Source organism: Gilliamella sp. B2717, from assembly GCF_026536675.1.
GTDB classification, from domain to species: Bacteria; Pseudomonadota; Gammaproteobacteria; order Enterobacterales; family Orbaceae; genus Gilliamella; species Gilliamella apicola_I.
The window spans coordinates 4,892-120,234 of record NZ_JAFNNQ010000002.1 but is presented as its reverse complement, the minus strand read 5'-3'; the positions used below and the strand labels follow the sequence as shown (position 1 = coordinate 120,234).

Genomic DNA, 115,343 nt, shown 5'->3' with positions numbered 1-115,343 from the left:
AGCTCTCTCAACTTTGTCGAATTAGAGCAAAAAGTAGAAGGAATTGTGGATCATTACACCGATTTACACAATCCTGACTTTGCTAAAGTGGCTAGTGCAATGGGACTGTTTTCGATCAGAGTAGAAGATTCAGATTTACTTGAAGCAGCGATGCAATCATTTTTAGCACATTCTGGACCTGCCTTATTAGATGTCAAAACAAGTGCTAATGAGCTGGTTATGCCACCGGAAATTCAAGCGTCTCAAGTGATGGGAATGGCGCTATATAGCGTCAAAGCATCATTGAGTGGCAAAATGGGGGATGTTGTAAATTTATTAGTGGATAATTTTATTAAAAAATAATGTTAAATTATCTCGATTATTCTGCCGATACCATCGGCAGAATAGTTGATGATACATTACCAACTGATTAACAATCATTGCTTTGAGTGATTGTTTAGCTGTTACAGATTTTCTGTATGATACATTCGGTATCATTGACTACATCGGCTAAAGGTTGTTCGATATTAACGGTATAAACATCGTTTTCATCTTGTGATGGTTCTTCTAAAGTATCAAATTGGGATTGTAACATTCCCGTTTTTTGATAATGACCTTGACGTTCAGCTAAACGGTTTTCAATGACCTCAAACCCACCTTTTAAATAAATAAAATGAATATTTTTATTTTCGCCTCGAATAATATCTCGGTATTGTTTTTTTAACGCTGAGCAGATAATAATTGAAATAGGATTAACATTGCTCATGGCAAATACTGCATCACTAATTAAACGAAGCCACGGCATTCTATCTTCATCATCTAGAGGCATACCACTGCGCATTTTTAAAATATTGGCTTTAGGATGTAAAAAATCACCATCTAAAAAAGCGGCATCAAGATCATAAGCCACATGTTTGGCAACAGCTGATTTACCGCTTCCTGATACCCCCATTAATACAAATACCTGTTGAGTTTTTTGTGACACAAAGACCTCTTACCTTTCCGTTTTTTATCAATAATATTCTGAGTATTTTAATGATATTTTCAATATCGAGAACGCGCTTTTGTGATGAAGATCATGAACTATATTATGCCCAATCATAAATTTATCACAATCAATTTCAAATTTTACTTAAAAAATAGATTTCGATCACAAAAATAATAATTGTCATTTGCTTTTAATTTCGAAAGAAAATAATCTTTCATTATAACTTTTGATTTCGAAAGTATTATTAAAAAAATGAAGAAAGGCAATAAGGGTGATCAAAGATGAACAAATGTCAGCTCTTTATCGAAGATGATCTTCGATTTAACAATGAACAAGAAGCGCTTACTTATATTAGTGAGCAACTACAACAAAAAGGGATTGTCAAAAAAAGTCATTTAGAAGCATTGATAGAAAGGGAAAAAACATTTCCAACGGGTATTGCGCTTGATGGTTATGCGGTTGCCATTCCTCATTGTGAAGCAGAGCATGCTATATCGCCGGCTATCTTTATTGTTCGAACACTATCACCTGTTGCGTTTAATCGAGCAGATGAAGACAGTATTGTAGAGGTTTCATTAATCATTTCACTGGTCGTGACTTCACCAGAAGATCAACTCACGCTTTTAAAAGCATTATTTTCAAATTTACAAGATAAAGAGTTCTATCACTTCTTATTAAACGCACAGCAAGATCAGATAGCTGAACGATTTAATAACGTGATATTTAATTAGAAAGTTGTTTAGGAGGCATTATGAAAAAAAAGATTATTGTTGCGTGTGGTGGTGCAGTTGCAACATCAACTTTGGCTGCAGAAGAGATAAAAGAACTCTGCAAAGAAAATAATATTAAGTTAGATCTTGTTCAGTGTCGTATTAATGAAATTAATACTTTTATTGATGATGTCGATTTGATCTGTACTACAGCCAGAATGGATCAAACTTTTGGTGATATCCCGATTGTACACGGTATGCCTTTTGTTTCGGGGGTAGGGATTGATCAGCTAAAAGATAAAATATTGTCGATTCTAAAAGGATAAGTATATGTTTACCGAAATTATGCAGTACATTTTGGATCTTGGCCCTTCAGTCATGTTGCCGATTGTGATTATTCTCTTTTCATTAGTGTTAAGAATGAAAGTGGGTGATGCCTTAAAAGCTGGTATTCATATAGGCATCGGTTTTGTTGGAATCGGTTTGGTTGTGGGGTTGCTCACAAGTTCAGTTGGACCAGCAGCAAAAGCCATGGCAGAAAGATTTGATATCAGTTTGAATGTTATTGATGTTGGTTGGCCCGGCGCTGCGCCGATGACATGGGCATCACAAATTGCTTTAGTTGCAATTCCCATTGCTATAGCCGTCAATATTGTGATGTTGGTTTCTAAACTCACTCGAGTTGTTAATGTTGATATTTGGAATATTTGGCATATGACCTTTACTGGTGCACTGGTTTATATCGCATCTGGATCCTACTGGTTAGGTATCGCAGGTGTGATTGTCCATGCCATTATTGCTTATAAGCTAGGGGATTGGTTTGCCAAAGATACTAAAGAGTTTTTTGAACTTGAAGGCATTGCTGTTCCGCATGGCACATCTGCTTATTGTGGACCAATTGCGGTATTTGTTGATGCGGTGATTGAGAAAATACCTGTTATTAATAAGATTAACTTTAACGCCGTTGACATGCAAAAAAGATTTGGCGCGTTTGGCGAACCGGTCACTGTTGGATTATTTATGGGGATCTTGTTGGGAATATTAGCCGGATATGGCGTTAAAGAGACATTACAACTTGCTATTCAAACAGCCGCAGTAATGTTATTGATGCCACGCGTAATTAAACCGATTATGGATGGCTTAACACCAATATCTAAACAGGCACGTAAACATTTACAATCTAAATTTGGTGGGCAAGATTTTCTTATTGGTTTAGATCCTGCTCTACTATTAGGACATTCAACCGTTGTTTCGGCTAGTTTAATTTTTATTCCTTTAAGTATTTTTATCGCCATTATATTACCAGGTAATGAGGTCTTACCCTTTGGGGATTTAGCAACGATTGGCTTCTTCATTGCGATGGGGGTAGCGATTCACCAAGGTAATCTATTTAGAATTATTCTTTCCGGTTCCATCATCATTGCTATCACGTTATGGATTGCTACACAAATGATTCCGCTTACGACCCAATTAGCCCTCAATGCAGGTACGATCAATTCCGATACCGGTATTTCAGTCGGTGCTATGGATCAAGGTGGATCGCCTATTACTTATATCATGGTTCAACTAGTCAATTTGAAACAACCTATTGGATTTATCACTATTGGAATTTTCTATCTTTTCTGCCTATTTTTAACATGGAAACGGGCTCGAAAATATCAAGTTACAACTGGGCAAAATTAAGTAAATAGAGGCGATAAACACTAAGCAATAAATTATTGAAATGAAGTTGATTTCTATGCTTTCACTGAAATGTCAGTGAAAGCATGCATTAACAAAATTGATTGTTTAAAAAGGAACATAAAATGAAAGTGATTCTAGTCAATGAAGGAGGTACGTTATCTATAAAGGATATTCCAGTACCCAAAATAATCTCACCGGATCAGATTTTAGTTAAAGTCGCTTATTCGGGATTGTGTGGCTCGGATATACCTCGAATATTTCATCATGGCGCACATTTTTACCCTATTACACTGGGACATGAATTTAGTGGTGTTGTGACAGAATTAGGTAGCGGTGTGACCGAATTTGAAATAGGTGATTTAATCTCATGTGCCCCTTTATTGCCATGCTTTGCTTGTGATGAGTGTAAAAAACATTATTACTCGCTTTGTAAGCACTATACCTTTGTTGGCTCAAGAATAACGGGGGGATTTGCTGAGTATATTTTATTAAATAAAAAAAATGCCTTTAAATTGCCAAAAGGCGTTACACTACTTCAAGGGGCTTTTTTCGAACCAATGACAGTGGGAATGCATGCCATTTTATTAGCTGGTGGTTGCCAAGATAAAAACGTGGTCATTGTAGGCGGCGGTACAATTGGATTGCTTGCTATGCAATGCGCAAAAGCAATGGGTGCCAACACGGTAACTGTTCTTGATATTAATGACGATCGCCTTCTGCTAGCTAAACGCTTAGGCGCAGATCAGGTCTATAACTCAAAAGACCTTACAGCAGATGAAATTTATCAAGCATTATCAATCAATCGGTTTGATCAGTTGGTATTAGAAACGGCTGGATCACCGATTACCGTTAAACTCGCCATTGAGATTGCTGGCCCACGAGCTCAAATTGGTTTGGTTGGCACTTTACATAATGATCTGACGCTTTCAGAAAAAATATTTAGTTTAATTCTACGAAAAGAACTACAAATTTTAGGTAGTTGGATGAATTATTCTGCGCCATGGCCAGGCAAAGAGTGGCAACTGGTAAGCCAATTTTTTGTAGAAGGAAAAATAAAACTGGATGAACTGGTTGCCGGTATCGGTGATTTTGATTCGTTTATTGAGCAAGTTACCAGTTTAAATGGGCGAGCCATGAATGGAAAAATATTGCTCAACTGCAATTAACTATTGATTAACGTCAATCATTGAAAATGAAAACTTATCTTTTGATTTTGTTTGTTATACACTGCTGAAAAGATTTCGAAAAAGGAAATATTATGAACGCAAGTGAAAGACGCCAACAAATTATAGATATTCTTAATATGAAAGGTACGGTATTGGTCAGTGATCTGTCAGAACAGTATGGTGTTTCTGAAGTGACCATTAGAACAGACCTTAGATTATTAGAAAAACAAGGCGTGCTAAGCCGATTTCATGGTGGTGCAACCAAAATTATTGACAATGATGACATCAAATCATTTAAAGAATTGCAATTAGAAGAACGTTATCAGCGATTTATTGAAGCTAAAAAACGCATTGCAATTGAAGCAGTTAAACATGTTAAAGAAGGCGATATTATTATTTTAGATAGTGGTAGCACCACGATGTTGATAGCTGAAGAACTGGTTAAATTAAAGCATATCACTGTCATTACCAATAGTCTTACCTCTGCTTTTATTCTCTCCGACAATAGTGACATTATGTTATTTATATGTGGTGGAACACTCAGACACAAGACGCGCTCTTTTCATGGAAAAATTGCTGAGCAATCGTTAGACGGTATCTCTGCTGATATTTTATTTGTCGGCGCAGATGGAATCGATGCAAAACGAGGAATAACAACGTTTAATGAAGGTTACACCATTAGTAGTATTATGGCAAATGCCGCTAAAAAAGTCGTCGCAGTTTTAGATTCATCTAAATTTGGACGCAATGGAATCAACATCGTGTTACCGCTCAATAAATTAGACACTATCATAACGGATTCGGGTATTAATGATAGGTGTCGACAAGAATTTGAGCAGCAAGGCGTCAATTTAATAGCGGTTTAAGATATTTTTCTGGTCATGGTGTACTTTTTTAAGACAATTGAGTGGATCGAAAAATGCTATTTTCATCAATACGGTTTAAGTCTTTTTTAACCAGTTGAAAATAGGTGTTAGTTTAAAGATTACGGTTGCTCAATGGTTATTTCTCACAAAGCATTAACATGTAGGTGAGAATATGATATTAACGATTACAATGAATCCTTCAGTGGATATCGCATACCCCTTAAATAAATTAATTATTGATGATATTAATCGGGTATCGAATGTAAAAAAGACAGCTGGTGGTAAAGGGCTTAACGTGACCCGAGGTATAAAATTTTCTGGTATACCTGTTTTAGCCTCTGGCATTATTGGTGGAACAACTGGTGAATACATTAAAAAGCAGTTAGACAAAGATAACATTGCTTATTGCTTTTATACAACTAAACAGGAGTCAAGAAACTGCATCGCTATTTTGCATGAAGGCAATCAAACTGAAATTTTAGAGTCAGGCCCAGAGTTGGACAGTAATGATGTTGAACAATTTCTGAACCATTATGAAACCATGCTTGAGCAAGCCAAAATCATTACAATATCGGGATCATTGCCTCAAGGTTTTCCCATCGATTTTTATGTTAAATTAATTGAACAAGCTGAAAAACGTCAAATTCCGGTGTTGTTAGATTCATCAGGCAAAATGCTCTATGCAACACTGATTTCAAAACACAAACCTTATTTAATCAAGCCAAATAAAGAAGAATTACAACAAATCATTGAGATGAAGATTGATGCGGATGATACCCATTCATTAATCCAAGCACTCAACCATCCGTTATTAAGTGACATTCCGATTATTGTTATCTCATTAGGGAAAAATGGAGCGTTTGCGCGTTGCCATCATCAATATTATCAAGCCTCAATTCCCCAAATTAAGGTCATTAATCCGGTGGGTTCAGGAGATATTACTTTAGCTGGGCTGGCAGTCAGCTTGCATGAAAATGAATCGATTGAAGTGATGTTAGCTCGAGCTATGACGATGGGAATGCTCAATGCCATGGAATCACAGACAGGGTTTGTGAATATGCGTCATTACGACCACTATTATCAACAAGTGAAAATTACAAAAATTATCTAAAAATATAAGGTTAATTAGGAGTGACTTATGTATCTTATTTCTAGTCAAGAGATGTTAAAAAAAGCACAACGTGAAAAATATGCCGTACCTGCGTTTAATATACACAATCTGGAAACCATTCAAGTTGTGGTTGATACAGCCAAAAAAATGGAATCACCGGTTATACTCGCAGCAACACCGTCAACTTATCAATATGCAGGCACACCCTACTTAATTAATATTTGCAAAACCGCAGCACAAATGCTGCGCTTTCCTTTTGCGTTACATTTGGATCACCACGAAAACATCAGTGATATTAAAGAAAAAATTGAAGCGGGTATTCGCTCGATTATGATTGATGCTTCACATCATCCCTATGAAGAAAATATTGAAATTGTGAAAAAAATGGTTGAATTTAGTCATCAATATAATGCAAGTGTTGAAGCCGAATTAGGCAGGCTTGGTGGGCAAGAAGATGATTTAATTGTTGAAGATAAAGAGAGTGCATTTACAGATCCGGATGCCGCCAAAGCGTATGTCGAGCGCACAGGTATCGATTCGCTGGCTGTTGCCATTGGTTCAGCTCATGGGCTCTATAAAGGTGAACCTAAACTTGATTTTGAACGATTAGCTAAAATACGCGATAAAGTTGATATTCCACTGGTATTACATGGCGCATCGGGTATTCCTGAAGTGATGGTAAAAAAATCGATTTCCTTAGGCATTTGTAAAGTGAATGTGGCAACGGAATTAAAAATTGCTTTTTCAGATGCGTTAAAGCTAGATTTTAATCATCACCCTGATGCTAACGATCCAAGACATTATATGCAACCAGCTAAATTAGCTATGGCGAAAATTGTGGAAGAAAAAATTCGCATTTGTGGAAGTGCAGGAAAATTATAATAGAAAAGTATGGGTAATTAACTTGAAATGAGCGTTAATTTATTACACTGGCAGTCACTTACTGTCAGTTAATAATGGGGGGTATGTATTGTCACTAAAAAGTGATTTTATAGTTATAATGGTGAACTTATTTTATTTTTACGAAATGAGTGAGCCACGGCTAACATCAAAATACATCGTTATGTTTTAGGATTTGATAGAGTGTGCTTAAGTGACTTTTTAAGCACACGAGCGATAAAATTAATGCTATTGGATGAGATGATTCAGCACTTGTTTAAACGTTGAAAATGAACAAAATCCATTAGCATTAATAGGACAATTTTCCATTTCTAATACGACTTTATGAGGTGGGTTTTGACGGTTTAATTGTACTAAGTCACGGATCTGGTCGGTGGATTGATAAAAATATTCAATTTTCATCAATGCTTCGCCATTGTGATTATTACGCCATTTTTGAAAGACAATTTTCCCACCAATAGGGGTGGTTTCAAACTGCTCTGGTAACGTGTAATGCTTAATTTTAATTGTTGAAAGTAGGGAGGCTACATTGGAATCATGTCCCACTAACAGCGTAAATTTAGGATGTACTTCATTTTCTGAAAAAGCGTGATTAATATAATTAACTAATTTTGCTGACACTTGTTTTGCCACAACGGGCGATCCAAATAAAACGCTATTGTAGTGCTCTTTGATCGCAACTAATTGTTCGAATTGTTGTTTATCCTTTATTTGCCCCCAAGCAATATCATGTAAAGGCGATCCTTCATAATATTGTAAGATAAAAGCATCAGCAATGGATGTTCCCGTGCGAAGTGCGCCTGTTATGCAAGGTTCCTTGCCTTTTTCAATAATAAGCTCGGTGGGTAAATGTGCAAAATCACACTGTTTATGTGTAATACAATTGGTTGAATTAGGGTAATTTAGGATAGTCGACATGTCTTGATACGCTTTACCCAGTTTTTCATTCAGCCCTTCAATGCCTTTGGTATCGGCAGTTTGGTTAATTGAATTGATTGCGGCCTGTTTAAAGGCTGAACTATTATCATCAATGACAGGAAAAAATAGCGGATCCATGCTGCCAAGCTTTTCTTTATGGATAATTGGCACAAGACAACCCGGAAAAGCACCAACCGCAAAAAACTGTCCGGTGGCAATTGTGCGTTGCAAACTATTGGTATAAATATAAACATCTTGGTCGTTTGGACAACGATCTTGATTTAATAATTTGTTATCGACTAACCATTCACTGAAATAGTGACCAAAATAGCTTTCTAATGCCCCACCACGAGTCGTTAAATAACTCGCTGGGGTATCCCATTGCGGCCATTGATTGGGCGTGACTTTACCCAACGTACTATTAGGGCTAGCTAATGGTGCTCGCAAACCATGGCGACTAAAAACAACAACTTGTTCTAATGTAAAATCGTTCACTGTTTCTATAGCTGGTACATTGAAAGATAAAACAGTTGTTAATGCTATGATTCCCTTTGATATTATTTTTTTCATCTGATCTCCTAATTTGCTTAAATCAAAACTCAATTGCTATTAATGATGAGTTATTATTCAGGCATTTTCCATATTTATTAAACTTGTTTGGGGTGAGTGATATATTGTTCGTTGAATTGATTAGATTGATAAACGATATTGCCTTTGACTAAAGTTGCAATCAATTGATTTTGTTCATTAAGAACAACCAAATTAGCGATTTTATCTGGCGCAATGCTACCCAATGTGTTGTCTATGCCTAATGCTTTGGCTGGGTAATAACTACCATGTAGCCAAGCCTTATCAAAAGAAGTATTAGTAAAGTTTGCCAAATTATTAACTGCACAATCAAGAGTTAATGTGCTACCTGCCAAGTTTCCATCATCGGTGCGAACAACATTATCTTTCATATGCACTCGCAACTGACCTAAATAATAGTCACCATTAGGCATACCCGTTGCGCGCATAGCATCGGTGATTAAAAGTAAATTTTCTCCACAACACTTATGGGCAATTGCAACTGCGGCAGGGTGTACATGGTGACCATCAACAATGATTTCGGTTTGGCAATGATCTATGCTGAGAGCTGCACCCACTACACCTGGGTTACGATGATGTAATCCTGACATGCCATTATAGCAATGCACTACGCCACTTGCGCCTGCTAAAAGTGCAGCTTTTGTTGTTTGATAATCTGCATTGGTATGCCCAATCATGACCCGAATATTTTGATGACGTAACCATTTGATAATGGCTAAAGCATTGGGATACTCGGGCGCTAAAGCGATACACTTTAATGTTCCTTCGGCTAAGATTAGCCATTTTTCAATTGTAGCGCGATCGGGGGCTTGCAGTAATGCTTCTGGGTGGGCACCTTTATGAATAGCATTAAAAAAAGGACCTTCCAGATAAGAACCTAACAAAGTTGCGCCTGTTACGCCTTGCTGAATGCTGTTTTTAACTTGTCGTAATGCGGCTTCGATTTTGTCATGGCTTTCTGTCACCGTCGTTGCCAAAAAAGCACCTACCCCATGTTGGGCTAAAAAATTGCTCATGGTATTGAGTGATTCATGGGTCGCATCCATGGTATCGGCGCCCATGACACCATGAATATGCGTATCAATCAGTGCCGGTAATAGTTTGATTTGATTAGGACACGGTTTATCACTCGGTGTGATATCCGTGATGATTCCGTTTTGAATGGTGACAATGACATTATCAAGCCAGCCAACCGGTGTTAACACTTGTTTGGCGTGGATTTGCTTAAATTCCATCAGAACACTCCTCATTTTTAGGTGATTTTTTTTGGTGCTCGTGCCATAAGCTCGTTATCGCTCTTTGCCCATTTTCAATGGTTTCTTGACGAATTGTTGCTAAGTCCAGATCCTCTCGCTGTAATAATATTTCAAGTAATAATGGCAGATTAGTCCCACTTATCACTTCAATATTATTATATTGATAACTCAACATGGCGGCTAGTCGAAAAGGCGAACCACCAACAATATCTGTCAAACATATCACACCTTGACCACGATCACACTGTTTTAATGCCGTATTTAACTGTTCTGCTAATTGTTCGCTACTCATGCCATCAGGAAAATTAACGGCATTAAATTGTGTTTGTTCACCAATGATTTGTGTTGCTGCTTCAAAAAGTCCGGTAGCAAAGCTACCATGACCTGTTAATATTACGCCTAACATAAATTTCCTCTATAAAATTCCCACTAATTTGCCGACCACACCAATAATCACCGTTAACCCAATTAATTTAACGGGTGAAAAGTTACGTTTCATCAAGTAATAAATAGTTAATGTAAATCCAAGTGGTAACAAATTCGGCATAAGTTTATCGAGCACATCCGCTTGTAACGCAATATGCGCTTGACCCGCATTAATTTCTAACGGCGTTGAAAAATGCACGTAAGAGGCAACCAGTGCACCAATGACGGTCATACCGACAATGGAGGCTGCGTGTGAAATACGCTTAGTATGGGATTTTAATAAAGGTAACGCACTGGTGCCTGCATGATAACCGTAATGAGCAAGTCCAAAACGTAGACCGAAATGGACTAAATTGAACATTAACAAGAAAATGATCGGACCAAACAGACTTCCTTCTAAAGCTAATGAGGCGCCAATCCCTGCGCAGATTGGTAATAAGGTGAGCCAAAATAGCGCATCACCGATTCCGCCTAATGGCCCCATTAAGGCAACTTTTACCGCCCGAATAGTCGATATGTTTTCTTTTCCTTTTTCCATGGCTAAGACTAATCCAGATAAAAAGGTCGCATCGAAAGGATGAACATTGATAAATTCCATATGCATGTGCATAGAATTTTTTAGATCATCCTTATTTTTATGAATTTTACGCAATGCAGGTAATACGGTAAAAAGCCAACCGCCAGCTTGCATCCGTTCGTAATTAAATGATGCTTGCAACGCCAATGAGCGAAACGCCATTCGGTTTATATCACCTTTAGTTAGTGTGACATCTTGGCTTTGGTCGGTAAACGTATCTGCCGAGACTTTACTTGTGGCGAGTGCTTGTGCCATACGTTTTTCTTCTTTATCTGCCATTTTTTGGTCATGATCATCATTAAATTCCATCTTCTACCTCCACTGAAGTTGCGCTTACAGACTTGTTACTGTCATTGTTATCACGGCTATAATTATAGAAATCAATCATTGCAATGGCTAAAGCACCTAATGCAATGGCTAAAATAGGTAAATTAAGATAGGTCACCCCCAGAAAACCTAAGATAAAGTAAGCAACATACGTTTTCTTCATCATAATCTTCATTAGCATTGCAAAACCAATTGCTGGCATCATTCCGCCCGCGACACTAAGCCCATCTAATAACCATTTAGGTGATTTTTCAACTAACGCGGTTGCTGCATCAGCACCAAAATAGATAGGTAAAAATGCGACAATGAAATAGAAACAAAATAGAATTATCATCCCCAGATAGTTCACCCACTCAATACCTTTAAAATTGAGCTGATCAACATAGCGATCACATTTGTGCATCATTGGCGAATAGAATGTAAATAAAAGGGTAATACAACCCTGTACCGCTATGGCAAAGGGAACCGCTATCCCAATGGCAACTTTAGGCTCGGTATGCGTTAAAATTGCAAAACTGGTACCAATCACGCCGCCTATAACAACATTTGGAGGTTGTGCGCCGGCGAGTGGAACCATGCCCATCCAGACCAGTTCTAATGAACCACCCACATATAAACCTGTTTTTACATCACCCAAAATCAATCCAACTAACGGTCCAATTACGATTGGTCTGTGTAAATGCGTAAGTCCGTCAAATAAGTCTACACCAGCAATACCGGCTAGTAGTCCTATCAATAAAGCATCCATTAACATAATTTGCCCCTCTTGCTATGATGATAGATTGAGTAAATCTGCTATTTTTTCGCCAGATTCGTCCGGTACACGGCGAACTTCGCAAGTGACGCCTAACTTTTCCAGCTCTTTAAAAGCAGCGATATCATTGTCATCAACGGATACCGTTTTATGGATCTGTTTTTTCCCTTCAGAAAAGTGCATATTACCAACATTGACAAATTTAATGGGTACGCCACCCTTAACTAGAGTTAGAACATCTTGTGGTGTTTTACAAACAATAAAGATTTTTTGACGTTCAGCTGCTTTGCCAATAATGTCGATAGTTTTTTGCAAGGTGAAATAACGCGTTTGAATTCCTTCTGCAATAACCATATCCATCAGATTTTGTTGTACCGGATCTTGCGCAGCGCTGTCATTGGCAACTAATAAAAGATTAGCGCCAAGCGCATTCACCCAAGTCACACCGACTTGACCATGAACTAAGCGGTTATCAATACGTGTCATAAGAATATTGGGAGTACTCATATTTTTATATCCTTTTATTTAAAGGTTTAATCGGATTGATGACTTAAATTTGATGAAATGGATAAATGGTCACACCTTTTACAACTCGATTCACTTCACCGGTAGGACAAGGATTGTCAGGGGTTAATCCAACACTCAGTGATTTTTCAAACGCTAACATTTGAGCAAAAACTAAGTAAGGAAAAATCAACCAACAATCGGAAAGATGACAATCAACCGACAATATTTGTTTATGCGTGCTCTGCTGACCGCTCAAAGCAAGTACATCTGTTGCGATACGATCGTGTTCTAACTCATTAAATAAATCGATATCGTATTGGTGGATATAAGCATCGTTAGAAAAGAAACATACCACTAAACTTTTTTCATTAATCATAAATTTAGGGCCATGGCGTAAACCTAATATTGAATCAAATCGGGTTGCAATTTTACCGGCAGTGAGTTCTAAAATTTTTAATGCCGCTTCTTGAGCGGTGCCAGTGAAGCAACTATTACCAACATAAATTACTCGTTCATGATTTTTTTGGGCTAATTGTTTTGTGATGGTTTGCCAATTTAAAAGTTGTTGCTCACAAATAGTGGCAATTTTCATGACTGCATCATTTGCATCATGAGTATCGATACCGCCTAAAAGCAGCAGTGTGGCTAATATCATGCTACTAATACTCGATGTCATCGCAAACCCAAGATCATGCGTTCCTTCTGGCAGGACTAATTGCAATATACGCTGAGCATTATTTTTTTGGTTAGCATAATCGGTTAATGCACAATTGGGATTACAGGTTAAAAATAGGTGATAGCAATCTGAAACGATTTGATCGGCTAATTTTACGGTTGCAACGCTTTCAGGGCTGTTGCCAGAACGAGCAAACGAGACAATTAATGTTTTTTTATGGGCAGATAGATATTGTAATGGATCAGCAACAATTTCAGTAGTGCCATAAGCATAAACATTGCGTTTAGTCTGTTCTCTTAGCCATGGTGCAAGGGCGACACCGCCAAAAGCGGAAGATCCCGCACCGGTAAGGATAATAACTAAATTCGGATCAGCCAGTAAAGGGGTTAGAAAGGTTTCTATTTGAGGTTGTTTTTGGGAAAGTAATTGAAGCAAATCACGCCAAATTTTAGGTTGTTGACAAATTTCTTTAGCCGTATGAATTGCGCCGTGTTGTTCTAACCACTCTTTCGAATAATTTAAGTATTGTTGCATAATTGTGATCCTGTTCGTTAAGTCATAAAAATAAAAAAAGAGAAAAGTTTATAGATTGGCAATAACCACATTAATGCCTAATGTGTGTAATTGCGTTAAATATTCTTTTGGAATGTTTGAATCTGTAATCAGCGTTTCAATAGGATTGATTTTTTCAATCATACAAAAGCTTTTACGTCCAAATTTACTTGAATCCGTTATCGCAATGATTTGACCTGAAACTTGACACATGACTCGATTAACCGATGCTTCGCCAAAATTGGGTGTTGTGATACCTGCGCTAAGGTCAAAGCCATCAACACCTAAAAAAAGTTTATTAAAATGATACATTTTAAGTTGTTGTTCTACGGTTGGTCCCGAAATAGAAAAGGCTTTTTTTCGAATATTACCGCCAGCAATGATGACTTCAATGTCAGTATTGATTGATAAATCGTAGGCAATATTAATTGCATTGGTAAAAACAATGAGATTTTGTTTTTCACGCAGATAAGGCACCATGGCTGCAGTTGTTGATCCTGAATCGAGAATAATGCGATCACCATCTTTAACCATTTCTGCCGCTTTTTGGGCTATCTTATTTTTAATGGTAGAGTTAATACGACTTTTATCTTGTAAAGGTCTATCAAAAGCGAAAGCTTTATTTAGCATAGCACCGCCATAGGAACGCAATACACAACCTTTTTGTTCTAAATGGCGAAGATCATTACGAATGGTGACAGTTGAAACTTTAAAAAGCTTACTTAATTTATTGACTGAAACGGTATTTTCTTTACCAAGTAAATAAATAATTTTTTCTCGACGTTGCAATGTATTCATTATTAAATCATTCATAACATAATTACTTGTTTTGCTTTCATTCTGTTATTCAATTTAAACATATGCAAAGGATCGAAAAATGATAGGTGAGTCACAAAACTGATTTTGGTTGTAAAAACGTGAAAACCTTTTCATTTGAAAGGAAGTGAAAGAAAGGGTAAGGGGAGTAATAATAACTTGAAAATAATATTGTATTGTTATTCAGTTAATTAGCAAACTTGAATGGATAATGAAAAATACTTAAATCATCAAAAAAATAACGTGTATTTCGTTTAATGAAGTGATGAAGATCACAAATTGGATAATTTTACCAAGATATTTAGAAATTTTATCAATAAAAAAGAAATGACGTTGAGTCCAAAGTTTAATACAGTGAAAGTCGTTATTGAAACCCAATGAGAGTTTCAATAACTTTATTAACGATTTAGCTTAGGTCGGTTTTGGGTTGTGCAATGGATTTTTGCGTTCGTTCAAAAACGATCATCACCACAAACGCAATGACAGTTAAATAAATAATGAAAATGCCATAGGTAGATAGCATATCAATCAGTGAACGTCCTCGCATGGCGATATCTCGGAAGAATCGAAATAGCCAGACTAAAGGAAATGCATGACTAATATAGTAAGTCCAAAGTGGCATAATCCCGACCGCCATGGTTGATCCACCCATAATAAATCCTGGTGGCACCAAGAAAATCATTTTGCTTGCACCTTCACCTGGATTATTGGTTTTCCAGGAAAGTAAAAAACCTAACCAACCAAATGCAAGTCCGGTCATGAAAATGCTTGGTATAAAAATAAAATAGTTACCATCAAAACGTAATTGACCAAAGATCACTAATACGGCGGTTATTAATGTTAATCCGGTCGTATAAAATAATGCATAAGGGACTGTTCTTGCTAATAGTGCAACAAAGCCTCTTTCTAAAACTGTATTCCACATGCCCGTGACTTTTAAACGACCGACAATCATTAAAGAGGTTAATCCATACGTCAGTGACGAAAAGAAGTAAACAAAATAGATAATTGTCGATATAGTGGAAGAGCTAGCTGGATTGAACATATATCGCGTTTTAAGTTGCATTGGCGATAAGGTGGCTTCAGTCCCTTCATGTCCTAAACCTAATGCAGACACTTTACCAACGCTAAGTTCAGCCCCTAACTCAGGAATATATTCATTTAAGCTTTGTAACACTTTGGCATTTTGTGCATCATTGGTATCATCGGCAAAATACCCTAAACGAACAGTTTGGTCACCTTTTTTAAGACTTTTTTCTAGTCCTTTAGGAATATAAAGTACCCCTAAATTGCGATCGTGCGAAACTAAAGTGATAGGATTGACTGGTGATCGGATGACTTCGGATACTTCGATATAAGGCGAAGTATTGACTTTACTGATTAATTCCGTTGAATAATGTGAACCATCAAGATCAATAACTGCAATCTTACCTTCAAAAACGGCACCATGACTTAACACAATGGAAAAGATTAGCGCAACAATGGCTGCTAATCCTATTGCAACTTTATAATATGGAATGAAGTGACCTGACAACATTGCGTCAAGTTCTTCAAGCATAGATTTAATGATGTTTTGCATCATTGATCAACCTCGATTGTCATACCGGTTAAAAGTTTTGGAATAGATTCCATATATATTCTGACCTGATAAGAGGTTAAATCAGCTTGACCACGTTCACGTGTCATACGTAAATCCGCAAAAGAAGGTGCTGCGGTTGCAAAACGAACTTTACCTTTTATCTCTTTATCAAGCGCGATGACATTGGCTTTAACTGTTGTGCCCGGTTGGTAGTCATTTACCATTTTTTCGTTTACATAAATATCAATGTATTTACGATCGGTCTCTAATAACACTGCTGGTGCGCCTGTCGGAGCTAATTCACCATCTTCAAACATGATTTTTAATACTTTGCCATCTTCAGGTGCCGTTAATGTTAATCGTTGATAATTGATATGTAGCTGTTTTAAGTCAGCTTCACCTTGTGCAAGTTGTGCTTGGAGTTGAGCTAACTGATTTTGTCGATTTTGAAGTTTTTGTCGGGCAATAGTAACAGATTGTATTGTCATACCTGTTGCATTTCGAGTTTGCTCAAATTGATTAATTTGTTCGGGTGTTGCACCAATCATTAAGGTGGATAATTGGCTTTGAATCTGAACAACTTGCATTTTCGCAACCGTAAAGGCATTACGGGCGGTATCAAGTTGCGATTGCGAGTTTCCCCCTGTTTTACGTAATTGGGTTTGACGATCAAACTCCATTTGAGCTAAATTTTGAGCTGATTTAGCGGCTTCTAAATTTGCTTTCACTTCTTCAATTTTACGCCAAGTGGATAATTCGGTTAAATTTGTTTCGTTTTCGGTGATCGCAATGGCAGCTTGTTCTTGAGCAACTGCCGCTTTTTGGCTGTCAACCTGCGCTTGTAGACGATCGATAGCTAATTTAGTATCGACATCTTCTAATTGCATTAACGGATCCCCTTTTTTTACAAATTGTGATTCTTCGACAAATCGTTTGATGACTTTTCCGCTCACATTTTGAAAGGCAATATTAATCTCATCTGCGGTTAATACGCCAGATTTAATGCTTTTAGCCACGGTGACGGCATCATTTCGAGAACCTAAAAAGATTAAAAAAGAGGCAACTGTTAGGATAACCAAAAATATAACAGGGATTTTGATATTTTTTTTCATATATAGCTTATTTTCCATTTAATTAGTCAGCTAAGTATTTAGATAAATAAAATAGACTTTAAGTAAGCTTAAAGTCAGTTATTTTCGTAAAAGTTTACGCAACATCAATATTAAAGACTCTTGTTCTTGCGAGTTTAAAACTTCGGCAAAAGCACGAATCGATTTTAGGTGATTGGGTAATGCTTCTTGAATTAATTTTTCGCCAACTTCAGTCAATGAGATAAGTCGAGAGCGACCATCTTCACCACTTTTAGACATGGTGATTAATGGTGGAGTTGCAGCTAGCATTCGCTTAACCATAACTGACACGGTAGCAGGGGTAACACCTATGCGTAATGCCAAATCACTGGCACAGGTTTCACCTTCCGAAAAGAGTGACATTAATAATGCAAACTTACCTTCCGAAACATCATAATCTTTAGTCAGTTGTGCGTAAATGTTTGAACGGATTAAGTCAGCCGTGGTGATCAAGCTTAAGACCAGATCAACGCCTGAAACATCAACAATATCATCATTAAATCTTTGTGCTCGTGCTAACGTTTCACGAGACGGAAGCTTTCTTGACTTGTAATTCAATTATCATTACTCAATTTATTTAGTCGGCTAATTATACTATTTAAATTTTGATTAGCAACATTATTTAACCAAGGGTGATTGGATATTAAAGGTTAAAGCCTATCAGGGTAGGGATCCTAAATTTAATTGACGTTAAATATTTTATAATGCTTTGTTTTAAAAATAGTTATCCTTATTACTACTAAAGTGGTAATCCTTGAGGATAATTATAATCTGAGCAAAGTAACATAAAATGGAGCACAGCTATAAATTAAATAATTGAATTAAAATAAAATTGGAGCTTTATTATGAGTAAAACCAATCTCGTTATCATCGGTAATGGGATGGTTGGACATCGTTTTATTGAAGAAGTTATCGATAAAATGCAGTCTGATCTGTTCAATATTACCATCTTTTGTGAAGAACCTCGCCTTGCATATGACCGTGTTCACCTTTCTTCCTATTTTTCTGACCACACTGCTGAAGCGCTTTCTTTAGTTCGTGAAGGGCTATATGAAGAAAATAACATTCAAGTATTACTGAATGAGCGAGCAATATTGATTAATCGTCAACGTAAAGAAGTTCACTCACACACAGGGCGAATTGTTCACTATGATAAATTGATTATTGCTACCGGATCTTATGCGTGGGTACCACCTATTAAAGGTTCAGATGGTGCAGACTGTTTTGTTTACCGAACCATTGAAGATCTTGATGCCATTCGTGAATGCGCAAAACAGTGTAAATCAGGTGCTGTTGTCGGTGGGGGGTTGTTAGGGCTTGAAGCTGCTGGTGCGCTGAAAAACTTAGGAATACAAACGCATGTCGTCGAATTTGCGCCAGTATTGATGGCTGAACAACTTGATGCCATGGGGGGTGATCAGTTACGCCAAAAAATTGAAGAGATGGGCGTTGGTGTTCATACCAGTAAAAATACCCAAGAAATTATTCATACGCCGTTAGGTAAGAAGATGCAATTTGCTGATGGTTCGTCGCTGGAAGTTGATTTTATCGTATTTTCAACAGGTATTCGCCCGAATGATCAACTTGCTAAAGCATGTCAACTTGAGATTGGTCAACGTGGTGGCATTGTGGTGAATAACCATTGTCAGACATCTGATCCTGATATTTACGCTATTGGTGAGTGTGCTTGTTGGCAAGGTAAAGTATTTGGTTTGGTTGCTCCGGGCTATAAGATGGCACAAGTTGCCTTAGCGCACTTAATGGGTGAGCCAATGCAATTTGAAGGCGCTGATATGAGCGCTAAATTAAAGTTAATGGGCGTTGATGTCGGTAGTATAGGGGATGCCAAAGGAAAAACACCCGCTAGCCGTAGCTATGTCTATTTAGATGAAAATGTACCGGTTTATAAAAAATTGGTCGTTTCGTCAGATAATAAAAAATTATTAGGCGCTGTATTGGTGGGTGATACGGCTGATTACAGTAATTTATTACAATTGATGTTAAATGAGATGGATCTTCCTGAGCATCCGGACACCTTAATTTTACCAGCTCATGCTGGGGCTAAACCCACAATGGGCGTCGAAGCTTTACCTGATGCTGCACAAATTTGCTCATGTTTCGATGTGACAAAAGCAAAAATCATTAATGCGATTCACGCAGGTTGTCATACTGTAGCGGCAATTAAGGCAGAAACCAAAGCCGGTACAGGTTGTGGTGGTTGTATTCCATTGGTGACTCAGCTCTTAAACTCAGAATTAGCTAAACAAGGTATCGAAGTCAGCCATGCTTTATGTGAACATTTTAAATATTCACGCCAAGAATTATATCATTTAATTCGTGTTGAAGGATTAACTTCATTTAATGAAGTGATCAAAAAACATGGTACGGGTTATGGATGTGAGGTGTGTAAACCGACGATCGCCTCTTTATTGGCTTCATGTTGGAACGATTATATTCTCAAACAAGATTTAGTTCCGTTGCAAGATAGTAACGATATCTTTCTTGGTAATATCCAAAAAAATGGAACATATTCGGTTATTCCGCGTAGTGCCGGAGGTGAAATTACGCCAGAAGGCTTGATTGCGGTGGGGCAAATTGCCAAAAAATATCAACTTTATTCAAAAATTACCGGCTCACAACGTATCGGTCTTTTCGGTGCGCAAAAAGATGATCTACCCGCTATTTGGAAAGAGTTAATTGATGCTGGCTTTGAGAGTGGCTATGCGTATGCAAAAGCCTTACGAATGGCTAAAACCTGTGTGGGGAGTACGTGGTGTCGTTTTGGTGTTGGGGATAGTGTTGGTCTGGGTGTTGAACTGGAAAATCGTTATAAAGGGATTCGGGCTCCACATAAATTCAAATTAGGTGTATCGGGTTGTACACGTGAATGTGCGGAAGCACAAGGTAAAGATATTGGCGTTATTGCAACTGAAAAAGGTTGGAATCTTTACGTATGTGGTAATGGCGGGATGAAACCTCGTCATGCTGATTTGCTTGCTGCTGATCTCGATAGACAGACATTAATTCAATATCTTGATCGCTTTATTATGTTTTATATCCGTACCGCTGATAAATTACAACGCACTTCGGTATGGCTTGAAAATCTGGAAGGCGGGATTGACTATTTGCGTAGTGTAATTATCGACAATAAGTTAGGTATTAATGATGAGCTGGAAAGTGAAATGACTCGTCTACGTAAATTGGTGGTGTGTGAGTGGAAAGAAACGGTTGAACATCCTGAAAACCAACAACGATTTACTCACTTTATTAACAGTAATTTGCGTGATGAAAATGTCAAATTTATTCCTGAACGTGATCAGCATCGACCTGCGACAGCCGAAGAACGTCAAGCAATGTTAGGAGAGCAATAATATGAGTCAATGGATAACAGTTTGTCAACTCGATGACATTTTACCGGAAACAGGCGTGTGTGCACTTGTCGGTCATGAACATGTTGCAGTATTTCGTCCTTATAATTCCGATGAAATTTATGCAATCAGTAATATCGATCCTTTTGCACAAGCCAGTGTCTTATCTCGAGGTATTATTGGACAGCATGAAAATGACTTGTATGTTGCAAGCCCATTAAAAAAACAGCGTTTTCGTTTAAAAGATGGTTATTGCATTGATGATGCCGGCTATTCAATTGCGCATTATGAAGTAAGAGTCAATACAGATGGTTTTGTTGAAGTTAAATCATCGAGTTAAAACAATTTTAAAGGTTTAGATAGTTATGTATACCGATACAATTAATAAATGTGCTGCCAATGCAGCACGTATTGTACGTTTAGCCAAAACTAACCCGATAGGGTTTTGGTTAAGTTCTGCTATGGCCGGCGCTTATGTTGGTCTTGGTATTATTTTGATCTTCACTTTAGGTAATTTACTTGATCCATCGTTAAGACCTTTAGTCATGGGGGCGACATTTGGTATTGCCTTAACGTTAGTGGTGATTGCCGGGTCTGAGCTTTTTACTGGTCACACAATGTTTTTAACGTTTGGCGTAAAATGTAAGAAAATTACTCATACACAGATGTGGCTAGTATTACCTCAAACGTGGTTAGCCAATTTATTGGGGTCTATTTTTGTCGCTGCTTTATATTTTTATGCTGCTACCCCATTATTATCAACCGATACCAGTTTAGTGCATAGTGCAGCATTAGCCAAAACGACCGCTTCGGCTAGTGCGCTGTTTTTTCGTGGTATTTTATGTAACTGGCTAGTTTGTTTAGCTATTTGGATGGCAAATCGTGTTGAAGGTTCAGCTAAATTTATTGCGATTTGGTGGTGTTTGCTAGCATTTATTGCCTGTGGTTATGAGCATTCGGTGGCGAATATGACGTTATTTTCACTTTCATGGTTTGGTCATCATAGTGATGCTTATACCCTATGTGGAATTGGTCATAATTTACTTTGGGTATCGTTAGGTAACCTTGTTTCTGGCGTTGTTTTTATGGGCTTGGGATACTGGTATTCGACACCAAAAACTGAACGACCATAATCTTGGCTGAATTAAAAAGGATATATATTGAGGTTTTATGGATTATTTTCCACTATTTTGTAAGTTAGAAAATCGGGATTGTCTTTTAGTCGGGGGTGGTGAAATCGCTGAGCGAAAAGCTCGGCTATTACTCGAAGCAGGTGCAAAGTTAACGGTTAACGCACTTGAATTTAATGAGCAATTTTTATGTTGGCAAGCGCAAAACCAGTTGATATTACAGCAAGGGGAATTTAATGCACAACTGCTTGATAATAAATGGTTAGTCATTGCAGCGACCGATTGTCCTAAAACCAATCAAACCGTCAGTCTCGAGGCTGAAAATCGCCGTATCTTTTGCAATGTTGTCGATTCGCCGAAAGATGCTAGTTTTATTATGCCTTCGATTATTGATCGTTCACCAATTATGGTTGCTGTGTCATCAGCAGGGCATGCGCCGGTTTTAGCTCGTCTATTACGAGAAAAACTAGAATCAATATTGCCTCAGCACTTAGGTAAATTAGCGCAATATGCGGGTTATTTACGAAATAAAGCTAAGCAAACCTATAAAACGCTCACAGAACGCCGTCGATTTTGGGAAAAGCTTTTTACTCATGATAGATTGGCACAAGCCATTGCCAATAATGATTCTGAACAAGTTGAAACACTAACCAATGAGTTATTTAATTTATCACTGGATCATCGTGGTGAAGTGGTTTTAGTGGGCGCCGGTCCCGGTGATGCAGGCTTACTGACTTTGAAAGGATTACAGCAAATCCAACAAGCCGATATTATTGTGTATGATCGATTGGTTTCGGATGAAATTATGAATCTTGTCAGGCGGGATGCTCAGCGTATATTTGTTGGCAAACGGGCAGGGTATCACTGCGTGCCACAGGAACAGATTAATCAAATTTTGTTAGAACAAGCGCAAAAAGGGTTACGTGTTGTCCGTCTAAAAGGGGGCGATCCGTTTATTTTTGGGCGAGGGGGCGAAGAGCTGGAAACGTTGTATAATGCTGATATTCCATTTTCAGTTGTACCAGGAATTACTGCTGCATCGGGGTGTTCTGCATACAGTGGTATCCCTTTAACACATCGAGATTATGCGCATAGTATTCGTTTAATTACCGGGCATTTGAAAGATGGTAGTCATCTTGATTGGCAAAGTTTAGCGGCTGAAAAGCAGACCTTAGTGTTCTATATGGGGCTGTCTCAAGCTGAAAACATTAGTCAACAATTAATCAAACACGGTATGAATGCTAATACGCCCGTCGCCATTGTTGAGGAAGGTACCAGTACCAAACAAAAAGTGGTAACAGGTTTGCTTGGTGAGTTAGCTAAAATCGCTTTGCAAGCATGTAGTCCAAGTTTGATTATCATCGGACCTGTTGTTGCATTACGAGAAAAACTTAATTGGTTTTCAAATCATTAATTTTAAACAGGCAAGTCTATTACTTTACAGCATAATGGTCTTGCCTGTTATCTAAACGTATACTGCCTTATATCATCATAATTTAAGGGATGACAGCTTTTAAACTTTTCGATCGAGTTAAGTATAATCAATTATCTTTAATTGATGCATTACTCTTTGCTCTGTAAATACCATACGGTCATTTCCATGCGTGATTTAAAATTTAATTTTTTAAAGATACTTTTTACATGCACTTTTACGGTACTTTCAACAATATCCAGATCTTTGGCAATGCGTTTATTCGAAAGTCCTTGCACTAGCAGATTAAATATTTCATGTTCTCGAGGCGTTAATAAGTTTATATCGTGAATTTGTTTGGTTGTTGGTTCGCCGCTGTGTCGCATATAGTGAAGAATAATATGCGAAATTGCTTCATCCATAATGATTTTACCTTCCGCAATATCTTTTAGCGCTTTAATAAAATCTTCTGGCTCCATATCCTTTAACAGGTAACCATCCGCTCCACTTTTGAGTGCGGTAATGATATCTTCCTTGGCATCCGATACCGTGAACATAATGATGCGACTGGAGATATTTTTTTCCCGTAAATAGCGTAGTATTTCTAACCCACTAACATTTTGAATATTGATATCCAGTAAGATCATATCGGGATCGAGCTTTTCAGCGAGTTTTATTCCTTCCGTTCCAGACCCTGTTTCACCAATTACTTCAAAATGGCTAACGGTATTGATTAATTGTTTTACACCATTTCTAAGCATAGGGTGATCGTCAATAAGTAGTATCGAACTTTTTATCTGGTCCATGGGTTACTCTTCTATTATCGTAAATGGAATGGTCTTATTGGCTTTAAATATTACCATAACTTGCGTGCCTTTTTGTGGCTCAGTATTAATTGTTAGATTACCATTTAGGATTTCTGCTCTGTCTCGCATAATCACCATACCATAATGATTATCCTGCTTAACATCAGTTTGAAAACCAATACCATTATCGCTAACACTGACCGTGATAATCTGATTATCATCAATGGTTAACGCAATGATAACGTGTGATGCTTGTGCGTGTTTGTACACATTGTTTAGCGCTTCTCGAATAAATTGTAGTAAATGAAAAGCATGTTTGCTTTTAATGATATTGAGCGGTAATTGATATTCAAGTTGGATGTTAAATTTTAGTTTTTGATTAAACTCTTCAATCATCTCCATTAAGCTAGCATAAAAACCTGTTTGATTGAGCCGCAAACGAAAAGAGGTAATTAATTCACGTAACTGAGAATAGGTGATATTGACCTCTTTTCGCATTGTTGCTAATAATTCAATACTACTTTGTGATGTCAAATCAGATTGCATTTGTAGACAGCTAAGATGTATTTTTAAACAGGATAATGATTGCGCAATTGAATCATGCAACTCTCTTGCCATTGCTGATCGCTCTTTCATTAATAAATACTGCTTTTGTTGCTCTATTTGTCGATCGAGCATCATTGCCGTGGACATCTGCTCGATAAGTCCTGTTATTAAGTTTTCCTGCTCGTCGCTAAGGGTAACATCTGTCGGTTGAATGGCAAATAAAATGCCATATTTTTCGCCATTGTCTTGAAGATACCAATAACGTTGAAATCCATGTTGTTGAGAATGTTTTGATTCTGTTAAACAAGCACAGCAATGCGGATTTTGGCAGAAAGGTAATTTCTGCTCATTGTCATAACTAATTTGTTGGTAATGTTCAGGGTTTTCCGATTCATAAAATCGGATTTGAAATTGAGTGAGTGGTACAAGTTCTTCTAATTGACGTAAAATCATTAAAAAACGTTCACATAATGGCTTTGATGTATGGAGCTGTTTGGTGGCGTGATATTGAAATGAGATGATGTTATTGGTTTGTTGCAATTCAGCCGTTTTTTCAGCCACCCGTTCTTCAAGGATTAAATATTGAGATTCGATTTGATCAGACATGTTATTTAACGCTAACCCTAACAAATCGAATTCATTTTTTCTGGAACGTAGCGGAAAACGTTCACTAAAATTGTGTTTTGAAATAGCCTGAGCCATATTAATCAGTTTGCGCCAAGGGGCGAGAAGATAACGACGCAAATAGTAAATCTGAGCAATAAGAAAGACCACAATAATGATAATAAATAATTGTTGCAAGCGAGATATATAATGAATCTGGTTTTCGGTCTTCTGATCGATCTTATGTACTAAATAATTGGTTTTGATAACAAATTGATCGATATCCGTTTTTATCTCATCGATGTTTTTGGCTTGTGCAATTTTTATTGCAATTTCAGTACGCCATTTATTATGTAACTCATTGAATTCATCTATTAAATCATAACGTTCAAAAAGAGCTAATTGTTGCTTTGACGACGTTATTTCACTAAAAATATTTAAACGGTCATTATCGTGTTTATTAAGGGGAACCATTGATAAAAGTTGATAACTTTTCATACGAATTAGCCCTAATTGATTAATCATATAAGCGCTACCTTTGGTATCATTAGCGACTTGAATAGATAGCGATAACGCAATTAACGCAATGGTGCCTAAAAAACACATTAATAGCGACAAACGATTAATAATTGAAGCATGATAGCGAGTTTTATTATTGGTTGTTTTAGTACTCAGCATAGAATTACAATAAATTAACTAAGAAATAATGATTTATCCGTATTGTAACGCTAAAACGATATCTTGCTGATCTTTTTTGTAACTTTTTGCGATCTTTTAGTAAAGACTGCTTGCAACAAGGATAAATTTTGCGTAAAATTCACGCCCTATAAGATTAATCAATGCAGACATATATGCTAAATCAGGAATAGTCTGCTTTTTATTGCGGAGTTAAGTATGTACGCAGTTTTCCAAAGTGGTGGTAAACAACACCGAGTCAGCGAAGGACAAGTCGTTCGCTTGGAAAAAATTGAAGTCGAAACAGGTGCAGAAGTTGTTTTCGATAAAGTTTTAATGGTAGCAAATGGTGAAGACATCAAAGTTGGTGCTCCGTTTGTTGAAGGTGCAACAATTAAAGCAGAAATTGTTGAGCACGGTCGTGGCGATAAAGTGAAAATTGTTAAATTCCGTCGTCGTAAACACTATCGTAAACAACAAGGTCACCGTCAGTGGTTCACTGATGTGAAGATCACTGCAATCGCTTAATAGGAGTATCGAACAATGGCACATAAGAAGGCTGGTGGTTCATCACGTAATGGTCGTGATTCCCAGAGTAAACGTTTAGGTGTTAAACGTTATGGTTCTCAAGAAGTTCTTGCTGGTAATATTTTAGTACGTCAACGTGGAACTCAATTCCACCCAGGCACTAATGTAGGTTGTGGTCGTGACCATACCTTATTTGCTTTAATTGACGGACAAGTAAAATTTGAAGTTAAAGGACCTAAAAACCGTCGTTATGTTAGTGTAATTGCTAACAGCTAATAAAAAGCGGTTTAACGTTTATGGAAGCCTCACAGCTATTGTGGGGCTTTTTTCATTTCTTGAATTCATATAATATTAGTTAATATGATAAAACAGCAAAATGTTAAATTAGGTTTTGCCTTAGCCATGTTAACAGCGGTTATGTGGGGGCTAGTGCCGATTGCAATGAAATATGCATTGGTGGTTATTGACCCATTAACGTTAGCGTGGTCTCGATTGGCAATTTCTGCCGTCGGTATTACGATATGGTTAGCTTATAAAAAACAATTTCCTAATTTAGCGATGTTTAAAAAACGTCGACGTTTTATCTTATTAATGATTGCCGGATTTGGATTACTTGGTAATTTTGCGTTATTTGCAAGTTCTGTTCAGTATCTTTCTGCGACAACGGCTCAAGTTGTAGGTCAAATGGGTATTGTAATTTTTATGATTTCAAGTGCGTTTGTTTTTAAAGAGCGATTAAGACCAACGCAAATAATGGGTATTTCGGTATTATTAATTGGATTAGGACTATTTTTTAATAAAAATATTACCGTTCTATTTGCTAATATATTGACTTATGGCATTGGTGTTTGGCTTGCTTTACTTGCTTCAATTTCATGGGCAGCTTATGCATTGGCACAAAAAGTGTTATTACGTAAATTACGTGCAGAACAGTTACTTTGGCTAATTTATCTTATTTGTACGGTATTTTTATGGCCATTGGCATCGCCAACAAAAATCGCTCATGCCGATGCAACGCAGTTATTTGCCATTATCTTTTGTGGTTTAAATACCATTATTGCTTATGGCGCATTAGTTATGGCAATGGAACGTTGGCAAGCTGCACAAGTTAGTGCAATTACCACATTATCACCGTTGTTTGCATTAATTTTTTCAGATTTATTTGCCGTAATTTGGCCAGAAAAATTTGCTATGCAGTATTTAAATATTTTAGGTTATATTGGCGCAGTATCAGTCGTTGCTGGTGCGATGTTTGCCACAATTGGGCACTATTTATGGCATCCAAGAAAAGGCTGGCTAATTAACCAGAAGAAAGAGGAAGAATAATGAAATTTGTAGATGAAGCTTCAATCCGAGTCGAAGCCGGTGATGGTGGCAATGGTTGCGTAGGTTTTCGTCGAGAAAAATACATTCCCAAAGGTGGCCCTGACGGTGGTGACGGTGGTGACGGTGGTGATGTCTATTTTATTGCCGATGAAAATCTCAATACTTTGGTTGATTTCCAATTTGAAAAAAATTATCGGGCAGAGCGTGGGCAAAATGGACAAGGTTCAGATTGTACCGGTAAAAGAGGCAAAGATATTACCGTAAAAGTGCCCGTTGGAACTCGAATCACAGACAAATATACGGGTGAAATTATCGGCGATTTAACGCATCATCAACAAAAAGTGTTAGTCGCAAAAGGTGGGTTTCATGGCTTGGGTAATGCACGATTTAAATCTTCAGTGAATCGGGCTCCAAGGCAAAAAACCGATGGTACGCCCGGTGAAAAACGTGATGTACTGTTAGAATTATTGCTACTTGCTGACGTTGGTATGCTTGGTTTACCTAATGCCGGTAAATCCACATTTATTCGATCAGTTTCAGCAGCTAAACCGAAAGTCGCTGATTATCCGTTTACGACTTTAGTGCCAAGTTTAGGCGTGGTAAGAATGGATAATGAGCAAAGTTTTGTTGTTGCGGATATTCCGGGATTAATTGAAGGTGCTGCGGACGGTGCTGGTCTGGGTATTCGTTTTTTAAAACATCTTGAACGTTGTCGAGTTTTAGTGCATTTAATTGATATTGCACCAATTGATGAATCTGATCCTATTGAAAATGCGAAAGTCATTATTCAAGAACTTCATCAATATAGTGAAAAACTTGCCAATAAACCTCGTTGGTTGGTATTCAACAAAATGGATGTTTTAGGTGAAGAAGAAAGTGCTAAACGTGCTGCCGAAATCGCTAAAGCATTGGATTGGGATGACAAATATTATGTTATTTCAGCGGTCAATCATGAAGGGGTAAAAGCTTTATGTTGGGATCTGATGGATTATATGAATGCTCATCCACGTGAAGAAGAGCAAGAAGAAACATCACCAGAAAAAGTTGAATTTATGTGGGATGATTATCACCAACAAGCTATGGATGAGGCTTTTGATGACGACGACGATGATTTTGATGATTGGGATGAGAGTGACGAAGAAGGGGTTGAATTCATCTATCAAAAATAGTAATAACCTAAAATAAGTTAAACTTATCACTTCAAATTATCAACTAAAAAATCAGCATTGCTAAAATACAGGGTGACATAGCCCTGTATTCCTCTCTATTATTCTCACGCTAACACAATGATTTCATATTAAAAAACTTTTATTTTAAATTTTTTCTGTTTTTTTGAAAAAAGTCAAAAAAAACGCTTGCTTTTAATAATGAGAATTATTATCATTAAGATGTACTTGATTAGAGCGTCGCAAGACTTCTGAAAAAGTATGACATTGCTCACATTGCTTCCAATGTTTGCCAGCCTAGCGCAACTATGCTGGCTTTTTTATTTTAAAGTGATTTTAAATCCGATGTTTTGATAACTAATTGATCGTCAATAACCATTTTCCATTGACCGTCCTCAAAATAAGGAGGCGTACTTACTTTAAATAAAGAATTTAAACCTAAAATCCCTACTTTAAAATCATCACCCATAAATTCTTGTATCGGTCCTTTAATGGTTGTCGTCACCCCATCTTTTTTATAATTGTAAATAACTCTGGCGTCTTTAGTTATACTTATCACCATATATTCACCTTGCCATGTGCCAATATAGTTACTTTTTTCGGGTGGAATTGTATCAAGTTCGTTACATGCAGTAATAAAGATGGCAAGTATTAGAAATAGATAAACATGTTTTATTTTCTTCAATAATTTCAAGTCGTTATTCCTTATGTGTTTAACATTTATTTTTAGTTATTAATTGTATCAAGTAAAATAAGTAATGCTGCACTGCCGCCAAATTCTTTCGGTGCTTGATGAAAACAAATGATATTAGGATGCTGGGCTAACCACATTGGTGTCTGTTTTTTTAAGATGTTTTTACCATGTCCATACATGATACAAGCACAATGTGCGTTTTCGCTTAAGCAAGCAGTAATAAGCGATGCTATTTCTTTTTTCGCTTCTTGCTGTGTTAATCCATGTAGATCTAAAAAAAATTCAGGTTCATAAAATCCACGACGTAATTTTTTAATCTCATAAGGATCAGCGTTGTCTCGACTATAACGAATGGGATCGTCTTGTAAGAGTGGTTGATAATCATCCGAAAAATAAAACTCAGCATGATTTTTTTCATGTTGTCGTTTTTCAATCGCAATGGCTTTTTGAGACCGTTTTAAGGGTTTATGAACAACAGTATCTTGTGCAAGTTTTTGGGTATTGCCTATGCTACTTTTGAATAAGTTTATCTCTTCTTGAGTTAATTTGAATTTTTCAGTCATTGATAATTACTCTGGGTAAACTTTTTGTTTGAATTCACATAAATCTTCAATCACACAAGCCCCGCATCGCGGTTTTCTGGCGATACAAGTATAACGTCCATGCAAAATTAACCAGTGGTGACAATTTATTTTGTACTCTTTGGGTACCACTTTCAATAATTTTTCTTCCACTGCCTCAACGGTTTTTCCGGGTGCAAAGCCCGTGCGATTGCTGACACGAAAAATATGAGTATCAACCGCAATCGTTGGCCAACCAAAAGCCGTATTTAGCACTACATTTGCTGTTTTTCTGCCTACACCGGGTAATGCGATTAATGCATCAAAATTTTCTGGCACTTGACCTTGATATTTTTCAACTAAAATCTGACAGGTTTTGATAATATTATCTGCTTTACTATTGTATAAGCCAATGGTACGGATATAACTTTTGAGCTTATCAACCCCAAGTGCTAAGATTTGTTCCGCTGTATTAGCAATTGCAAATAAAGGTTTGGTTGCTTTGTTTACACTCACATCGGTTGCTTGTGCAGAAAGAACAACAGCAATGAGCAATTCGAAAGGTGTTTGATAAACAAGTTCAGTTGTTGGATCTTTAATGTGATCTTTTAATCTTTCTAAAATTTGAATACGAGTTGATTGTTTCACAGAGTATGATAAATATAAATAACATGCCTGATATTATATACTTTATTTGTATAAATATTGTAGGTTAAATTTAATTTTTAGCTAAAAGTCACTTTATACGACGATAATTAAAATTACGGCAAAATAACAATCTCAATGACCTATCTGAAAAATTTTAGCGTGACGGATTGTCAGCTTAGTTATATTCATTCATCGCCTGCTTTTTAGCATGTGGTTTTTATGATAAGCTACTCCACTATTTTTTAATTTCATCAACAAGGTTTTTTAGAAATATGTCCTTACCAATGATTGTCACCTTTGCTATATACATTTTAGGAATGATTGCGATCGGTTTTTTTGCCTTTCGATCAACGCAAAACTTTGGTGATTATATTTTGGGGGGGCGCCGTATTGGTAGTGTTGTCACTGCGCTTTCGGCTGGCGCTTCGGACATGAGTGGTTGGCTATTAATGGGGCTGCCAGGGGCTGTTTTTTTATTCGGTATTTCGCAAAGTTGGATTGCAATTGGTTTGATAATTGGGGCTTACTTAAACTGGTTACTGATTGCCGGTCGGTTACGTGTTTTTACTGAAATTAATCATAATTCCTTGACCTTACCCGACTATTTTGCTCGCCGATTTGATGATAAAAGCGCTTTGCTGCGTATTATTTCAGCGGTAATCATTCTTATCTTTTTTACGATTTATTGTGCATCAGGCGTTGTTGCGGGTGCAAAACTTTTTGAAAGTACCTTTGGAATGAGTTATGGTTGGGCAATGTTAGCTGGTGCTGGCGCAACAATCGCTTATACTTTTATAGGTGGTTTTTTAGCGGTCAGTTGGACGGATACTATTCAAGCGAGTTTGATGATGTTTGCACTTATCTTAACTCCCGTTATGGTTATGGTGAACGCAGGTGGTTTTACCGATGCCTTAGCAAATATTGAATCGCTCAATCCTGATTATACCAACATCTTTGCTCACATGGATTTTATCGCTATTATTTCATTGCTTGGCTGGGGGCTTGGCTATTTTGGGCAACCGCATATTTTAGCTCGCTTTATGGCGGCTGACTCACATGATGTGATGAAAAATGCCCGTCGAATTAGTATGACTTGGATGATTTTATGTTTAGGTGGAGCAATTACGGTAGGATTTTTTGGTATTGCTTTCTTTGCCAATCATCCAGAGTTTTCAGATCTCATTAATAACGGTAAACATGAACGTATTTTTATTGAGTTATCCAAATTATTGTTTAATCCATGGGTTGCTGGTGTTTTATTAGCGGCGATTTTGGCTGCGGTGATGAGCACGTTAAGTTGTCAGTTACTTGTCTGTTCAAGCGCATTAACGGAAGATTTTTATCGAGCCTTTTTTAGACCGAAAGCAAAACAACGTGAACTTGTTTGGGTTGGACGAATCATGGTTTTACTGGTATCGGTCATTGCCATTTTGTTAGCAATTAACCCTAATAATAGTGTCTTAGATTTAGTTAGTCATGCATGGGCAGGATTTGGTGCTGCCTTTGGTCCCATTATTGTTTTTTCTGTATTTTGGTCTCGCATGACACGCAATGGCGCTCTAGCAGGTATGATTACAGGAGCGGCAACAGTATTGCTTTGGATTAATTTTAATTGGTTTAATCTTTATTCACTTATTCCGGGTTTCTTATTTGCGTCTTTAGCGATAGTAATCTTTAGTTTATGTGATAAAAAACCGAATGAAATAGTGGAAGATCATTTTAAACAAGCGTATAAACGTTATCATAATAAAGTAGAATAGATTTCAATAAAAATAGAGTTATCCAAAGTCAAATTTCAACGTAATAAAATTTTTATAGGTAAAATAACATGACAAAAAATGTGATCAAACAACTGCAAGAGCGAGGATTGATTGCTCAACTGACAGATGAAAAAGCACTCATGGAACTAATTGAACAAAATCCCATAGCGCTTTATTGTGGTTTTGATCCCACGGCTGATAGTTTGCATCTAGGTCATTTGGTACCATTACTTTGTTTAAAACGCTTTCAGTTAGCCGGTCATAAACCGATTGCGCTTGTTGGCGGCGCAACAGGTTTAATTGGTGACCCGAGTTTTAAAGCCGTTGAACGTAAATTAAATACTCAAGAGACTGTTGTTGAGTGGAGCGAAAAAATTAAACAACAAGTTTCCCCATTCTTAGATTTTAATTGTGGTGCAAATGCAGCGATTGTCGCTAATAACTATGATTGGTTTGGTGGCATGAATGTATTAACTTTTTTACGTGACATTGGTAAATATTTTTCAGTTAACGCCATGATTAACAAAGAATCAGTCAAACAACGTATTGATCGTGATGAAGCTGGGATTTCATTTACTGAGTTTTCTTACAGTTTATTACAATCTTATGATTTTGCTTGTTTAAATAAAGATCATAATGTGGTGTTACAAATTGGGGGATCAGATCAATGGGGTAATATTACTGCCGGTATTGATTTAACTCGTCGATTACATCAAAAACAAGTTTATGGTTTAACGGTTCCTTTAATTACCAAATCTGACGGTACAAAATTTGGTAAAACGGAAAGCGGTGCGGTTTGGCTTGACCCTAAAAAGACCAGTCCATATAAATTCTATCAATTCTGGATTAATACCGCTGATGCTGATGTTTATCGTTTCTTAAAATTCTTTACTTTCATGTCATTAAATGAAATTGATGCACTTGAAGAAGAAGATAAAAATAGCGGTGTGGCACCAAGAGCACAATATGTTCTTGCTGAAGAGGTCACACGCTTAGTCCATGGTGAAGAAGGCTTAATGGCAGCCAAACGGATCACTGAAAGTTTATTCTCAGGAAAATTAGCCGATCTATCTCAAGCCGATTTTGAACAATTGGCGCAAGACGGTATGCCAACGATTACGGTTGAGGGCGATATTGATTTGCAACAAGCGATCGTTAATGCACAGTTTGCACCGTCAAGAGGCCAAGCCAGAACAATGATTGAATCTAATGCGATTTCAGTTAATGGTGAACGTAACGCGACAACAGATTATCATTTTTCACAAGAAGATAAGCTTTTTGGACGTTATACATTACTTCGTCGAGGTAAGAAATATTACTGCTTACTAATTTGGAGTTAATTTATGAAAAATATACTATCTATTCAGTCACATGTTGTATTTGGTCATGCAGGTAATAGTGCTGCTGTATTCCCTATGCGTCGTGTGGGAGTAAATGTATGGCCTTTAAATACTGTGCAATTTTCAAATCATACGCAATATCGTCAATGGACAGGCACGGTAATGCCAGCATCACATTTAACTGATATCGCCGATGGCATTAATGCCATCGGTGAACTTAAACGATGTGACGCAGTATTAAGTGGTTATATGGGATCCCCTGAACAAGGTAGTGCCATAACCGAAATAGTAAAAAAAGTAAAAGCTGTAAATCCCAATGCAATTTATCTTTGTGATCCTGTTATGGGGCATCCTGAAAAAGGTTGTTTTGTTGCGCCTGGCGTATCTGAATTTTTGTGTAATACTGCATTACCGATAGCAGATATGATGGCGCCTAATATTTTGGAGCTAGAAGAGTTAAATGGAAAACAGCCAATTAATAACGTTGAAGAAGCGGTATTTGCATGTAAAGCACTTTGTAAAAAAGGGCCTAAAGCGATTTTAGTTAAACATTTAAGTCGTGCGGGATATCGTAAAGATCGTTTTGAAATGTTACTCGTCACAGAACATGAAGCATGGCACATTGAGCGCCCTTTAGTTGACTTTGGCGTGAGACAGCCTGTTGGTGTAGGCGATATGACGAGTGGATTGTTTTTAGCGAATATTTTGCTTGGTAAATCGCTGGTTGAGGCGTTAGAACATACCACTTCTGCGGTTTATGCTGTTATGCTTGAAACCTTGAAACTCAATGAATATGAGCTTCAATTAGTTGCCGCTCAAGATGAAATAGCAAAACCTTCACAATGGTTTAATGCGAAAAGAATTGATTAATTTTAAAAATATGTAAAAATGGATCCAATTTAATTTATTTTTAATTCTTAACAAAAATGAGGGGATGATGGAAGACAATATTTCTTTGGGTAAGATGCTTTCCAATTTACGTAATAATATGGGATTAACTCAAGAAGATATTGCCAATAAGATCCATGTTCGAAAGGCAGTGGTCGAAGAAATTGAAAACGATCAGCGAGTTCATGCCCCTCTTGTCTTTGTTAAAGGTTATATTCGTTCTTATGCTGAAATTGTTGGTTTATCTGAGGACGAGTATCAACCTTATCTAGAAAAAATGTCAAAGCAAAATGCATCCGAAACAAAAATAAAGCAACTCATTCCTGCCCTTGAACCTAGAAAAAGAGGAAAGCGGATTTTATTTTTTAGCTTATTTGTAGTGGTTTGTATAGTTGGTGTAACTATTTATTATTTTAATAAAGAAAGTAAAAATAATTATGTAGAAGTGAGTCATTACATTTCGCCATCATCATCGAATCACGTTAACAGTTAGCAAATTTTCTTACTCGTATACAGACATTTGATGCAAATCTTGTTAAGATCACAAGCTAGTTATTTTGTTATATCATTAGGCGTGTTATGAGTCATCAGGATTCACCGATAATCAGACGAGAATCTACCCGAATTTATGTCGGCAGTGTACCTATTGGTGGTGGTGCGCCCATTGCCGTTCAATCCATGACGAATACCCGTACGACGGATGTTGAAAAAACTGTTGCTCAGATTCAAGCACTTGAGCGAGTAGGTGTCGACATTGTTCGTGTGTCGATTCCAACAATGGATGCGGCAGAAGCGTTTAAATTGATTAAACAACAAGCGAAAGTGCCACTTATTGCAGATATTCACTTTGATTATCGTATTGCTTTGAAAGTAGCAGAATATGGCGTGGATTGTTTAAGAATTAATCCGGGAAATATCGGTAATGAATCAAGAATTCGAGCAGTTGTTGATTGTGCTAAAGATAAAAATATTCCAATAAGAATTGGGGTTAATTCCGGATCACTTGAAAAAGATATTCAAGAAAAATATGGTGAACCTACGCCACAAGCAATCGTAGAATCAGCGATGCGTCATGTTGACATTTTGGATAGGCTTAATTTCGACCAATTTAAAGTGAGTGTGAAAGCGTCAGATGTATTTACAGCGGTGGATGCCTATCGACTTTTAGCTAAACAGATAAAACAACCCCTACATTTGGGGATCACTGAAGCTGGTGGCGTTCGCAGTGGTGCAATTAAGTCGGCAATAGGTTTAGGTTTGTTATTATCTGAAGGTATTGGTGATACATTGCGTGTCTCTTTAGCTGCTGATCCCACTGAAGAAGTTAAAGTCGGTTTTGATATATTAAAATCATTGAGAATTCGATCTCGTGGTATCAACTTTATTGCTTGTCCGACCTGTTCAAGACAAGAGTTTGATGTCATTAATACAGTCAATACGTTAGAACAACGTTTAGAAGATATCATTACACCAATGGATGTATCGATTATTGGTTGTGTTGTTAATGGGCCAGGTGAAGCTTTGGCTTCAACGATGGGTGTTGCTGGCGGTCATAATAAAAGTGGCTTTTATGAAGATGGTGTACGTATTGGTCGTATTGATAACGAACAGATGATCGATGAACTGGAAGCAAAAATTCGAGCTAAAGCATCAATACTAAAAAACAGAATTGCAGCAACTGAACTATAATTTTATTAGATAGCGAATACATAAATGACAGAGAAAAAAATCCAATCTATACGGGGAATGAATGACTTACTCCCAACAGATAGTGCGAGTTGGCAACAAATTGAAAAAATTGTTAAAGGTGTTCTAAATAGCTATGGCTATAATGAGATAAGAACCCCCATTGTTGAAGATACTGCGCTATTTAAAAGAGCCGTCGGTGAAGTGACGGATATTGTCGAAAAAGAGATGTATACTTTTAATGACCGTAATGATGAAAGTATCACTTTACGTCCCGAAATTACTGCGGGTTGTGTTCGTGCGGGCATTGAGCATGGGCTTTTTTATAATCAAGAACAACGTCTATGGTATTTAGGACCTGCATTTCGTTACGAAAAACCGCAAAAAGGTCGCTATCGCCAATTTCATCAATTTGGGGTTGAAGTTTTTGGGCTTGAAGGACCTAATATTGATGCTGAACTAATTTTATTAACCGCAAGATTCTGGAAAGCACTGGGTATACAGGATCACACTTCGTTAGAATTAAATTCAATTGGCTCACTTGAAGCTAGAGCGAACTATCGTCAAGCACTCGTTGATTTTCTTGAACAACATAAAGATAAATTGGATGAAGACTGCTTACGTAGAATGTATACTAATCCATTACGTGTACTCGATTCGAAAAATCCAGTCGTACAAGAATTACTTAATCAAGCGCCAAAACTATTTGATTATTTGGATGCGGAATCGAAAGAACATTTTGAAGGCCTGTGTCGTTTACTGGATAAAGCAGGAATAAAATACAATATTAATCAAAGATTAGTAAGAGGATTAGACTATTACAATCGTACAGTATTTGAATGGGTAACAAGTAGCTTAGGTGCTCAAGGTACTGTCTGCGGTGGGGGTCGTTATGATGGATTAGTGAGCCAGTTAGGTGGTCAATCAACGCCAGCTGTTGGTTTTGCAATGGGACTTGAACGATTAGTTTTACTTGTTCAAGCTGTCAATCCTTCATTAAATCGAGATAATTCGATTGATATTTATATGATCTCCTCGGGAGATGAAAACACGATTTCAGTAGCACAATGTGTTGCTGAATTATTACGTGACGGTTTACCTGATAAACGAATTGTGACTAATTATGGAACGTCTAATTTTAAGAAACAATTTGCCAAAGCAGATAAATTAGGTGCTAAAATAGCGGTTATTGTTGGTGAAAACGAGTTAGCGAACCAAACGGTAACTATCAAAAATTTACAAACAAGTGAACAAACTGAAGTCGCGCAAAGCGATATTGTTCAAACTTGTTTGGCAATGATATAAATCTAAAGGAAATAGGAGATAAGCGTGAGTTATCAATCGTCAAGTGAAGAACAAATGTGGGCTTTAAAAGAGTTTCTTGCGAAAACGTGGAAAATTATTGTTGCCGTTATTGTCATCGGATTATTGGCTTATTATGGTTGGAATTACTATCAATCAAATCAAGTTAAAAAATTGGAACAAATGTCAGATCGTTATGAGCAACTTGTAAAACAGTTAGATCAGACAAAACCGGAATCCGTAAATGATTTAGTTGCTTTTGCAAAAGAGGGTGATAGCGTTTATAACGTTTTTGCTGATCTTTTTGCGGCTAAATTTTATATCGAAGTAACAAAAGATTATGCAGGTGCTCAAGCATTATTGACTGATGCTTTATCTAAAACAAAAGCGGAACCGGTAAAATCCGTTATTAATATTCGTATTGCACGTGTGCAGTATCAACAAAACCAATACCAAGAAAGTTTAGCAACGTTAGATAAAGTTAACAATGAAGCTTGGGAACCAGTGATTAACGAAATACGGGGCGATATATTAACCAAAATGTCTCGTTATGCTGAGGCGGTAGATGCTTATAAAATTGCGCTAAAATCAGCGGCAATGATAAGTTCAGAGCCAAATATTAAAATTAAACTAAATCAAGCTGAATATTTACAAGCTAAACAAACAGTTGAACAAGATAAACAAACTGCTGAAGAAAAAGCAGAGCAAGAGGATCAGTCAAAGACTGAAACGGAAGAAAATAAAAATTAATTTATCCTGCTATAAGGGTCTATACAATGAAGTTATCTAAATGTTTTTTAACCAGTGTTTTTATGTTTTCACTTGCTGGATGCTCGATATTTGGAGGAGAAGAAGAAGTTATTCAAGTTTCACCTTCTCCTATAGTCAGTAACCAATTTACTATTCACCAATTATGGCGTAACAGTACTGCAGGAAATACTCGTATTTATTCATTATTAGGTCCTGCTAGTTATGATAATGTTATTTATGCAGCGAGCCGAAGTGGAGAGGTAAAAGCAGTTGATTTAACGACGGGTAATACATTGTGGAATGTCGATTTATCTAAAAGTACACTTTTCAGTAGTAAAACAGCGCTCTTTTCTGGTGGTGTAAGTGCCGATGAAAATTATGTTTATGTTGGCAGTGAACGTGCTGTTGTTTATGCTTTAGATCGTCAAAACGGAAAAGTCGTCTGGGAAAAATCAGTTAAAGGAGAAGTCCTTGCTCGCCCGGTATCGTCTGATGATAAATTAGTGATTCATACCGCTAATGGTATATTACAAGGGCTTAATCGTGAAACTGGTGACGAACTCTGGGAAGTAACTTTTGAAGTTCCGGCATTATCATTAAGAGGTAACTCAACACCAGTCATTGCCCATGGTGCAGCTATCTTTGGTGATGATAATGGTCGAGTAAATGCTTACTACATTAATGATGGTCAATTAATTTGGCAACAACGTATTTCACAACCGACTGGTTCAACAGAAATTGCAAAATTAAATGATGTTGATTCAACCCCTGTAGTTGAAGGAAATACTGTCTATTCTGTTGGATTTAATGGTTATGTTGCTGCACTGGATTTAAGTAATGGTGAAGTTATATGGCGTAAAAAAATAGGTTCAACACACAGTTTTGCGGTTGATAAAAATCGATTATACGTAGTAGATCAAGATGATAATATTCAATCATTATCAAAAACGGAAGGTGGCGTACTTTGGACGCAATCAAGTTTTACACACCGCCAATTGACTGATCCAGTCATTTATCAAGATTATGTCGTATTTGGTGATTTTGAAGGTTACCTGTATTGGTTAAATGCTGAAACAGGTGAACTTGTAAGTAAAATAGAAGTAAGTAGTAGCGGAATAATCGCTAAACCATTGGTGGTTGACAATAAACTGATTGTTCAAGTCAAAAATGGTGATATTTACGCTTTCACAAAAAATTTAAGTAATTAGAGAATAAACATGGTACCTGTTGTAGCACTAGTTGGTCGTCCAAATGTTGGAAAATCAACTTTATTTAATCGGTTAACAAGAACACGAGATGCGTTAGTCGCAGATTTTCCTGGATTAACCCGTGATCGTAAGTATGGACGAGCTGAAATCAAGGGCCATGAATACATAGTAATTGATACGGGTGGTATTGATGGCACCGAAGAAGGGGTTGAAAGCTTTATGGCTGACCAATCCTTACAAGCTATCGAAGAAGCCGATATTGTTCTGTTTTTAGTCGATGCAAGAGCGGGTGCTATGCCGGCAGATCATGCGATAGCTAAACACTTGCGTTCTCGTCAAAAGGCCACTTTTTTAGTTGCCAATAAAATTGATGGTATTGATGCTGATACGGCTATCTCAGATTTTTACTCATTAGGTTTAGGCGATATCCACCCCATAGCGGCAAGTCATGGGCGTGGTGTCAGTTCTTTGATTGAAACGGCGTTGGAACCTATTTTTCAATTTAAAGATCACGATGAAGATGACTTTAATGAAGACCAATTGCCACCAGATTTATCAGAATCTTATGACGATGTTGACGAAGATGATGTTGAATCACTGATTAATCAACCGATTAAAGTGGCTATTGTCGGGCGTCCAAATGTAGGTAAGTCAACACTAACTAACCGAATTTTAGGTGAAGAACGGGTTGTGGTCTATGATATGCCAGGTACAACTCGAGATAGTATCTATATACCAATGACTCGTGACGAACGAGAATATGTTTTAATTGATACGGCAGGGGTGCGTAAACGTGGTAAGGTAACGCAAACTGTCGAAAAGTTTTCAGTGATTAAAACATTACAAGCGATTGAAGATACAAATGTTGTCATATTGGTGATTGATGCCAGAGAAGGTATCTCAGATCAGGATTTATCATTACTCGGCTTTATCATCAATAGTGGGCGTTCACTTGTTATTGCTGTCAATAAATGGGATGGGTTATCACAAGACATCAAAGAGCAAGTTAAAGCAACACTAGATGACCGACTTGATTTTATTGATTTTGCCCGTTTGCATTTTATTTCGGCTTTACATGGTAGTGGTGTGGGTAATTTATTCGATTCAATTCAAGAAGCTTATGAATGTGCAACCCGTCGGGTAAATACTGCATTATTAACCAAAATTATGCAAATGGCACAAGACGATCACCAACCACCTCTCGTTCGTGGACGTCGAGTAAAACTCAAATATGCCCATGCTGGAGGCTACAATCCACCTATTGTGGTTGTTCACGGAAATCAAGTTGAAGATCTTCCCGATTCTTATAAACGATATTTAATGAACTATTTTAGACGCTCATTAAAAATTATGGGAACGCCGATTCGAATTCAATTTAAAGAAGGGGCGAATCCTTTTGAAGGTCGAAAAAATAGTTTAACGGCATCACAACAACGTAAACGACGTCGATTGATGAAACACGTTAGAGGTCGTAAATAGTTTATGTCAAAAAAAAATATAGCAGGGCAAAGTCAAGAAGGCTTGTGTCCTAAATGTCATCATAAAATGGATGTTATGTCTGCCCAGCATTACGTTTGTGCTCACTGCAAACAACATTTTATCGAACACTATATTTGCCCCACTTGTCATCAACCTGCTCAAATGATCAAAGGCTGTGGTGCCATAAATTATATTTGTCAAACTGATGGATTAATTTCCAGCAGTAAAGTGATATTTCAATATTTACCAGAATAGAAAATCTATCTATATAAAAACCATAAGAGGTTATTTCATGCGTATTATTTTATTAGGTGCACCAGGTGCGGGAAAAGGAACTCAAGCACAATTCATTATGAAAAAATATGGTATTCCTCAAATTTCAACCGGCGATATGTTACGTGCAGCAGTGAAAGCAGGTACGCCACTTGGTCAACAGGCTAAAGAATTAATGGATGCCGGTAAACTTGTTACTGATGAACTCGTGATTGCATTAGTGAAAGAACGTATTGCACAAGATGATTGTGCAAATGGGTTTTTATTAGATGGATTCCCTCGAACTGTACCCCAAGCTGATGCTATGAAATCAGCAGGTATTAATGTTGACTATATACTTGAATTTGATGTGCCTGATTCTGTTATTATTGATCGAATGAGTGGACGCCGAATTCATGCGCCATCAGGTCGAGTTTATCATGTCCGTCATAATCCACCTAAAGTAGAAAATGTTGACGATATTACGGGTGAACCTTTAACAACTCGCAAAGATGATCATGAAGAGATTGTCCGTAAACGCCTTGTTGAATATCATCAATTAACTAAACCTTTAATTGATTACTACCAACATGAAGCGAAAGAAGGTCGTGCAAAATACTACCGCATTGATGGTACCCAATCTGTATCTGATGTGACAAACGAACTTGTTAAAATCTTAGATTAATTAATCGATTGTTAAAAAAGCCAGTTATACATTTGTTATCTGGCTTTTTGAATTTGATTATAGTGTCGCTTTTAATGCCTGTGCTAAATCAGAAATAATATCATCAATATGTTCTATCCCAATAGACAAACGAATCATTTCTTGGCTTACTCCTGCCTTTTTCAGTTCTTCATTATTAAGTTGCCTATGCGTAGTTGATGCAGGGTGACAAGCTAATGAGCGTGTATCGCCTATATTGACCAGACGAATAATTAATTTTAGTGCATCAATAAATTTAGCACCTGCAGATTTTCCACCTTTAATACCAAACGATAAAATGCCAGCAGGTAAATGATTATCCATCTGTTTTACCGCTAAATCATGTTCAGGATGATTGCTAAGACCAGCATAGTTAACCCATTCAACTTGTGGGTGTGAGATTAGATAATTTGCAACGTTGAGTGCATTTTGACAGTGGCGTTCCATGCGCAAAGGAAGGGTTTCAAGCCCTTGTAGTATCAAAAAAGTATTAAATGGCGATAGTGCAGCGCCCATATTGCGTAAAGGGATTACTCGACAACGTGCAATGTAAGCCGCATCACCAAAGGTATCCGTATAAGAGACACCATGATAAGATGGATCTGGTTGATTAAGCATTGGATATCTATCCGCATATTTTTTCCATAGAAACCGTCCTGAATCAACGATGATTCCTCCAAGACTATTACCATGCCCACCAATATATTTAGTTAATGAATGCACGACAATATCAGCACCAAATTCAAATGGTCGGCAAAGTGCAGGACTGGCAACGGTATTGTCGACGATTAACGGAATACCATGCCGATGTGCGATGTCGGCAAGTTGGCTTAAATCAACAATATTACCTGCAGGATTGCCAATACTTTCGCAATATATGGCTTTGGTTTTGTCATCAATTTGCTGTTCAATAGCCACTAAATCATTATGAGGTGCAAATTTGGTTGTAATACCAAAATTAGGTAAGGTATGGGCAAATAAATTATAAGTGCCGCCATATAATTGCGAAACAGAAACAATATTTTCGCCAGCAAAGGTAATTGCTTGAATAGCATAAGTGATAGCCGCCATGCCCGATGCAACAGCTAAAGCACCAATACCATCTTCAAGCGCAGCGACTCGAGCTTCGAGTACGGCGTTAGTTGGGTTGGTAATACGGGTATAAATATTGCCAGCGACTTTTAAATCAAATAAATCTGCGCCATGCTGTGTATCATCAAAAGCATAAGAGGTTGTTTGATAAATGGGAACAGCAACAGCATGAGTAGTGGGTTCAGGGGTATAACCTGTGTGAAGTGCAATGGTTTCTGGTTTCATGATTGAGCCTCGTCGGAATAACAAGGCTCTATTTTGTACAAAAATTGAAGAAAAAGTAAAGTGTTATAAAACCATTCTTACAATATCTATTTCACCTAATTCTTTATATAAATTTTCAATCTGATCAATGTGTGTTGCATTAATAGTAATCGACACAGAATGATAATTCCCTTTACTGCTAGGTTTGATTGACGGACTGTAATCACCCGGTGCGTGACGTTGGATAACGGACACGACTTTATCAACCAGTTCTGGTTTAGCTTCTCCCATGACTTTATAAGTAAAAGAACAAGGAAAATCTAATAATTCTTTTAAATTTGTTTTCTGTTGCATAATTTTATGTTTCTCACGTAATCGGTATGTTTGGGGTATTACTACCAGGAATAACAGTCATATATAGGCGCTTTGATGTTCTTCAAGTGATCAAGCATAAACTTCGCTTCTTAAAGTATTCAAATTGATCTATGATAGATTAATTTTATCACAGCTTAGTTAGCATTATCCTATAAATTATAAAAAAGGTTGAAAAATATGTTAGCACACTCCGATGATAGAGAACCTTTTGGTACATTGTTAGGTTATGCCCCAGGTGGCGTTGCCATTTACTCTTCTGATTATGAAACATTAGACCCAACTCAATACCCTGATGATGCCTCTTTTCGAAGTTATTCCGGGCATGAATACATGGGATATAAATGGCAATGCGTTGAATTTGCAAGGCGTTTTTTATTTCTTAATTATGGTATTGTTTTTACAGATGTCGGCATGGCTCATGAAATTTTTTCACTTCGTGTCTTAAGACAAGTCATCAATGAAGCGATATTGCCTTTACAAGCTTTTGCTAATGGTGGTAAGAAAAAACCTGAAGCTGGCGCATTACTTATTTGGGATGATGGTGGCGTTTTCGATAGAACGGGTCATGTTGCTATTATTACCGAAGTCTTTGAAGATAAAGTTCGGATAGCTGAACAAAATGTTATTCATACCCGATTACCAATTGGTCAACATTGGACTCGTGAATTAAGGATGACGGTCACCGACAATGGTTATTTGTTACATGATACGTTTGACGATACCACCATATTAGGTTGGATGATACAAACCGAAAATACACAATATAGTCTACCACAACCAACCGTACCGGCGCCTTTACTGGCTATTCATAGTCAACATATTGAAAATCAAGGTCAATTTGATATTAACTGGCTTAATGAGCAAGATAGTTTAGAAAATGCTTATATCCAAGCGGCAGGGCATGCAATTAGTCATGATGATCACTACCGATATTTCACTATTTCTGAAAGTGCCGAGCAAGAACTTATTCGAGCGACCAATGAGTTACATCTTATGTATTTACATGCAACCGATAGAGTACTAAAAGATGATAACTTGCTGATGAATTTTAATATCCCCGAAATTTTATGGCCACGTTTGCGACTGTCATGGCAACAACGACGTTATCAAATGATAACCGGTCGGCTAGACTTTTGCATGGATGAACGAGGCTTTAAAGTTTATGAATATAATGCTGATTCGGCATCGTGTCATACTGAAGCTGGACAGATACTACAAAATTGGGCAATACAAGCTGGGCTAAATGTTGGCGTAAACCCTAGTGCTGGGTTGCTTAACGCATTAGCGAGTTGTTGGAAGCATAGCGATGCACAAGCTTTTATCCATATTATGCAAGATAATGATAATGAGGAAAATTATCATGCTTTATTTATGCAAAAAGCCCTAACACAAGCAGGATTTAAGAGCAAAATTTTACGAGGTTTGAGCGGCTTAAAATGGGATAAACGCGGTAGATTAGTTGATGATGAAGATCGTCAAGTAACCTGTGTCTGGAAAACATGGGCATGGGAAACCGTATTAGAACAACTTCGTCAAGAAAGTGAAGCCCAAATAGCCGGATTACCAATCCGGACTTGGCATCCAGAAAATGCGGTAAGGTTGATAGACGTTCTTTTACGTCCCGAAGTCACTGTATTTGAACCTTTATGGACAGTTATTCCAAGCAATAAAGCGATTTTACCGGTGCTGTGGTCTCTATTTCCTAATCATCGTTATTTATTAGAGTCTACATTCGAACTTAATACAAGTTTAGAGAAAAAGGGGTATGCCGTTAAGCCGATTGCAGGGCGTCGGGGGAGTGATATTCAATTAGTCAGCAGCAAAGAAACCATTTTGGGGAAAACAGTCGGTAAATTTGCTAAACAAGAAAACATCTATCAAGAATTGTGGTGTTTACCGAAAGTCGATGATCGTTATTTGCAAATCTGTACTTTCACTGTCGGCGGACATTATGGGGGAACGTGTTTACGTTCTGATCCATCCTTAGTCATTCGGGGAGATAGTGATATGCAACCATTACGAGTATTGACTGATGATATGTTTTTAAAATGACGATTATGGTAAGGTAATTTTGCAGTATGTAAAAAATAAAGTAAAAAAATCTTAACTTATCCTATAGATACCAATTACAACAGCTGGATTTTTCTGTTAGAATTAAAAGATTACAAAAATATCATATGATAATGGAATGGAAAGGTCAGTATGGCAAATACACTACTTAGAACTGGTGATATTAAAGATTTTAAAATGCTTGGGCATGACGGTAAAGCTGCTTACTTAGTGGCAACCCAAATTCGTGAAATGTTCAGAGTAAAAATAGGTAAACAATATGCCGACTATTTAGCCATTCCACAACGTAATGATCAAGGAAATAGGGTTGATTGGTATATACCTTTTGATTCGGTTCAATATGATATTGTGCCTTGGTCATCTGCCAGCGAATCAGAACAACAATCAGCGCTTCAATTGTTGGCAGCATTTGAACAAAAGGTAGTTGAGCTAGGCAAACAATTAGCTAATAATCCAAACCTTGAAGGCGATCAATTGCTATTTAGCCGCCTAATTTATGATCCTAATCACCGTGAGGACAGCCAAGAACCAAATCTTATGGCGATTCGGTTTCCAAGCAATGAATATATTTATATCGTTAATGGCAAGCCTGTTATTACTTTTTGGGGATTTATTAATCCACAAACTCAACTAACCCAATCACCTTTCAAATGTTTAGAACAATCAGAAAGCACAGCACCTTATGTTACTGAACAAATTGACCCCCCGATAACGTCTAAACGTCCTTGGTGGAAACGTTGGTGGATGTGGTTATTAATGCTGTTGCCACTATTATTGTTATTATTACTACTGTTTTTATTACGAGGGTGCTTTTATCACCCTGAATCATCAATTACACCGCCATTGTCAGTCGATAATGCGGTGAATGTACCGGTTGAGACTGATCGGGACAAAAAACCAGAAGATAAAAAAGGTGAGGATCCTATTCGTGATGTGAATGTTATCCATAGACCGGTGGGTACTAACATAAATCATGATTCGGTGTTAAATACTGACAATCGTAATGACGTAATTGGTACAACTGTTACAGAAGGTAACATTGATGTGACTGATACGCTCAACACGCCTACCACATTACCTGTCGATAGTCATGGTGCAGGTGATGATAATCCGCCAATTCATGACATAACGCCTGATAATGCAGGTACGACTTCTGATGTTGATAACACTAATCAGAATGAAAACCAGAATCAAAACACAGCAGCTATGGATACCAATAACACTACACAATCCCAAAATTTAAGTGTACCACTAGATGCAATTAAGCAAGGTTCTATGGATTTTCTTAATGGACAATGGACAGTAGGTGGTGGAATCCAAGATAAATCAACGGGTAAACCATTACGTTTAAACTACAGTTTTGATCAAGGAAATGGTGAAGTTACGGTAATTCGTAGTGATGGTGTGAAATGTGTCGGTAAAGTTGGTAGTGGTTTTCAAAACTCAAATTTAAGTATAAAGAGTAATACTGAAGCGCTTTGTAGCGATAATACAAAATATCAATTACCGAAAATAGAGTGCTCAACAAACAGTAACAATCAAACTGATTGTAAGGGAAATTATAATAATGGTACATCGTTCCCGTTAACGATGAAAAAACAATAGGGTAGTATATGCTTCCAGAATTACGCAATTATGGTCAAGAAGTGACTCTTATCATGAACAGTGGTATTCAGTTTCTTGATTTTGCACTTAAAATAGATTGGAAAGACAGCCAATGGCGCAATAAAGCGAATGGGTGCTTTATTGATCCGTCCGAAAGTGGTGCATTGATTCGATTACTAGAAGATGTCGAAAATGGTCAATTTTTTAGTCCTGACAACCCCACTTTTGCGGTTACCCCCACACAAGAAATTAGTGTCGATCAATCCCTAAAATTGTATGACGGTGTTTGGTTACCGATTCCTGTTTTACGGTCGATTCCTCCAGAACGATTTGATAAAGGTCCTCATAACTGGAGCAGAGTAAGAATTGTCAGTCTTCCTCAAGGTGAAGATCCCGATGGTAATACGCATCGTATAACATTTGCGTTTGACACTAAAATCTTTGCTAATTTGGATGATGTCGCTTATCTTGCTCCAACTGAAAATGACGTAATGACAGGTGCGATTTTTAGTCTGGCGCACCGCTCTGATCATGTGTCATGGTTTTTAGAACTCAAATGGATTTCTAGTTGGTTAATCGATCTGTTTGAAGAATTAGCGCAGCAACCTGAACGCTTAAAGATGCATAAGGATGATATCCAGCAAGAAATGAATAATAAGGCTTATTATGGGCACTATCTTAATATCATTAATTTGCTCGGTGAAACATTAAATCTACCAACCATTAAAATTGTTTCTAACAATAAAAATGATATTGTGAAATCGATTCCTGTCGATATGATTTTAGATGTGGGTAATTCACGAACTTGTGGCATTTTGATTGAAGATCATGTTCAAGATAAAGACAGTCTTAATCATCGCTATGAATTGGAGATACGCGATCTAACCAGACCGGAATATATCTATAACGAACCATTTGAAAGTCGAGTTGAATTTGCACAAACCTTTTTTGGTAAAGAACACTTTTCGCTACAGAGTGGTCGACGAGATACCTTCCGTTGGCCTAGTATTGTTCGTGTCGGTAAAGAAGCAAGCCGCTTAGCTAGTCGCCGTGAAGGCAACGAAGGTGCAACCGGGCTTTCAAGTCCAAAACGTTATTTATGGGATCAAGATAAGTACGAACAAGGTTGGCGTTTTAACTCTTATTATGTAAAAAGCGATCATGAACCTTTTGCAACGGCAGAGCCTTTTTCAAATTTAATTAATGAATATGGTGAAGCCCTACATATTCTTAATAACAATATTCAGGAAGAATATGATCGTAAAATACCGGTATTCCACCCTAAATATTCACGTAGTTCGCTCATGACGTTTATGTTATGCGAAGTATTGATGCATGCTTTGATGCAGATTAATAGCGTTGCGCAACGTAATAAACTTGAACATGCTAAAACGCCACGTAATTTACGTTCAATTATCTTAACAATTCCGCCCGCTATGCCAAAACCCGAACAAGCGATATTTAAAAGTTGTGTGTATCAAGCTATTGGACTTGTTTGGAAAAGTTTAGGTTGGGATAATTCGGATGATAATATTGATTTTACTCATCCGGAAGAACTTAAACATATTTGGCCAAACATACCGGAAGTTTATATTCAATGGGATGAAGCAACCTGTGGTCAAGTTGTTTATCTTTTCAATGAAACACAAAATAATTTTAACGGACGTAGTGAAGAATTTATTGCTTCAATTGTTCGACCTGACAAAACCAATAAGCAAAAAGTTACCATTGCGACGGTGGATATCGGTGGGGGTACAACCGATTTAGTCATCAACGATTACCATTTAGATTATGGTGCAAACGGGCAACAAAACAGTAGTAATGCCTATATTGTTCCAAGTCAGCGTTTTCGTGATGGTTTTAAAGTAGCAGGTGATGATATTTTACTTGATATTATTCAAGATATTGTTTTAACCTCGTTAACCAACGGCTTAAAGCAGGCAGGACTTGCTGATCCAAGCCCAATCTTGTCAACGATTATTGGTTCACAACAACTTTCTATTCAAGATGCGGTTTTACGTCAACAACTGACATTACAACTGTTTACGCCGATAGGTTTGCGGATCTTGAAAGAGTATGAGCTTTACGATCCTTTACATAGTGAACAGCAGGTATTTAGCGCAAGTTTTAAAGAATTATTAGAGCATCATGTTATGACTGATAGTGTGCTGAATTTTATTAATGAGCCAATCAAGCGTGCATTAAATAATCCTGACTTTTCAGTGCTTAATTTGAATATTGAGATTAATCTCAAACGAATTCATTACCTGTTTATACGTGGTGATTATTACAATATTTGTAAAACGTTTGACGCATTGTCCGAAATCATCAGTTGTTATCAATGTGATGTGCTGTTATTAACTGGACGCCCTTCACGCTTACCGGGTATTCAAAGTTATTTTCGATCTCGTTTATCTATCCCTGCAGGGCGAATCTTGCCACTCCATGGTTATTATACGGGCGGATGGTATCCATTCCATAAACAAGAACGCATTGATGATCCTAAAACCACCGCTGCTGTAGGCGCTATGCTTTGCTTCTTAAGTAAGAATTTAAGGCTACCTAACTTCTATTTTAGATCAACAAATATGGATCTTTATTCAACAGTCAAATACATTGGATTGTTGGATAATTTAAACATGATTAAAAATGAAAATGTCTATTACCGAGATATAAATTTAGATGATCCTGATTATGATTTTCCTGATCTGTCTTTTGAAATACGAGGTACAACAAGGCTAGGTTTTAAACAACTTGAAGTTGATCGCTGGCCGGCTTCTCCGATCTATATTTTGACCATTGAAAACGGCGATGTTGCTCGGCGTTTAAGTGCTCAAGGCGTGGTACTTGAAGTGACCTTAGGTATTAAAAATAGGCAAAAAATGGTCGAGAATTTTTATATTAAAGACATAAAAGCATCTGATGGACGAGCTTGCAATAAAAACCAAGATGTTAAACTGAGTTTAAATACAATGGTTAACTCCGGTTTGATCAGTACCCAATATTGGCTTGATAGTGGAATGATAAAACGATGAATAACATAAATGAACAACTGCCTAAATCTTGGGAACACGTTTACCATGCATCAGCAGAAGCAATTGAATGGGTTAATCAAACACGTCATTCATCCAAACGTTTAAATAGTGAAGCAGATAATTTAATTCTTGATTTACGCCGTTTGCGTAATAGCGCTAAACGATTAGGTGAGGTCTCTACCAAATCGGTTGCGGTCGGTTTTTTTGGACTTTCTCAAGCGGGAAAATCATATCTGATTTCGGCACTTGCCGCAGGGGATAATGGCAAACTTGAAACGGTTGTCGATAACCAAATTTTAGATTTTATCGAACATGTCAATCCGGTAGGAAGTGGTAAAGAAGCGACAGGTTTAGTCACGCGTTTTAGTCGAACCGCTAAGGGTGGAATTGCCAACTATCCGTTAGAGTTAAAATTGTTTAGAGAGATAGAAATTGTCAAAATATTAATTAATGCTTTTTTTAAAGATTTTGACCAGCAAAAAGTCTCTAATAAAATTGAATTTTCACAATTAAATCAGTTAATCCAACGGTTGGAAAATAAAAAACAAACCAGTTATGTCGGCGGTATATCGGAAGATGATATCGTTGAACTTTACGATTATTTGTCTGAAAATTTCGGCAACGCTTTAGAAGGTTTAAAAGGGGGATATTGGGAAAAAGCAGTACATTTACTTCCTTATCTATCTGTTTCTGAACGAGGCGAGCTGTTTGCGGTATTATGGGGTGGAATTGCAGAGCTAACAACAATCTATATTCAGCTTGCTAATACGTTATCCCGTTTACATCATGCTGAAACTGTGTATGCGCCGTTAACTGTTTTGATTAAAGAGCAAAATGGTACTAAATCGCAAATTGACAGTATTATGAATGTAGACATCTTAGAGCGATTAAATACCGATAAAGATTCATCGGTTACGATAACGCCTATTAACGGTGAACCAACGGATTTATCTTTGGCGCAACTGGCTTTTTTAACAGCGGAATTAATCTTTCCATTAGTGAACAAAACGCGAGTTTCAACATTTGAAAAAGTTGATTTGCTTGATTTTCCGGGATATCGAGGACGCTTGAATTTAATCTCGATTTCAGATGTTAAAGAAGGTAATCCCATTTCTCAACTATTATTACGGGGTAAAGTTGCCTACTTATTTGAAAAGTATACCGATAGCCAAGAGATGAATGTATTAGTGGTTTGTACACCTTCTGATAAGCAATCTGATGTGAATGATGTTGGGCCGGTGCTTGAACGGTGGATCGGTAAAACACAAGGTGAAACACCTGAAAAGCGAGCAACCAAAGAAGTTGGCTTGTTATGGGCGATTACCATGTTTGATAAACGGATATGTACATCGTTGACCTTGTCGGAAGATAATCTTAAAAATAGTTGGGGTAAAGGTGGATTATTACAACAAACTATTTTAGAACGTTTTGGAAGTTATGATTGGCTAATGAATTGGTCAAATAATCAGAAATTCAACAATGTTTATTTGGTTCGTAAACCTGGTTTTGATGTACCGTTTTTAAATGTCGATCCTTCTACACGCCAAGAACTGTCTCATAATGAGAATTATCAGACTAAAATGGACGTATTAAAAAAGACTTTTATCGACAATGTTGATGTTCAAGAATATGTATCTCAACCAAAAGAAGCGTGGGATGCCATGCTTAAACTTAACGATGGCGGTATAGGTCGAATTAGTCAATATTTAGAAAAAGTAGCGATTACTGAAGTAAAACAACAACGTATTGTTGAGCAATTAAATGAAAAAATTGATTACATCACAAATATGCGTTTTGATACGTGGTACCAAGCTGGTAGTGATGAAGAACTTGGTAAGAAAAAACACGTTATCGCAGATGTAGTGAAAGAGTTGCAGGGTAAAGCATTGTTATTAGGTGAATTACTCAAAACTTTAGAATTGCCGGATCAAACAATTCGAGCTTTGTATCATTCCAACCATGTAGAAAACCAGATAGCTAAAGATAATGATGATAATTTAGTCGGCAATTTATCCAATGATTTTGGCTTTAATACTGAATTTGACCTTTTTTCGGACATAAATAGCAATTTAACCAGTAAGCCAGCAGTGACTTTACCGACTGAATCTAAATTTGCTAAGAGTGTTTTTACAACTTGGTTAGAGCACTTAAGAAATATCGTGCTGGATCAGCATATTTTACAGTTTTTTGGTTTAAGCCAAAAATCATTATCTTTTATTGTTGAAGAGCTTATTACAGGTGCCAATCGTTTGAAGATTGAACAAAATTTAACTGAAAAAATCTTAAATAACGAAAATACTGGCAGTAAACGTGATGATCTTGAATCAAGACAGATAAGTACAATTCATACTCAATTATCTGATTATATTGCGTGGTTAGGTTTTATTGAAGGTCAGGTGGATAACATTCCAATGAGTCGTGTTAATCATGGCAAGCGTATATTTGCATCACCGTTAAATGAGTTTGTTATGCAATCATCTCACCAGTTGCCAAAATTGGATAATAATACTAAAAATTATTCTCAATTTGCGATATTTGATTGGTTTATAGCTTTTGCTACGCTTGCACAAGAAAATGTCGGACATCATGCCGGACGGGAAATAAGTCAGGAACAAAATAGCCGTCTGGGTGAGATTTTGGCATGTTTTAAACAATCACAAATTAAATTGGATGATTTCTTGTAAATTAATGCAATAACAAAGTGAAGTGACAGGATAGAGGACATTATGGCATTAAGAATCGAATTAAATGGTTATAAACCGGGTATAGCTAAATTTTTGGCATATAAATGGAATGGTAGTGCTGATATTGAAATATTGATTCAACGTAATCAGGATAGTTATTATTTGTCTGGATTAAATCAATGGAGTCCAGAAAAAAGTTGGCATACGTTGGCTGATATGACTGTCGAACATGAACAATTAACCGGGCTTGTTGGTGAATGGCTGGTTGATTCGTTATTAACTCAAGAAAGTACTGCACGATTTTTGGTACAGATTCGTGATAAGCAAAACGAAAATTACAGTGACCGAGGCGTCATTAACATAGCTGATGGTGTGATGACGTCAGCTGCATTAAACACGGTTACTACTATGTCTGATACGCATCTTGAACCTGAGGTGTGTGTAGATGTAATCCCCGATGACGAAAAAATGGACGGCGAAACACTAACCATTTACGAGCCTGAAATCGAAGAACAAATTATCGAAGAACCTGTTGAACCCGTCGTTGAGGAAGTCGTTACATCCGTACCCACATCTGAAACTGTAACGGAAGAGACGTTGACACAACCGATTAAACAAAAAAGAAAATCAGGTTTAATATTCGGCTTGATCATTGCTATTTTACTGTTAATTGTTATGGGTATCGCAATTTGGTATTTTCTATTCTTCCAAAATCAACAAGCTAAAGACGCTGAACCGGCTATGTTAGGTCAATGTAGTTTAAGTCAAGTAGGAGATGATGATCTCACTTTTATTCAAAAATGTTTGCAAACTAAGCCACTGACTCCAATGATTATTCAGTTGATCAATGATGCTAAAAATGCAAAAAAATGTAATATTGCTCAGCGATTATATGCTAATCAATCACAAGTAAATTCAACCATTGCCATTTTGTATGCCAAAGAATATGACGAAAAGTATTATCAAGCTAATAGCTGTTTTGAAGCTGATAAAGAAACGGCTATTTATTGGTACGAAACCGCATTGAATAATGATCCCGATAATAAAGACGTAAAAGCACGGTTAGCTGAGCTACAAAAGTAGGTAGGAACAAAAATGGAAAATTTAGCTATCTCAAAAATTATGTTTGTATTGAGCTTAACTTGTTTACCCTTGATAAGTTTTGCCAATGAACCGCTTAAACAGCAAGGTAAAACAACACTGTATCAACGCGTACTAAGTACGCCAACGTGTGAGTTAAAAAAAGATATTAGCGAGGTTACAGGACAGCAAGTTCCTGCATTTTCTCGCTATTATGTTTATGAACGTAAAAATCAAAATAACCAAGAATGGTTAAGTGTTGGGCCTGATTCCTATGGAAAAACGGTAGGTTGGATTAATGGCTCATGTGCAATTGAATGGAATATGCAAATGACCTTGGTTTTTACTAATCCGGTTGAACGTGATCCTTTGCTATTTTTTAAAGATAAAGATTCACTCACGGCAATTGTTGATTCTGAACATCCAGAAACATTATTAAAACCCATTCGTGAGGCATTAAACGTTAACCAAACTTCGCCAAAAGTTATCGCTCAAGAGCCGGCGGAATTTGTTGATTTTAAAAATAACTTCTATTTATTACCTATTTTACAAGGTGAAGAGGTCATGAATGGACAAGGGTTTTATGAGCGTATATTAGAAGTCGCCTCTGTCAGTAAACAAGATAAATTAGTGGCAACAACTCAGAACGTTAAGTCATCCACTACCACTCAAAAAATAGATGATAGTACTAATCAAGTCGCACCTTTTAAAGCTGCAATTGTGTTTGTGATAGACTCAACGATTTCCATGGATCCGTATATTTCAAGAACCAAAGAGGCCGTTGAACGCGTTTATCAGCATATTGAAAAAGAGAAGTTACAAGATCAAGTTAAATTTGGCTTGGTGTCGTTTCGATCAAGTTTAACCGCATCCGATAAACTTGAATTTGTGACAAAAGTTTTTGCCGATCCAAACCAAGTAAAAAATCGTGAAGATTTTAAAAAACTCAGTGCATCACTTAAACAAGCCTCGGTATCAACGGCTTATTTTGCCGAAGATTCATTTGCGGGGGTTGCACAAGCGTTAAATGATATTAATTGGAATAGTTTTGGTGCGCGTTATATGATTCTTATTACGGATGCAAGTGCAATCCCGGGGGATGATAAACTTTCAAGCACCGGTATGGATGCTGCGCAATTAAGGCTTGAAGCACAGCATAAAGGGGTTGCGATTTATGCATTACATTTAAAAACGTCAAGTGGTGAAAAAGATCACCAAATTGCTGCGACGCAGTATTCTGATTTAACTTACAATGATTTTATTCATAAATCACTTTACTACCCTGTTAATGCCGGTAATGTGAATGAGTTTGGTCAAAAAGTTGACTCTTTAGCCAAAGCCTTAGCCGAGCAAGTGAAACTTGCTTATAAAGGTGAAGCGTCAATAGGTAATGCGATTAATGCTAAAGATAGTAATGCCGATATGTTAAATGATGCATTATTACTGGGTAAAGCTATGCAGTTGGCTTATTTAGGTGAAACTAATGGGTCTAAAGCGCCTTCGGTCTTCAAAGCGTGGATTGCTGATAAAGATTTTATTAAACCCACTATTCCAACAGCTGAACCTCGAATCTTATTAACTAAATCTCAATTAAGTGATTTAAGCGATATTGTTAGTAAAATCGCCAATGCAGCAAATGATGGATTAATTTCTGCCGATGATATGTTTTCGCAGCTACGATCGGTTGCTGCTGCTATGGGGCAAGACCCAAGTAAATTAAAATCGAACGCAGTCACAAAAATTGCCGATTTGGGGTTACTTGGGGAATATTTGGATAATATCCCTTATAAAAGCGATGTAACCGGGTTGGATCAAGAGTTGTGGAAAAGTATGAGTGGTCTTGAGCAAGAAAAATTTATTCGTAATTTAAATAGTAAAATTCGTTATTATCAGAAATGTAATGCGGATGTTGATCGTTGGATTTCATTAGCGGAAGGTAGTGATCCTCGTGAAAATGTTTATCCTATTCCTTTAGAGATGTTACCGTAAACAGATGCTAACGATAAAAAAACTTGCCATCACGCGCTCAACTGGTAAATCTTTTTTTAGTGTTAACCTTCCTGCGCTGACCGTTAAAGCGGGTGAGGTGGTTATTATTCGAGGTGATAGCGGTTCGGGTAAAAGCACATTACTTGAAATGATAGGTATGATCCTAAAGCCTGACCATATTGGTTGCTACAATCTTACTATGGATAATGGTGACGTTGATATTGCTCAACTAATCCAACACGATAAACTGGATAAGTTAGCGGATATGCGCGCAAATTATTTGGGCTTTATGTTGCAAACCGGCGGATTACTCCCTTTTTTAACGGTGCATGATAATATTTTGCTTTCAGTAAATGTGTTACAAAAAAAGGTGGATAAACAACGATTTGATTATTTAGTACAAAAGTTGAGTATTTCACACTTGTTAAGTAAATATCCTAAACAACTCTCGATTGGTGAAAGACAGCGAGCTTCTTTTATTCGTTCAATTATCCATAAACCTGCACTATTATTGGCTGATGAACCGACTTCAGCGCTTGATCCTTATAATGCCAATTTATTATTTGATTTAATTATTGAGCAAGCTCAGCAGGATAATATTGCTGCCTTGATTGTGACCCATGATTGGCAACGTATTGCTGATAAAGGATTATTTACTTTAACGTCTCAAATTACCTCTTCCCATTCATCCGAATTTTTACCCTTACAAGATGAGGTATAAGCGATGATCACATTATTATCGAAATGGCGGCTTATTACTCGGTTATCTTTGTCGGATTTATGGTACGACAAGAAGGTTTCATTTTGTATTATTGCATCGGTGATCTCGGTAATTACCCCACTGTTGCTACTCTTTAGCTTAAAATATGGTGTTGTTTCACAGCTTCGCCAGCAGTTACTTAATGATCCGCAAAATTTAGAAGTTAAAATTGTGGGTAATTTACAGTTAGATCATTCAATGTTTGAATGGATTGCCCAACAACCTGAAACAGCGTTTGTGGTTCCGTTGACACGTTCTCTTAATACTCAAGCTGATTTAATGAAAGATAATCGTCATTTTGTTAATAATGCTGAAATTATTCCGACAGCTAAAGGTGATCCTATAACCCAAAGTTTACCGCTCTTGCATCATGAACAACAGATTTTAATATCCGCTTTAGCCGCAGAAAAAATGCAGGCAAAGGTTGGTGATAAAGTAAAAATGGTTGTGACAAGGCAACTCGATGGCAAACTGGAAAAAGGTATAGTCGAGTTAGAGATCATCGGAGTGATTCCCGAAATTTATTATAGTCGGGCTGCCGCATTTGTGTCTTTAGCGCTTTTAATTGATATGGAACATTTTTATGATGGTTATCAAATAAATATTTTTCAATCAACCACAGGGCTTGTTAATCCGCCAGAACATAACTCATTTGCCAGAGCACGTATTTATGCAAGGTCACTTGATGATGTAGCGCCTTTGTCTTATAAACTACGTCAACAAAATATTGAAACACGTACTCAAGCTAATGCGATAGAAAATATGCAAGCGATAGATCGGGTTCTCAATTTTATATTTAGTGTCATTGCAATAACGGCTGTATTAGGGTGTATTCTATCTTTTACAGGATCATTTCTATCTAATATTGAACGTAAACGCAAAGATATCGCTTTGATGCGATTACTTGGATTTAAATCAAAAGGGATTATGCTTTATTTAATGAATCAAGCCATGATGCTAAGTTGTTTGGCATTTTTTATTTCTTGCCTACTTTTTTTATTTGGCAACTATGCCTTTAATTTTGTGTTAGGTAAAAATTTAGTTTCACATCCAGTAGTTAGCCAATTACAATTTTATCATTTTATTATCGCATTTTTACTTACTTTATTGATATCAGCTATTGTAGTAACGGTAGGAGGTCGACGTGCTGTTAAGATTCAGCCAGCAGAAAGCTTGCGCGAAGTATAATCATAAAAAATGGCATTATTGGGGACTAATCTTAAGTTTTATCCCTTTATGCAGTTATGCTGAGCCTTGGGAGAGTAAGTTTTATAATCCTAAACCTGCCAGTGATGATGTGATTTTGCCGATGCCTTGTGATGGGCGTTTGGTGATGAAAAGGGTATTTACGCCTACCAATAAACCACTTGATGATGTAAAAGTAATTTTAGGCAGTAATCAAAAAGAGTTAGGTTTTGCTGAATACGCAACACCTAATTATATTTCTGGTAGCTTTTCTAATGAAAACGAAGAAAGGTATTATTTAATCGGTAAATATGAAATTACAGCACTACAATATCAAGCGGTGATGAATGATACTTGTCCAACGGCTAAAGTGAGTTTGATTTTCCCTGTGACTAATATTAGTTGGTTTGATGCTATTGCATTTAGTAATAAATATAACCAATGGTTACTGGAAAACCAATCTCAATTAAAAGCGTTGCCAAAAGGCTATGTACGTTTGCCAACGAATACCGAATGGGAGTACGCTGCACGGGGTGGCATGAAAGTCACTGAATCTGAATTTCGCGAGACAGTTTTTCCTATTACGAGTGGTTTGGAAAACTATGCATGGTTTTCAGGGGCAAAGTCAGCCAATGGAAAATTACAACTTATTGGTCGGTTAGCTCCTAATCCACTGGATCTTTATGATATTTTAGGTAATGCCAGTGAAATGATGTTTGATTCATTTAGAATGAATAAATTAGATCGTTATCATGGACAACCAGGAGGCATGATTATTCGGGGCGGTAGTTATTTGACTCCTGAATCTTCAATAACAACTGCCTTTCGTAGTGAAAAGCCTTACTATGATAATAAAGGTGCTTATCAAAGCAAAGATGTTGGATTTCGTTTAGTGTATACCACTGAAGTTATGCACTCTAAAGTTTCGATTAAAGAATTAGAAAAACAGTGGAACGAACTTGGTAATGAAGTCGAATCGTCAAATGATAACAATGTGGTGAATGAACTGGAAAAAATTACTAAACAAGTTGAAGATGAAAAAACTAAAAAAGAGTTAAATCAACTTAATCTACTTTTACGAAGTGCGAACCAGTCACGGGATGAGCAGCGAGATCGTTCCATTCAATCTGCCTTACAATTAGGGGCTTTTTTATGTGCGAATGTCTCTGATCTTAATGATAAATATGAATATAATAATAATTTATATAATACAATGATTAATGAAATTTGTGATGCAAGTGACTCAAGTGAGCTAGAGAGTACAGATATGTGTTCTAAAACAAAGTTAAATAATTTAAATCAAGTTGTCATTGATTCAAGAAATGCACGCAATTTTATATTAAAATATTATGCTGATACTATTGTTAGCACTGCATCAAATTACGAAAAAAACACAATTAATGAACAAGCTAAAGCAACACAATTTATTTTACAAAGTAGTGGAAAGGCAAATATGAGCGATTATTTAAAGCTCTATTTAAAACATATCAATCAATACATTGTATCGGGTAAAATAGAACAATCAGTTTGGTTACAAACCTGCAATGAAATTAAAGGAAGGAAATAATGAAAAAAATAGTTGTCATAATAACATTATGTTTATCTGTTGTCTTAACTGGATGTCAATCATCAGGGTGGAGAACTAAAGACGTTGATCCTGCATTAACCAATAGTAATACATCTCAATTTTTTAGTAAATCAGCCTGGCAATCGTGTGTCGTTGGTGCAGGATTTTCTGGTCTTAGCTGTATTTTAGTTGGCGGAAAACCGGGTGTTTGTCTGGCTACAGCAGCGGTAGGGTGTGGTGTATTAATGGGCGCTAATTATTATCTTGATTCTAAGCGTGCTGAGTATGCAGATGAAGAAATGCGCATTGATGCTTATATTTATGATATTCAGCAAAATAATATGGAAGTACAAGCTGTCACTCAAAATGCGCAAGCCGTATTGGATAAAAATTTAGCAACTTTGAAAGTGTTAAATAGTCAGATTGAAAATAAAACGTTGAGTAAAAGACAGATTAAAAATGAGTTGAAGCAAATCGATGCAAATATTGCTTACTTAACTGACAAATTAGATCGTATGAAAGGCATTGAAAGTGATTGGGTTATGCTTTCAGCAAGGGAAAAACAATCAGGGATTAATATGTCAAAATTAGATAAACAAATTAATCAGCTTCATAAACAGATAGCATTACTTGAAAAACAAATTAATGTGGTAAGTCAACAACGTTCAGCAGTACAGGTGAGCTAATGATGAAAAAAAGATACCTTATATTATTCAGCCCTATTTTGTTGTTAATGGGCTGTTCAACCACAACCGAACAGTGTGATCCAACGAATACGAATATCGGTTTTTTTGATAAGATAAGTTGTCATTATTCTGGCAACTATCAAGCCCGAATTGATCAAAAACAGCAAATTTTAGAAGATGAAAAAAAGGCAAATCAACAATTTAAAGCGATCTATGCCAATATCGAACGACAGAAAAATGACACTGCCTTAAGTATTAAGCAAAAGCAAGCACAACAACAAAAATTGAAAGATGATTTAACGAGTTTAACCAACGAAATTAAAGAAAAAGCGAAAGATCGCGCAGACTTGCAAGCACAAGTCGATGATATTGAAAAACAACTTAAGCAAGTGAATAATTCAAATTCATCAGAAATTGAAAAGAAAGTTGAGTTAGATAAATTAAATAAAAAACTTCAACAATTACAGAAAGCTTTGAATATCTAAATTTGCGTATTCATTATATCAATAGTTAGCAAAAGCGATGTTTAACATAAGGAAACAAATTAGCAATGCAACGTATAACCAGAATGTTATTTGATCCTAATGATTTAGATAAAATCTCGTTATTTGATCAATATAATTCAGTTTTACAATTGTTAAAGCCTAATGTTAGCGAACGTAGTTTTTCGATTTTAGCAATACCGAGATTAATTGAAGGCGATCATTATCTTGGTTGGTATACGCATCTTGAAGGTCAACCCGTTGCCATTGAAGATATTATTAATGAAGCAGATAAAAAGCAGATTGAAAAAACACTTCAAACACGTTTAAATGATATTGAAAATACTATCAAAATCAAATCATTAACGGAAGATCAACAAACGCTTCTTTCTGCTTGGTTACCGAGAATGAGAAGTTTAGGTAATGTGATTTATGTCATTAATAATGAACCTGTGATTGTTCATCATTTTGATGAGCCAATCCTGACTAATGAAGTGGCTCCAGCCCTTCCTGTCAAGACAACAAAATCATTTTGGCGTAGGTGGTGGTTTTTGACCTTAGCACTTGCTTTTATCGGGATACTTGGATATCTATATTATTTATATATAAAAGATAAAGCCCCCGTACCTATTGCTGAACTATTACCACCAACGACCTCAAACAATCCCACTTCTGAAGTAATTAGCTGTATTTCACAGGAAGAAATCCAAAAAAACGAGCAAACCTCTAAAATGGTGATGATATTTGATAACTCCGCTTCGATGTATTTAACGCTTACTGAACCTCAAGCAGAAATTGAAAAATATTTGTCAAATGGGATTGATCATCTTACTTTCGAAGAAGCCAAGCAATATGAAGAAAGAATGACCCGATTACCGAATCGACTATCGAGTAGTAAGCAAGTTGCGTTATCCAGTATTGATAAAATACAACCTAATATCAATATTGCTCTTGTCACGTTAAATAGTTGTCCTGTCGCAAAGGCATCTGCATTTTATCATTTTGATAATAGAGAAAAATTGAAGAATGAAATTAATCGTTTAACACCATTAGAATACGATAGTGCTACTCCGTTATATAGTGGTGTAAAGCAAGCCAGTTCAATGCTTGATGGCGTAAATCATGATGATTATATTTTAATTATCAGTGATGGTGACGATAATTGTTCGGAAGATAATATTTGTACTTTAGCCAATGAAATTGCCAACCAACAACCACGTTTAAAAATAAATATAGTGGACATTGTGGGACAGCATAAGATTGATTGTTTAGCGGATAAAACGGGTGGAAAGGTCTATATTGCTAACAATGTCACCGAGCTTGTTGAACAGATGAATAAAGCGGTTTCTGATATGAATATCAGTAAACCTTTGTGTGAATAAGTAGCATTCGAATAGGATATTATTCAGTGATGATCTTTAATATTTGGATGTTCATGTTGAAGCTGAGGTAAAATTAGAATGATCTGTAAGGAAGTTAATTTATCATGCAGCGAATAACACGGCATTGTTTTGATAGCAGTGATTCACAAAAAATCAATTTATTAGAACAATATAATTCATTACTATCGTTATTAAAATCACATCTGACTGAGCGGACTTTTTCTGTCTTTGCCATTCCAAAATTGATAGAAGATGATCATTACATTGCATGGTCTACCAATCTGGAAGGACAACCCATATTATTAAGCGATATCAGTAATGAACTATATCGACAAACGGTAACGACAACGTTACAAACACGTATTATTGATATTGAAAATACCGTTAAATTGATGCCGTTAACCCCTGAACAACAAACACTGGTTTCATTTTGGATACCAAGAATTAAAAGTTTAGGTAATTCAATTTTTGTCATTAATGATGAGCCTGTTATTGTTCATACGTTTGAAGATCCTGTTTTACCGCCTAAAGTACCCGAACCCAAGCTTCCAACCAAATCGACTTGGCGTTGGTGGTCTATATTCCTTTTAGCATTGCTATTACTGGCATTAATTGGTGGGCTTTGGTATGTCTTTTATCCATTTAATAAAGATAGTGTGGATGAAGCAAGTCATGTTTCAGCACCAGTAATAACACCTGCTGATGAAGAGAAAAAACCTCAATTAGAGCCAGTTGATGTTCCTGTCCAACCTGAACCAGAAATCAAGCAAGATCCTAAACCTGTTGAGCACAAAGAAACAGTGGTTGAAGAGAAAAAACCGGAACCAGAAGAAAAGCCTAAACCAAAAGTTAAAAATCCTGCTAATTGTATTACCAAAGAAGAATTGGTCAGTAATCCCAATCCTTCTAAAATGGTGATGGTATTTGATAATTCGTTGTCGATGATAGTGACATTAGCAGAGTCACCCGCTGAGGTTGAACAGTATTTTCAGTATTTGGGTTATGGTTTTCCACGCTATATGTCGGAACAAGACAAGCTAAACTACGAAAAACGTATGACTCGATTACCAAGCCGTTTATCAAGTAGCAAAAAGGTTGCTTTAACTAGCATTGATAAAATACAACAAAATATCAATATTTCACTAGTGACCCTAACGGGCTGTCCATCGGCCGAGGTTTCACCTTTTTATAGTTATAAAAACCGTGGAACACTGAAAAATAAAATTAATAAACTGACGCCAACCGCTGCTGGTGGTGGGGGAACACCACTTTATAATGGATTAGAAAAAGCTAGTAATATGCTTGATGGGGTAAAACGAGATGATTATATTTTAATTATCAGTGACGGTGAAGATACCTGTACTCATAAAAATATCTGTACATTAGCTCATCATATTTCAGTCTCAAAACCTCGTTTAAAAATCAATATTGTCGATATTGCTGGTGAACATAAGATTGATTGTGTTGCAAATGCGACAGGGGGCAAGGTATATATAGCTCAGACACCAAAAGATATGATTAAACAGATGAATAAAGCCGTTTCAGATATGAAAATTAATCGCCCTGTATGCCAATAAAGAATATGACAGATGAATATTCATCGTAGGCTATTTTAGCGGTGAGTATTAATAAAAAAAACCAGACTATTTTGAGTCTGGTTTTTTATTCCAATTTGAGCTAATTAAAAATCTAAGTTAGCTGCTTTAAGAGCATTTTCTTCGATAAATAATCGACGAGGTTCAACTTCATCCCCCATTAGTGTGGTAAATAGTTGATCCGCTTCAATAGCATCTTTAATGGTCACTTGTAACATTCGACGACTGGTTGGATCCATTGTGGTTTCCCATAATTGTTCTGGATTCATTTCACCCAACCCTTTATAACGTTGGATAGTCAGACCACGGCGTGATTCTTTAATTAACCAATCAACGGCTTCTTCAAAAGAACTAACCGGTTGTTTTCGTTCTCCTCTTTGGATATAAGCACTCTCTTCTAAGAGTTCTCTTAACTGTTTACCCAAATGACAAATGTTACGATACTCATTACTGTGAATAAATACCTGATCTAATGCATAGTTATTATCTACTCCATGCGTTCTCACTTTGATGACAGGTACATAAAGTTGTGTTTTTTCATTATATTCAGCTGAATAACGGTAACTACTACCATGTTGTTCTTTATTCGATAAATTGTCGACAATGGTTTTTGCCCAATTTTCGACTAATTGCTTATCTTTAAGTATATTTTCATCTAATACATCATGGTAAACCAGCTCAGACAGTAATGCTTTAGGATAACGGCGTTCCATTTTCGCGATGAGCTTTTCAACTTTTTGATACTCAGCAATCAATCTTTCTAAGGCTTCGCCAGCCAGTGCAGGCGCATGATCGTTAACATGCAATGAAGCATCTTCAAGCGCTAATGCTATTTGGAATTGCGTCATCGCTTCATCATCTTTGATGTATTGTTCTTGTTTCCCTTTTTTCACTTTATAGAGTGGTGGTTGCGCAATATAAACATAACCACGTTCGATAATTTCGGGCATTTGACGATAGAAAAAGGTTAATAGCAATGTTCGAATATGTGAACCGTCGACGTCAGCATCGGTCATGATAATAATGCTGTGATATCGCATTTTATCTGGGTTGTATTCATCACGACCAATTCCACAACCCAATGCTGTAATCAGTGTAGCAACTTCTTGTGAAGAAAGCATTTTATCAAAGCGAGCTTTCTCTACATTCAAGATTTTACCTTTGAGCGGTAAAATGGCTTGGTTTTTGCGGTTTCGTCCCTGTTTTGCAGAACCGCCCGCAGAGTCCCCTTCCACTAAGTAAAGTTCAGATAGGGCAGGGTCTTTTTCTTGGCAATCAGCCAGTTTACCCGGCAAGCCACCTAAATCTAATGCACCTTTACGCCGTGTCATTTCACGCGCTTTACGAGCGGCTTCACGTGCTCTTGCTGCATCAATAATTTTACCTACCACGATTTTTGCATCAGATGGGTTTTCAAGCAGATATTCCGCTAATTTTTCACCCATTACCGATTCAACAGCCGATTTTACTTCTGACGAAACTAGCTTATCTTTAGTTTGAGATGAGAATTTTGGATCCGGTACTTTGACCGATACAACCGCGATGAGTCCTTCACGAGCATCATCACCGGTCGCACTAATTTTCGCTTTTTTGCTGTATCCTTCCGCTTCCATATAATTGTTTAGGGTGCGAGTCATTGCTCCACGAAAACCGGCTAAATGGGTACCGCCGTCTCGTTGAGGAATATTATTGGTGAAACAATAAATATTTTCTTGGTAACCGTCGTTCCACTGTAAAGCGATTTCAACACCTATACCGTCTTTTTCCGTACTGAAGTAAAAGATTTTTGGATGAATCGGGTTTTTATTTTTATTCAAGTATTCAACAAAAGCTTGTATCCCACCTTCGTAGTGGTAATGTTCGCTTTTACCGGTACGTTCATCAAGCAATCTGATTGAAACACCTGAATTTAAGAATGATAGCTCACGTAAGCGTTTAGCTAAAACTTCATAAACAAATTCAATATTAGTAAAAGTTTCTGGGCTTGGCCAAAAACGCACATAAGTACCCGACTCACTAGTCTCGCCAATGATTTTTAACGGCTCTTGAGGGACACCTAAATGGTAAACTTGTTGGTGAATTTTTCCTTCACGATAAATGACCAATTCTAATTTATCAGATAGGGCATTAACGACGGAAACACCCACACCATGTAAACCACCAGATACTTTATATGAATTATCATCAAATTTTCCGCCAGCATGTAATACCGTCATAATGACTTCAGCTGCTGAAACTCCTTCTTCTTCATGGATACCGGTTGGAATACCACGACCATCATCTCGTACTGAGACTGAATTATCAGGGTGAATGGTCACTTCAATGTGATGACAATAGCCAGCTAATGCTTCGTCAATGGCATTATCAACAACTTCAAAAACCATATGGTGAAGTCCTGTTCCATCATCAGTGTCACCAATATACATACCTGGACGTTTTCGGACAGCATCAAGTCCTTTAAGTACTTTAATGCTAGAAGAATCATAAGAATTTGACATGGATCTCTCGACTTGTTTGATTTATTTATATCATTCTGTATATTTAGGAAATTATACCAGATTTTATGTGAAAAATCTTATCATTTTCGTCAATCATATGGGTTACTTGGTCTTGGCTAACCGCGGTGATAAACACTTGTGAATTCGCCATTTTTAACCGTTTAGCTAATAATGCTCGTTTATGATGATCTAATTCTGACGCAAAATCATCAATTAAATAGACACAAGGTTGTGCGCTTTGTTTTGAATAATGTTCACCTTGCGCAAGACGTAGTGCACACATCAATAATTTTAATTGTCCCCGTGATAAGAAATCTTCAACAGGTATATTGTCGATACGCAAACGGATATCGGCTTTATGTGGGCCTAATGAAGTATAGTTGAGTAATCTATCTCGTTCATACTGTTTGTGTAATATGTCGCTATAATTAATGTTTTGTTCCCACCCTTGATAATATTGACAATTAAGCAGATATTCGGGCAAAAAGTCATGGCAGGTTTGTATGATTTCGGGAAAAATATGCTGTGAATACTCCGAGCGAATTTGACTTATTTTTTCAGCAATGGGAGCCAGCTCTTTATCCCAAGGTAACAGTTGATTATAACTCGTGGATTGTTTTAATAAGGCATTACGTTGCTTAAATAACCGCTTTAAATTGTTCCATAAATGGATAAATTCAGGATAATGATGAAAACACCCCCAATCAATAAAAGCTCGTCGATATTTAGGCCCACCAATAAGTAAATCAAATCCTTCTGGTGTAATTAATTGAATGGGTAAGAGTTTAGCAAGATCGGTTAATCGAAATCCTTCATCACCATCAATTTTAATTCTATTATCATTATTACGTGCTTTGACTAATCCAATGGTTCGGGTCTGTTGATTAGATGATTCAATTTGGCTAAATAACGTTAATTCAGATTGTTCATGCTGAATAATACGATTGGACTGTATATGTCTAAATGCTCGTCCATGACCTAGCATATAAATAGCTTCAAGTAAGCTAGTTTTACCACTACCATTATCACCAACAATAAAGTTGAAATGGGGGGATAAACACAGCTCGGTATAAGATATATTACGAAAATGATGGATTTTGATCTGTGAAAGAATCATATAAGCTAAGTTATTCCGGCCTAAGCCGGAAAGGTTAAATTTGATTATAAGCGCATTGGCATCACAACATAAATGGCTGACTGATCATTAATGTCTTCAATTTGTACACTTGATGTGGCATCAGTTAAAAGTAGTTGTACGCTATCGCACTTCAACGTATTTAATATATCTAATAAATAGGTCACATTAAAGCCAATTTCAAGTTCTGCTGAAGAGTATTTTACATCAACCACTTCTTCTGCTTCTTCTTGTTCTGGGTTATTTGCTGTAATTTTTAATTGGTTGTTGTGAACATGAAGTCGGATACCGCGAAATTTTTCATTGGATAAAATGGCGACACGTGATAACGAATTTCTAAACTCTTCGCACGAAACTTCTAACGGTTTATCGGGATTACGTGGCAATACTCGTTTGTAGTCAGGGAATCTGCCGTCAATCAGTTTTGAGGTGAAGGTAAAATCACCGAGATTAACTCGTAAATTATTATTACCAATTTGTATATTGATAATATCGTCATTATCACTCACCAATTTTGCCAGTTCAATAACGCCTTTTCTTGGTAAAATTACAGAACAAGACGTTGCAATATTTTGACCAATCGGTTGCGAACAAAGAGCAAGTCGATGTCCATCGGTTGCAACAGATTTTAAAAGTCCATCTTCGATTTCAAATAACATACCATTAAGGTAGTATCTTACATCTTGGTTAGCCATCGAAAACTGGACGGCATCGATAAGACGTTTGATTGTTTTTTGTGGTACAGAAAGTTCGACATCGCTTTGCCAATTTTCTAAGTTAGGAAAATCACTGGCAGGTAGTGTAGATAAGGAAAATTTACTTCGACCAGATTGAATCATCAATCGATTGTCATCAACAGTTATTGAAATCTGAGCATTGTTGGGTAAATTTCGACAAATATCAAGAAACTTTCTCGCTGGGACTGTGGTTGCACCGGGTTCGTTTGCTTCCGTAAGCGGGATATGAGCAATCATCTCTATTTCAAGATCGGTTCCCGTCATGGATAGTGTACTATCACTTACTTGTAACAATAAATTGCCTAAAATTGGTAGCGTCGGGCGACTGCTTAAAGGCGCACTAACAAGTTGCAATGGTTTGATAAGTTTTTCTCGATCAATAATAAATTTCATAATGTTGATTCTTTTATTAAGTTGATAATGTTCGAATTAAATTGGAATAATCCTCTTTAATATCATTGCTTTCTTCTTTTAATTCAGCGATCTTTCTGCATGCATGTAATACAGTCGTATGATCTCTTCCGCCAAAGCCATCACCAATTTCAGGAAGACTTTTATTTGTTAATTCTTTTGCTAATGCCATGGCAACTTGCCGCGGTCTTGCAACAGAACGGGAACGACGTTTGGAAAGTAGATCTGAGACTTTAATTTTATAATACTCTGCAACCGTTTTTTGGATATTATCAATAGTAATTAATTTTTCTTGTAAGGCAAGTAAATCTTTCAGAGCATCTTTAACAAAATCAATCGTAATGGATTTGCCCGTGAAATTTGCATTGGCAATTACCCGATTTAATGCGCCTTCTAGTTCTCGCACATTAGAACGTAATCGTTTAGCAATAAAAAAAGCGACCTCTTCAGGTAATTTTATATTATTTTCTTCGGCTTTTTTCATCAAAATTGCGACTCGTGTTTCAAGTTCTGGTGGTTCAATCGCAATCGTTAAGCCCCAGCCAAAACGTGATTTTAAGCGATCTTCAACGCCATCAATTTCTTTGGGATAACGGTCTGAAGTTAAAATAATTTGTTGGTTACCTTCTAATAATGAATTAAAGGTATGGAAGAATTCTTCTTGTGATCGCTCTTTATTGGCAAAGAATTGGATATCATCAATCAGTAATGCATCAACAGAACGATAGTAAATTTTGAACTCTTCTATCGCATTATTTTGCAGTGCCTTTACCATATCTTGAACAAATCGTTCCGAATGCATATAGACTACTTTGGCATTACTTTTGACTTCCATGATTTGATTGCCTACAGCATGTAATAAATGGGTCTTACCTAAACCTGTAGAGCCGTATAAAAATAGTGGGTTATAAGCTTTTCCTGGATTTTGAGCAACCTGTTTGGCAGCAGCTACTGCGAGTTGGTTGGATTTACCTTCAACAAAGCTATTAAATGTATGTTTATGGTTTATTCCCGAGTGATAGGTATGATTATTATTACTTTCTTTGGTTGTTTTCCAAGCCGGCATTACGTCCGTTTTAGGCTGATTATTTTTAGTTTTTTTTTCCATTGACAATGTTGATCCCACCTCAAGGTATAGCTTTAGGGAATCATCATTGAAAAGTGTATTGATCAATTGAGATATGTTGTTAAGGTATTTATTTTTTACCCAATCTAATACAAATCTGTTTGGTGCATAAATATAGAGTTTGTTATCAATCATTTCCGCTTGCAATGGGCGAATCCATAAATTGAATTCCGTTGTAGGAAGTTCTTCTTGTAGTTGAGAAAGACATTCTTGCCAGATAGCGGTAGGCACAAATCACTCCTTTAATTTTTATTATTAACAGCACATCGTTAATTATAAACTTTTTTGTGGATAATTTATAGAGTTTTAATGTTTATTCACTAACTTATTAGCAATAAAAAACCCGGATTAACCGGGTTTTTATTGTTTTGGAAATCGAAAATTAGTGAGTTGTTTCTCTAACTTGTTGAAGGTTAGTTGCTTTCACTTCGATTTGTACACGACGATCTGGTGCTAAACATGCTTTTAATGTAGCGCCACGTTTGCCATTACATTCGCTGCCAGTTACTGGTTGAGATTTACCTACACCACGAGCACTGATGATCTCAGATGGAACACCTTTAGATACTAAGTATTTCATCACAGATTGAGCGCGTTGTTCTGAAAGTTTTTGGTTATAGTTTTCTGAACCGATACGGTCAGTATGACCAATTACTACGATCGCAGTTTGAGTAGGGCTAAGTTTGATAAGATCTTGTAATAATCTATCTAACTCTTCACGACCTTTTTCTTTTAAGTCAGCTTTTGCATAGGCAAATAGAACGTCAGCGTTTAAATCGTAAACTCGTTCAGAAGTTTTAACAACAACTGGAGCTTCAACAGCTGGAGAACCTAAACGGTAAGTGATACCTAAGCTTAAAGTTCCTGCATCTGGAGATGCGTCAGTTTTAGTATGGATGTGGTTAACATATTGATACTCTAAACGAGTAGAGAAGTCTTCTGCAAAACGGTAGTCTAAACCTAATGCATAAACTGGAGAAACGTCAGTTTTTGTTCCGCCTTTGCCATAACTTTCTTTAACGTATCCACCGTTTTTCCATTTAGCGATAGTGATCATTGCACCAGCACGACCATAAACATCTAAATCATCAGAGATGAAAGATAATGGATAGCTTAATTTACCAGTTAAAGAAACACCTTGAGCAGAAACTTTACTATGACCTACGTCATAAGTTTTACCTGCATTGTGGTAAGATCTTTTATATTTAGCAGAACCTAACCAATCATAACCTAATTCGAATGCTAAATAAGGGTTAGCTTGGAAGCCAAGGAATGCACCACCAGCAACATTACTTTTGTCAGTTGTGCTGATTTTAACATCACGACTAAATGCACGTACTTTACTTTGATCTAAACTATAAAGTTCTGACCAGCCTAATTTACCACCAACGTAAAAAGTGTTGTCTTCATATGCTGCATTTGCCGCAGTAGCTGTTAAGCTCGCAACTGCGATTGCTAGAGCTAATGTTGTTTTTTTCATTTTGTTGCCTCAACTTGAATGTTGTTATAGACGTTGTTTGCTTTCCTTTTAATTAAATTTTACTTTAAATAAAGGATCGATTACTTATTGTTTTTAATTATGATGCACATAATTTGATTTCAATTATAGCATATATTATACGCAGATCTATAATTAATGACACTTTATGTAAAAAAAGTTTACACAATCTTTTAAGTAATTTTATTGATGACGATATAAAAGTCATTGATTGTTGTTGATAATAAGTTCGCCATGATGAAAAAATCGGCTTCTAATTTTTTATCAAATTCATCAGTGCCAATATCCTCATTTTCATCTAAAACACTCGAATCAAATTTTATTCGCTTCAATGTTAAATCATTATTGACGATAAAATTCACACCTCTTTCGTCAATAATTTTCACTTTTGTTATCCATTTTCCCGAATCAAAATGTATCATCATTTCATCACTGGTGATATCTTGATTTTTGCAGCTAATAATCCCGTTTCCTTCAAGTGGATCTTTTAATTCGGCTTGATCACCTAATATAAAAGGTGCAAAGTTCAGTTTTTCTTTGACCCAAGTTGTCATGATTTGCTCAACTGGTTTTTCAATGGAGAGCGGTGTTAATGCAAGAACTCCCAATTCCTTACGTAGAATAGCCAAAATATCTTCTGCTTGCTTAAAACTGCTGGTATCAAGAATAATACGTTTATTTATGGTGTCTATCCATAACCAATAATGATTGTATTTACTAAATGCTCTAGGCATAAGGTCGATCATGACTTCATCTTTTAACGTTGCCTTTTCATTTTTAGTTAACTTTCTACTCAGTGCTTGTTCTTGTTTATCAATTTTTTCAAGTAGAGCTTGTTTGATAACAGGAGCCGGTAAAAGTTTTGTTTCTTTTTTTATACGTAATAAAAGGTGACCTTTCATATCAATAATAAAATCATCGTGATAATTATCATTATAAGGTGAAACCCAACCCATTTTCATGGTATCTATATTTCCACATGGGGTAAAAGGTACCGATTTGATAGCTTTTTCAATAGCGTTTTTGTCAAGTAAAGTGTCATTATTAAGTTGGTAAATAATGGCATTTTTAAACCAAAGCATAATTTTGATTTCCTAAATTTATTTTAATGATATCCAAACTGTATCAGGATTAATTTGATTAAATCGTTTATCTATATTGTATGGGGTGAATAAAAAGTATTGAAATTAAAATTTATAAGAGACTCCCATATAAAATGAGGTTACAGTGCTTTTGTTAACCATTGGGCTATTAGCTGCATCACCGGTTAATTTGTCGACATGCATGCCACCGAGCAGATTAAGATGTTCGGTTAATGCATATTGTGCACCTATTTCGATATAGGGTGTGAAAGATCCGTTAGCATGATAATAGCGTAAACCAGAACGAGAAGATTCTTTATGTGATATCCCATAGTAATAATTATTGTGTTTGTTATTTGCCCAGTTGATACCTATTGTTGGAACAATAATTAAATTACCTAGCATAAATGGTACGCTGTAATCGGCATTGACTAAGATGCTATTACTTTTATTTAGCATGTCTGCTCCAATGCTGCTTGAAAAACTGCCCCAATTGGTATCAATAGAGTACTCAATTTCTGCTAATAATGTTGCATGACGGCTATCAAGCCGTTTTAATTGGCGATTATTTGAGTCGTGTGGTTTGAATTCATTATCAAGATAACGAGCACCGATAGATAAACTTTGATTATCGTTATTAAAAACATACACACCAGCCGATAGATCATCAATAAAAAATGTATCATTATCGTAATCGATATGGGGAACTGGATAGTAACTGGAACGATAACCTTTGTAAGGTGAATTTGACCAACCGCCACCAACACCGATAGAAGTAGGATCTGCTAATGCGGTTTCACTCAATGCTAATGCAGATAACGCTAATATAGGAATTATGCAGTGTGATTTTTTCATAGGGTTTATATCCATTTGGGTAACAATGCTATCCTCTAGCAGAAAATTATTTCGCTGAGTTTGATACTATCGTCACACAATCTATACAGTAATTGTACATTGTAACAAACAATTTTCTTGAATAATAATGCCACATTTTATCGTGTTTGAATATGGATTAGTGAGATAATTATGAGTAAACCAACTTTAGAAATGATTAATAGTCGTCCTGACGATGCAACATTATTAGCTGATGAAGCTAAATATTGCTCATTTGGTGATACTGTTCATTATGTTGAACCACCAAAGATTTTTGATGGTTGCGAAGGTAGCTACATGTATGATAAAGAAGGTAAAGCTTTCCTTGATTTACAAATGTGGTATTCAGCATGTAATTTTGGCTATGCTAATGAGCGATTAAACAACGTACTCAAAAAGCAAATTGATACTTTACCACAATGTGCTAGCCAATATTTGCATCCAACCAAAATTGAATTAGCTAAAACCATTGCACAAGGTATGGAACAGCGTTTTGGTTACCAAGGACGAGTTCATTTTAACGTTGGTGGATCACAATGTATTGAAGATTCTTTAAAAGTAGTACGTAATGCTACTGGTGGTAAGTCATTAATGTTTGCGTTCCAAGGTGGTTATCATGGTCGTACACTTGGCGCATCTTCAATTACTTCTAGTTATCGTTACCGTCGTCGTTATGGTCATTTCGGTGATCGTGCTATGTTTGTTCCTTTCCCATATCCGTTCCGTCGTCCAAAAGGCATGACCGCAGAAGAGTATGGTGAACACTTAGTTGCTGAGTTTGCACGTCTATTTGAAACTGAATACCACGGTGTATGGGATCCAAAAGTAGGACAAGCTGAATATGCTGCATTTTATGCAGAACCATTACAAGCTACAGGTGGTTATATTGTTCCTCCTCGTAACTACTTTAAAGGTTTGAAAAAAGTATTAGATCAATATGGAATTTTATTGGTTGTTGATGAAATCCAAATGGGCTTTTATCGTACAGGTAAACTTTGGTCAATTGAGCATTTTGATGTTAAGCCTGATGTGGTTGTCTTTGCCAAAGCGTTAACCAATGGTCTTAATCCACTAGGTGGTTTATGGGCACGTGAAGAGTTGATTAATCCTGAGGTATTCCCTGTCGGCTCAACTCATTCAACGTTTGCTTCTAATCCATTAGGTACAGCAGTTGGTCTTGAAGTGTTAAAAATGACGTCAGAAACTGATTATGAAACCATGGTTATGGAAAGCGGTGCTTACTTCCTTGAAGGTTTAAAAACACTTGAGAAGAAACATAAAGAGATTGGTGAAGTCGATGGTTTAGGTCTTGCGCTTCGTGCCGAAATCTGTACCGAAGATGGATTTACCGCTAACAAAGCGTTAGTAGATAAAATGGTGGATATCGGTATGTCAGGTGATCTTGATTGGAAAGGTAATAAAATGGGCTTGGTGCTTGATATCGGTGGTTATTATAAAAACGTGATCACTTTTGCTCCATCGCTACATATTACTCGTCAAGAGATTGATCAAGGTATCGAACTACTTGATCAGTTAATTACCCGAGCGAAAAAAGAACTTTAATTGTTAATTTCTAACCTTCCCGTCAACTCTTGTTGGCGGGACTGCACATGATAGCCAATCGTTTAAATATATTTATGAAATACATCAATCAGCTAGAACCAAATGAATTAGTCGACAATTTTTTGACTTATCCACCGCATGATTTTACGGCGTGGCTGAGTGAAAATGGTGTGCCTGCTTTTGCTGCAAAGTTTGATTTATTAACTACTGCTGATGATGATTTTAAGCATAAGATCCAAAAACTCCCTTTTTTTAAAAAATGGCGACATTGGTTACAGCCGAAAACTTGTTTTATAGGAACAACCGTTTCTGAATATGCTCTATTGACCGATCAGGTAGAAGCAGAACAGTTAGCGGATAACATTAAAACCGCATATACAAAAAAGTATCCTTTTGTTATTGTCAAAGATTTGCCTTTATCCTCGCCTTTACTTAGCGAACAAGACAATCATTATTCAAACCAGCTTATTTCGGCATTAAAAACAAGAGGGTTTATTGAAGTTGAAGGACAAGCATTAGCTTGGTTACCGATTGATTTTAGTGATTTAAATGATGTGTTTTCACGATTTTCGTCCAGCCGTCGCAAGAATTTTAGACGTAAATTAAAAGCTCGCGAAAAATTAGAGATTAAGGTTTTGCATAGTGGTGATGAGTGCTTTTTTGATGATGAGGTGTTAGATCATTATTACCAACTTTACCTCAATGTGTATCAACAGAGTGAGGTTCATTTTGATTTACTGACCAAACCGTTTTTTATTCAATTGCTGCAAAGTAAATCTATCCAAGCACGCATTTTTACCTATTATCACGATAATGAACTAATTGGCTACAATATCTGCTTTGTCGTAAATAATATGTTGGTCGATAAATATATTGGCTTGATTTATCCTCAAGCTCGTGACTTTAATCTTTATTTTGTTAGTTGGTTTTTCAATCTGGAATATGCCATTGAGCAAGGATTTAGTCACTATATTGCGGGTTGGACAGATCCTGAGGTTAAACGATCGTTAGGTGCGCAATTTACTTTAACCAAACATTTGGTTTACATCCGTAATCCATTATTAAGATTTATTTTAAGCAAATTGATTGGTCATTTTGAAAGTGACAAGGAGAAAGTAGCATGACATATCCTATTATACTCAATTTCGATCAGAGTGTAGGCGAGATTAATAATGCTAAAATAATTGATGTAACTCAGTGGCAAGATACGATTCGCTTTGGTTGCTCTGAAAAAAAATTCTGCCAATTTAAAGCTGAATTACAGCAATCCTTACCTGAACATTATGGTACAGTCTTTATGGGAAGTGGTGATTATCACCATATTTCATTGCTGCTTATTGAACGGTTGGCTAAACACTATTCCGCCGATAATCCAATCCAAGTAATTGTGTTTGATAATCATCCTGATAATATGCGCTATTTATTTGGTATTCATTGTGGTTCATGGGTTAGCTATGTGGCAAGTTTACCTTTTGTCAGTCATGTTCATGTGTTAGGTATCACATCTCATGATATTGGACTTTCCCATTTTTGGGAAAATAGATGGAAACCCCTTTTTCAGAAAAAACTGACGTATTGGAGTTTGGATGTCAATGTATCGTGGGCAAAAAAAATAGGTTTGGGGCAAGCTTTTCGCCATTTTTCTACTCCAGATGATCTGATTGCTAGTTTCTTATCCGAACAATACCATAGCGCCGAACCTGTGTATTTATCGATAGATAAAGATGTATTAAGTGAAAAGGTCATTCACACTAATTGGGATCAAGGTCAATTACAAACTTATCATCTGCTTGATACCATTACTTCGTTAAAGCAACGTATTGTGGCAAGTGATATCACTGGTGAATTGTCAATATGGCAACCCTCTAATTGGTTCAAACGGTTGCTGAGTTCATTAGATAAACAACCCACTATTGAGGCAGATAACTTACACAATTGGCAACAAGCACAACATCAGCTTAATTTAACATTATTAAAAGCTTTATCAGTATAATGACAAGTTTAGAAGCTGTAGCTGATTATTTAAGAAATCAACTACAGTTTGAATTAACTTTTATTGATGATTATCAGCGTTTTGCTTAGCCAATTGGCTTTCCGCTAAAGCTAAAAATAAGATACCTGATACAATAAGAATGGTGCCAATTAACTTATATAATGTGATTGGTTCATGAAACAGCCATATCGAAGCTATCATAACCGTGACAACTTCAAAGTGAGAGGCAGCAAAAGCTGGCCCAACAGGGGCTTTTTTTAATAAAGTCATCCAAGTAAAAAAAGTTAAAACATAACCAGCGATAGAGATATATATCCATGGATTAGTAAATACCCTGACTAACCAATCAACACTCATTGCTAGTGGTTCGGCATGGATGGCAGTTAATTTAAAGCTACATTGTGCAATAGTATCGAAAAAAAGTAATACCGTAAAACCGATTAAATAGAATCTAGCCATATTAAGACATCCCTACAAAGATTACGCCAGCAGTAATGAGTAACATACCAATGAGTCGGTAAACAGTTAATAGTTCTTTGAAAAGCACTCGACCAACTAACATAATGGTGATGATATTAAATGATGCCAGCAACACCCCTTGAGAAAGCGGAACCAATGTTAAAAATGCTAACCATAATAAAAATTCTGCAACGTAAGAAATTATACCAATCCAGATCCAATGATTTTTAGCCAAATCAACCCAGTAATACCAGCCATCTCGATTATTAGGGGCGGTTGCTGCGTATTTAAAAGCAACTTGCCCTAATGTATCAAAACAGATATTACTAACCCAAAGTATAATCACTAATAGCGACATTATGAATTGGTTCCTTCTGCTATTTCATTGAAGAATGATGCGCACTCTTTAATGACTTCACGACGTTGGCTATCAATTGTAATTAAATGATAACTATCATTAAGTACCACTAATTTTTTTGATCCTGAAACGTGTTTCTCAACTAATTTAGCGTTGGTTTCAATATCAGCTATGTCATCATGACCAGAATGCATAATCAAACACGGTGAAGTCACCTTAGGTAGTGCTTGGCGAACGTTTTTAGCTAACAATTGCATTTCGGCCAGTGCAGGAAAAGGATTTCCAGCAAGTCCGGCAGATGCCGCATCACCACTCAGCATACTTTCCGATACAACGGCTCGGATCCGCTCATCTTTAAGCCCATAAGGTGGCTTTTCGATGAAAGAAACCTTTTGGAAAAGCCCCAGTTTTTTCAAATACACCAGCAAGAAAAAGAATTTTTTAGCCCAAAATGGCATGCTCCAACCATCATAATAAAAAGTTGGTGCTAAAACACCCACACCTTTAATTTGCTCTGGTCTATCTGATGCAAGTTTAAGCGCAAGGAGTGCGCCCATGGATAAACCGGCAACAAAAACATTATCAACATGTTTTGCTAAAAAATCAGCACCATCTTTTACACTTTGATACCAATCTTGCCAAGTGGTTTTACAAAGATCCTCTTCAGTACCACAGTGACCCGCTAATTGTATAGCATACACGGTAAATCCGGCTTTATGTAAACCATTAGCTAAAATACGCATTTCGTTGGGTGTACCTGTTAAGCCATGTATCAAAAGTACACCATTTTTGTTACCCGGTAAAAAATAAGATAAATCTTCAATTGTACTCATTATTATTCCTAATTATTTTACCATCATGACAGGGATAAGAGCATCTTGAGTTTTTTTCAGTGCTGTCGTGACATCGGCAAAACGTTGAATAGCACAGTGTTCAATCTTGTTGGTTTCACAATATTGAATCAATTTGTCTTTTGCAAATACAAAGTCCACATTATGAGATACACAATAATCGGATGTGCCATCACCTACATACAGTATTTGTGGAAAGAATTGTTGTTTTTTAACATGATTACATTTGCAATTTCCACTTTGTTTAATACAGTTTTTATTCGCATAAGGAAATTCAAGACGCCAACTACGCCCATTATCATGCATTAATTTATTGGCATATATCGGGATATGTGTTATACCGTGTCGTTTTAAAACAAATTGAATTGCGTAATCTAACCCATCACTCACAATATGAACTGGGATATTATTCTGTTCAGTATAATCAATGAATGATTTAAACGTTGAATCAATTTCGATTTGTGATAAAACGTGATTGAGTTCATCTAAACTGGCATCCATTAAGGCAATTTGTTTACTCATGCACTCTTGGGAGCCAATTTTACCGTTAACCCATAACTCTTCGAGCTCATCACAACCATCTTGACCAAAATGACTCAGCAATGTATCTGTCACATCTTTGACACTTATGGTGCCATCGAAGTCACACAAAACAATAGGAGTTTGATGTTGTGTATAAGATGGTGTATATAGATGACTAGTAATTGATGAAAAAGTATTCATATTTGAAATAAAAATAGTCTATTTATATATATTGGCGCAAATTTTCTCACAGAGTCGCTTTGAACATTGTAGGCTCTTTGTATATATTTTGTAACGAAGTTAAAATTGTCTGTATAATAAGGATTCTTTTAGCACAATTTACGGTAATGAGAACCTAAGATGAGTGAACGTATTTTAATCATTGAAGATGATCAAAGGTTAGCTAATTTAATAAAAGTTTATCTGGTTCGCCAAGGATATCTTGTTGATTGGCATAATAGTGGTGAAGGTGCAGAAGAAAAAATTCAAGAAATAAATCCCGATTTGGTTATTTTAGATGTGATGCTTCCCGAAAAATCTGGTTTTGATATCTGTCGAGATATACGAACATGGTTTACAAACTATATTCTTATCATGACGGCGAGTGAAGATAATATTGACGAAATTGTCGGTTTGGAATTGGGAGCAGATGACTATCTGGCAAAACCAGTCGAGCCAAGGTTATTATTGGCACGCATTCGAGCTTTACTAAGACGAAAGCAAATTGAATCCGAGAAAGAAGTAAATAAAGATCCCGTCACGGCAACGAATAATAAAACGTTGATTTTTGATAATCTGATTATCGATGATGAAAATCGAAAAGTATTACTTGAAGGTCAAGAAATCGATCTCACCACAGCAGAGTTCGATCTACTTTGGTTGTTGGCGAATAATGCAGGTAAAATTTTATCTCGTGATGATATTTTTTCTCAAGTTCGAGGTATAGATTTTGATGGAACGGATCGTTCTATCGATGCTCGTATTTCTCGATTACGACGCAAGTTACTTGATGATCCTGATAACCCTTCACGTATTAAAACGGTTCGAGGTAAAGGTTATCTATTTATGAGAGAAGGGGATAATCATTGAGACAATTATTAGCAAAACCGCTGTTTTTTAATCGTCGGATTGTGTTTTATCTGGTTATCTTACTTTCACTACAATGTATTATTGCCTATGGTGCACTACTCGTTTTTGATTCTTTGCCTTCTTCATTAACGGATATTCCTGATGACCACATTGTCTTTCGTGAATCACAACGAGGTACGGTCAATCTGATTCGAATGCAAATTAATGAGAATAAAGATCGTCCTCTGCAAGAAGTGGTAGATGAACTGCAACCCTATTTTGGGTATCCGATTGAAGTTTTACCGAGTCATACTTCGTTACCCCATTCCATCAATAAAGAGCTAGCAGAACTTGGATTTGCCTATGATGGTGACAAAGAAGTGGTCTATATTGATTTAAAAGAGGGGCATCTTCTTCAGCTAGGCCCTATTATGATGCGGGATATTCTAGAATCAAACACGATGTCTTTAAGTGTTTTTCTCGTTATTTGGGCGCTTTTTAGTGCAATTGTCTTTTTTATTTTAATCTATTTTGCGTTTAGTGCTGTTTGGAAGGATTTGGTTAGCATTAGACAGACAGCCGAACAGCTTGGTCAAGGAAACCTTAAAGCGCGCACTGAAAATGTTAAAGGCTGGTTATTTAAACCGTTAGCAAATGTGTTAAATAATATGGGAACACACATTGAGCATTTAGTTAGCACTAATCAAACCATTTCGCATGCAATGGCGCATGAACTTCGTACGCCACTGGCTCGTATGCGATTTGAGCTCAGTATGCTCGAAGAATGTGATGATGTACAAGAAAAGTTATTGCTGCAAAAAGGAATGAGCGATGATATTAATGAACTTGAAACGCTCATTAATGCCAGTTTAAGTTACTTTAAAATGCAGCAAAGTAATATTGAGTTAAATTTAACGTCGGTATCACTCAAGCAGTGGGCGGAAAAAGTTTGTCAATCTCTCGAATTATTCAAACCTAAAGGATTTGAGTTAGTTTGTCACAGTCAAGACGTAAAAGCGCTTATTGATACTAATCTGGTTGAAACCATAGTTAAGAATTTATTACTTAATGCGTTCAAATATGCAACGCATAAAGCGGTTTTAAATATTACAAAACAGAACAATCGAGTTATTATAGAGATTGATGACGATGGTCCCGGTATCCCGTTTGATGCACGTGAAAAAATTTTTATGCCTTTTGCAAGGCTTGATACCAGTCGAACTCGTTCAACAGGTGGATATGGTCTTGGATTAGCTTATGTAAAATTAATGGCAGAGTTTCATAATGGGAAAGCATTTGTTGTCACTAGCCCTTTAGGCGGTGCAAGATTTGTTGTTTCAATAAAGTCTGGTGAAGAATAATTTTATTGGGAATTCGTTTTTAGAAAACAGAAAAGCATATCAATTCAAATCATGCTGTTTTTTCATTTCAGAAAAACAAAAAATTTGTTATATTCTCAAGTCAAATGAGATAAGTAACCAAACTAATAGTTAAAATTTTGTATTAGTTAACAACAATCAGAGGTTTTTATGAGCGGTTCACTACCGACCGAGACAGAGACACGTCCAACTAACTTTATACGTCAAATTATCGATGCAGATCTTGCAGCAGGAAAATATAAAACGACGCATACACGTTTTCCTCCAGAACCAAATGGTTATTTGCATATTGGTCATGCCAAATCAATTTGCTTAAATTTTGGGATTGCTCAGGATTATCAAGGTAAATGTAATTTACGTTTTGATGATACTAATCCTGTTAAAGAAGATGTCGAATATGTTGAATCGATAAAAGAAGATGTTCGTTGGTTAGGGTTTGAGTGGGATGGTGAAATTTGTTACTCATCTGATTATTTTGACCGATTATATGAATATGCGATTGAGTTAATCAATAAAGGATTAGCCTATGTTGATGAGCTTTCGCCTGATGAAATTCGTGAATATCGTGGCACGTTGAAAGAACCGGGTAAAAATAGTCCTTATCGTGATCGTAGCATTGATGAAAATTTAGCATTATTTATTCAAATGAAAGAAGGTAAATTTGCTGAAGGTAAAGCATGTTTAAGAGCAAAAATTGATATGGCTTCACCTTTCATTGTTATGCGTGACCCGGTGTTATATCGTATTAAATTTGCAGAACATCACCAAACAGGCAATAAATGGTGTATTTATCCAATGTACGATTTTACCCACTGTATATCTGATGCGATTGAAAATATTACTCACTCACTCTGTACGCTTGAATTTCAAGACAATCGTCGTTTATATGACTGGGTATTAGATAACATAACGATTGAAGCTCGCCCACATCAATATGAGTTTTCTCGATTAAATTTAGAGTATGCTATTACCTCTAAACGGAAATTAAATTTACTCGTATCAGAAAAAATCGTTGATGGTTGGAATGATCCTCGGATGCCAACTATTTCGGGTCTCCGTCGTCGAGGTTATACGCCTGCTTCAATTCGAGAGTTTTGCCGTCGAATTGGTGTGACGAAACAAGAAAACACGGTAGAGATGAGTACGCTTGAATTTTGTATCCGTGAAGATCTTAACGAAAACGCGCCGCGAGCGATGGCTGTTCTTGATCCTGTTAAAGTGGTAATTGAAAACTATTCTGAAACAATTGATGAAGTTCTCAACGTGCCTAATCACCCAAATCGTCCTGAACTTGGTCATCGTGAAGCGCCATTCACTCGTGAGCTCTATATCGATCGTGCTGATTTTAGAGAAGAAGCTAACAAAAATTACAAACGTTTAGTATTGGGTAAAGAAGTGCGCTTACGAAATGCTTATGTCATTCGTGCTGATCGGGTTGAAAAGGATTCACAAGGCAATATTCAAACGATTTATTGTAGTTATGACCCTGCCACTTTAAATAAAAATCCGGAAGATGGACGTAAAATTAAAGGCGTTATTCATTGGGTTTCAGCCAAATTTGCTAAACCAGCAGAAATTCGTCTTTATGATCGTTTATTTAATACGCCTAATCCTGGGGCAGCAGACGATTTTTTATCAACCATTAACCCAAGCTCTTTAATCGTTAAACAGGGTTTTGTTGAGCCAAGTTTACAAAATGCTGAAGTTGGACATGCTTATCAATTTGAACGTGAAGGATACTTCTGTTTAGATAGTAAATATGCAACCGATGACAATTTAGTATTCAACCGAACGGTTGGGTTAAGAGATAGTTGGAACGAAGCTTAAATTGACCAGATTTGCCGACATCATGTCGGCAAATCACTTTTTAAATGTGATTACTCCCCAGTTTTGAATAATTTTGTTTGTTGATCTAAATAACTGAGGATATCTGGCATTCGGTATTTACCTGCCATTGATTGTATGTTTTTAGCTGCACTCGTTAGTGCTACACCAACTGAGGTTACATAAAGCGGGTGTTTACTATGACCTCGGACAACTTCCATTAAATAGTCACTATTGCCTGCAAAAGGTTTTTTAGCCACGCCGATAATAGGTACTTTTTTATTTAAAGCATTATATAAATGCCCACCCAAACCTATTTTACCTTCATTTAAATGCACATAACCATCAATGATAATTGTTGAAATTTTATTAAGATCAACTTTATTGAGCAGGGATAAAATGCAAGGTAATTCACGTTGATAAAATTGACCAGATTGATAAGGAGCAACATTATCTTGATAGTCAGTAATTATACTTTGAATGTCAGATTTTGAATCGCACCAATGATTAAATAACACCCCCACTGTTTTTGCTCGAGTATCGATATAATAAACATCAATTGCAAGTATCATATTAAATTCCGTTTCGATAAAACTTATTGATCATTAAATCAATATACTGAGATTAATTTAGTAAAACAAGTCAGTATTTTTAATAATTGGAGTGATTAATTTGATTAAATTTTGTTTTTTTTAACATTATAAATAACTTAATTTTTATACTTTATTTTATATTCATAATAAGAAATAGCCATAAATAAAAATAATAATCTAACACATAGGGTTAGTTAACCCTATGTGAAATATGTAATTTACTATTTATTAGCCTCATTATTTTCAACCTTTATTTTTGGCGGTAATGGTGCTAAATAACCGATGATTAGCATCAGTATTGCTATAGCAATAAATGCAAATGCTTTCAATAATCCCTCAAGTTCAATGCTATCAATCAAAATTAACTTGATTACGACAATAGTTTGGAGTGTTACTCCTGTAAACCATGTAATACGTTGTTGATAACGATGACCAATAGTGACTAAGACAACGGCAACAAGCGTCCATATAAGTGAAATTGTTGCTTGAATGATTTTGGAATTCCATAATTGATAAAACGACCAAGGTATATCAAGCCATTGACTTAAGCATCTCAAAATCATACTGTTGGTCCATAAACAAGCTATGACAATTAATAGTATGGTAGCAAAATTAGGCAATTTTTGATTAATGTTAGACAGACTAATTTTCTGATCATCAAATTGTATGAAATAAGCGCTGAATTTTATCCAAATTCGAATCATGAGTAAGGCAAAAATTGCACTCAATTCAAGCGGATTAAATATTGGTATATAAGGCCAATTGATTATTTGACCACTATAAAAGATAAATATGAATAATTTCACAAATAAATAAATTATGATAGGGGCTAAACCTATTAACCAATAAGTTTTACTAATCGCAAAATGAGTTAATAATCTTTTTTTAACAAGAAGATAAAATAATAATACAATACCGCTATCCAGGAAGAATAATGTACAGTATTGAATAGTCTCTAAGCTTAGTGGTAATAAACTTAAACTATTCTTAATTTCAAAGAATAACCAATCTAAAGTCATCAAAAACAAACTAATATGCAGGATTAAATAAAAATAATTTTGAGCCTTAATTAATCTGTCTTTGATAATATACAAATAAAAATAGCAACTCAAAAAGGCGATTGCCCAAACCATGTTCCAGTTAGTCGTCAATAAATTAGTATCAAATAAGAATTTTTCATTGATTAATCGTAAAAATAACATGATCGGCCAGAGCAGTAAAACAGCAAATTTGAGCATAGTCCATTTTAGTTTTTGACCGATGTAATACCAGACCCATGTAGCAATTAGGAAAGCTAAAAGTAAAATTGGTATTTTATGTGTTATTTGGTCAATTCTTATAATGCTATATAGAATCCAGATTACCCAAGCGTGGCTAGCCAATACAAAAAATACGATTTTGAAAATGTTACCCCAATTATTTTGATTACAGTAATAGTGCCAAATAAGAGCATTAATCAGTAAAATCAGGCTAATCAATCCTAAAAAGAATATATTTTCTGTGACGGTAAAGACTAAATTAGGCAAATTATAACATAAGTATAGCAAACTAAATGTATTAATGAATGCCCCTAGCATGGCAAATTTGAACTGTCTGTTATTGAGCATTACCCAACTTAATGCAGTGCCTTCAAACAACCAAATTAATACTGTCCATTCAAGATTAAACCAAAGAGCAATCGCTAATGTAATAAAAGAGAGTCCTATTGCAATACCAAACAATGAACTTGTTCTTGATGTAAATCGATTATAATGTAACGTGATATAAAATATTGTTAAATAAAATATTCCAAATCCCAACGAAGAAAATGTCGGTCCAAGCGGCCATTGTCGCGTAATAGCATATTGCAACATAAAGGCAGTTATAGGGGTGCCAAAAAATAAAATAATATCAATAATATGTGGATGGTTTTTCTTATTAGTTTTATGACCAGCTAATGAGGTAGCTAAAATGCCATAGGTTATCATGTTAACGATGATAAAAAACTGGCATTCAGTATAAAATTCTGGGCGAAAATTAATTATTCCCCATGATGCGGTAATTACAAAAGTAAATACAAATCCTATTAAGTTAAGTATTCGCCATGATTGCCAAATACTAATTACTAAAATTGCACTCGAAATGACGGAATAATAACTGAATAATGTAATGTGATTATCTGAATTTGTTGATAACAATATCGGGGCTAAATAGCCACCAATACTGGCAATAATTGCCAAACTCATTGCGCGTTGTAAAACAGCGAATAAAACGCTCACTGAACAGAGGGTGATTAATAAAATAATAGCAACTAAGAATGGAATAAGTGCATAAAGTTTACAGGCTGCAAATATAGTTAAATATAAAATACCTACAGAACCGCCTTGTAATATTAAGGCATATATCCGTTTTTTTGTGCGTAAATACCAACCAAACACAAATAATACTAAACCTAAGATCAGTGCACCAAAAATACGAACATTAGGTAAGATTAATTGATTTTCAATACTATGCTTAAATAAATATGAAAGACCAAAAAATAGGATAATAATGCCAACTTTAGCTATCAAATTGCCTTGAAAAAGCCAGGTAAAAAACGAATTGAAAACACTGGGGTTTTTGCCTTGTTTGGTTGATTGATTTCTTAATGGCGAGCTTTCCCATGGTTGATGTTGTGATGTTTGTGTTGACGTTACCGGTTGAATATTGGTTAGTTGTTGTAAATCATTGGTGTTTTCTGATTGCTCAACATATTCAGGTTTTTTTTCAGCGATTTTTACATCCTGTTCAATAGTGGCTTTGAGGTTGGAATGAACAAGATCAGATTCTTCCGACTTAGTATTGTTTTCTGTTAATTCATAACGTTGAATTTTTTTTGTTAGCTCATTAATTTGAGATTGTAAATTGTCTAAACTTGAATTCAAACATAAACTGATTATTATCACTATTGAAATCAGTAGAACGAAAATCAATAGTATTGTAAATGTGCTTATCATATTTCTTATATTTCTGAGATATTTTTTTATTAGTTACGGTATATTATATGTAATCGATAACAAATAACAAGGTGAATTACAACACAATAAATGTTTTAAAGATAGCCACATTGTTTACTTTCTTTTATACTATTGCTCTATTTTTTATCTGTTTTTGGCTTAAAAAGAGTAATTAGCATGAAAATTTTAGCTGGTTCTTCTGCTGTATCTGCATTTCGTATTCATAAACTTCTCTCTGCTTGTTCTGAACAATCTATCCCTATTAAGAGTGTTGAAGCACAATATTTGCATTTTATTGATTTGAAAGGTGAATTAACTTCTGCCCAGCAGCTAACCCTTGAGAAATTATTACAATACGGGCCTAAATCGGCTCAAATCACTATTTCGAACAAATCAAACAAAACGCTTTTTTTAGTTATACCAAGAATAGGGACAATTTCACCATGGTCATCAAAAGCAACCGATATAGCGCATAATTGTGGTTTACGACAAATTCAACGCATTGAGCGAGGCATTGCTTATTATATTCAAACGAGTTCACCGTTGACTGATATACAAAAAAACGAGTTTTTGGCATTCATTCATGATCGAATGATGGAAACAGTTTTGACTTGTCTGGAACAAACAGAACAGTTATTTAAAGTCGAACAACCTGTTCCTGTGACTACTATTGATTTGTTAGGTCAGGGGCGTAAGGCATTAGAAGCGGCAAATATTAAATTAGGCTTAGCGTTAGCGTCAGATGAAATGGATTATTTAGTTGAAAACTTCCAAAAACTCAATCGTAATCCAACGGATGTCGAACTTTATATGTTTGCGCAAGCAAATTCAGAACATTGTCGACACAAAATTTTTAATGCCGATTGGGTTATAGATGGTGAAAAACAGCCTAAATCGCTGTTTAAAATGATTAAAAATACTTATGAAAAGACACCCGATTATGTTTCTTCTGCATATAAAGATAATGCTGCGGTAATGGATGGCTCTCAAGTTGGACGTTTTTTTGCTGATAGTAGTAATCAAACCTACAGTTATCATCAGGAATATGCTGATATCTTGATGAAGGTTGAAACACATAATCATCCCACAGCGATATCACCTTGGCCAGGCGCAGCAACGGGTAGTGGGGGGGAAATTCGTGATGAAGGCGCAACAGGACGAGGCGCAAAACCGAAAGCGGGTTTAGTCGGGTTTTCGGTCTCCAATTTGCGTATCCCCCATTTTGAACAACCATGGGAACACGATTTTGGTAAGCCTGACCGAATTGTCAGTGCGTTAGATATTATGCTCGATGGCCCATTAGGTGGCGCTGCATTTAATAATGAATTTGGTCGCCCTGCGCTTTTGGGGTATTTTCGTACCTATGAAGAATACGTTAATAGCCACAATGGTTATGAGCTTCGTGGTTATCATAAACCAATAATGCTTGCTGGAGGCATGGGCAATATTCGTCGAGAACATATTCAAAAAGGTGAGTTTCCTGCTGGTTCTAAGTTAATTGTGTTAGGTGGGCCGGCAATGAATATTGGTTTAGGAGGAGGTGCGGCATCATCAATGACATCGGGACAATCTGATGCAGATTTAGATTTTGCGTCAGTGCAGCGTGATAATCCCGAAATGGAACGTCGTTGTCAGGAAGTCATCGATCGGTGTTGGCAACTTGGCAAAAATAATCCTATTTTATTTATTCACGATGTAGGGGCTGGTGGTCTATCAAATGCGATGCCAGAGCTGGTCAGTGATGGTGGCTGTGGTGGTCAATTTGAATTACGGAAAATTTTAAGTGATGAACCCGGAATGTCACCGCTAGAGATTTGGTGTAATGAATCACAAGAACGTTATGTTCTCGCCATTCACCCAGATAGTCTTGATGTATTTGATGAACTTTGTCAACGTGAACGCGCACCGTATGCGGTAATTGGTGAAGCTACGTTTAATAAAACGGTGACACTACATGATGAGTATTTTAATAATAATCCGATCGATTTACCTTTAGATGTTTTATTGGGTAAAACACCTAAAATGTTAAGAGAAGTCAAAACACAACAAGCACATGGCGATAATTTTTCAACGGCTGATATCAATTTATATGATGCGGTTAAACGGGTTTTACATTTACCGACCGTTGCTGAAAAAACGTTTTTAATTACTATCGGTGATCGCACTGTTACCGGTATGGTTGCACGAGACCAAATGATTGGGCCATGGCAAGTACCGGTCGCTGATTGTGCTGTGACAACGGCGAGTTTAGATAGTTATTATGGTGAAGCCATGTCAATGGGGGAACGGGCACCGGTTGCTTTACTTAACTTTGCTGCCTCAGCAAGACTTGCCGTGGGTGAAGCCATTACCAATATAGCGGCAACCAACATTGGCGATATCAAGCGAATTAAGCTTTCAGCTAACTGGATGGCTGCAGCGGGCCACCCAGGTGAAGATGCTGGACTTTATCATGCCGTAAAAGCGATAGGTGAAGAATTATGCCCAATATTAGGGTTGGCCATTCCAGTTGGTAAAGACTCCATGTCGATGAAAACCACATGGCAACAAAATGGTGAACAGCAATCGGTAACCTCACCATTATCGTTAGTCATTTCAGCTTTTGCTCGTGTTGAAGATGTTCGTAAAACAGTAACTCCCCAATTACGAGTTGATGTTGATAATACTTTATTACTTGTTGATCTTTCCAAAGGCCATCAAGCACTGGGTGCGACTGCATTGGCACAGGTTTATCGTCACTTAGGGCAAAAAACAGCTGATGTACATGATGCTAAAGAGCTTTTAGCTTTTTATCGGGCTATCCAAACGCTTATCAATCAAGATGCGTTACTTGCTTACCATGATCGCTCAGATGGCGGATTAATTATCACATTAGCTGAAATGGCTTTTGCCAGTCATTGTGGGATTGATGTTGATATTGCAGCATTAGGTCACGATATGATTGCCACCCTGTTTAATGAAGAACTGGGTGCTGTCATTCAGGTGGCAAACGAGCATCTGGAAAGTGTCATGGCATGTTTTAATCAATATGGATTGTCACATACCGTTCATGTGCTTGGTGAAGCAAAGACGGGGCAACAATTTATTATTTGCAACAACTCAGCTGTAGTTTACAGTGAATCACGTACCACGTTACGAACATGGTGGGCTGAAACCACCTGGCAGATGCAACGTCTACGTGATAATCCACAATGTGCAGATCAAGAACATCAAGCGAAACAAAACGAAAGTGATCCTGGTTTAAATGTAAAACTTACCTTTGATCCTCAGAATGATATTGCTGCTCCTTATATAGTTCAAGGCGTTAAACCCAAAGTCGCCATTTTACGTGAACAGGGCGTTAATTCCCATGTTGAGATGGCTGCTGCATTTGACAGAGCGGGGTTTGATGCCATTGATGTGCATATGACGGATTTATTAAAAGGTCGTGTATCATTGAGTCAATTTAGTACATTGGTTGCTTGTGGTGGTTTTTCTTATGGTGATGTTTTAGGTGCAGGTGAAGGTTGGGCGAAATCAATATTGTTTAACGAAAAAGTTCGACAAGAGTTTGAAACATTCTTTCAACGTGATAACACTTTATCATTAGGCGTCTGTAATGGTTGTCAAATGATATCAAATTTGAAGGATTTGATTCCTGGTGCAGAATTATGGCCTCGTTTTGTTCGTAATGTATCGGAACGTTTTGAAGCTCGCTTTAGCTTGGTACAAATTCAACAAAGCCCTTCTTTACTATTAAGTGATATGGCAGGTTCGCATATGCCAATCGCAGTTTCACATGGTGAAGGACAAGTTGAAACGCGTGATCAAGCGCATCTAAATGCGTTAGAAGCATCAGGTTTAATTGCTGTTCGTTATATCGATCATTTTGGACAAGTGACCGAGCAATATCCGGCTAATCCTAACGGTTCACCAAATGGAATAACCGCTGTCACATCACAAGATGGTCGAGCAACGATTATGATGCCGCACCCTGAACGAGTATTTCGAACAGTAACCAATTCATGGCATCCCGAAAATTGGGGAGAAGATAGTCCTTGGATGCGTATTTTCCGTAATGCACGTAAGCAACTAGGCTAAAAAAATCGCCGGCAAATTGTCGGCGATAGCATTTTATCTAAACTAGCAGAATTATGATTGCGGTGACTGTTTTTGTCGATTAAGTAATGGTTTTCCTAACAGGGTATTCATTTTTCGTAACAGCTTATCGGTTGTTTCCCAATTAATACAAGCATCCGTCACCGATACACCATATTTAAAGTTTTCTTTTGGTTGCTCGGAAGATTGATTGCCTTCGTTTAAATTACTTTCAATCATCACACCAATAATAGCATTATTACCTTGTTCAATTTGGTCAATGATTGAGTTCGCAACAATGGGTTGATTTCGATAATCTTTATTAGAATTAGCATGGCTGCAATCAATCATAAGATTAGGTAGTAAGCCTGCTTTTTGCATTTGGATCTCACAGAGTGCAACATTTTCAGCATCAAAATTAGGTGCTTTACCACCTCGTAAAATGACATGTCCATTTGGATTGCCCAGTGTTTGAAGTACGGTAACTTGTCCTTGCTGATTAATCCCGACAAAACGGTGTGCCATTGAAGCCGATTTCATCGCATTTATAGCGACATCTAAGCTACCATCAGTCCCATTTTTAAAACCAACAGGCATTGAAAGACCTGATGCCATTTCACGATGAGTTTGTGATTCTGTTGTTCTTGCCCCAATTGCAGCCCAACTAATTAAATCACCAATATATTGCGGTGTGTTGGGATCGAGAGCTTCAGTCGCGATTGGTAACCCAATTTTGACGATATCAAGTAATAATTTACGTGCTTTTTTTAGACCAAATTCAATATCAAACGAACTATCCATATGCGGATCATTGATCATACCTTTCCAACCAACAGTGGTTCGTGGTTTTTCAAAATAGACACGCATAACAATAAATAGATTATCTTTAACTTCGTCAGCTAGTTTTTTTAACTTTTGTGCATATTCAATGGCAGCATCAGTATCATGAATAGAGCAAGGGCCGCATACAATTAATAAGCGGTGATCTCGGCGTTCTAAAATATCAACTATGGTTTGACGTGATGATGCAATTTGGGTTTCTAACTCAGGTGATAAAGGGTAAAGCGCTTTTATTTCTTCAGGGGTAATTAACATGTGCTCATCTCGAATTCGGACATTATTGAGTGTATCTTTTAACATTTTGCATTCCTTATGAGAGTCATTTAAATATTTTATATGTAAAATATTTATTACATAAACGGACAATATGTAAACACAAAAATACAATGTAGTAAACCAAATTTTTTAAATCTTAAATAATAAAGATTGTTTTATGTGTTGTATCTATAAATTATCTGTTTTTTATAGATTACAATGAATAGATCGATAATATTATTTTAACTGTAATTAATTTTTTACAATCTATATAGATTAATCGATATACGTGTAATTACACAGGCTTTAAAACCTGCTGTTAATGGTTTGAATAATTGCAGGAGGGGAGTGATATTTCATTTATATTAATAAATTTTAAGAGGGAACATATTTGGTAATAAATCTCATTTTTATAAATAGACGCTAATAAAACCTGATAGTGACTTAATCGCTCAATATTATCCGTGCTTGGATTGATAACGATAAAAACGTCACTATTAGTTAATTAGTTCAATTTAAGTTCGCGCTATCGATTGTATGACTACATTTTTATCAATTCCATCAATCACTTCAGCATGACCAATCTGGGTTGGAATCACTAATCTCAGTTTGCCTGATAAGACTTTTTTGTCACGGAGCATGTGTGGTATATAAGATTCAATCGACATTTGTTTTGGTCTAACAACGGGTAGTTTGGCGTTTATGAGTAAATTTTTAATGCGATCGACTTCCGTCACTGAAAGTTTACCCAATATGGATGCAGTATGCGCAGCCATGACCATTCCCACACTGACTGCTTCACCATGTAGCCAATTGCCATAGCCAAGTTCGGCTTCGATCGCATGTCCATAAGTATGACCAAGGTTTAGTATTGCTCGCATATCTTGCTCGGTTTCATCTGCGGCGACCACTTGGGCTTTAAGCTCACAGCAGCGATAAATACAGTAACTTAGTGCATTTACATCTAAATTGAGTAAATCATTAATATGCAGCTCTAACCAATTAAAAAAATCACTATCTAAAATAATGCCATACTTAATCACTTCTGCTAAACCTGCCGAAAGTTCACGCTGTGGTAGCGTTTTTAAACAATGAAGATCAATGACAACTGCTTGCGGCTGATAAAATGCGCCGATCATATTTTTGCCCAATGGGTGATTAATCGCGGTTTTACCGCCTACCGATGAATCAACTTGGGAAAGTAACGTCGTGGGTACTTGGATGAATTTAATACCACGTTGATAAGCTGAAGCTGCAAATCCTGCTACATCACCAATTACGCCACCACCTAATGCAATCAGGATTGAATTACGGGTATGGTTATTGGCAAGTAACGCCGTTAACATCTTGTTCCATGTTTCCATTGTTTTGTATTGTTCACCGTCAGGAACAATAACACAATCCGTTTCAATGCCATGCGTCTCAAGCATGTCGATTAGATTTTGCAGATAAAGTGGTGCAATGGTTTCATTTGTTGCAATCATTACCCGTTGACCTGCTTGAAGTTTAAAATGTTCAAATTCATTAAGAAGGTTTTCACCAATAGTGATGGGATAGCTACGTTTTGCTAGTGCCACATTTAGAATTTTTTGCATAATTATTTCCAAACAAGTTCAAGTCGAGTTAATGTTGCATGTTAGCGATAAAAATGTGGCAGTGCAACATAGAATCATTTAAACTTATCGGCAATTTTGTTTTATGAAATTAAATTTTATATGGCTATATCTATTGTTTTAGCACAAAAAAATTGGCGTGTGGGTGATATAGAAGGCAATACTGAGCAGATTATTGAACTGATCAAGCGCCATTCATGCCACGACCTGATTATATTCTCTGAACTGGCTTTATGTGGTTATCCACCAGAGGATCTTATTTTCCGCTCCGATTTTAAAGCTCGTTGCCAAAAAGCGTTATTGTCTATTCAAGAGGTAAGCAAGCAGTGTGCTGTTATAGTCGGTCATCCATCCTGGCAAAATGGAGAAATCTATAATTCACTTTCATTTTTTTCGGAAGGGAAACAGTTGGCTTGTTATCATAAGCAGCTGTTGCCAAACTATGATGTCTTTGATGAAAAGCGTTATTTTACAGCCGGTAATCAAAATGGTACTGTAAATTTTAAAGGAAAAAAATTAGGGTTATTAATTTGCGAAGATCTTTGGCAAAATGCCCCTATCGATCAGCTTAGTGAACAAAAAGTTGATTTGGTGATCACAATAAACGCTTCTCCCTATGATTATCAAAAACAGAAAAATCGTCAAACATTGATCCAAGATCATGCTACACGAACACAACTACCGATTGTTTATGTTAATCAAATTGGAGGGCAAGATGAGTTAATCTTTGACGGCGGTTCGTTTGTTTGCAATGAAAAAGGTGAGATTGTTTGTCAACTTAATCATTTTGAAGAACAAATTACTCATTTTGAATTTGGTCTCGATCATCCAGCATTGGAAATTCGTCAGAATCATGATTTAGCTTCTGTTTATGATGCGTTAGTGCTTGCGACACGTGATTATATTACGAAAAATGGTTTTCAAGGCGCAGTATTAGGGCTTTCAGGAGGGATTGATTCTGCTTTAACACTCGCCATTGCGGTTGATGCGCTAGGTAAAGATAAAGTACAAGCGGTAATGATGCCGTTTCGATATACCGCTGATATCAGTATCGCTGATGCTAAAGAAGAAGCCGAAATTTTAGGTGTAGAATTTGATATTGTATCAATAGAACTAATGTTTGATGCATTTATGTCGTCTTTAAGTCCAATGTTTGCCGGTACACAAAAAGATACCACTGAAGAGAATTTACAAGCCCGTTGTCGGGGTGTCATTTTAATGGCACTGTCTAATAAACGTCGCAGACTGGTGTTAACAACGGGTAATAAAAGTGAAATGTCGGTCGGTTATGCCACGCTTTATGGGGACATGGCAGGCGGATTTGATGTACTTAAAGATGTACCTAAAACCTTGGTTTTCGCATTATCCAAATATCGAAATACACGATCTTATGTTATTCCAGAACGCGTCATTACGCGTCCGCCTTCTGCCGAACTTGCACCTGATCAGAAAGATGAAGATAATTTACCTCCTTATGATATTTTAGATGGTATTTTAAAAGGCTATGTTGAGCAGGATCTTTCCGTTGCAGAACTGGTTGAGCAAGGCTATGATGAATCAACAGTAAGACGAGTCATAAAATTAGTTGATATTAATGAATATAAACGACGCCAATCAGCAGTAGGACCTAAAATTACGGCACGTAACTTTGGTAAAGGCAGACGCTATCCGATTACTTCTGCTTTTGGATTTAAGAATTGGTAATATCGAATAAAAGGCAAATAGAGATGAAAAAAATTGAAGCGATTATCAAACCCTTTAAATTAGATGACATTCGAGAGGCGCTTGCTGATCAAGGTATTACTGGTATGACGGTGACCGAAGTTAAAGGTTTTGGTCGCCAAAAAGGACATACCGAGCTTTATCGTGGTGCTGAATATATGGTGGATTTTTTACCCAAAGTAAAAATTGAACTGATAGTTCCTGATGATATTTTGGAAATGTGTATTGAAACAATTATGAAAACAGCACAAACAGGAAAAATTGGGGACGGTAAGATTTTTGTGTATAACGTAGAACAAGTAATACGTATTCGAACGGGTGAAATGGACGAGTTAGCAATTTAATTCATCAAATGTTACTGGATATCAGGGCGTTCTCGCCTAAGCAGTTCAGATGTGACGGCGCCTTGAATCGAACACATAAGTAAAGTCATACTGCCGTTTTTCTCAAGTAATAGCAATTTTTCAATCGTATTTGGTGCAGGAATCGTTTTCACACCAACAACAGTACCTGTATTAGTATGCCAAACTTGATTATCATCATTGAGGCTCCGAATTTTAGGATTGGCAATATAAAGCTGGTTATCTTCCATGTTTTTCCAGTTGAGATAATTTAATGTATTTTTGATCTGATTAATATCATTATCAATGATGAATCCCCAAAAATAATATTTGCCAATTTTACCTAAATCCATTGCACTGTCATAGTAACCTTTTATGGTTAAATTTTTGTATTTGATAGGCAGCGAAAAATACATAAAATTTTTACCCGTATCAAATCGATTAGTGACAGGAATATAAGCCAGATTACCGTCAAAAATTTGGACATTGGTAAAACGTTTTAACTCATCTTTATTGCTATAAACAGTATTGAAAAAATTTGGATTACACAGGACGAACGAATCTATTAGTGGTTGTCGATCAGCAGATGCCACAAACGAAAAAAATAGAGAAAATAAACCAAAAATTTTTTTAATCATGATAATGGATAAAGACAAAATGAATTTAATAAAATCTACTGGAACAGATTGTATAATTATTAAGTCAGAATAACAATCTTTAAGCTACTTTTCTTTTGGAATTCTGGGGCGAAATACACCTAAAATTTACAATTGCAACACTTTTTTTGATATTTGTCAGTAATAACAATAAATCTTTCGATAATTAATAACTTTTGTCTAATTATGGAAGACAGATCGCAATAATGATTAATGGATACGAAAATTAGTTGGAGTATTGAGTAAAATACGATAGTTTTGATTTGATTATTAAGTTGGTTAAGTGATTTAGTACAGAATTAAGTAAAAAAATGGAAATAAAATATGAGTTCAACCTTTGCAAATCAAATATTAACAAAATTCTCTGGCTTTAGTGGCATTTCAATTAAAACCTTTTTTGGTGGGTTCAGCATTAGTAGCGATACAACAATGTTTGGATGGATAAGTCAAACGGATTTTTATTTAAGAGGACATACATCATACCGTTCATTCTTTATTGAACAAGGTATGCAACCGCTAACGTTATCATCAGGTGTTTTAACCAAATTACTTGATTATTATAAAGTTAAGGATGAGTGGCTCAATGATCTGCCAAAACTACATTCATTGGCTAAAATGGCAATTGAATATGCTAAACAAGAAAAACATGAAAAAAACGAAATAAAAACGAATCGAATAAAAGAGCTACCCAATATGACATTGTCATTAGAACGATTATTGTGTAGTGTAGGAATTAAAGATGTCGAGACTTATCGTAAAATAGGTTATTTAGAAACCTATCATAAAATTAAGTCTAAAAAAGCTGAAATCTCTAAAAATATTCTTTTTGTCTTATATGGTTCATTGCATCGATGCCATGTTGCATCATTATCAAAAACGACTAAAAATGCAATAGAGACTGCATATCAAGCTTTTTTAAAGCAACGAAAAAAAGACTAACATTTCAATCGTCATTTTTGGGTGTTAATTGCACAAATAAAATAATCACTATAGTTATCTAAAAAGCATTCCTGTTTAATGATAATTTTAGATAACTATATTTATGATGATCAAAAGATCAGTTATGAAGATGATCTTCTTCTAGGTGGACGTCTAAACGCTTTTGGCGCTGGTAAGTCAGTCAACAAGGCCGAAGGATCATATTGACTAACAGGGATTGCATGCGCAATGGCTTTTTCAATGGCTGGCAAATTTTGTGAGTATCGTTCACAAGCTAAAGAAATTGAATTACCTTCAGCACCTGCTCGTCCAGTACGACCAATACGGTGACGGTAATCATCGCAATCATCAGGGAGATCATAGTTAAAAACATGTGTTACATTCGGAATATGTAATCCCCGTGCTGCAACATCTGTTGCAACGAGAATATCAATATCACCTCGCGTGAATTGTTCCAAAATAGATAAACGTTTTTTCTGAGCAATATCACCCGTTAATAACCCAACTCGATGACCATCAGCAACTAAATGACGCCAGATTTTTTCACATGCAATTTTAGTATTCGCAAATATGATACAACGCTCAGGCCATTCTTCTTCAATAAGTGTTTGCAATAAAGCTAATTTATCTTCATTGGAAGGGAAAAATAGTTCTTCTTTAATACGATGCCCGATTTTCTGTTCTGGTTCCACTTCAACATATTGAGGATTATTCATATGCTCAAAAGCAAGTTCACGCACATTATGTGTTAATGTTGCAGAAAATAACATCGTTAAGCGTTTTTCGGGTGGTGTCATATGTTTAAAAATCCAACGTACATCTCGAATAAAACCGAGATCAAACATACGATCTGCTTCGTCTAGAACCACAACTTGAATTGATTCTAAATTGATATATTTTTGTTTAGCATAATCAATTAAGCGACCTGTTGTTGCAATTAAAATATCTACACCTGCGGATAACATTTTTAATTGTTTATCATAGCCATCACCACCATAGGCTAATCCCAATTTTAGTCCGGTTTCTTTAGATAATAACTCTGCATCATGATAAATTTGCACAACTAATTCACGCGTTGGGGCAATAATGATAGCCCTAGGTTGATTCGCTTTATGATCTGGCAAGGGTTGATGATTCAACAAGTAGTTAAATGTTGATGCCAAAAACGCCATTGTTTTGCCTGTTCCAGTTTGTCCTTGACCGGCGATATCAATTCCTTTTGTAGTAAATGGTAAAGCTTGTTCTTGAATTGGAGTACAATAAACAAACCCTTTTTTCTCAAGTGCTTTAATCACTAATGGATGAAGCGGAAATTGATTAAATGTTGTTTTTGTTAGATAAGATTGAATCATTGTGGTTTTAAGTTTAATTATCGGAATAGTGGGATTATAACATATTAAACTTATGGTCATCACTAATAATTATACCCTATTATAATAATTACTAGCGAAGAAAACGAAAATATCCTAATATAAAACCATGTAATTCTATATTTGGAGAAAATAAATGAGCAATAATATTGTTTCTCTTTCTGAAACTACTTTTGATAATACAATCAAAGAAGCAACAAAACCTGTATTGGTTGATTTTTGGGCTGAATGGTGTGGGCCGTGTAAAATGTTAGCCCCAATTTTAGAAGAAGTTGCCCAAGAATATAGTGATAAAATTGTGATTGCAAAATTAGATGTGCAAGAAAACCCAAATATTGCACCGAAATTTGGTATTAGAGGCATCCCAACACTATTGATTTTTAAAAATGGTCAAGTGGTTGCAACTCAAGTTGGTGTATTGTCTAAAGCTCAACTTAAAAGTTTCATTGATGAACAACTTTAATGTTGTTTTAGATTTTTCGAATAAATTAATTTTAGTACCTAAAGCATAAAAAGAGTAATTAAATTGCGTATTACTCTTTTACTCATTTACTTATTGTAATAATAATATTTACAAATTTATTAAAACAAACTGAATTTATTATAGACATATTACTGTTTTTAGTGTAAATTGCTAGCTCTTACGAAGACCCCTTTCTACAATTCATTGTTTTTCTTGATAAAGTGGTGAAAATTCTATATTCAGATATTAAATTATCATTAAAAGCTTCATAACAGATTGAATTTGTGTATTGTCAGAGAGAGAATTTTTTTATAAGTAAATGAAACGAATATACAAAAATAACATTAATTGCAAACATATCAATTTTATCCTCAAGAATTTTTAAAATTATGAATTTAACTGAATTAAAAAACACATCTGTTTCCGAGCTAGTAGCGCTTGGTGAAAAAACAATGGGGCTAGAAAATCTTGCCCGTCTTAGAAAACAAGACATTATCTTTGCAATCCTTAAACAACATGCCAAAAGCGGTGAAGATATTTTTGGTGATGGTGTGCTTGAAATTTTGCAAGATGGATTCGGATTTTTACGCTCAGCTGATAGCTCTTATTTAGCGGGACCGGATGATATTTATGTCTCACCAAGTCAAATTAGACGATTCAATTTAAGGACTGGTGATACCATAGCAGGTAAAATCAGACCGCCTAAGGAAGGCGAGCGTTATTTTGCTTTGTTAAAAGTGAATGAAGTCAATCACGACAAGCCTGAAGATGCCCGCAATAAAATTCTTTTCGAAAACTTAACTCCACTTCATCCTAATTCTCGTTTACGTATGGAACGTGGGAATGGATCAACTGAAGATATCACCGCCAGAGTACTTGATTTAGCTTCGCCAATTGGTAAAGGTCAACGTGGTTTAATCGTTGCTCCGCCGAAAGCGGGTAAAACAATGTTGTTGCAAAATATTGCTCAAAGCTTAGCAGTCAATCACCCTGAGTGTGAACTGGTCGTATTGATGATTGATGAACGTCCAGAAGAAGTTACCGAAATGCAACGTTTAGTTAAGGGTGAAGTGGTAGCATCAACCTTTGACGAACCAGCAGCAAGACATGTTCAAGTTGCTGAAATGGTTATTGAGCGAGCAAAACGCTTAGTTGAACATAAAAAAGATGTCATTATTTTGTTAGACTCCATTACGCGTTTAGCTCGAGCTTATAACACAGTAGTTCCGTCATCCGGTAAAGTATTAACCGGTGGTGTAGATGCCAATGCGTTACATCGTCCAAAACGCTTTTTTGGTGCTGCTCGTAATGTCGAAGAGGGTGGGAGTTTAACGATTATTGCAACGGCGTTGATTGACACGGGGTCAAAAATGGACGAAGTGATTTACGAAGAGTTTAAAGGTACGGGTAATATGGAAGTGCATTTATCTCGTAAAATTGCTGAGCGTCGTGTATTCCCAGCTATTGATTTTAACCGTTCAGGTACGCGTAAAGAAGATTTAATGACTTCACCAGATGAACTACAAAAAATGTGGATCTTACGCAAGATTCTTAACCCTATGGGTGAAATCGATGCAATGGAGTTTTTAATTGATAAACTTGCCATGACGAAAACGAATGACGAGTTTTTTGAAATGATGAAACGCTCGTGATTTTTATGGTAGAGATGTTAAACCAGTAAAGTTATAAAAATGCCGTATTCTATGCTGATACGGCTTTTTTTGTGGCAAATATAGCATAATTTTATTTTATAAAACTTATTTAAAGTTTTGGATGTTGTTAAAAAACCTTATTAGAAAGGTTATATAAGATTAAATAAAGGAGCCAAATCATGTCTAAACAACAAATCGGTGTTATTGGAATGGCGGTCATGGGGCGTAACCTTGCGCTCAATATTGAAAGTCGTGGGTTTTCTGTTGCTATTTACAACCGTTCTAAAGATAAAACAGAGCAAGTTGTCGCTGAGCATTCCGATAAACAATTGGTTCCTTACTTTACGATTGAAGATTTTGTTAATTCTTTGGAAAAACCACGTCGTATATTAATTATGGTTCAAGCTGGTAAAGGGACTGATGCGGTGATTGATGAGTTACGTCCTTTACTCGATAAAGGCGATATAATCATTGATGGTGGTAATGCTTATTTTGAAGATACGATTCGCCGTAATAAAACACTCTCTGAAGAAGGATTTAACTTTATTGGTGCAGGTGTTTCAGGTGGTGAAGAAGGAGCATTAAAAGGTCCTTCAATTATGCCAGGCGGTCAAAAAGAAGCATACGAATTAGTTGCCCCAATCTTGGAAAAAATTGCCGCTAAAGTAAATGGCGAGCCTTGTGTCACCTATATCGGACCAGATGGGGCAGGTCATTACGTCAAAATGGCTCATAACGGTATTGAATATGGCGACATGCAATTAATTGCTGAAAGTTATTCTTTATTAAAACACGCAGTAGGTTTAAATAATGATGAGCTTGCTCAAGTTTTTACTGAATGGAACAAAGGTGAATTAGATAGTTATCTCATTGAAATTACGGCTGATATCTTTAAACATAAAGATAAAGACGGTAATTATTTAGTGGATGTGATTCTTGATGCAGCGGGTAATAAAGGAACGGGTAAATGGACTAGTCAAAGTGCTTTAGATTTAGGTGAACCCTTATCATTAATTACTGAGTCAGTATTTGCACGCTACCTTTCAGCAATTAAAGAGCAACGTGTTGTGGCATCTAAAGTTTTAAGCGGACCGAAGCAGGTTGCTTATTCGGGTGATAAACAAGCGTTAATTGAAAAAATCCGTAAAGCGCTTTATATGGGTAAAATTATCTCTTATGCTCAAGGTTTCGCTCAATTAAAAGCCGCTTCTCATCAATATCAATGGAACTTGAATTATGGTGAAATTGCGAAAATCTTCAGAGCAGGTTGTATTATTCGTGCTCAGTTCTTACAAAAAATCACTGATGCCTATGCGGCGAATAACGAGATTGATAATTTATTACTCGCTCCATACTTTACGCAAACCGTTGAAGCTTATCAACAATCACTGCGTGATGTTGTGTCTTTAGCTGTACAACAAGGGATTGCTGTGCCGACATTATCTGCCGCTATAGCATATTATGATAGCTATCGTTCAGCAGTATTACCAGCTAATCTAATTCAAGCACAACGAGATTATTTTGGTGCTCATACTTATAAACGTACCGACAAAGAAGGTGTTTTCCACACTGATTGGTTGAATAATGAGTCATAAAATATAAAAAATCACTCCAGTTTGACAAAATAAAGTGCAAGTGAGTCTTGCACTTTTTCTTTGCGCTTGAAATTTCTTTGCAAAACAACCTTTCTTATCTTTAGGCTTTACATATCAAAAGACTTGTCGTACTTGGCTTGAAGCGTGTCAAGTAATTTAATTTAGTAAATTATCTAGAAAAACACAATATATGGTGTATAATCTCAATATATCTACTATATATAGTATTATTTAAGCTATGTGAAAATCTCTGTCTATCTCAAAAAACACTTAATATTCTTACGAGAAACGAATAATTCTTAATAATTACAATGAATATTAATATGTGAACTAAACCTTGTCCCAGCGCTAATTATTAATGAATATTGAGGAGTATATATGCCTGTAGTTATCAAACGCGATGGTTGTCAAACTGCATTCAATGAGACTCGAATTAAAGATGCTATAGTTAAAGCTGCGGTTGCAGCGAATGTTAATGACCCGGATTATTGTGCTGACGTTGCTCGTATGGTGACCAACCTAATGAGCGAACGCGAAAGCGTTGATATAAACGAAATTCAAAATGCTGTTGAAAATCAATTAATGTCAGGCCCTTATAAAAAATTAGCGAGAACTTATATCGAATATCGTCACGACCGTGATCGTGCTCGGGAAGAACGTAGTCGTTTAAATCAAGATATTCGTGGGCTAATTGAACAAAGTAATGTGGCTATTTTGAACGAAAATGCCAATAAAGATAGTAAAGTGATTCCAACTCAGCGTGATTTACTGGCAGGCATTGTGGCAAAGCATTATGCCAAACAGTATTTGTTACCAAAAGATGTTTCTCGTGCTCATGATATTGGTGAAATCCATTATCATGATTTAGATTATGCGCCTTTCTTTCCAATGTTTAACTGCATGTTAATTGATTTAGATGGAATGTTAACCAATGGTTTTAAAATGGGTAACGCTGAAATTGAACCACCAAAATCTATTGCAACTGCCACTGCGGTTACCGCACAAATAATTGCTCAAGTTGCAAGTCATATCTATGGTGGAACAACAATCAATCGCATTGATGAAATATTAGCGAAATTTGTAACCATCAGTTATCAAAAGCATAAACAGATTGCTGAAGAATGGCATATTCCTAATCCTGAAGCTTATGCAGAAAGTCGAACACAAAAAGAGTGTTATGATGCGTTTCAATCGCTTGAATACGAAGTTAATACCTTACACACTGCTAATGGTCAAACACCATTTGTAACGTTTGGTTTTGGTTTAGGTACCAGTTGGGAATCACGTTTAATTCAAGAATCCATTTTAAAAGTACGAATTAAAGGTTTAGGTAAAAATCACAAAACCGCTGTTTTCCCTAAACTTGTTTTTGCTATTAAAGATGGCATTAATCGTCAGCCTGATGAGAAAAATTACGATATTAAACAACTTGCATTAGAGTGTGCAAGTAAACGCATGTACCCTGATATTTTAAACTACGATAAAGTTGTTGAAGTGACTGGTTCATTCAAAACACCTATGGGATGTCGAAGCTTTTTAGGGGTTTATGAAGAAGACGGTGAACAACTTCATGACGGACGTAATAATTTAGGAGTGATTAGTTTAAACTTGCCACGTATTGCCATTGAAGCAAAAGGTAATGAAGCAAGCTTTTGGGAACTTTTAGATAAGCGTTTAACGCTTTGTAAAAAAGCACTGATGACACGTATTGCCCGTCTGGATGGTGTTAAAGCACGTGTTGCGCCAATTTTATATATGGAAGGGGCATGTGGTGTAAGGCTAAAAGAAGACGATAGTGTGTCTGAAATTTTCAAAAATGGTCGAGCTTCAATTTCGCTTGGTTATATTGGACTTCATGAAACTTTGAATGCGTTATATGGCAATCAAACACATCCTTTTGATAGCGAAATTTTACGAGAAAAAGGCGTAGCTATTGTTGAACATTTACGTAAAGCGGTTGAGCAATGGAAAGAGGAAACTGGTTACGGATTTAGTTTGTACAGTACACCAAGTGAAAACTTATGTGACCGTTTTTGCCGTCTTGATACAGCTGAATTTGGTGTTATACCAGGAGTGACAGATAAAGGTTACTATACCAATAGTTTCCATTTAGACGTTGAAAAAAAGGTCAATCCGTACGAAAAAATTGAGTTTGAAAAAGCATATCCTGCGGTGGCAAATGGTGGGTTTATCTGTTACGGTGAATATCCAAATATGATTAACAATGTTAAAGCGTTAGAAGATGTTTGGGATTATAGCTATTCTCGAGTACCTTACTATGGTACTAATACGCCAATTGATGAATGCTATGAATGTGGTTATACCGGTGAATTTTCATGTACCAGCAAAGGGTTTGTTTGCCCAAGTTGTGGTAATCATGATTCGGCTAAAGTCTCAGTAACTCGCCGTGTTTGTGGGTATTTAGGTAGTCCCGATGCACGTCCATTTAATGCAGGTAAACAAGAAGAAGTTAAACGTCGTGTTAAACATTTGGATAATGGGCAAATTGGTTAAAAAATTATTACCTATTTATGAACTATCATCGTTACTATCCTGTTGATGTTGTAAATGGTGAAGGTACTCGATGTACGCTTTTTGTTGCTGGCTGCGTTCATCAATGTCGTGGCTGCTACAATAAAAGTACATGGTCATTAGATTCGGGTTTACCATTTACACAGTCAATAGAAGATCAAATCATCAAAGATTTACAAGATACAGAAATAAAACGTCAAGGATTATCGCTTTCTGGCGGTGATCCTTTGCATCCTCAAAATGTGCCAACAATTTTAAAATTGGTCAAACGTGTAAAAACAGAATGTGATAACAAAGATATTTGGCTTTGGACAGGCTATAAACTTGATGAGTTAACACCCGAACAACAGGCTGTTATCCCGTATATTGATGTCTTAATTGATGGCAAATTTGTTCAAGAACAAGCCGATCCAAAGTTATTATGGCGAGGAAGCAGTAATCAAATCATTTACCGCTTCAAATAAATATGAGCCAATAATTATTGTTCTTTGTGTAAATTTAAAAGATAAGAAATCGCTTCCCGATAATTAATTTCAAGATTTTCGCTACTTGATGAAGTAATATGCAAATCGGTAATCTTACCGTTACCAATACCATACACCCAACCATGCAAATTGACTTTTTGACCGCGTTGCCATGCTGACTGAATAATGGTTGAATGACCTAAATTATAAACCTGTTCAATAACATTTAATTCGCATAATATATCCATGCGAAGTTCTGGCGCAAATTTACCAAGTAGTGAACTATTTCGAAACCATAGGTCACGAATATGTAACAACCAATTATTGATTAAACCGAGATCTGGATTTTCGACTGCAGCTCGAATGCCCCCACAGTCTAAATGACCACAAACGATAATATCTTCAATTTTTAGCACATCAACAGCATATTGCACGACCGATAAACAGTTAAGATCTGTGTGAATTACTTGATTACCGACATTTCTATGGACAAACATCTCTCCTGGTTTGAGTTTGATCAGTTTTTCTGCTGGAACACGGCTATCCGAACAGCCGATCCATAAAAATTTAGGGTTTTGTTTAACTGCAAGTTGTTTAAAAAATTCAGGGTCTTCCTGCTCAATCTTTTCTGACCATTCGTGATTAAAACGAATTAAATCGTTTACGTCAAACATAATAATTATTTCCTAATTTATTTCATCGATATGATTAAACTAATTTATTATTTAATTAACAGTATGCAGTCTAATATAATTTATTCCATATTTATATGCTGAATTTTACTTTTCATGATTAATTTACGCCAAAAAGGGGTAGTTAATATTTTGGCTTTGACTATTTTACTGTATAGCTTTAATCGTAACGGCAAAGTTTTAAAATAATATCGTTTATTTGGATCGGGATCAGTGCTATTTAAGATCTTACTTAAAATCTCGGCGCTATCAAGCGCATAACTAATGCCCTCTAAAGAACTGGCACTAATAAATCCTGCTGCTTCACCGATTAAAAAAATGTTCTCGTTTCCTGTATAAAAATCACGAAAGCGGTTTGGATAAATCACTAAGCATTTTTCTGTCTTATGAGGTTCTCCGAAAATAAACCCTTGCTGAGTTAACTTTTCTTTCAGATTTTCAAAATGTTGATTGGCTGTTTTTTTAGGAAATGCGCCACCAAAAATAAATGACCCGTCTTTTGAAATGCTCCAAGCATAACAATTGGTTGATTGATTATCAAAAATACAAGAATAAAAAGGATGGGGATGCTTTTCTGCAAACCATTGTTGTATAGCAACATACTGTCTTATTGAATGGGAAGGATAGCGCATTCGTCTGACTAGTGAATTTGCGCCATCTGCGCCAACAACATAACGAGTTGTGATTTTATGCTCTATGTTATTTTCATCAAGATAAGTAATTTGATAACCTTCTATAATACGCATTACTTCTTTACATAATGCATTGTGATGCACTTCAACAGAGGGTGGAATCAGTGATTTCAACCATAAATCGAATTTATGCCGATCGAAACTAACATAAGTACGTTGATAATTACGAATAAGATTAGTCTGTAGATCATAAGTTTTTACGCTGAAAATTTGCGGATCAGACAAAATATCAGTAGGTAAATTCAGTTTTTGCCGAATAAATGATTTTTGTGCATCATTAGCGAGTAATCCACCACAAGGCTTATGAAAACCTGCATCACCGGATTGATGTTTTTTATCAAATGCAATAATTTTAAATGATGGGCTAAGTAAACGTGCTAAGGTACTGCCTGCAGGTCCAAGACCTACAATTGCGATATCATAATCCATACTATTAAGTCAGTTGTCCTATAAATAATAAATTGGGTCTATGTTATCATATTTGGATTTAATATTACTATTATGTATGCGGTTTAGGATATGTGATTTGTCTTCAAATGATCGGTAAATAGACCTTTTTGTAAAAAAGCTAGTTCAGTTCAGCTAATCTAAAAATTTATGTTGAAAGCAAGTTATATTTTTTTGCTTTGATTAGAGGGAACAAATGAATTAAAAAAGTCCCCGATTAATTGAAAAAATGGATTTTTATTACATAAAAGTCAATAAAATTTAACCGTTATTAAATGGCAATAAAGAAGAGTGAATACCATATAATTTTTTAATAACGGAATAAATTGATGTAATAACCTATTGAATGCAAGTTAACGATTATATTTCCATGGTTTTTAAAAATGCCTGATTCAACTCGTCAAAAGGTAAGGGGCGACTGATAACGATTAACTTCGACTCTTTCTCTTGTTCATTTTGCCAAGGCGAACCATAATCAAATCCGACTACTTTATGAACGCCTTGCACTATTAAACGTTGAGCATTCCCTTTGATAGCCAATACACCTTTATAACGCAACATGTCATTACCATATTGCTCAACAAGTTGTTCCATAAATGAACCTATCTTTTTTAAATTAAGTTGTTTTGCTTCGAAAAGATAGGAACAGATTTCATCATTTTTAAGTGAATGAGATTTTTTTAACGGAATGAGTTTAAAGCCTGATTGGTGTTTTGGGCTTGTGTCAATGACAAACAAGCCTCGATTAATGGTGAGTTCATCACTCAAATCGAATGCGTGAATATCTAGCCATGCGGATTTTGGAAGTTGACCATTAACCGCTTCAATTATCATTGCCTTATGATTAATATGGTGAAGTCGGTTTATAACGTGATTTTTTTGTTCTTCATCAACACAATCTGTTTTTGTTAAAATAATGCGATCTGCAAAACCGATCTGTGAAAGGGCGACTCGATGCTCATCAAGATGTGTTAGTATGTGTTTAGCATCGACTAAAGTGACTATTGCATCTAATTGAATCGTTTCCCGAATCAATTCATCAATAAAAAATGTTTGTATGATTGGCGCAGGATCAGCAAGGCCTGTCGTTTCAATAATAATACGATCGAACTGTAATTCACCTGCGATGCGTTTAGCGTGCAGTTGATATAGTGCCTCAGTTAGTTCGCCTTGAATGGTACAACAAATACAACCATTAGTAATTTCGACAATTTGAATATCCGTGCTGACATTAAGCAAATTACTGTCAATATTTACCGGTCCGTATTCATTTTCGATAATAATTGTTTTTTCGTTGCGGTTATTTTCTAATAAATAATTAATTAGTGTTGTTTTTCCTGCACCAAGAAAACCTGTTAATATCGTGACAGGAAGTAAAGAAGAATTAATTTGCTCAGTCATGACATATTCTTAATTGTTAACAACATTTAAACCCACCTTTGCCTGAATAACGTGCTTCTTGGCGCTCTTTAAAAAACTCTTCATAAGTCATTGGCGTTTGTTCTGGATGGGTCAACTTCATATGTTGAACATAAGTATCATAATCGGGAATACCAACCATTAACTTAGCGGCTTGTCCAAGGTACTTACCAGCTTTTGCGAGTGAATCAAACATGTGTTTTCTCTTAAATAAAATTGTTTTTTGTGTTTTTTGTTAAGTAATAATATCACGCTAAACATGACAAATTTAATGGTGATTACTCTAAATAACAGTACTTAACTATAAGGTGCTTGTTTATTTGAGTCAATCATTGTTTAGCAGGGATTTTATCAATTCATAAACAATATGGGAAAGTTTTTAACAAATCCCTTTTGAAAATAATGATAAGGTTGGTTTTTTTGGATATCTTATAAAATTCATTTATCTATTAGCAAATAACTTTTATAATATTTGCCAATTTATCAAACATAAGAGTTAACAATGGAAAAGTTTCACGTTACAGGTCCAACCTCACTTAATGGCGAAGTCGTTATTTCTGGCGCTAAAAATGCAGCGCTTCCAATTTTATTTGCAGCGATTTTAGCTGAAAAACCAGTTGAACTTCAAAATGTGCCTAAATTGAAAGATATTGATACGACTTTAGAATTATTAAGTCAGTTAGGTGTCAAATGTCAACGTAATGGTTCGATTCATCTTGATGCGCGTCATCTCGATAACTATTGTGCTCCTTATGAACTTGTTAAAACAATGCGTGCATCAATTTGGGCTTTAGGACCGTTGGTTGCGCGCTTTGGACAAGGGCAAGTTTCGTTACCGGGTGGTTGTGCTATTGGCGCCAGACCTGTTGATTTACATATCACTGGCCTACAACAATTAGGCGCAACAATTACCTTAGATGAGGGCTATGTTAAGGCTTCGGTTGAAGGACGATTAAAAGGTGCTCATATTGTAATGGACAAGGTAAGTGTTGGCGCTACAGTTACTATTATGTCTGCTGCCACCTTAGCAGAGGGCAAAACGATTATTGAAAATGCCGCTTGTGAACCAGAAATAGTTGATACAGCTAAATTTTTAAATATGTTAGGGGCAAAAATTACGGGTGCAGGAACTGTTCGTATCGAGATTGAAGGTGTTGAGCGTTTAGGTGGTGGCGTGCATGAGATTGTTTCAGATCGTATTGAAACTGGCACTTTCCTTGTTGCAGCAGCAATATCCAAAGGTAAAATTACATGTCGTAAAACCGATCCAACGCTACTTGATGCCGTCATTGCTAAATTGAAAGAAGCTGGTGCAAAAATTGAAACCGGCGAAGATTGGATATGTTTGGATATGGAAGGTAAACGTGCTAAGGCGGTCAATATACATACCGCACCACATCCTGGCTTTCCAACAGATATGCAAGCTCAATTTTCTCTATTAAATATGGTTGCACAAGGAACGGGAATTATTAAAGAAACGATTTTCGAAAATCGATTTATGCATGTACCTGAGCTTGTGCGTATGGGTGCCAGAGCTGAAATTGAAGGTAATACATTAATTACACACGGTGTTGAAAAACTAAGTGGAACGCAAGTCATGGCAACTGATTTACGCGCTTCAGCAAGTTTGGTTCTTGCCGGCTGTATCGCTGAAGGTTCAACTATTGTTGATCGTATTTACCATATCGACCGTGGTTATGATAATATAGAAGATAAATTGAGAAAATTAGGCGCTAAAATTGAAAGGATTAAAGTCAATTAATCCTATCTAGTCTTTGTGATAACGGTTGACATGTTAAAAGGAGAACAATAATGACTAAACAAGCATTAGTATTCTTATCTCAAGGTTGTGAAGAAACTGAGGCCGTTACCACCATTGACTTATTGACCCGTGCAGGTATAAAGGTTATCACTGCAAGTATTTCTCATTCACGTGAAGTTGCGTGTTCTCGTGGGGTAACTATCCTTGCACAAAAAGTATTTTCCGAAATTAAACACACTGATTTTGATGTGGTTATCTTGCCGGGTGGTTTAAAAGGTGCGGAAAATTTTCGTGATTGTCCTGAGTTAATCGAAAAATTAAAACAAACACATCAATCAGGTAATATTGTTGCGGCCATTTGTGCATCTCCTGCAATGGTTTTACAATATCATCATTTATTCCCTCATGCTTATATGACTGGTTATCCAACAACTAAAGATGCATTTAAACATTGGAAAGCCGAAAGAGTATACTTTGACGAACAATATAAAATCATTACTAGCCAAGGTCCTGCGACTTCAATTGATTTTGCTTTAAAAATTATTGATGCTTTATTAGGTAAAAATAAAGCGGCTGAAGTTGCTGAACAGTTAGTACTACCATCAGGAATTGAATCCTATCAATAAATAGGTATCAAATGTCAAATTCACATTTGTACGAAAAATTAGTTAAAAAAGCGACATTAAGTGCCGTCTTAATTTCTATTTTCTTAATTACTATCAAATTAATTACGTGTTGGTTTACGGGGTCAATTAGTTTATTTGCTTCACTGCTTGATTCAAGTATAGATTTAATCGCATCCGGTCTAAATTTCTTTCTTGTGAGATATGCATTAAAACCTGCTGATGATGATCATACTTTTGGTCATGGTAAAGCAGAATCACTTGCTGCTTTAGCACAAAGTACGTTTATTATTGGATCAGCGACAATTTTGCTTCTTTCCAGCATTAAATCAATCGTTCATCCTACAGCACTTGAGGTTCCATTATTTGGTATCATCGTGTCTGTCATTTCGACAGTCATTACTTGTGTCTTAGTGTTATATCAACGATATGTAATAAAAATTACGCAAAGCAAAGCAGTGAAAGCAGACATGCTACATTACTCTTCGGATATGTTTATGAATGTCGCAGTAGTAATCGCACTCTGTTTAAGTTGGTATGGCATTACTTATGCAGATGCTGTATTTGCTTTTTTTATCGCTTTATTCATTTGCTATAATGCTTACCATATTGCCTACAACGCTATACAAGATTTGCTTGATCGCGCATTGCCTGATAGTGACAACCAAAAAATAGCAGAAATTGTGGCATCATTTCCACAAGTACATGGTTTTCATGATTTAAAAACCAGACAAGCAGGGCCTGTAAAATTTATTCAATTACACATTGAACTTGATGATAACATGCCATTAGTAAAAGCGCATGCCATAACCGATGCGGTTGAAAAACATCTTTCTAATGAATTTGCGCCAGCCACAGTCATTATTCATCAAGATCCTATATCGGTTGTTCCTGCTGAAAAAATGAGTGATAAATTATAACCAAAAATAGCTTTTATATTCTATTGTTAGATATCTGTTAAAACTCTATAATAGTTAAAAGTTAATTATTATTTGGAGTTATGTTGTATGATAAAAAAAATTGGTATCTTAACCAGTGGTGGTGATGCGCCAGGGATGAATGCTGCGATTCGTGGTGTGGTTAGAACGGCATTAACGGAAGGATTGGATGTTTTTGGTATTCATGATGGTTATTTAGGGCTTTGTGAAGATCGAATTACTCAATTAGATCGTGCTAGTGTGTCAGATATTATTACACGAGGCGGTACATTTTTAGGTTCAGCGAGATTTCCTGAATTTAAAGATAAAGAGGTGAGAAAAAAAGCAATAGCGAATCTGCAAAAACACCAAATCGATGCATTAGTAGTCATTGGCGGTGACGGTTCTTATATGGGAGCAATGCGATTAACTGAAGAAGGATTCCCTTGTATTGGTTTACCCGGCACAATTGATAATGACATTCGTGGTACGGATTATACAATTGGCTATTTTACTGCACTTAGCACCGCCGTCGAAGCTATCGATAGATTGCGTGATACTTGTTCTTCTCATCATCGTATTTCAGTGATTGAGATTATGGGACGTGATTGTGGTGATTTAACGTTAAATGCAGCTGTGGCTGGCGGTTGTGAATTCATGATTATCCCTGAAGTTTCTTATACTAAAGAAGACTTAATTGAAGAAATTAAACTCGGTTTTGCTAAGGGTAAAAAACATGCTATTGTAACTGTTACTGAGCATATGTGTGATGTTAATCAGCTTGCAGCTGATATTGAAGCTGCTGTACATCATGAAACTCGAGCTACTGTGCTTGGTCATGTTCAACGAGGTGGTTCACCGGTTCCTTACGATCGTATTTTAGGTTCTCGTATGGGGGCTTTCGCTGTCGAGTTGTTGCTACAAGGTCATGCTGGACGCTGTGTAGGTGTACAAAATGGTAAACTAGTTCATCACGACATCATAGAAGCAATTAATACAATGAAACGTCCGTTTGATATGGAATTATATAATGTTGCTAAACGTCTATTTTAGAATGTACAGTAATCTTTAAAAATATCAACAAATGGTAAATCAAATGAAGGTGAATAATTGAATATAATGGGAATATTACGTTTATATCAAAAGTTCACCTATGAAATATAAAATGATGTGTTAATGGATCAAGTTAATACCGTTCTACTTTTTAAATTTATATGATTTAAAAAATTTCAATATAACTTCAACAAAGTTAATATTATCCATAAATAATCGATAAAAATCATGTTAACGAAGGGTCGTTAACTCCGAAAAGAATAACTGCAAAATCTAAATAAAATTCCTTAATATAAATAAGTTGGTAACATCATAAACAAATAATTTTACACTCTATACTTATTATCCCGAATGTAAGGAGAAGCGTATGTCACTTATCTATAAAGAAGACCCAGAAAGATTTTATATTCTTGATAATGATAAAGAAATAGCAGAAATGACATTTTCTCGTATTGGTCAAGACAAAGCGACAATTAATCACACTTTTGTGGATTCAAGTTATCGTGGTCATGGTTTGGCTGATAAATTACTCGATCTTACTGTCAAAAAATTAACTGAAGAACATCGAGAAATCATTCCTATCTGTTCGTTTGCTGCAAAGAAATTAAATAGAGAACATTAATACAATCTAACATTTCTTTGATAACTGTTTATCTTCGTTTTTATAAATACTTATTATTGTCGTTTAATTATATGATACAGTATAGAGAATTATATATTTTCTATCATTACTATTAAAAATGACAACTGTAAAAGCTCAAAAAATTCACTCCATCCACGTATTACGTGGCGTTGCAATTATGATGATTGTCTTCAGTCATTGCTTAGGTGTATTTATCAATAATAAAACCTTAATTGAAAATAGTTATCTTTACTCGTTTTTAAATTTATTTGCCTTTAATTTCACAACTTTTTTTGTGTTAATTGCAGGATTTCTGTTTCAACATTTAACTTACAAATATAATACAAAAACATATTATTTATCCAAATTTAAAACGGTTGTCTGTCCTTATATCTCTGTATCTATATTTTGTTTTCTTTTTTTTCATTATCAACAATTATCACAATTACCGTTTTTTTCTGTTACGCAAACGAGTGTTATGAGTCAGATTACTATCATGATGCTAACCGGTTCGCAGTTATTACCGCTCTGGTTCATCCCAATGATTATCATTATTTATATCATGGCGCCTCTGTTTTATAAGTTATCACAAAAGAATTTGATTGTTGCCGGTCTGATATGTATGTTTTGGGTTGTTATGTTCACAAAACCTGACTTTACTAAACCCCTACTAAATTTATTACATTATGGTCCTGTCTATTTAATCGGAATGATGACTAGACAACATTATGAAACAATCATCAAAGCAATTAAAAATAACTTATATCTGATTATGGCTTTTTTAGGATTGTGCTTTTTTGTCACTTTTGTTGGGCGTTATGTTGATAATCTTGGTGTCGAAAAACTTTGGCTTGATACGTTGCAAAAAATTATCCTATTTATGTTAGCACTCTATTTTTTAGATAGATTGAATCATAAAACGAATGACGGGATGGTTTATAAATTTTTCTCATTTATGGCTAATATAAGTTTTCCAATTTATTTTATTCATCAAATAATCATTATTGAGCTTTTAAAATTAATTCAAGTTTCACAACTGGGCAGTATTCTTAAAACAGAAAATGGTGAATTAGCTGCAATTGTTGCAGTTTGTTTATTAATATTCACATTGGCGTTCAGTGTGCTGGTTGCTTGTATAATAAAATTTATATTAAAAGATAAATCAGTTTATGTCATAGGTAGTATTCGCTAACGTTAACTTTAATTAAGCTTGGATAAAAAAATTATGGGTTTAAAAAATAAAAATGATTGCCACAACAGTTTTTTTAAATAAGAAGGATTAAGTAAAGTAATTATTGTTGCTATGGTAAGGTGAATGAATAGAAATGTAATGATAATTATCTAGCAAATTGTTTTTACAAGACCTTATCTGGTTGGTTTGTTTTATGTCAAAAATTTATCGCAAATGGCTTTGAATAAATATGAAACAAACGCACAAAAATTTGAAATAATTGCTTGCATGATTTTTCTAAGGCTCTATAATGCGCATCCACTGACACGGCGTCAGCGAAAGCAGGCGGTAA

General features: G+C 36.2%; 100 protein-coding genes and 1 pseudogene (1 of these 101 cut by a window edge). 61 read left to right on the top strand and 40 right to left on the bottom strand.

Annotated elements, in window-relative coordinates; genetic code table 11:
• A protein-coding gene (locus tag J3U35_RS00530; protein WP_220216351.1) for a thiamine pyrophosphate-dependent enzyme crosses the window boundary here: on the top strand, positions 1-342 show its 3' end. Its footprint begins 1,380 nt before the window's first position; only the last 342 of its 1,722 coding nucleotides appear in the window; its start codon lies off the left edge, out of view; it ends in the stop codon at positions 340-342.
• Between the two features lie 94 nt (positions 343-436).
• On the opposite strand, the gene J3U35_RS00525 is transcribed toward J3U35_RS00530, so the two are convergent.
• A complete protein-coding gene (locus J3U35_RS00525; protein WP_411596785.1) occupies positions 437-931 on the bottom strand; it encodes a gluconokinase, GntK/IdnK-type in 495 nt (164 codons plus the stop codon).
• Positions 932-1,248: 317 nt separating this feature from the next.
• On the opposite strand from J3U35_RS00525, the gene gatA reads away from it, so the two are divergent.
• From gatA to J3U35_RS00490, 7 genes are all read left to right on the top strand, one after another.
• Positions 1,249-1,698: a PTS galactitol transporter subunit IIA gene (gatA, locus tag J3U35_RS00520; RefSeq protein WP_267358887.1), complete on the top strand. Its 450-nt coding sequence runs from the start codon at positions 1,249-1,251 to the stop codon at positions 1,696-1,698.
• Positions 1,699-1,718: 20 nt separating this feature from the next.
• Positions 1,719-2,003, top strand: coding sequence for a PTS galactitol transporter subunit IIB (gene gatB / locus J3U35_RS00515; RefSeq protein WP_220216354.1), 285 nt, complete (start codon positions 1,719-1,721; stop codon positions 2,001-2,003).
• 4 nt (positions 2,004-2,007) lie between these two features.
• Complete coding sequence (locus J3U35_RS00510) at positions 2,008-3,360, top strand: PTS galactitol transporter subunit IIC (RefSeq protein WP_267350333.1); 1,353 nt, start codon at positions 2,008-2,010, stop codon at positions 3,358-3,360.
• Between the two features lie 122 nt (positions 3,361-3,482).
• Positions 3,483-4,526, top strand: a complete 1,044-nt coding sequence (locus J3U35_RS00505; protein WP_267358885.1) for an alcohol dehydrogenase catalytic domain-containing protein — start codon at positions 3,483-3,485, stop codon at positions 4,524-4,526.
• A 92-nt stretch (positions 4,527-4,618) separates the two neighbouring features.
• A complete protein-coding gene (locus J3U35_RS00500) occupies positions 4,619-5,392 on the top strand; it encodes a DeoR/GlpR family DNA-binding transcription regulator (protein ID WP_267350336.1) in 774 nt (257 codons plus the stop codon).
• A 172-nt stretch (positions 5,393-5,564) separates the two neighbouring features.
• Positions 5,565-6,503: a hexose kinase gene (locus J3U35_RS00495; RefSeq protein ID WP_267358883.1), complete on the top strand. Its 939-nt coding sequence runs from the start codon at positions 5,565-5,567 to the stop codon at positions 6,501-6,503.
• 27 nt (positions 6,504-6,530) lie between these two features.
• A complete protein-coding gene (locus J3U35_RS00490; protein WP_220216359.1) occupies positions 6,531-7,385 on the top strand; it encodes a tagatose bisphosphate family class II aldolase in 855 nt (284 codons plus the stop codon).
• Between the two features lie 246 nt (positions 7,386-7,631).
• Here the strand turns inward: J3U35_RS00490 and agp are convergent, their stop codons facing one another.
• The 11 genes from agp to J3U35_RS00435 form a co-directional block, all read right to left on the bottom strand.
• On the bottom strand, positions 7,632-8,891 hold the full coding sequence (gene agp, locus J3U35_RS00485; RefSeq protein WP_267358881.1) for a bifunctional glucose-1-phosphatase/inositol phosphatase: 1,260 nt from the start codon (positions 8,889-8,891) through the stop codon (positions 7,632-7,634).
• A 77-nt stretch (positions 8,892-8,968) separates the two neighbouring features.
• The gene (gene nagA, locus J3U35_RS00480) at positions 8,969-10,144 is read right to left on the bottom strand and encodes an N-acetylglucosamine-6-phosphate deacetylase (protein WP_267358879.1); all 1,176 of its coding nucleotides are present in this window, start codon (positions 10,142-10,144) and stop codon (positions 8,969-8,971) included.
• Positions 10,134-10,571 (bottom strand): PTS galactosamine/N-acetylgalactosamine transporter subunit IIA, encoded by a 438-nt coding sequence (gene agaF, locus J3U35_RS00475; RefSeq protein ID WP_220216362.1) that lies wholly within the window; start codon positions 10,569-10,571, stop codon positions 10,134-10,136. Before agaF ends, nagA begins: the two co-directional genes overlap by 11 nt.
• 9 nt (positions 10,572-10,580) lie before the next feature.
• Positions 10,581-11,477, bottom strand: coding sequence for a PTS system mannose/fructose/sorbose family transporter subunit IID (locus J3U35_RS00470; protein WP_267350345.1), 897 nt, complete (start codon positions 11,475-11,477; stop codon positions 10,581-10,583).
• Positions 11,467-12,249 (bottom strand): PTS N-acetylgalactosamine transporter subunit IIC, encoded by a 783-nt coding sequence (gene agaW / locus J3U35_RS00465; RefSeq protein ID WP_065558605.1) that lies wholly within the window; start codon positions 12,247-12,249, stop codon positions 11,467-11,469. The genes J3U35_RS00470 and agaW overlap by 11 nt, the downstream gene beginning before the upstream one ends.
• A gap of 15 nt (positions 12,250-12,264) precedes the next feature.
• A complete protein-coding gene (agaV, locus tag J3U35_RS00460) occupies positions 12,265-12,756 on the bottom strand; it encodes a PTS N-acetylgalactosamine transporter subunit IIB (RefSeq protein ID WP_220216365.1) in 492 nt (163 codons plus the stop codon).
• 43 nt (positions 12,757-12,799) lie between these two features.
• Positions 12,800-13,966 (bottom strand): SIS domain-containing protein, encoded by a 1,167-nt coding sequence (locus tag J3U35_RS00455; RefSeq protein ID WP_267358877.1) that lies wholly within the window; start codon positions 13,964-13,966, stop codon positions 12,800-12,802.
• A 48-nt stretch (positions 13,967-14,014) separates the two neighbouring features.
• The gene (gene agaR / locus J3U35_RS00450; protein ID WP_267358875.1) at positions 14,015-14,797 is read right to left on the bottom strand and encodes a transcriptional repressor AgaR; all 783 of its coding nucleotides are present in this window, start codon (positions 14,795-14,797) and stop codon (positions 14,015-14,017) included.
• A gap of 409 nt (positions 14,798-15,206) precedes the next feature.
• A complete protein-coding gene (locus tag J3U35_RS00445; protein ID WP_267358873.1) occupies positions 15,207-16,382 on the bottom strand; it encodes an ABC transporter permease in 1,176 nt (391 codons plus the stop codon).
• On the bottom strand, positions 16,379-17,491 hold the full coding sequence (locus J3U35_RS00440) for an HlyD family secretion protein (RefSeq protein WP_267358871.1): 1,113 nt from the start codon (positions 17,489-17,491) through the stop codon (positions 16,379-16,381). The genes J3U35_RS00445 and J3U35_RS00440 overlap by 4 nt, the downstream gene beginning before the upstream one ends.
• 78 nt (positions 17,492-17,569) lie before the next feature.
• A complete protein-coding gene (locus J3U35_RS00435; RefSeq protein ID WP_220216370.1) occupies positions 17,570-18,067 on the bottom strand; it encodes a MarR family winged helix-turn-helix transcriptional regulator in 498 nt (165 codons plus the stop codon).
• 287 nt (positions 18,068-18,354) lie between these two features.
• On the opposite strand from J3U35_RS00435, the gene nirB reads away from it, so the two are divergent.
• Genes nirB through cysG form a run of 4 tightly spaced genes read left to right on the top strand, consistent with a single transcriptional unit; the run spans position 18,355 to position 23,421 of the window.
• Positions 18,355-20,880: a nitrite reductase large subunit NirB gene (gene nirB / locus J3U35_RS00430; protein ID WP_267358869.1), complete on the top strand. Its 2,526-nt coding sequence runs from the start codon at positions 18,355-18,357 to the stop codon at positions 20,878-20,880.
• 1 nt (position 20,881) lies between these two features.
• Entirely contained in the window at positions 20,882-21,217 is a 336-nt protein-coding gene (gene nirD / locus J3U35_RS00425) for a nitrite reductase small subunit NirD (protein ID WP_267358867.1), read from the top strand.
• 25 nt (positions 21,218-21,242) lie between these two features.
• On the top strand, positions 21,243-22,010 hold the full coding sequence (gene nirC / locus J3U35_RS00420; protein ID WP_267350355.1) for a nitrite transporter NirC: 768 nt from the start codon (positions 21,243-21,245) through the stop codon (positions 22,008-22,010).
• Positions 22,011-22,047: 37 nt separating this feature from the next.
• A complete protein-coding gene (gene cysG / locus J3U35_RS00415) occupies positions 22,048-23,421 on the top strand; it encodes a siroheme synthase CysG (RefSeq protein WP_220216374.1) in 1,374 nt (457 codons plus the stop codon).
• A gap of 149 nt (positions 23,422-23,570) precedes the next feature.
• Here the strand turns inward: cysG and narL are convergent, their stop codons facing one another.
• Positions 23,571-24,224, bottom strand: a complete 654-nt coding sequence (gene narL, locus J3U35_RS00410; RefSeq protein WP_220216375.1) for a two-component system response regulator NarL — start codon at positions 24,222-24,224, stop codon at positions 23,571-23,573.
• 3 nt (positions 24,225-24,227) lie between these two features.
• Complete coding sequence (narX, locus tag J3U35_RS00405) at positions 24,228-26,051, bottom strand: nitrate/nitrite two-component system sensor histidine kinase NarX (protein WP_267358864.1); 1,824 nt, start codon at positions 26,049-26,051, stop codon at positions 24,228-24,230.
• 216 nt (positions 26,052-26,267) lie between these two features.
• Between narX and rplU the strand changes: the two genes are divergently transcribed.
• The 4 genes from rplU (at position 26,268) to cgtA (ending at position 29,071) form a co-directional block, all read left to right on the top strand.
• The gene (rplU, locus tag J3U35_RS00400; RefSeq protein ID WP_025314436.1) at positions 26,268-26,576 is read left to right on the top strand and encodes a 50S ribosomal protein L21; all 309 of its coding nucleotides are present in this window, start codon (positions 26,268-26,270) and stop codon (positions 26,574-26,576) included.
• A gap of 15 nt (positions 26,577-26,591) precedes the next feature.
• Positions 26,592-26,852 (top strand): 50S ribosomal protein L27, encoded by a 261-nt coding sequence (gene rpmA / locus J3U35_RS00395; protein WP_025314437.1) that lies wholly within the window; start codon positions 26,592-26,594, stop codon positions 26,850-26,852.
• 84 nt (positions 26,853-26,936) lie between these two features.
• On the top strand, positions 26,937-27,902 hold the full coding sequence (locus tag J3U35_RS00390; protein ID WP_267358862.1) for a DMT family transporter: 966 nt from the start codon (positions 26,937-26,939) through the stop codon (positions 27,900-27,902).
• The gene (gene cgtA / locus J3U35_RS00385; RefSeq protein WP_220216378.1) at positions 27,902-29,071 is read left to right on the top strand and encodes an Obg family GTPase CgtA; all 1,170 of its coding nucleotides are present in this window, start codon (positions 27,902-27,904) and stop codon (positions 29,069-29,071) included. Before J3U35_RS00390 ends, cgtA begins: the two co-directional genes overlap by 1 nt.
• Positions 29,072-29,393: 322 nt before the next feature.
• On the opposite strand, the gene J3U35_RS00380 is transcribed toward cgtA, so the two are convergent.
• Genes J3U35_RS00380 through nth form a run of 3 tightly spaced genes read right to left on the bottom strand, consistent with a single transcriptional unit; the run spans position 29,394 to position 30,970 of the window.
• Positions 29,394-29,762, bottom strand: a complete 369-nt coding sequence (locus J3U35_RS00380) for a hypothetical protein (RefSeq protein WP_267358860.1) — start codon at positions 29,760-29,762, stop codon at positions 29,394-29,396.
• 32 nt (positions 29,763-29,794) lie between these two features.
• A complete protein-coding gene (gene smrB / locus J3U35_RS00375) occupies positions 29,795-30,325 on the bottom strand; it encodes an endonuclease SmrB (protein ID WP_267350367.1) in 531 nt (176 codons plus the stop codon).
• A gap of 6 nt (positions 30,326-30,331) precedes the next feature.
• Complete coding sequence (gene nth, locus J3U35_RS00370) at positions 30,332-30,970, bottom strand: endonuclease III (protein ID WP_220216381.1); 639 nt, start codon at positions 30,968-30,970, stop codon at positions 30,332-30,334.
• A 272-nt stretch (positions 30,971-31,242) separates the two neighbouring features.
• Between nth and putP the strand changes: the two genes are divergently transcribed.
• The 11 genes from putP (at position 31,243) to adk (ending at position 42,320) form a co-directional block, all read left to right on the top strand.
• Complete coding sequence (putP, locus tag J3U35_RS00365) at positions 31,243-32,730, top strand: sodium/proline symporter PutP (RefSeq protein WP_065558621.1); 1,488 nt, start codon at positions 31,243-31,245, stop codon at positions 32,728-32,730.
• A gap of 68 nt (positions 32,731-32,798) precedes the next feature.
• Positions 32,799-34,070 carry a tyrosine--tRNA ligase gene (gene tyrS / locus J3U35_RS00360; RefSeq protein WP_220216382.1) on the top strand — a complete coding sequence of 424 codons (1,272 nt, stop codon included), beginning with the start codon at positions 32,799-32,801 and terminating at the stop codon, positions 34,068-34,070.
• Between the two features lie 3 nt (positions 34,071-34,073).
• The gene (pdxY, locus tag J3U35_RS00355) at positions 34,074-34,940 is read left to right on the top strand and encodes a pyridoxal kinase PdxY (protein WP_065558623.1); all 867 of its coding nucleotides are present in this window, start codon (positions 34,074-34,076) and stop codon (positions 34,938-34,940) included.
• Between the two features lie 64 nt (positions 34,941-35,004).
• The gene (locus J3U35_RS00350; protein ID WP_081299072.1) at positions 35,005-35,451 is read left to right on the top strand and encodes a helix-turn-helix domain-containing protein; all 447 of its coding nucleotides are present in this window, start codon (positions 35,005-35,007) and stop codon (positions 35,449-35,451) included.
• 86 nt (positions 35,452-35,537) lie between these two features.
• Positions 35,538-36,647 (top strand): flavodoxin-dependent (E)-4-hydroxy-3-methylbut-2-enyl-diphosphate synthase, encoded by a 1,110-nt coding sequence (gene ispG, locus J3U35_RS00345; protein ID WP_267350370.1) that lies wholly within the window; start codon positions 35,538-35,540, stop codon positions 36,645-36,647.
• Positions 36,648-36,671: 24 nt separating this feature from the next.
• A complete protein-coding gene (hisS, locus tag J3U35_RS00340) occupies positions 36,672-37,949 on the top strand; it encodes a histidine--tRNA ligase (protein WP_267358857.1) in 1,278 nt (425 codons plus the stop codon).
• 24 nt (positions 37,950-37,973) lie between these two features.
• On the top strand, positions 37,974-38,696 hold the full coding sequence (locus J3U35_RS00335; protein WP_267358855.1) for a YfgM family protein: 723 nt from the start codon (positions 37,974-37,976) through the stop codon (positions 38,694-38,696).
• Positions 38,697-38,722: 26 nt separating this feature from the next.
• The gene (gene bamB, locus J3U35_RS00330) at positions 38,723-39,904 is read left to right on the top strand and encodes an outer membrane protein assembly factor BamB (protein ID WP_267358853.1); all 1,182 of its coding nucleotides are present in this window, start codon (positions 38,723-38,725) and stop codon (positions 39,902-39,904) included.
• 9 nt (positions 39,905-39,913) lie between these two features.
• Positions 39,914-41,383 (top strand): ribosome biogenesis GTPase Der, encoded by a 1,470-nt coding sequence (gene der, locus J3U35_RS00325; RefSeq protein WP_267358851.1) that lies wholly within the window; start codon positions 39,914-39,916, stop codon positions 41,381-41,383.
• Positions 41,384-41,386: 3 nt separating this feature from the next.
• Positions 41,387-41,638 (top strand): zinc-ribbon domain-containing protein, encoded by a 252-nt coding sequence (locus J3U35_RS00320; RefSeq protein ID WP_267358849.1) that lies wholly within the window; start codon positions 41,387-41,389, stop codon positions 41,636-41,638.
• A 37-nt stretch (positions 41,639-41,675) separates the two neighbouring features.
• Entirely contained in the window at positions 41,676-42,320 is a 645-nt protein-coding gene (gene adk, locus J3U35_RS00315) for an adenylate kinase (RefSeq protein ID WP_220216391.1), read from the top strand.
• Positions 42,321-42,377: 57 nt separating this feature from the next.
• On the opposite strand, the gene J3U35_RS00310 is transcribed toward adk, so the two are convergent.
• Together J3U35_RS00310 and ybeD are read right to left on the bottom strand one after the other, a co-directional pair.
• Complete coding sequence (locus J3U35_RS00310) at positions 42,378-43,655, bottom strand: bifunctional O-acetylhomoserine aminocarboxypropyltransferase/cysteine synthase (protein WP_267358847.1); 1,278 nt, start codon at positions 43,653-43,655, stop codon at positions 42,378-42,380.
• A 63-nt stretch (positions 43,656-43,718) separates the two neighbouring features.
• Positions 43,719-43,988, bottom strand: a complete 270-nt coding sequence (gene ybeD / locus J3U35_RS00305) for a DUF493 family protein YbeD (protein WP_065558632.1) — start codon at positions 43,986-43,988, stop codon at positions 43,719-43,721.
• A 198-nt stretch (positions 43,989-44,186) separates the two neighbouring features.
• Here ybeD and gss point away from each other — a divergent pair, with 198 nt between their 5' ends.
• The 13 genes from gss to J3U35_RS00240 all read left to right on the top strand — a co-directional run bounded on the left by gss (position 44,187) and on the right by J3U35_RS00240 (position 64,111).
• On the top strand, positions 44,187-46,061 hold the full coding sequence (gene gss, locus J3U35_RS00300; protein ID WP_267358845.1) for a bifunctional glutathionylspermidine amidase/synthase: 1,875 nt from the start codon (positions 44,187-44,189) through the stop codon (positions 46,059-46,061).
• A gap of 150 nt (positions 46,062-46,211) precedes the next feature.
• Positions 46,212-47,684, top strand: coding sequence for an SrfA family protein (locus J3U35_RS00295; protein ID WP_267358843.1), 1,473 nt, complete (start codon positions 46,212-46,214; stop codon positions 47,682-47,684).
• Positions 47,685-47,692: 8 nt separating this feature from the next.
• Complete coding sequence (locus tag J3U35_RS00290; RefSeq protein ID WP_267358841.1) at positions 47,693-50,719, top strand: virulence factor SrfB; 3,027 nt, start codon at positions 47,693-47,695, stop codon at positions 50,717-50,719.
• Complete coding sequence (locus J3U35_RS00285; RefSeq protein ID WP_267358839.1) at positions 50,716-53,403, top strand: putative virulence factor; 2,688 nt, start codon at positions 50,716-50,718, stop codon at positions 53,401-53,403. The genes J3U35_RS00290 and J3U35_RS00285 overlap by 4 nt, the downstream gene beginning before the upstream one ends.
• Before the next feature lie 42 nt (positions 53,404-53,445).
• Positions 53,446-54,486 carry a hypothetical protein gene (locus J3U35_RS00280; protein WP_267358837.1) on the top strand — a complete coding sequence of 347 codons (1,041 nt, stop codon included), beginning with the start codon at positions 53,446-53,448 and terminating at the stop codon, positions 54,484-54,486.
• Between the two features lie 12 nt (positions 54,487-54,498).
• Entirely contained in the window at positions 54,499-56,472 is a 1,974-nt protein-coding gene (locus J3U35_RS00275) for a vWA domain-containing protein (RefSeq protein ID WP_267358835.1), read from the top strand.
• A gap of 4 nt (positions 56,473-56,476) precedes the next feature.
• Entirely contained in the window at positions 56,477-57,193 is a 717-nt protein-coding gene (locus J3U35_RS00270; protein WP_267358833.1) for an ABC transporter ATP-binding protein, read from the top strand.
• 3 nt (positions 57,194-57,196) lie between these two features.
• Positions 57,197-58,420 carry an ABC transporter permease gene (locus J3U35_RS00265; RefSeq protein ID WP_267358831.1) on the top strand — a complete coding sequence of 408 codons (1,224 nt, stop codon included), beginning with the start codon at positions 57,197-57,199 and terminating at the stop codon, positions 58,418-58,420.
• Positions 58,377-59,984 carry an SUMF1/EgtB/PvdO family nonheme iron enzyme gene (locus J3U35_RS00260; RefSeq protein ID WP_267358829.1) on the top strand — a complete coding sequence of 536 codons (1,608 nt, stop codon included), beginning with the start codon at positions 58,377-58,379 and terminating at the stop codon, positions 59,982-59,984. The genes J3U35_RS00265 and J3U35_RS00260 overlap by 44 nt, the downstream gene beginning before the upstream one ends.
• On the top strand, positions 59,984-60,670 hold the full coding sequence (locus tag J3U35_RS00255) for a hypothetical protein (protein WP_267350403.1): 687 nt from the start codon (positions 59,984-59,986) through the stop codon (positions 60,668-60,670). Before J3U35_RS00260 ends, J3U35_RS00255 begins: the two co-directional genes overlap by 1 nt.
• Positions 60,670-61,155: a hypothetical protein gene (locus tag J3U35_RS00250; protein WP_267358827.1), complete on the top strand. Its 486-nt coding sequence runs from the start codon at positions 60,670-60,672 to the stop codon at positions 61,153-61,155. The genes J3U35_RS00255 and J3U35_RS00250 overlap by 1 nt, the downstream gene beginning before the upstream one ends.
• Positions 61,156-61,220: 65 nt before the next feature.
• A complete protein-coding gene (locus J3U35_RS00245) occupies positions 61,221-62,534 on the top strand; it encodes a vWA domain-containing protein (RefSeq protein ID WP_267358825.1) in 1,314 nt (437 codons plus the stop codon).
• 104 nt (positions 62,535-62,638) lie between these two features.
• Positions 62,639-64,111, top strand: coding sequence for a VWA domain-containing protein (locus tag J3U35_RS00240; protein WP_267358823.1), 1,473 nt, complete (start codon positions 62,639-62,641; stop codon positions 64,109-64,111).
• A gap of 104 nt (positions 64,112-64,215) precedes the next feature.
• Here the strand turns inward: J3U35_RS00240 and gyrB are convergent, their stop codons facing one another.
• The 7 genes from gyrB to J3U35_RS00205 all read right to left on the bottom strand — a co-directional run bounded on the left by gyrB (position 64,216) and on the right by J3U35_RS00205 (position 73,471).
• Complete coding sequence (gene gyrB, locus J3U35_RS00235) at positions 64,216-66,627, bottom strand: DNA topoisomerase (ATP-hydrolyzing) subunit B (RefSeq protein ID WP_220216396.1); 2,412 nt, start codon at positions 66,625-66,627, stop codon at positions 64,216-64,218.
• A 43-nt stretch (positions 66,628-66,670) separates the two neighbouring features.
• Positions 66,671-67,744: a DNA replication/repair protein RecF gene (recF, locus tag J3U35_RS00230; RefSeq protein ID WP_267358821.1), complete on the bottom strand. Its 1,074-nt coding sequence runs from the start codon at positions 67,742-67,744 to the stop codon at positions 66,671-66,673.
• A 44-nt stretch (positions 67,745-67,788) separates the two neighbouring features.
• Positions 67,789-68,892 (bottom strand): DNA polymerase III subunit beta, encoded by a 1,104-nt coding sequence (dnaN, locus tag J3U35_RS00225; protein WP_267350413.1) that lies wholly within the window; start codon positions 68,890-68,892, stop codon positions 67,789-67,791.
• Between the two features lie 16 nt (positions 68,893-68,908).
• Complete coding sequence (dnaA, locus tag J3U35_RS00220) at positions 68,909-70,267, bottom strand: chromosomal replication initiator protein DnaA (protein ID WP_267350415.1); 1,359 nt, start codon at positions 70,265-70,267, stop codon at positions 68,909-68,911.
• A 151-nt stretch (positions 70,268-70,418) separates the two neighbouring features.
• Positions 70,419-71,516, bottom strand: a complete 1,098-nt coding sequence (ompA, locus tag J3U35_RS00215) for a porin OmpA (RefSeq protein ID WP_267350416.1) — start codon at positions 71,514-71,516, stop codon at positions 70,419-70,421.
• 191 nt (positions 71,517-71,707) lie between these two features.
• On the bottom strand, positions 71,708-72,616 hold the full coding sequence (locus J3U35_RS00210) for a recombination-associated protein RdgC (protein ID WP_267358819.1): 909 nt from the start codon (positions 72,614-72,616) through the stop codon (positions 71,708-71,710).
• 105 nt (positions 72,617-72,721) lie between these two features.
• A complete protein-coding gene (locus tag J3U35_RS00205; RefSeq protein ID WP_267358817.1) occupies positions 72,722-73,471 on the bottom strand; it encodes a MipA/OmpV family protein in 750 nt (249 codons plus the stop codon).
• 171 nt (positions 73,472-73,642) lie between these two features.
• On the opposite strand from J3U35_RS00205, the gene J3U35_RS00200 reads away from it, so the two are divergent.
• Genes J3U35_RS00200 through J3U35_RS00190 form a run of 3 tightly spaced genes read left to right on the top strand, consistent with a single transcriptional unit; the run spans position 73,643 to position 77,045 of the window.
• The gene (locus J3U35_RS00200; RefSeq protein WP_143425959.1) at positions 73,643-75,052 is read left to right on the top strand and encodes an aspartate aminotransferase family protein; all 1,410 of its coding nucleotides are present in this window, start codon (positions 73,643-73,645) and stop codon (positions 75,050-75,052) included.
• Between the two features lie 47 nt (positions 75,053-75,099).
• Positions 75,100-76,176 carry a GNAT family N-acetyltransferase gene (locus J3U35_RS00195; RefSeq protein WP_267358815.1) on the top strand — a complete coding sequence of 359 codons (1,077 nt, stop codon included), beginning with the start codon at positions 75,100-75,102 and terminating at the stop codon, positions 76,174-76,176.
• Positions 76,173-77,045 carry an arginase family protein gene (locus J3U35_RS00190; RefSeq protein ID WP_267350423.1) on the top strand — a complete coding sequence of 291 codons (873 nt, stop codon included), beginning with the start codon at positions 76,173-76,175 and terminating at the stop codon, positions 77,043-77,045. Before J3U35_RS00195 ends, J3U35_RS00190 begins: the two co-directional genes overlap by 4 nt.
• Positions 77,046-77,105: 60 nt before the next feature.
• Here the strand turns inward: J3U35_RS00190 and J3U35_RS00185 are convergent, their stop codons facing one another.
• The 4 genes from J3U35_RS00185 to J3U35_RS00170 are packed head-to-tail and all read right to left on the bottom strand — an operon-like array spanning position 77,106 to position 79,436.
• Positions 77,106-77,504: a DMT family transporter gene (locus tag J3U35_RS00185; protein WP_267350424.1), complete on the bottom strand. Its 399-nt coding sequence runs from the start codon at positions 77,502-77,504 to the stop codon at positions 77,106-77,108.
• Between the two features lies 1 nt (position 77,505).
• On the bottom strand, positions 77,506-77,862 hold the full coding sequence (locus J3U35_RS00180) for an EamA family transporter (protein ID WP_065558652.1): 357 nt from the start codon (positions 77,860-77,862) through the stop codon (positions 77,506-77,508).
• Complete coding sequence (locus tag J3U35_RS00175; protein WP_220216405.1) at positions 77,862-78,695, bottom strand: alpha/beta hydrolase; 834 nt, start codon at positions 78,693-78,695, stop codon at positions 77,862-77,864. Before J3U35_RS00175 ends, J3U35_RS00180 begins: the two co-directional genes overlap by 1 nt.
• A 12-nt stretch (positions 78,696-78,707) precedes the next feature.
• On the bottom strand, positions 78,708-79,436 hold the full coding sequence (locus tag J3U35_RS00170) for an MtnX-like HAD-IB family phosphatase (protein WP_081299083.1): 729 nt from the start codon (positions 79,434-79,436) through the stop codon (positions 78,708-78,710).
• Between the two features lie 159 nt (positions 79,437-79,595).
• On the opposite strand from J3U35_RS00170, the gene J3U35_RS00165 reads away from it, so the two are divergent.
• The 3 genes from J3U35_RS00165 (at position 79,596) to glnS (ending at position 83,509) form a co-directional block, all read left to right on the top strand.
• Positions 79,596-80,324 (top strand): winged helix-turn-helix domain-containing protein, encoded by a 729-nt coding sequence (locus J3U35_RS00165; RefSeq protein WP_267350428.1) that lies wholly within the window; start codon positions 79,596-79,598, stop codon positions 80,322-80,324.
• Positions 80,321-81,664, top strand: a complete 1,344-nt coding sequence (locus J3U35_RS00160) for an ATP-binding protein (protein ID WP_267350429.1) — start codon at positions 80,321-80,323, stop codon at positions 81,662-81,664. The genes J3U35_RS00165 and J3U35_RS00160 overlap by 4 nt, the downstream gene beginning before the upstream one ends.
• A 168-nt stretch (positions 81,665-81,832) precedes the next feature.
• The gene (glnS, locus tag J3U35_RS00155) at positions 81,833-83,509 is read left to right on the top strand and encodes a glutamine--tRNA ligase (protein ID WP_267358812.1); all 1,677 of its coding nucleotides are present in this window, start codon (positions 81,833-81,835) and stop codon (positions 83,507-83,509) included.
• Positions 83,510-83,559: 50 nt separating this feature from the next.
• Here glnS and J3U35_RS00150 read toward each other — a convergent pair whose 3' ends face one another.
• Entirely contained in the window at positions 83,560-84,078 is a 519-nt protein-coding gene (locus tag J3U35_RS00150; protein WP_267358810.1) for an endonuclease V, read from the bottom strand.
• 242 nt (positions 84,079-84,320) lie between these two features.
• A complete protein-coding gene (locus J3U35_RS00145) occupies positions 84,321-87,002 on the bottom strand; it encodes a DUF2339 domain-containing protein (protein WP_267358808.1) in 2,682 nt (893 codons plus the stop codon).
• 249 nt (positions 87,003-87,251) lie between these two features.
• Here J3U35_RS00145 and purL point away from each other — a divergent pair, with 249 nt between their 5' ends.
• The gene (gene purL, locus J3U35_RS00140) at positions 87,252-91,154 is read left to right on the top strand and encodes a phosphoribosylformylglycinamidine synthase (protein WP_267358806.1); all 3,903 of its coding nucleotides are present in this window, start codon (positions 87,252-87,254) and stop codon (positions 91,152-91,154) included.
• 51 nt (positions 91,155-91,205) lie between these two features.
• Here the strand turns inward: purL and J3U35_RS00135 are convergent, their stop codons facing one another.
• Both J3U35_RS00135 and aroB read right to left on the bottom strand, forming a co-directional pair.
• Positions 91,206-92,291 carry a 3-deoxy-7-phosphoheptulonate synthase gene (locus tag J3U35_RS00135; protein WP_267358804.1) on the bottom strand — a complete coding sequence of 362 codons (1,086 nt, stop codon included), beginning with the start codon at positions 92,289-92,291 and terminating at the stop codon, positions 91,206-91,208.
• A 470-nt stretch (positions 92,292-92,761) separates the two neighbouring features.
• A complete protein-coding gene (gene aroB, locus J3U35_RS00130) occupies positions 92,762-93,841 on the bottom strand; it encodes a 3-dehydroquinate synthase (RefSeq protein ID WP_267358802.1) in 1,080 nt (359 codons plus the stop codon).
• A gap of 120 nt (positions 93,842-93,961) precedes the next feature.
• On the opposite strand from aroB, the gene J3U35_RS00125 reads away from it, so the two are divergent.
• Positions 93,962-95,563, top strand: coding sequence for an NAD+ synthase (locus J3U35_RS00125; RefSeq protein WP_267358799.1), 1,602 nt, complete (start codon positions 93,962-93,964; stop codon positions 95,561-95,563).
• Positions 95,564-95,586: 23 nt separating this feature from the next.
• Entirely contained in the window at positions 95,587-95,925 is a 339-nt protein-coding gene (gene glnB / locus J3U35_RS00120) for a nitrogen regulatory protein P-II (protein WP_065558663.1), read from the top strand.
• Between the two features lie 11 nt (positions 95,926-95,936).
• Here the strand turns inward: glnB and J3U35_RS00115 are convergent, their stop codons facing one another.
• Positions 95,937-96,560, bottom strand: coding sequence for a hypothetical protein (locus tag J3U35_RS00115; RefSeq protein WP_267350443.1), 624 nt, complete (start codon positions 96,558-96,560; stop codon positions 95,937-95,939).
• Between the two features lie 342 nt (positions 96,561-96,902).
• Between J3U35_RS00115 and J3U35_RS00110 the strand changes: the two genes are divergently transcribed.
• A complete protein-coding gene (locus J3U35_RS00110; protein WP_267350444.1) occupies positions 96,903-97,517 on the top strand; it encodes a TfoX/Sxy family protein in 615 nt (204 codons plus the stop codon).
• A 122-nt stretch (positions 97,518-97,639) separates the two neighbouring features.
• On the opposite strand, the gene rhlB is transcribed toward J3U35_RS00110, so the two are convergent.
• The gene (gene rhlB / locus J3U35_RS00105; RefSeq protein ID WP_267350474.1) at positions 97,640-98,869 is read right to left on the bottom strand and encodes an ATP-dependent RNA helicase RhlB; all 1,230 of its coding nucleotides are present in this window, start codon (positions 98,867-98,869) and stop codon (positions 97,640-97,642) included.
• Positions 98,870-99,023: 154 nt separating this feature from the next.
• On the opposite strand from rhlB, the gene trxA reads away from it, so the two are divergent.
• The 5 genes from trxA to nrdG all read left to right on the top strand — a co-directional run bounded on the left by trxA (position 99,024) and on the right by nrdG (position 105,593).
• On the top strand, positions 99,024-99,350 hold the full coding sequence (trxA, locus tag J3U35_RS00100; protein ID WP_267350445.1) for a thioredoxin TrxA: 327 nt from the start codon (positions 99,024-99,026) through the stop codon (positions 99,348-99,350).
• A 389-nt stretch (positions 99,351-99,739) separates the two neighbouring features.
• On the top strand, positions 99,740-101,002 hold the full coding sequence (gene rho, locus J3U35_RS00095) for a transcription termination factor Rho (protein WP_025314498.1): 1,263 nt from the start codon (positions 99,740-99,742) through the stop codon (positions 101,000-101,002).
• A 179-nt stretch (positions 101,003-101,181) separates the two neighbouring features.
• Positions 101,182-102,597, top strand: coding sequence for an NADP-dependent phosphogluconate dehydrogenase (gene gndA, locus J3U35_RS00090; RefSeq protein WP_267350448.1), 1,416 nt, complete (start codon positions 101,182-101,184; stop codon positions 102,595-102,597).
• A 378-nt stretch (positions 102,598-102,975) separates the two neighbouring features.
• Positions 102,976-105,111, top strand: a complete 2,136-nt coding sequence (gene nrdD / locus J3U35_RS00085; RefSeq protein ID WP_267358797.1) for an anaerobic ribonucleoside-triphosphate reductase — start codon at positions 102,976-102,978, stop codon at positions 105,109-105,111.
• Positions 105,112-105,128: 17 nt separating this feature from the next.
• Entirely contained in the window at positions 105,129-105,593 is a 465-nt protein-coding gene (gene nrdG / locus J3U35_RS00080; RefSeq protein WP_267350452.1) for an anaerobic ribonucleoside-triphosphate reductase-activating protein, read from the top strand.
• A gap of 14 nt (positions 105,594-105,607) precedes the next feature.
• Here nrdG and can read toward each other — a convergent pair whose 3' ends face one another.
• From can to J3U35_RS00060, 4 genes are all read right to left on the bottom strand, one after another.
• Complete coding sequence (gene can / locus J3U35_RS00075) at positions 105,608-106,267, bottom strand: carbonate dehydratase (protein WP_267358795.1); 660 nt, start codon at positions 106,265-106,267, stop codon at positions 105,608-105,610.
• Between the two features lie 80 nt (positions 106,268-106,347).
• Positions 106,348-107,406, bottom strand: a complete 1,059-nt coding sequence (locus J3U35_RS00070; RefSeq protein WP_267358794.1) for an FAD-binding protein — start codon at positions 107,404-107,406, stop codon at positions 106,348-106,350.
• Positions 107,407-107,784: 378 nt separating this feature from the next.
• A complete protein-coding gene (locus J3U35_RS00065; protein ID WP_267358792.1) occupies positions 107,785-108,825 on the bottom strand; it encodes a CobW family GTP-binding protein in 1,041 nt (346 codons plus the stop codon).
• A gap of 16 nt (positions 108,826-108,841) precedes the next feature.
• The gene (locus J3U35_RS00060; RefSeq protein ID WP_065558673.1) at positions 108,842-109,039 is read right to left on the bottom strand and encodes a YbdD/YjiX family protein; all 198 of its coding nucleotides are present in this window, start codon (positions 109,037-109,039) and stop codon (positions 108,842-108,844) included.
• A 306-nt stretch (positions 109,040-109,345) separates the two neighbouring features.
• Between J3U35_RS00060 and murA the strand changes: the two genes are divergently transcribed.
• The 6 genes and pseudogenes from murA to J3U35_RS00030 all read left to right on the top strand — a co-directional run bounded on the left by murA (position 109,346) and on the right by J3U35_RS00030 (position 115,012).
• Positions 109,346-110,605 carry a UDP-N-acetylglucosamine 1-carboxyvinyltransferase gene (murA, locus tag J3U35_RS00055; protein ID WP_267358790.1) on the top strand — a complete coding sequence of 420 codons (1,260 nt, stop codon included), beginning with the start codon at positions 109,346-109,348 and terminating at the stop codon, positions 110,603-110,605.
• A 50-nt stretch (positions 110,606-110,655) separates the two neighbouring features.
• A complete protein-coding gene (locus J3U35_RS00050; RefSeq protein WP_267358788.1) occupies positions 110,656-111,231 on the top strand; it encodes a DJ-1 family glyoxalase III in 576 nt (191 codons plus the stop codon).
• Positions 111,232-111,242: 11 nt separating this feature from the next.
• Complete coding sequence (locus J3U35_RS00045; RefSeq protein WP_267358786.1) at positions 111,243-112,148, top strand: cation diffusion facilitator family transporter; 906 nt, start codon at positions 111,243-111,245, stop codon at positions 112,146-112,148.
• An 87-nt stretch (positions 112,149-112,235) separates the two neighbouring features.
• A complete protein-coding gene (gene pfkA, locus J3U35_RS00040) occupies positions 112,236-113,198 on the top strand; it encodes a 6-phosphofructokinase (RefSeq protein WP_220216427.1) in 963 nt (320 codons plus the stop codon).
• A 358-nt stretch (positions 113,199-113,556) separates the two neighbouring features.
• Positions 113,557-113,820: pseudogene (locus J3U35_RS00035) on the top strand (GNAT family N-acetyltransferase); the annotation flags it as partial.
• 118 nt (positions 113,821-113,938) lie between these two features.
• Positions 113,939-115,012 carry an acyltransferase family protein gene (locus J3U35_RS00030; protein ID WP_267358784.1) on the top strand — a complete coding sequence of 358 codons (1,074 nt, stop codon included), beginning with the start codon at positions 113,939-113,941 and terminating at the stop codon, positions 115,010-115,012.
• Positions 115,013-115,343: the final 331 nt, after the last annotated feature.

What these genes read in the sequence shown, in the direction of transcription:
- J3U35_RS00320 (WP_267358849.1), top strand. Translation starts at nt 41,387, where the DNA reads ATGTCAAAAAAAAATATAGCAGGGCAAAGTCAAGAAGGCTTGTGTCCT.
- J3U35_RS00190 (WP_267350423.1), top strand. Translation starts at nt 76,173, where the DNA reads ATGACATATCCTATTATACTCAATTTCGATCAGAGTGTAGGCGAGATT.
- narL (WP_220216375.1), bottom strand. Translation starts at nt 24,224, where the DNA reads ATGGACCAGATAAAAAGTTCGATACTACTTATTGACGATCACCCTATG.
- J3U35_RS00205 (WP_267358817.1), bottom strand. Translation starts at nt 73,471, where the DNA reads ATGAAAAAATCACACTGCATAATTCCTATATTAGCGTTATCTGCATTA.
- rplU (WP_025314436.1), top strand. Translation starts at nt 26,268, where the DNA reads ATGTACGCAGTTTTCCAAAGTGGTGGTAAACAACACCGAGTCAGCGAA.
- der (WP_267358851.1), top strand. Translation starts at nt 39,914, where the DNA reads ATGGTACCTGTTGTAGCACTAGTTGGTCGTCCAAATGTTGGAAAATCA.
- J3U35_RS00065 (WP_267358792.1), bottom strand. Translation starts at nt 108,825, where the DNA reads ATGACTGAGCAAATTAATTCTTCTTTACTTCCTGTCACGATATTAACA.
- gss (WP_267358845.1), top strand. Translation starts at nt 44,187, where the DNA reads ATGTTAGCACACTCCGATGATAGAGAACCTTTTGGTACATTGTTAGGT.
- cgtA (WP_220216378.1), top strand. Translation starts at nt 27,902, where the DNA reads ATGAAATTTGTAGATGAAGCTTCAATCCGAGTCGAAGCCGGTGATGGT.
- gatB (WP_220216354.1), top strand. Translation starts at nt 1,719, where the DNA reads ATGAAAAAAAAGATTATTGTTGCGTGTGGTGGTGCAGTTGCAACATCA.
- pdxY (WP_065558623.1), top strand. Translation starts at nt 34,074, where the DNA reads ATGAAAAATATACTATCTATTCAGTCACATGTTGTATTTGGTCATGCA.
- ompA (WP_267350416.1), bottom strand. Translation starts at nt 71,516, where the DNA reads ATGAAAAAAACAACATTAGCTCTAGCAATCGCAGTTGCGAGCTTAACA.
- J3U35_RS00500 (WP_267350336.1), top strand. Translation starts at nt 4,619, where the DNA reads ATGAACGCAAGTGAAAGACGCCAACAAATTATAGATATTCTTAATATG.
- J3U35_RS00455 (WP_267358877.1), bottom strand. Translation starts at nt 13,966, where the DNA reads ATGCAACAATACTTAAATTATTCGAAAGAGTGGTTAGAACAACACGGC.
- J3U35_RS00350 (WP_081299072.1), top strand. Translation starts at nt 35,005, where the DNA reads ATGATGGAAGACAATATTTCTTTGGGTAAGATGCTTTCCAATTTACGT.
- glnS (WP_267358812.1), top strand. Translation starts at nt 81,833, where the DNA reads ATGAGCGGTTCACTACCGACCGAGACAGAGACACGTCCAACTAACTTT.
- bamB (WP_267358853.1), top strand. Translation starts at nt 38,723, where the DNA reads ATGAAGTTATCTAAATGTTTTTTAACCAGTGTTTTTATGTTTTCACTT.
- J3U35_RS00490 (WP_220216359.1), top strand. Translation starts at nt 6,531, where the DNA reads ATGTATCTTATTTCTAGTCAAGAGATGTTAAAAAAAGCACAACGTGAA.
- nirD (WP_267358867.1), top strand. Translation starts at nt 20,882, where the DNA reads ATGAGTCAATGGATAACAGTTTGTCAACTCGATGACATTTTACCGGAA.
- gyrB (WP_220216396.1), bottom strand. Translation starts at nt 66,627, where the DNA reads ATGTCAAATTCTTATGATTCTTCTAGCATTAAAGTACTTAAAGGACTT.
- dnaN (WP_267350413.1), bottom strand. Translation starts at nt 68,892, where the DNA reads ATGAAATTTATTATTGATCGAGAAAAACTTATCAAACCATTGCAACTT.
- pfkA (WP_220216427.1), top strand. Translation starts at nt 112,236, where the DNA reads ATGATAAAAAAAATTGGTATCTTAACCAGTGGTGGTGATGCGCCAGGG.
- smrB (WP_267350367.1), bottom strand. Translation starts at nt 30,325, where the DNA reads ATGACTGAAAAATTCAAATTAACTCAAGAAGAGATAAACTTATTCAAA.
- J3U35_RS00390 (WP_267358862.1), top strand. Translation starts at nt 26,937, where the DNA reads ATGATAAAACAGCAAAATGTTAAATTAGGTTTTGCCTTAGCCATGTTA.
- J3U35_RS00280 (WP_267358837.1), top strand. Translation starts at nt 53,446, where the DNA reads ATGGCATTAAGAATCGAATTAAATGGTTATAAACCGGGTATAGCTAAA.
- J3U35_RS00170 (WP_081299083.1), bottom strand. Translation starts at nt 79,436, where the DNA reads ATGAATACTTTTTCATCAATTACTAGTCATCTATATACACCATCTTAT.
- agp (WP_267358881.1), bottom strand. Translation starts at nt 8,891, where the DNA reads ATGAAAAAAATAATATCAAAGGGAATCATAGCATTAACAACTGTTTTA.
- J3U35_RS00525 (WP_411596785.1), bottom strand. Translation starts at nt 931, where the DNA reads ATGGGGGTATCAGGAAGCGGTAAATCAGCTGTTGCCAAACATGTGGCT.
- J3U35_RS00070 (WP_267358794.1), bottom strand. Translation starts at nt 107,406, where the DNA reads ATGGATTATGATATCGCAATTGTAGGTCTTGGACCTGCAGGCAGTACC.
- glnB (WP_065558663.1), top strand. Translation starts at nt 95,587, where the DNA reads ATGAAAAAAATTGAAGCGATTATCAAACCCTTTAAATTAGATGACATT.
- J3U35_RS00200 (WP_143425959.1), top strand. Translation starts at nt 73,643, where the DNA reads ATGAGTAAACCAACTTTAGAAATGATTAATAGTCGTCCTGACGATGCA.
- J3U35_RS00265 (WP_267358831.1), top strand. Translation starts at nt 57,197, where the DNA reads ATGATCACATTATTATCGAAATGGCGGCTTATTACTCGGTTATCTTTG.
- J3U35_RS00110 (WP_267350444.1), top strand. Translation starts at nt 96,903, where the DNA reads ATGAGTTCAACCTTTGCAAATCAAATATTAACAAAATTCTCTGGCTTT.
- J3U35_RS00290 (WP_267358841.1), top strand. Translation starts at nt 47,693, where the DNA reads ATGCTTCCAGAATTACGCAATTATGGTCAAGAAGTGACTCTTATCATG.
- can (WP_267358795.1), bottom strand. Translation starts at nt 106,267, where the DNA reads ATGTTTGACGTAAACGATTTAATTCGTTTTAATCACGAATGGTCAGAA.
- J3U35_RS00195 (WP_267358815.1), top strand. Translation starts at nt 75,100, where the DNA reads ATGATAGCCAATCGTTTAAATATATTTATGAAATACATCAATCAGCTA.
- J3U35_RS00275 (WP_267358835.1), top strand. Translation starts at nt 54,499, where the DNA reads ATGGAAAATTTAGCTATCTCAAAAATTATGTTTGTATTGAGCTTAACT.
- J3U35_RS00125 (WP_267358799.1), top strand. Translation starts at nt 93,962, where the DNA reads ATGGCTATATCTATTGTTTTAGCACAAAAAAATTGGCGTGTGGGTGAT.
- J3U35_RS00135 (WP_267358804.1), bottom strand. Translation starts at nt 92,291, where the DNA reads ATGTTAAAAGATACACTCAATAATGTCCGAATTCGAGATGAGCACATG.
- ispG (WP_267350370.1), top strand. Translation starts at nt 35,538, where the DNA reads ATGAGTCATCAGGATTCACCGATAATCAGACGAGAATCTACCCGAATT.
- nirC (WP_267350355.1), top strand. Translation starts at nt 21,243, where the DNA reads ATGTATACCGATACAATTAATAAATGTGCTGCCAATGCAGCACGTATT.
- putP (WP_065558621.1), top strand. Translation starts at nt 31,243, where the DNA reads ATGTCCTTACCAATGATTGTCACCTTTGCTATATACATTTTAGGAATG.
- J3U35_RS00270 (WP_267358833.1), top strand. Translation starts at nt 56,477, where the DNA reads ATGCTAACGATAAAAAAACTTGCCATCACGCGCTCAACTGGTAAATCT.
- agaV (WP_220216365.1), bottom strand. Translation starts at nt 12,756, where the DNA reads ATGAGTACTCCCAATATTCTTATGACACGTATTGATAACCGCTTAGTT.
- nirB (WP_267358869.1), top strand. Translation starts at nt 18,355, where the DNA reads ATGAGTAAAACCAATCTCGTTATCATCGGTAATGGGATGGTTGGACAT.
- J3U35_RS00470 (WP_267350345.1), bottom strand. Translation starts at nt 11,477, where the DNA reads ATGGAATTTAATGATGATCATGACCAAAAAATGGCAGATAAAGAAGAA.
- J3U35_RS00180 (WP_065558652.1), bottom strand. Translation starts at nt 77,862, where the DNA reads ATGTCGCTATTAGTGATTATACTTTGGGTTAGTAATATCTGTTTTGAT.
- nrdG (WP_267350452.1), top strand. Translation starts at nt 105,129, where the DNA reads ATGAACTATCATCGTTACTATCCTGTTGATGTTGTAAATGGTGAAGGT.
- J3U35_RS00165 (WP_267350428.1), top strand. Translation starts at nt 79,596, where the DNA reads ATGAGTGAACGTATTTTAATCATTGAAGATGATCAAAGGTTAGCTAAT.
- purL (WP_267358806.1), top strand. Translation starts at nt 87,252, where the DNA reads ATGAAAATTTTAGCTGGTTCTTCTGCTGTATCTGCATTTCGTATTCAT.
- trxA (WP_267350445.1), top strand. Translation starts at nt 99,024, where the DNA reads ATGAGCAATAATATTGTTTCTCTTTCTGAAACTACTTTTGATAATACA.
- gatA (WP_267358887.1), top strand. Translation starts at nt 1,249, where the DNA reads ATGAACAAATGTCAGCTCTTTATCGAAGATGATCTTCGATTTAACAAT.
- J3U35_RS00250 (WP_267358827.1), top strand. Translation starts at nt 60,670, where the DNA reads ATGATGAAAAAAAGATACCTTATATTATTCAGCCCTATTTTGTTGTTA.
- recF (WP_267358821.1), bottom strand. Translation starts at nt 67,744, where the DNA reads ATGATTCTTTCACAGATCAAAATCCATCATTTTCGTAATATATCTTAT.
- J3U35_RS00245 (WP_267358825.1), top strand. Translation starts at nt 61,221, where the DNA reads ATGCAACGTATAACCAGAATGTTATTTGATCCTAATGATTTAGATAAA.
- agaW (WP_065558605.1), bottom strand. Translation starts at nt 12,249, where the DNA reads ATGTTAATGGATGCTTTATTGATAGGACTACTAGCCGGTATTGCTGGT.
- J3U35_RS00505 (WP_267358885.1), top strand. Translation starts at nt 3,483, where the DNA reads ATGAAAGTGATTCTAGTCAATGAAGGAGGTACGTTATCTATAAAGGAT.
- J3U35_RS00495 (WP_267358883.1), top strand. Translation starts at nt 5,565, where the DNA reads ATGATATTAACGATTACAATGAATCCTTCAGTGGATATCGCATACCCC.
- gndA (WP_267350448.1), top strand. Translation starts at nt 101,182, where the DNA reads ATGTCTAAACAACAAATCGGTGTTATTGGAATGGCGGTCATGGGGCGT.
- nrdD (WP_267358797.1), top strand. Translation starts at nt 102,976, where the DNA reads ATGCCTGTAGTTATCAAACGCGATGGTTGTCAAACTGCATTCAATGAG.
- adk (WP_220216391.1), top strand. Translation starts at nt 41,676, where the DNA reads ATGCGTATTATTTTATTAGGTGCACCAGGTGCGGGAAAAGGAACTCAA.
- J3U35_RS00295 (WP_267358843.1), top strand. Translation starts at nt 46,212, where the DNA reads ATGGCAAATACACTACTTAGAACTGGTGATATTAAAGATTTTAAAATG.
- J3U35_RS00210 (WP_267358819.1), bottom strand. Translation starts at nt 72,616, where the DNA reads ATGCTTTGGTTTAAAAATGCCATTATTTACCAACTTAATAATGACACT.
- J3U35_RS00150 (WP_267358810.1), bottom strand. Translation starts at nt 84,078, where the DNA reads ATGATACTTGCAATTGATGTTTATTATATCGATACTCGAGCAAAAACA.
- J3U35_RS00030 (WP_267358784.1), top strand. Translation starts at nt 113,939, where the DNA reads ATGACAACTGTAAAAGCTCAAAAAATTCACTCCATCCACGTATTACGT.
- agaR (WP_267358875.1), bottom strand. Translation starts at nt 14,797, where the DNA reads ATGAATGATTTAATAATGAATACATTGCAACGTCGAGAAAAAATTATT.
- rho (WP_025314498.1), top strand. Translation starts at nt 99,740, where the DNA reads ATGAATTTAACTGAATTAAAAAACACATCTGTTTCCGAGCTAGTAGCG.
- J3U35_RS00060 (WP_065558673.1), bottom strand. Translation starts at nt 109,039, where the DNA reads ATGTTTGATTCACTCGCAAAAGCTGGTAAGTACCTTGGACAAGCCGCT.
- tyrS (WP_220216382.1), top strand. Translation starts at nt 32,799, where the DNA reads ATGACAAAAAATGTGATCAAACAACTGCAAGAGCGAGGATTGATTGCT.
- hisS (WP_267358857.1), top strand. Translation starts at nt 36,672, where the DNA reads ATGACAGAGAAAAAAATCCAATCTATACGGGGAATGAATGACTTACTC.
- J3U35_RS00440 (WP_267358871.1), bottom strand. Translation starts at nt 17,491, where the DNA reads ATGAAAAAAAATATCAAAATCCCTGTTATATTTTTGGTTATCCTAACA.
- rpmA (WP_025314437.1), top strand. Translation starts at nt 26,592, where the DNA reads ATGGCACATAAGAAGGCTGGTGGTTCATCACGTAATGGTCGTGATTCC.
- narX (WP_267358864.1), bottom strand. Translation starts at nt 26,051, where the DNA reads ATGCTGAGTACTAAAACAACCAATAATAAAACTCGCTATCATGCTTCA.
- cysG (WP_220216374.1), top strand. Translation starts at nt 22,048, where the DNA reads ATGGATTATTTTCCACTATTTTGTAAGTTAGAAAATCGGGATTGTCTT.
- aroB (WP_267358802.1), bottom strand. Translation starts at nt 93,841, where the DNA reads ATGCAAAAAATTCTAAATGTGGCACTAGCAAAACGTAGCTATCCCATC.
- rhlB (WP_267350474.1), bottom strand. Translation starts at nt 98,869, where the DNA reads ATGATTCAATCTTATCTAACAAAAACAACATTTAATCAATTTCCGCTT.
- J3U35_RS00285 (WP_267358839.1), top strand. Translation starts at nt 50,716, where the DNA reads ATGAATAACATAAATGAACAACTGCCTAAATCTTGGGAACACGTTTAC.
- J3U35_RS00445 (WP_267358873.1), bottom strand. Translation starts at nt 16,382, where the DNA reads ATGATGCAAAACATCATTAAATCTATGCTTGAAGAACTTGACGCAATG.
- agaF (WP_220216362.1), bottom strand. Translation starts at nt 10,571, where the DNA reads ATGTTAGGCGTAATATTAACAGGTCATGGTAGCTTTGCTACCGGACTT.
- J3U35_RS00510 (WP_267350333.1), top strand. Translation starts at nt 2,008, where the DNA reads ATGTTTACCGAAATTATGCAGTACATTTTGGATCTTGGCCCTTCAGTC.
- J3U35_RS00045 (WP_267358786.1), top strand. Translation starts at nt 111,243, where the DNA reads ATGTCAAATTCACATTTGTACGAAAAATTAGTTAAAAAAGCGACATTA.
- J3U35_RS00255 (WP_267350403.1), top strand. Translation starts at nt 59,984, where the DNA reads ATGAAAAAAATAGTTGTCATAATAACATTATGTTTATCTGTTGTCTTA.
- murA (WP_267358790.1), top strand. Translation starts at nt 109,346, where the DNA reads ATGGAAAAGTTTCACGTTACAGGTCCAACCTCACTTAATGGCGAAGTC.
- J3U35_RS00115 (WP_267350443.1), bottom strand. Translation starts at nt 96,560, where the DNA reads ATGATTAAAAAAATTTTTGGTTTATTTTCTCTATTTTTTTCGTTTGTG.
- J3U35_RS00175 (WP_220216405.1), bottom strand. Translation starts at nt 78,695, where the DNA reads ATGAGTACAATTGAAGATTTATCTTATTTTTTACCGGGTAACAAAAAT.
- J3U35_RS00310 (WP_267358847.1), bottom strand. Translation starts at nt 43,655, where the DNA reads ATGAAACCAGAAACCATTGCACTTCACACAGGTTATACCCCTGAACCC.
- J3U35_RS00185 (WP_267350424.1), bottom strand. Translation starts at nt 77,504, where the DNA reads ATGGCTAGATTCTATTTAATCGGTTTTACGGTATTACTTTTTTTCGAT.
- J3U35_RS00050 (WP_267358788.1), top strand. Translation starts at nt 110,656, where the DNA reads ATGACTAAACAAGCATTAGTATTCTTATCTCAAGGTTGTGAAGAAACT.
- nagA (WP_267358879.1), bottom strand. Translation starts at nt 10,144, where the DNA reads ATGGAATTTAAGCAAATCCACGCCAAACAAGTGTTAACACCGGTTGGC.
- ybeD (WP_065558632.1), bottom strand. Translation starts at nt 43,988, where the DNA reads ATGCAACAGAAAACAAATTTAAAAGAATTATTAGATTTTCCTTGTTCT.
- J3U35_RS00240 (WP_267358823.1), top strand. Translation starts at nt 62,639, where the DNA reads ATGCAGCGAATAACACGGCATTGTTTTGATAGCAGTGATTCACAAAAA.